Below are 115,343 nucleotides of genomic sequence, written 5' to 3'. Positions count from 1 at the left end.
AAGTTTTATTAAAAGTAATTCTATCACTTGTATATATAAAGAGATTTTGATTATACTTCTCGCTCACTTTAAACAAAAAATGCCCTTCACCTTTTGGTGCAGGCTCTGTCTTAATAACATCGATTATTTTTTTGAAAAAAATTATCATTTTTATCAGCTCCTTTGCTTTATAATTATCTATCTCTATTACTAAAAAATCAAATAATTCCCAATCTATTAATACTATTTTTTATTAGTTCTGATTCTAGCCTTCCGGTAATCCTCCAACAGATCGCGATAGCGTTGTGTATTTCGTGCCTTCTGATTTGCAAAGGTTCGAAGGTCTGGCGTATCGTTCGGAAGCACGGATTTATATCGCATCCACTGCTTACGTGTTTCGTTAGCATGGGCCTTCTGCTGCTGCAGCTCTTTGTACCGCCGGATATTACGCTCTGATCGTGTCTCCTCGCTAAGCCGGCTCGAGATTTCTAGCAGTCTCTCCACTTCTTCAGGAGACTGGTACTCCTCAATCCAAATGGACATGCTGTGAACACAATGCGAATGATACGGCGGCTTGTATTCATCTATCATGTGCGGCCAGCGCTTATCGTTCCCACTGAGGGAGTACACACGACCTTGCTTTCGAGCGCAATGCTCACAGGTGATGCCAACGTAATTGACGTACACAAGGTCATATCCATTTTGCACGGCCATATTCTCGGTACCTGTTACATGTGCTTTGCGTTGATGATAATGGACAACGCCAGCAATATACTTATCGGCCGGTATTTGCGCTCCGTTTTTAGTAACGATGCCTGTTATGCCTTTCATATTAAGTTCAGCTACAGTCTGCTTAATCGCTTCCCTTCGGCTCATACCGAGCGTCAATGACTTCTCGTTCGCCAACTGAACGGCATGCTTAATACGCTGCTTAGCATCCAGAGCCATGTGATCAGTTGATTCTAGAATGGAATAAAAAGCTTCATCCGAAATAGCCTGTGCAGCTCGCTGGTGGTGCAATGACTTAATTGTGCTGTTAATCGTGTCCTTCGCTACACCTGCTGCAACTATTTGATTGACTGCGATCTCTGCGCCAATTCGATAAGAGTTCCCTATCAATTCTGCCACATCTAATCCTGCTCGCGCGGCAAGTTCAGCTACTATCTGTTCGATTTCACGATAAAGCTGCTCAACTCTCCTAGCGCTCAGATTACCATCTTCTAACTGTTGTACAAGTGATCGCAGGCGCTCATCTGTTTCGGAAAATAGTCTAACGATATCTTCGTATTTCATACTACAACGTCACTTTCGGCGGCTGGCTATAAGTTGGATTCATACGAGTAGCCGCTTGCTCATCTTGAATCTTTTGAATCTCAGACTCAATCGCATCCTCACTCCAATCCGGATGCATGCGTCTAACTGTAGTTTCAAGAGATTGCACGCCTGCAGCATACTTCTCCATTTCTTCTCGATCACGCTCTGATTCAGCTTTTGGCAGCATATCGCCCCATTCAACAACGGGATCTTTTACTTCCATCTCTTTACCACCAAGAGCATTTTCGAGAATAATACATTTTCTAATTGCACTTTTAATGGCAGAATCAAACTTTGATTGTGTTGACTCGGTTTTAATTACTGACTGGATCCAGAGGTAAAGAAGTGCAACACCTGACTGCCCTTTCGCCTCTTCTAAGCCAGCTGCTTGTAGGGAGGTTTTGGAAACAGCCAGCATGTATTGAATAAGCCTGGTCACATGAGCGAAGGATTGCTCGGTCTTTGCATCCCATGTAATATACGTCGGAACTGCTCCGTTTTTCTCATCGTAGCTAACAACTTCCAGATCTGCATTTCGTACAAATCTTCCACCGTAATGATTCATGTTTTGATTGGCTACTGTATCCCAGAGTGCTCTCGGAATCGCAAGCTTCGGTTTGCCATGCTTCTCAAAAACGATTGAGTCCCGAGTAATCGTCCAGTTGATTTCCTCCTGCAGCACATCGATGTTACGTAGCGCTGATCGCCCCCGGGGGCTCCCCAGCGTCTCTTCATTCGGCACGCTGCCACAGAGCAATTCGGTAACTCCGGGCAGTTCGACATCTTCAGGCACATCAACGCCGTACTCCTGGGCATATTCGCGCACATCGACTTCTTCATTAACAGTTTCGCTTTCCATTTTAAAAACAAGCTGCGAAACTTGCAGGCCATCACTAGTCAACATTTGCCTCTCAACACGCAGAAAACGTTTCTTGTTCCCTTCTTCGCCCCATACTTCGATCCATGCAATATCCGCACCCTGATCGTCGTCATGTGGCAGGTATTGATCACCCATCAGCCACTCAAACCAGACTCGTCCTCGATCGTTCCGACGTATTCTATAAGCGATAGTGCCATCAACCTGCTGCTGCGTCACGGCCGCCCAGATCTTATCATTGACCTTCGATGCCAAAACCACTGAAGCAACAAACTCAAGTTCTTCTCCATCTTCAATATCTGCAGACACGTTGCCGAGTGCCCGATTTAAGAGATCAGCCGGTACTTCGGCTACCAGGCAACTGAAGTTGGCCACAATATACGGATGATTGCTTTGGATCGTCTCGTGTGTCTGCTCCCATTCCTTATAACTTTTTCGGCGCCATTTAGAACGACGCTCAGCGCCAACCATCTTCGCACGAGGGAATATCTCAGCATGATTTCCATCATACAGGGACCTAAAATAGAGCATGCTTGCAAACTCATTATCAAAGGGTGGCGGCGGGAACTTCTTTTTTAGATAATTGATTGTCATGCTACTCTCCTTTCTACCAGCCGCTCGGACGCTGGTTGCTGTATTGCATCATTCTTTCTTCCACAAACGACAAAACGACTGCATCCGCCCTATCTGGGGAATCCAGTCCTCTCTTTTTCATATCTTCTTTTCGTTCAAGCGCAAGCTTACCTTTACTGGTCATGCGGTACTTACGCTGTGTGAACTGTGTTACTAAGCGTTCATCATTCGGAAGCTCGACTTCTGCTGGCAAGCCCTGCATATGCTTCGAAAAGCTCTCCTGCAGCAAGGTTCGGACAGTAGCCCAAGTTTCAGTACCACGATTCTCATAATGCTCTTCCTCATCATCAGATGCTTTACTTCCGTTGTTTATAGGAACAACTGTCCAGTTGTATAAGCCTACCTCACGTATGACTTCATTCAGCCTGTCAGTCACACCGCCGCCTACTCCGCTATCATCGACTTTAATCGATACTCTCTGGAGTTGCGGAAACGATCGCATCATCTCTCTACCGATCGCGATAACCGATCCAGCAGTAACCATTGTATCTTGCTTATTGTAGCAATGAAGGTCAAATACCTTTGTGCCAATACGTGGAGCAATCACGGTCTCATCATCACCGAATCTAGCAACGTCTACGCCCAAATGCAACGTGTCTCCAGAATGTTCTACCTTAGCATTTGCAGCTAGTTCCGCAAGCTCGAGCGCTATGAATGCATCTGCTTCAGCCTTTGGAAAATCACCATACACACGAACTCGAACAACATCACTCTCAGCACCATACTTATCGATAAGCATCTGAATATTTTCTTTGCTTGTACGCTTGCTGTCGCGACTGTCCACCTTGTGCGTTCGAAAAAGCTTACGATCACGATTATGTGAATCATAAAAATAGCCGCTCGTTCGCGTGGGGTTCCCACACATGAGCAGCTTATTATCATCACCGGATAAAGTACCCTGGATAGCTTCCATAATTGGATCCGCTACCCCTGATGCCTCATCAACAATAAATAACATATGATCTTCGTGAAAGCCTTGCATGTTCTCGGGCTTATTGGCTGTTCTAGCAGTAGCAAACCACCGCTCTTCATGACCGATCATATAAACCTTGGTTTTAGTCCATTTGAGCAGATTTTTCACCATAGATGATTCGAGCCACTTAGCAACTTCGGCCCAAAGTACATCGTGAAGCTGCTGCTTCGTCGGAGCTGTGCAAACAACCTTCGGATTCGGTCGGCAACATAGGAACCAAATGACAAGTACAGCTTCAAAACCAGTTTTCCCTACACCTTGCCCGGATCTCACACTGGTCCTCGGATATTGAGCTACATCCATCATAGCTGCGCGCTGCCAATCATCAGCATCAAAGCCTAGCATGTCCTCGCCAAATGCAACCGGATCGTCCCAATATAAATCAAGCAACTGAGTCAAATCAGCAACAACATTGTAAGGCTTACTCATAAGTTGTCACCTCAGAACGCTTGGCTTTTCGACGTTCCGCAATCTCCTTAAGCGCATCAGTCCAGCTTTGTGTTGCACCGACGCCTCCTTGGAGTTTCTGGAGCTCGATCTGTAGGATAGCGGTACGGACTTGTTTTTCCTCGTCCACCGCAAGAAGTTTATTCATTAATTCAATAGCCTTCAGCTTTTTGTCCTGGACGCGAGTGAGCGCTTCTTCAAGCTTCAAAATATCATCGATGGCGCGATAGGTCGTTTCTTCGATCTCAGCTTCTACCATTTCATTACGGACCGTTGGCACTTTCTTCATCCGTGCGCTTTTTTCATCGCGAACCTCGATAACATCTTTGATCGATTTTAGTTGCTGCAGCACGCGCTTTTGACTCTCAGTAAGCCCATCCGTCAGTCGCTTAATACGCTTTAGCATGCGGCGTTCACGTATGGACAATAGTGTAATGGCTTCATCTGCCTGCGCTATAGGATTGGTATCGATTTCTTCTAGCAGCTGCTGCTCATCTTCATCTAGCGTATCGAACCAAATAGATTCATACTCGCCAGTCCTGACGGCCTTCTTGTTGCCAGGCGGACCACCCTTCCCGCCGCGGTTCCCTTTGGCATTCTGATTACCCTTCGGTGCGCCGCCCTTGTTGCCGACGGCGTTCTTGTTACCCTTTGGCGCTCCCTTTCGATTGGTAACGTTACTATTGCTTTCATTGGTAACGTTACTATTCAAATCAGCTTCCCAATTATCTTGATTCTTCCATTTTCGTATTAGTGTATCACCAACGCCAAGCGCTGCGGCAATATCTTTCAGTAGCATCTTGCCGCCACTCTCTAACCACATTTGCTTTGCTTTATCACGATCAGGACTTCTTTGCCTTGCCACTACATATCACCACCTCCGATGTCGATAATTACTTTGTGATTGTATTAAAATTAATTAAAGGAGAGATTTCTTTGATTTTAGATATAGCGTTTTACATCTCTTGTTTCATCATTCTTCTTATTGTCCCGTTGGAAGTTTTTGCTTACATTAGGACAAAAAATAAAATTTTCAACTGCATGAGACGTAATATTTCAAGAAAAACAAAAAAACGTCTTTCAAACAATATAGAACAGTTATTTGATGAAATAAATTCATTGTCACCTGACATTTTTAGAAAATTAAAATTACACGCAGGCTCTCCCCCTGAAGAATCTTATATTGTAAAGATGTTCAATTTACTTCTGAGCATATTAGCAGTTTTATTTGCAGCTATGGCTTTATTAGGTTCATGGATGGGTTCTCCATTTCCTTCTTCTCTGCTCTCTGAATCAAGTGAGCACATAATATGGTTATTAAAATTTCTTTCCATTGTTGCCATTATGTTTTTTGCGATCACGATCCACATAATAGCTACAGACTATGAGAGGAAATTCAAGCAGAGATTAATAGTTGTAATTAATGAAGTTGAAAAAAAACAACCTCTTACAGTTCGTCTTTCTGAAGCTCAATATCAAGTTCTATTAGCTTCCGCAGATCGTCGACAGTATTAATCTCAATCCGGTTATCTTGAAAATCTCGTACCCATCTTGTAATCGCTGCTTTGATGATCTTTCGATACTGCTCCTTACTCTCCATAATTCCTTGCATTACTTCCAGCTCATGTTGTTGCAACAAATCATCTTTATTCGGCATTGGTAATCACCCCAACATCCAGTATGATGGATATGAGATCATGCGTTCGCAAATCCGTGGCCACGGCTGTGCATGATCTCGACCGGGGTGACCGGTCTGAATGGAGGGGCGTTAACGCGCCTCTCTTTGTATCCTAAAATCACTTTTCATTAACTACTTTCCACACGTAGTTTTGATGAATCTTTAATTGCTTAGCAATATCAACTTGGCGCAATCCTTGTTTGTACAATCTTAAGATTTGTTCCTTCTTAGTAAGCTTTTCAAATAACATATTAATCCCTCCAAAAAAGTATTTGAACAGAGTATATGTTATTTCGTAATTTCTCGCTAGTAAGCCAGCATTGTGTTTTACTGTGTGATTAAGGTGTAAGAAGTTCTAAATCTAGCTAATTCCATGCACTCTAGCACACTCTGCCACTCCCCAACCATTGGACATATATCTGCTCAGCTATCCGTTGCATCATCAATGGTGGAACGCTCATGCCACATACATACTGAACTGAAGCATCCATGAAGTCATAATCAGACGGAAATGTCTGCATCCGAATAATATCGATATCGCTAATATGCTGCGGAACATCATCTCTAAGGAACACAGAAGAACTGGCAAGCGTATTTGCTACTCTGTTGTTCTTAAGTAGAATCGTGTTAAAATTACTCATCTTGCCTTCTTCTCGTTCTGTTACATCCCCCATATTGAGATCGGGTGGACGCTTCTTATTCCAACGCTCATACGTCCTGCTTTCTGGATTGATCAGCTTTCCTTCACCATTACGAATGTCACCATATAGCACAGGTAATTCATTGAACACTAGCTTAAGCTTCGGGAAAGACATATCTTCTCTTGTTGCAATAAAAAATAGGCGTTCCCGTTTTTGTGGAACACCCATTGTCGCAGAATTAAGCAAGAATAACTGTGTCTTATATCCAATCTCGCGCAGTCTCGAGATGACTAAACTAACGAATCCCCGCGCTTTCCCTATCATCATACCCTTAACATTCTCTGCAACAATAACACGTGGTCGAAGTTTAGCAGCCACATCCAAAAAGTCGAAGAACAAATCGTCAAGCTGTTGCACTGCCTGTCCTTCACGAAAGGCAAACTCACCGCCCCACTTATCCTCACGCGCCCCAGCAGTAGAAAACACGCTGCATGGCGGGGATCCGTCCAAGATGTCTAAGTCGAATAGCTCTGGCGGCAGTTCGTCATCAGGAAGCTTCTTAAACTCCTGAATTGGCATTTGATACGAGAATATCGGCTTATGATTCTGCTTGTAGATGCGCATCATCTGCGGATCAATCTCAACATTTCCAAGCACCTTATAGCCGGCACGCTTATATCCCATTGTCGAACCACCGCCGCAGGCAAAACAAGAAAATACAGTCAGACCATTTTGCGGTACACTGGCTAGGTCAGACAGCCGCCAATCCCATGCTGAACGACTCATGATGCACCCTCCCGATCGAAGACGAAGCCGCAGCGAGGGCATTTGCAGTCGAATTGTGATTCATCGAAATCGTCAACGTCCAACTCCCGATTCTGAAAATCTCCGAGTTGATCTGCCGACGGCTCCGCGAAGTCAGCCAGTAGCTTGTTGATCTCATCCGAATCGAATCCGGATAGATCAAGCTCAGCTCCAGTAGCTTGCAACTCCTCCAGCAGACTGGCCAGCGCCTCCTCATCCCAGCGGCCGGATACCTTGTTCAGCGCAAGATTCAATAATCGCTCTTGCTGATCATCTAGGTCGACAACGGAGACGACTGCCTCAGTATCGCCGCGAGCCTTAAGAATCTTGAATCGTTGATGACCGCCGACCATGTTGCCTGTTCGCTCGTTCCATACTATGGGCTCCACATATCCAAAAGTTTCAATACTCCTGCGCAGCTTTTCGTATTCTGGGTCGCCAGGCTGAAGATCGATGCGCGGATTATACACTGCTGAATTGATTCGATTTATCGGGATGGTTTGGATGTTCATATTGTCTCCTCCAATAAAAAAAACACCCCCTGTGAGGTGCTTGATAACATATATTTGCCTAACTGTCCAATTCACTTACTTTAAATCTCTTACATTCAACCGGTGAATATTGGCTATTCATTTTATCGATTAACTCTTCATAACTTCCGTTTGCCTTTAAATAAGTTAATATCCTAATCGCTTCCGATCTATCTACCCCGACAGAATTTAATTCACTTTCGATATCATAAAATCCTCTGAATTTATCAAGATTGGTTTGATCGTAGAAATAGCCATCAAGAATTTTACACATTGCCGAGAATTTTTCATTAGAAATAAATCCGATTCGACTGATTTCCTCATCCACGATTGTTTCCATACCATTTAATAGGCCGTACACAGTTCCTTTTCCTACTGGGCAAGAATCTGGTTCAGTTCGTCTTTGAACCCTTTAAATTTCCCCAAGGAGTTTCCCAAATAACATTTTCATATCTCTTTCCACATAATCACCTCCAACACAATAATACAACATCTTCCAATTCCAGACAATATATGATATTATGTGAGTAAGAACCGTGAGGGAATGCACCCCCGGTTCTTTTTTATAGTGTTTGTAACAGGGAATTTACCGCGGAATTCCGAACATGACTGGAGACGTCTCCAAGCCGTGTTTCAATTTGACATAAAAATGAACCAAAGTTATTGATGTCTACGAGACCCATTTAAAAATTTCTTAATCCGTTGTTTTTAAGCTTCATAGCTTCTTTGACTATGTTTTGAAACTCATTAAGATTGCTTATTATTTGCATTCTAATATCTTTTATATTTGTCGATCTATTCATATGTGCTATCTGATTCCTCAACCAAGTATAAATAGTTTCTTTATCTGATCGTTCTCGATTTCCGCTAACTTTTTCTTTTGAGGAATCATACCCTGATGTAGTTTTTATGAAAGAATCGACTTTTTCTTGATTTCTGAACAATAAATAAATTATTCCATATAGAAGAAAAAACCTTTCCATTGGATTATTATTTTTTATTGCTAGTCTATACATTCTTAGCAATGTATTATCTCTAACATTGTACTCCAAATTTTGCTTCAATTGATCGGACTGTTCCGTAGTTAATGGCGGATTAGCTATTGAAAATTTTGCAGTCATTTGACTAGCTATTTTTTCTACATTGCCTATTCTTCTTGAAATTTCAAAAGGCTCCTCAAAAGTTATAGAATAAGCAAAAGCTAGTTTATCTAATAGTTTTTCTAGCTCTAATAAAACCAGATCTTCGAAAGAAGACTCATCTACTTCCTCATCACTCTCAAATTTAATTAATAAACTTTTTGAACTAGAAGCAATGGTCACCTTCATATTATCCAATGAAAGCGAGATCGGGTTATCTAATAGAAAAATACATGGTACTGAATATTCAATAAAATTTAACATCACGTCCCCCCCTCAACCCAGTTCGACATCTTTCCGCTAAATCCTTCTATTTATAACATAATAGCCGCCCCTTTTGGAGCGGCATCGGAGGATTGAGGCGTTTAACCTCATTTAGCACAATACCATAGTAGCATGGATAAGCTGTCATATGATGTTCAACTTACAGTCAAGTTACATTCACTATTCAGTCAATTACAGTCAAAATTAGCTCATCTTGTTTTCTAAGGATATTAAGGTTATTGAGTAAGCTAGATTCCAATAATCTCGCGAACACTTTACAAATGGAACTATTTATGAGATTAATAGAAATGTTGTTAATTAAAGATCAGGGGGATCAAATTGATTAATTTCGAAATAAATATAGGGGATATTATAAATACAATAATTAGTTTAGTGTTAGGAGCAATGATCACTCTTTGGATAGTTGAGGCTAGAAAAACAAGTCAAAAGCGAAAGATTCTTCTTGAAGTTCTTAAGAAAAACATTGAAGCTTATTCTGATTTAGATAATGAAACGGATTTCCAAAAAAGTGTTATTGGATCACCACAAAGGAGTCAAATATTTATAAATATATTATCTTCAGATATTTTGAACGTAAAGAAAGATAAGGAACTTATTATATTATTACATGAGATGGTTGGCTGGGTCGAGAATTATAACGCTATGAATAACCTGGCAAACCTCGGTATTCTCCTTCAATCACCAGTTGGAGTATTTAACGAGGGTAGAAATATTTTGAATCATAAATCTAGAGCAGATGTAAATAAATTAAAAGAGCTTTTAAAAAATTATAAGTAGCTATGATTAAATAAACAGACTCATAAAAAAAGGCAAACTAAGATCTTATACCACTTCTTAGCTTGCCACTTTTTCTTTTTCTCAGAACTCAGCATCATCTTGTTCAAAGAATCCAAACAGTTTAAGTGTATTCGCTATAGACGCTGTCCCCTCCGTCAGTTTACGTCGAATTGTACTATCACTCATACTATTCCTGAAGAAAAGTACAGTCTCCTTGAATGAGTACCCATCGAGATACCTAAACTGCACTGCCTTACCAGCTTCCTCATCCTGGATAAGAGCCGCAGCTCGTTGAAGCTGGCGTGTATAGAAACGATACTGTTGATACACCCAACGTTGCTTCTCCATCAACACTACTGCATTTGCTGTCTTGTCAGCGTGTAAATCCTCCTCATCGATGCGACGAGCGACCTCCCCATCAATGGCCACCTGCTGCATTTCATCCTCATTCTGTTCGAAGTCAGCCATTAACAATTTCATGCTCTTATATTTACTGAGCAGGAATTTTGTGCGCTGGATTTCTGTCTTCGAAGCTTTTGGAAATAATTCTGTTTGCCAAACCATTGCCATTCCCCCTCACCATCCCCCATGTGTGCTATACTGGTGGTGAAGTTAACGTCAGATCCCCCACGCCGCCGGCAAGCAAACGTGAGGGGTCATTTTATTTTTTATCCTTTAATTCCAGCACGCTATCAGTCGCTTGGCGCTGCGCATCTACTGCTTCCCTTTTAATTCCTAATCCCCAGGCCGCTTGATGCTTTGCAAAATCACAACGCGATATGTCTAGAATGTTTTGCAATGCTGCTCTCATACAGTCAAAACGTTCTTGCTTACTCATAAAACCACCTCCCAATTCCAGAGCCCTTGCTGACCCTTGGCTGGTATCGGCTCCAGTAGCTGTTGTACATTTGTCAGTTCCCACGCATAGCGCCCGATACCAAACCAGCCGAAATAATATTCGTTTGAATTCGTATCGATCCAAACATCCCCATGCGCCCCTGCCAGTCTCGCACGGTTGCCAGCGCGCTCAACTTCAGACTTACAGTCATGCAAATTGGCTGTAGCCACCACTGCGCCAGTCGGCAAATTGTCAGCAGTGTATCCATGCTCTGCTAATGCAGACTTGATAGGCTCACACTCACATGCTTCTCTGTCAATCCTTTTTGCTGCATGGATTGCGATTGTTCCCCTGTATCTGGCTGGCCATCCCCTTGTTTCAAATCGTTTAGCTCCGATCGCAATCAGAGTTGCCCATGGCTGATGAATTGTAATTGCCTTCATCGTTCCTTCTCTCCCTGTTAATATAAAGTGCTTCTACTACAGCCAACAGATCATCAAAATAATCGTTGCTGCCCGTACGCTGCCGCAACCGGATTGATCCAAAGTACTTCCACTCGAGATGCTCCGCCTTCAGCTTTTGCTAAACGAGTCTCGCGGCGCCAATGGTGCAGGCGATCGTCGTACAATGGATGCGCATATCCCGACAGTAGCACCGGTCCAGGATGAGCGTCTAGCTGATCCAGCAGCTCAACATGGTCCTGATTGCTCATCTCATGCCGGTAGCTGGTTGTCGTCCTCGTGTCATGTACGTATGGCGGATCAGCATAAATCAGCACATCCGGCCGTTTATACCGCTGCAGCAACTCTGCCGCCGGCTGGCATTCAATTTGTACGCCCTGCAATCGTTCGGCAACTGCATGAATCTTGTCAGGAAACGAAATCCATTCTTTTCCAGGCAGTGGTCCATTGCATTCTATCATGCTACGCCAACCTGTACGATGTGCCGTTTTGCCCCCCCTACCTTGCCAGAGACGGACAACCAGCCGCCGCGCGCGCTCCAAATCATCCGCAGCAGGCTCATAACTCTCGTAATACTCCTGCCTCGAGTGCGGCGTCCATTGAATTACATGTGCCAGTTCGTCCGGACGTTCCCGAATAATACGGAATAGGTTGACGATCTCGCCATCAATATCGTTTACTGTCTCCAACCGGCTCCTCGTCTTACTGAAGAGTACAGCCCCGGATCCGAAAAATGGCTCACAGTACGTCTGGTGGCCTGGCATATGTGAGATAATCCAATCTGCCATGCTCCACTTGCTGCCCGGATAGTGCAAAATGCGGGGAACACTCATGACATCCCTCCTCAATGCACTAACGCTGCCCGCTCGTCCACCTGCGGAGCCACCCAAATCGGTTCCCAACTCAGCGTGAAGCTTATGCCTGCATCTGCCTCAGCTCCCGCCAACAGAATAACGTTACCCATCTCTTCAGCCGAATCGCGTGGTACGGCGTTACCGATGTACTCGCGGGCCTTCGCGTCCGAGCAGCCCACTAAATGAAATGGCCGCCCGTCCGGAAGATGCGTCGGAAAGCTTTGCAGCATCGCGAGCTCGTAGGTAGTGAGCGGACGGTGCCAAGTGCCATCCAATGCGCGGATGATCCAAATGCCCCGCTCATCGTCTTTCGGTACTGAACGCGGATCGGCGACTGCCGCAGCTCCGGCATGCACATCCATGCTTCCTATGACCGTTTTACTCGGCTTGTCCCATTCCTGCACCCCCATCGTATCCGCACGCGGCGCGCTGTTGATTCGCATGTCCGCAACGATTTGCGCTCCGGTTTGAACATCCGTGACGCCGGTTACTGTTGCGGCAGGCTCACAAGCCTCTTGAACGCGGAACTTATCGGTATAGCGTCCTGGCCGATCCGAAATACGAGGATCGTTGATACTGCCAGCCGCCTGCATGATACGGTTCGAGGCACGGACTGTCTTGGCCGTCTCGTCCCATGCCTGAACACCATAGCTATCGGGCATAAGTTTTGTATTAACACATGGATCAGCAATCGCGATAGCACCGCTGCCAAATCGAGTGCCGGTAACACACGGTGCTGTCTCATCTACGTTGATGATCCGATACTGGGCAGGATGTCGACTGGATTTATCGGTGAGAGATGGATCAGCAATGCATGAACTGCCTTGATTAGGTCCGGCAGCTCCTGTAACACATACCGCTGAAGCATCCAAGGATTGAATACGTAGTAGATTCGTTTTTCCTTCCCCTCTAATATGCAGGCGTGGATCTGATACTGCCGTCACACCGTTACTCCGACCAGGACCTGCAGTACCAGTCACCGCACCACAGGGCTTGTCCCATTCTGCTACGCCGTAAGCGCCCGCCCGGGGCTCATGGACAACACGGAGGTTCTGATAGTCGACCTTCTGCAAATCTCGCCAGTCGCCGCCTGCTGGAATCAGTGCAAGTCGCATCCATGTTTTCCACTGCAACCGAGGAAGCCGATGCAATGGACCGCCTGCCTCTGTATCTCCCGGTGCAGGCAATGGTCCAATCACATCACCTATCGTTCGCATTGGCTTTTGCATAGGATAATAAATCACGTTCGGGATCTGTTTGGGATCACGAGCCATAAGCAGAAATCGAATGCGCCGTTGCCCAAGTCCGCCGATCTCCCCAAGATTGTGATCAGCACGAATGCTGACCTCGTAGCCATACTTTTCAAGCAGCTTCTTAATTTTTCGTAGTAATTGTTTTCCACGAGACGTAATTCTTGGTACGTTTTCTAATTGAATTACGGCTGGAATAGTACTGCCGTACTCATCACAGGCTTGAAGAGCCATCTCTAACCCGCTGACCGTTAGATAATTGAGTGCTTGATATTTATCGCTCTTAGATTTTTCTTGAGGTAAAAGCCCACTTAATCCTTTACATGGAGGGCTAAGAAAAAGGAAGAAGGGAACCTGCTCCTTGAATGCAATCCACACATCACGAGCTGTTACTTCCCGCCAGTCTGCTGGAGGTTCGTGACCGTGCCACGCCTCATATTGCCAGCGACGGAACAGATCCATCGTTACAGCAGTCTGCTCGCCAGTGATGAGATCATGATTAATGTTTGCAACCGGATCGCTATCGATTGAGCAGAGCAACTTGAACCGATAAAGCTTGCCACCATATTCGACTTGAGACCGGAGGAGACCAGCAGACTCGCCGCCGATCCCTCCGAACAATACTGCTGCTGTCTTGTACTGCACATTATCCTTGACCAACATCAGGACGCCTGCCTTATCTCGGTCAGCAGCCCCAAATGCCGATCGTTGTAGTAGGAGAAGAATTCTCGAACAAATCCAGACACATTTTTGCTTGGGTGAAGTTCGGCAAGATCTGCTGTTACAAAATTGACCACACGCTGGAGTAAGTCGAACAGCTCAGTCATAACTCGACCACGGTCGATATCGGCAGCCTCGACACCTGTACTGAGCGCTTCGATCGCCTCATAGATGCGCGACCGCTCAACATTGGCGATAACCACCGATAAAATCGGAAGGCGTAGTGTGATGAAATCTCCATCGTCACTGGCAGCCTGTTCGATGGTCTGTAGAAGCAAATTTCGCTCTGCTTCGAGCTCTTTGATTCGGGCGGATGTCTGGTCTGAGACATCAGCAGCACGTGATAAAGCATCATTCAGTCGACTAATTTCAGTGGCATCCTGTTCCATTACAGATTGAAGTCGAAGCCTTTCTCTTTCTAACTCAGTTCTGTTTTTAGTCAACTCTTCTTCAAGGTCTTTAATATATTTATCCTTCTGCTCAGCATCATTCTTCCATAGCGCTGCAGCCGCTTGTAATTCTGCCAGTTCCTGCTGTTGCTCGTTGTAGGCAATCATTTCCCTTGCCTCAGACTTCTGCTCTAGCTCCTCTGAAACCCGCTTATCGATTTCCTTTGCCTCCCTCGACGGAGCCAAAAGCTCCAGCTCACGTTCCTCCGCATCCAGTTCGCGGATGCCCCATTCTTTCAACAACTCGTAAGCTCTCGGTGTCGCAACCCCAAGTGAACGAATAATATGACTTCGTTTTTCTCCATTCAGCCGGCGCTGAAGATATTCTTGTTTTGTTATCGTCAGCTCCACTTTCTTCCCTTGTGCCATTTTTACCGCCTCCGCCTCTGTAATCCCCCAGTCCTTAAGCTGTGCCCTCAACTCATTAGGATCGTTATTAAAATGCATCAATACAATATCTTGTCGGCTGTGCCCCTCCCGCATAGCCTGCAGATATTGCTCTTTTGTCATGGTACGCTCCCACTTCCATGGCTTTGGTCCTTCATTCTTTTCCCGCACCTTTCGATCCATATCAGCTATTTGTTCTGGAGTCATAAAGTACGATTTTACAGGTGAGAAACCATTCTCCCGAGCCATCCCCACACCTCCATTAATCAAAACAAATATATCCCGCTGTTGACGTCTCCAAATCCTCCGGCTGCAATGGCCTTACTGTCAGTGCCACGCCCTCAATGATGACAGTTTGTTGCTCTTTTACGGTTTTAAGTTGATTCATTAATTGCAGTGGCACGACCGTTAGGCCGTGCTCCTGCAGTTTGCGTAAATTTCGTGAGCCGATTGCCTTCTGGGCCCATTTATTCAACTGGCTCAAGCTGCTCCACCTCTTGATTCAGAGATCCGCTTCTTATACTTGGTCCAGGCTGCAGACAAAACTGTCGATCTCGTGCCAATCGAGTTTGCAATGTCCATCCAAGTCTCGCCCGATTGCTTACGCTCAAGCAGCGTTGGAAAATCGTATGGAATGTCTTCAAACTGTGGTCGCTCAGTAAGAATGATCGTTTCGACATCAACCGGTACAGTGGTAGGTGTGTTACTCTCAGGTTCCCCGCCGTTCATAATCTCCTTCTCCCAATCAGATAAATCCTCTTCTGCACCAACCCCAGACGCCGAATCGTCTCCGTCCTCAATGTCGATATTCACATATTCGTCAGTAGCAGACTCATCTGCGACATCACTTTGCTCTTCGTCTTCCAGATCCTTTTCATCTGGATCAGCAATATCCTCCTGACCCGACTGTTCGTCTTTAGCTTTTCGCCATTCATCCCATTTAGCTGCGAGAGGAGCAACCTCCCGACGATAATCGTCGATAAGATCTACAATGCGACCGCTGCTCATACCATATTCGTTTGCAAGCTTGAGGTAGGTGTCTCCATTGGCTATGCGTTCGATCCAATCGTTAATCCGATAAAAGCCTTTCGTCTGCGGCGCGAGTCCGGATAAGATGAACTCATCCACAACTTCGCGACTGATTTCCTCCGGAATGTTCGCGATCGGTTCTTTCTGCTTTGCCAGCCCCAAATCCATTTCCATCTGTTCGCTTTCTGGCTTAATCTCAGATACGACGCCTTGTTCATCAACTTTATATGACTTGATCGGCTTTTCGGTACGAGTGTTTATTTGAACGTTGTACCGCACAATCTCGGAGTCGATCGCAATGGCCACTCTACCGTCCAGCATCTCTGAGAGCATATCGATCTTGCCATGCAGCGCGCCGTCAGATACCTCCAAAACGATCTCCTTCACGCCTTTCGGCTTAAGATTGATCTTTTTTAGCAAAGCCTTAAATTCTGTATGTGACATATTCATTCACGCTCCAATTTGTCTGATAATGACCTCAATACGAGGCCTGAAACTATACCGTTTGCGGGCATAAGCATCGACGACTTGACTGTCGTCCACCCACATGACGCCCTTCAAAGCATCCTTCACGCCCTTCAAGTAATTGTCAGCGTCTGGCTTGCTGATTGGGTAAATCTCGCCTGCTTCGGCAGCAGCTGCTTTGCGCTTGCTGAAGCTTTTCGGAATCGAGCGATAAGCAATAATCATAATTGCCAGCGGCCCGTCCAACAGTTTCGATGGCGCATGTTCTGCTGCAGCGATACGGACATAATCCTTGTAATCCCTACTTTTTTTCGGATCGTACATCCGGACAAATCCACCTTGGGTGGAAGCTCGCGGCCGGCCTTGTGCGACTGGTTCACCATAAACCGTAAATCGTATCATGCTCCCTGCTGCCCCCTATACATATCAGGTATCCGTCCACCCTTTGGATTCGGCTCATCTGGTGGCTCTGTCGTCATACTGTAGCTATGCTCCAAATTAACGAATTTGTTGTAATTCTTGAGGAACACCAGCTCCACCGTGCCAACTGGTCCATTACGCTGCTTCGCGATGATAATCTCGATAATGTTTTTCTTATCACTTTCCTTGTCATAATAGTCGTCCCTGTAGAGAAACGCCACGATATCAGCATCTTGCTCAATTGCCCCGGACTCCCGCAGATCGGACATCATCGGGCGCTTGTCCTGCCGTTGCTCGACGCCCCGGCTGAGCTGAGACAATGCAATGACTGGTACTTCCAGCTCGCGCGCAATCTGTTTCAGTGTTCGGCTGATCTGCGAGACTTCCTCCTGGCGGTTCGCCCCGCGGTGGCTCCTGCCCTGGATGAGCTGCAGGTAGTCAATCAAGATCATGCCAAGCCCGCGTTCTTTCTTCAGGCGCCGGCATTTTGCGCGGATCTCGTTAACCGTGATTCCTGGCGTATCGTCTATGTGTACATCTGCTTCAGCAAGTAACCCAACCGCTGTGGCCATCTTCTCCCAATCATCACCCTCAAATCTACCTGTCCGCATCCGGTTGGCATCAATCCGTGCTTCAGCGCATATCATCCGCTGTACGAGTTGCCCTGCCGACATCTCCAAACTGAAGATAGCTACGGTCTCGCGAGCACGAACACCGACGTTTTGGGCAATATTGAGCGCGAACGCCGTTTTCCCAACTGAAGGTCGGGCAGCAACAATGATCAAATCATTTCGCTGAAAGCCAGCAGTCATCTTATCAAGGTCGATAAAGCCGGAAGAGATTCCAGTCACGCCTCTGTTGATGTCCTTGGTGTTGTAACGCTCCTCCGCCTCTTCCCATACTTGCATTAGCACTTGCTTCATCCCGACGAATTCACGTACAGGCACGGTCTGATCAGACAACTTGGAAACGGCTGTCTCTGCCATCACGATAAAGCCCTTGACGTCCTGCTCCTCACCGGCATTGCGAAGCAGGTTGAGCGCAACATCAACCGCTTGGCGCCGCAGAAACATTTCTTGCACGCGCTCGGCATAAGATGTTGTATTGAGTACGGTCGGTACGGATTGGGAAAGGCGCAGCAGATATTCGACTCCGCCGACTTTTACAAGCTCATCCGAATCTTGGAGTTGCGCGGTCAACGTGACAACATCCAATGGCTGTTCCGCATCACGAAGTTGCCTCATAGCTCGAAATATGCGGGCATGTCCACCCTCGTGGAACTCTCCTCCTTGGAGAATGTCAGTTACTGTGTCGTAAACAGATGCATCCAGCAATATGGCCCCGATTACTGCTTGCTCTGCTTGTATGTCAAAAGGTTTCTCAATCCCCAATTGCTCCAGTATCTCTTCACGATTAAGCATCCACTTCACCTCTTAACAATCGACGCCCGCGTTCCCAATAGCCCGCTGGCGGTGGAATGTTCTCAGCTCCCCAAACATCGAGATTCGCAAAGTGAGCTGCAGCAGCATCCTTGCTTCGTTGCGAATCCATCTGATCCCCAAGTTTCCCACGGATATCTGCGATTGTAGGGGCAAAACGCTCAGTCAAAATGTATTTCTCCACATTTTCGCAAGCCGTCTCATACGGGAAATCCTGCAAGTACTTAGCAAAGTGCTCTACGTTTAGCGGGCTTGCATCAAAGCCAGGGTATGATCGCTTGATGATACCAAATAGATCAATGACCTGAAGCTTGTTCACGTTTCAGCTCCTCCTCCCGAAGTCGTTCGAGCTCGTCAAGCTCGCGTTGTTGTTTGCTCTTATAGCCTGTTCTCTGGTTGCCTGAGCCAAGGGCGACTGCTACGTGCGGCACCGCGGCAGTTATGGCTTTCGACTTCTCCCACTCGTCGAGAATTCGGGGAACGATAAAGTTAAAACTCCGAATCTCATCTCGGGAATGGCGCGGCCTGTACTCGTCGAAGGCACGATCGACACAGGACTTGATTAATGGGGACGGCACCCCCGCAGCCACCAGTTGCTTGATTTCTAGAAAGTCAGAAGAACTTACGGCAAAGCCCTTCCCTCTACGTTGGATAAAATGATTTTCAATTTCTTGAATGAGTCGATTCTGCTCTTGCTCATCTACTACTACTACAAGATCTTTTATAATATCTTTATTAGATCGGACATTTTTGTCCAAGTGATCAGACACATTTGTCTCATCACTCGGTATATGATCGGACATTTCTGTCTGATCACTCGGGTGTGATCGGACATTTTTGTCCGGGATATGGTTAGGGTATTTCTTCGAATTTTTAACGGACAATATAAGTCCTCGGGGCGCCCTGGTCACTCTTATGTAATGGTGTTGTTCCAGGACGCTCAGCCAACGGCTTACCGTTTTATCACTTACACCAAACTTATCTGCGATTTCAGTCAGTTGCATTGGCTTATTCCCGAGTACGATGCCCCAGACCGTCCCATCCTTTTCCTTCTCTGCTGTCGTTGCACTAATGCACCACAGGAAAAGCCATATCGCGCTGCCTATTTTTTTATAGTGTCCTGGCTCCAGCAGTCCTGAATACATTGGAAATGGATAGCTGTCTTGAGGCATCTGCTCATCCCCTATATAACAATAATCTTTGTGTCACTGCCATAACGATGAATTAAGTGCAAATGCGTCGGCAAACTTTTGGTTACCAGCCAGTTTTCTGCATTTAAGCCTGCTTTATGGATTATTTGTTTCTGACGCCTATTCGGACGTTTCCCGTGCTTCATCGAGTCACCTGCATCATTCGAATATCCATTACACCATGCTGGCCATGATACAAAAGCAGGCCGGCATTAATCCCTTGAGAAGTATTTTCGATAATTTCCTTTATAGCTGTTGGCACTTCTTTGGATGACTTCAGCTGCTGAGCAGCGTGAACACCTACAATACGAGATACCTCTTTAACGACTTGCTTGGAAGTTGCCTCTCCTTCTGTTGCAGCCTGATCCATCAGGCGTTTAATCTCAATACTGTATTTATTCAAATTGCTCGCTCCTTCATAATTTTTTCTTGCCATTCCTTAGGCCAAGCCGGTGACTTGCACCGACTTGCCGGAATCTCAAAATGCCTCTTCCCAAGTACATACGAGACGAAACGCCTGCTTTTCTCTTCGTAGTAGAATCCATTCAGTAGTGCATTTGATTCTACTTTTATCTCATCGAATAAATCGAGTTGTTCAACAATCAAATTGATCTCCCCCGATCATCTCGTAACCATATCACTCGGTGCTTATAACTTGCTTTAACTACAGCCCAATCTGGATAACCAAGTTCAAAATATTCACGTACTTCTCGTTTAAATGCTTCTGGATCACTTTTATAGAGCGCCCATATCCGCTCGGATACACCAGATCGACATAGTGGGATGCCGAAATCGTCATAAAGCGGTTCAAGCAACTAATACCTCAACCCCACCATCAGCATTATCGAATCGGATTACTTGATCGAAAGCAGCTTGTGCATCCTCAATATGGGTAATAACAAGAACTCTCTTAAATCTACTTGCAACCGATTTGATAGATTCAAGAACAAGGGAACGATGCTCAGCATCCTGGCTGCCAAGCCCCTCGTCGATCGTAAGCCACTCCACCTTGCTGCCGGCACGCTGCGCCAATAATTCGGCCAAAGCGAAGCGAATCGCATAATCAATGCGGAGTTGTTCGCCGCCGCTGAATGTTTCGTACGGCCGCTCTGCCGTCCAATCGCCGATAAGGATATCGAGCGTCTCAGAAACACCGACTCGAGTCTTAAGCTCCCGCTGCGTCTCGAAACGGACGTAATGCTTGCCCTTGCTCATCTGCCCAAGAATTTCGTTTGCGATCCGTTCGAGCTGCGGTACGGCGTTTTCAATGATCAGTGCCGGGATGCCGTCGCGACCGAAAGCCTTGATGAGCGTCTGATATCGGGTCCAGCGAAGTACCTTTGGTTCCAGTTCGGCAGCCAGACGATCGCGCTCCTGCTGATCAGCCTCGAGGGCGACAAGTACCGCCTTAATGCCTCCGATCTGTTCGGCCAGTACCGATAGCTGCTTGCGATGTTGCTGAAGCAAAGTGTTAGTTTGAATAAGCGATTGCTGCAGGCGGTCATAATCAAGCGTATCCAGCACTAGTCCACCGCGTTCCTCGGACAACTCGTCGCGCCGTGACTGCTTACCAGCAATGTCTCGATCAATAGCTGCGATCCGCTCGCCAGCATTGGTCGACATTTCTCGCGCTGCTGATATCTGATCCTTAAGCCGTGCCCATCGTTCGAGGTCGCCTGCCTTTGCTGCCAGTTCCGGCAGCGGCGCTAATGCAGACTCAAGCTCGATGCTTTGCTGCTGCAGGGAATCCCATCGTCGCCTAGCAAACTCACTTCGCTCCATCTTTTCATGCTGTTGCTGTTCCAACTGTTGTAGAAGCTCATCCTTTCCAACAAGCTGGGCAAATGCAGTTGCCGCTTTGCTCAATTCGTCCACTTTGACTTTATAGGTGCGATGCTCGGCAAAATTATACGCAAGTGCCTGTTGCTCTACTTGTTTTGTAGCAATGGCAGTGGTAAGGCGAGTCAATTCCGTCTGGTCAATCTCTGCCAAGCTTCGACGCAGGTCAGGCAGGTCCGCAATCGCTGCAGCGGCAGCTTGCTGAAACTTGCATGTTGGAAGGCAGCCGCTGTCATGGATATGTGTTTCTTGCTGCTCGAGCGTAGTAATCTTTTCTTTAAGTCGGCTTTCTTCATGTAATAACCGGGAGTTTTCACGATCCTGTTGCGCCTCAAGGCCTCTGATCTCCGCATCCAGCAGGTTCCACTTATCAGCCCTATGCTCATAAATTTGCAATTGTTCAAGGTTAGTTTCGTAATCATTAGCCTGTTGCCGGAGCTCATCTCGCCCGGCGAGCTGCTGCTGCAAGGCAGTAATGCGGTCGGCTATCCGAAGTTTCTCTTCCTTCAGTTGATATAGATCGACCTGAGTAGAAGCCAAATCAAGCTGCAGTCGTTCTAGCTCAGGCTTTCGTGCCTCCAGCGAAACAATCTGTTGCTTGATCTGTTCCAATTCTGTCGACTTTTCTAAAATAGCTGCTTCATTGGCCAATATCTTTTCAGCGCGCTCGAGGCGTTCGGACTGAGTGGTCCGATCGTTCCTCAAGGTATCAATCTCCTCGCCATTTACAACAAGTTCCCGCTCAATCTGTTGGATACGAGCCCGTTTGACATCAAGCGCGGCAATCTGCGCTTCGGCAACCTTAACGACTGCTTCAACATCCACTATCATATCCTGCGTAACGCTATGCTGAGCTTCAACGTCCCGTAGTACCTCTTCCTTCGCAGCACGATCGGCAAGGCGCTCGTCAAGCGTCAGAAGCTTGTCCTTTGACTTCTCGATTTCGATATTCAACACCGCCGCCCTCTGCCGGGCACGTTCCTGCAACTCCGGGTATACATTTAGCCCAAGAATTTGCGAAAGTATTTCCTTCCGCTTCCCCGCCGTCGCGCCGGTGAAGGCGTTGGCTTGTCCCTGTAGAATCATGCTGGAGGCAGTGAATGTCTCGTCGTCCAAATTGAGTAGCGATCGGATAACGGCCTCAGTATCTACGATTTTCTCGGCGCTTCGGCTCTCCCACACACCATTTACACGCTGCTGTAGCTCCAGCGTTGACTTACCCTTGCCCTTCGTGCTGCGCGTTCGGATCGCCCGGTACACATCGCCTTGATGCTCGAACCAAAACTCGACTGACATCTCAGAAGCCCCTCGTCGGACAAGATCGTCTAGGCTAACGCCGCTGATCACATCGCCGAACAAAGCAAATCGCGGTGCCAGCGTGAAGGCCGATGACTTTCCTGCACCGTTGCGACCAGCAATGGCTGCCAATGTAACTGCCGACAATTCAATGTCGGCATGTTCGATGGCTCTGAAATTATGAATAATCAATCTTAAAGGAATCATCCTACAGCGTCCTCCTCGTTGAATTTCTTCCACTCTTCTGGCCAGACGTATTTCCCATCAATCATTTGAACAACAGTAAAGTCGCCGCTATCTGTGACACGAACTTCTCGAAACATTCCCGTCCTGCCGTGCAATTGTGTATATCGAAAGATTTCTTCAGCCGAATTAAGCGTTACAGAAGGAGTATGCCAACCATCAATCTCTGGGAAACAATAACCATAAAACACTTCGCTCATACGGCTGCCTCCAACAGTTCAGTCGTCATCGCCTGTAACTCAACAATCTCCGATTCAGCAAGCTCTTGGTTGTTTCCCCATGCAGCCAGCGCCGTCAATGGGTTAAGAGCTTCAGTCACTTCGGCATCGCGGATCCGCTCTGATCGCTCAACCTCTGCCCGAATCTCAGCTACAAAGAAGGCGCCGGCATCATGTAACGCTTTTTCCAACGATCGTCTATCGAAGCGCTTCTGTAACTCCTCACTACAGGAATACCGAATCCGTACTATTGCATCTTTAATAGAAGAAAAATCACCAACCTGTCCATCGAGCCAAGCGGCAATATCCATATCGCACCAATCTATCGTTTTAAAGCTGCGGGCTGGTGTTTTAATGAATTCGGAATTAGCAAACTTCGTTGTAAATGTCTCCGTGTCGTGAATCCAAAAGCCTGGCTCTGTTTTCTCGTCGCCGAAGTTATGCCGTTCTGGAGCCCCAGAATAAAAAACATTCTTGCCCGCGCGCTGCGGTCGGTGAATGTGGCCAAGACAGACCAGGTCGAACATGCTGGCCGCCTCGTCTGTCAGAATTGGTTCGTTTTGCAGAAGTGCGTCTTCGAAGCCAGTGTCGGCCAGATCATAAGTAAGATGTGACAATAGAATTTTTGGTCCTTCTTCCGCAAAGCTAAGGAAGCATTCACATTCGTCTTCAATTCTCTCTGTCATTTTTGTGTGGAACTCGTGTGGAGGAAGTCCAACAAACTCATCATCTGTAGCGAAACTTGAGCGATTCATTCCTGGTAAACAGCAAACTGTTAGATCGTTATAACGAAAAGAATCAATATCTGTGTAAATATGAACTCTCGGAATCTGCATCTCACGGATAAGATGATAGGCACTAATCGCATCATGAGAAGGCGTGCCACTGATCACGATAACCTCAATGCCAGCTTCGGAAAGCTTGCGGAGCCAAGAAACGAATGCTTTAATCTCCGCAGTAGCTCGATCGATGAAAACACGTGCGTCCTTAAAAGCATCGCCGGCGAACAAAACGAGTTCACAACCTTCATCGATGATTCGATCAGCAACCCAATCCATCGTCCGAGTTATATCTTCAAAACGTGATGCCGGTGTAGGGCCCGGATACCCGAAGCCCCAATGACAGTCTGCAACATGAGCTATTTTCATCGCAAATCCTCCGGAAGATCATCAAAGTCGATATCATCAGATCCGATATCCCCGGATCCATATTGTTCAAGATAATCTGCAACTTGCTTCCACTCGTTGTCTGCCACGTCCTGAACTACCTTCCCAATCGAGCGACCCAGCGCTTCAACAGCACGATCGGTTAACCATTTCCAATCCATTGTTCCACCATTAAATTGTTTTGCCAGATCAAAAGCACGATTCTTCTCAGAAAATGAGCCGTTCGGTTTAGAGCCGCTTGCTGATCGACCGGCTGTTGCACTTTTGGTAGTCTTGGTTGGAGAAGTAGATTTCCGAGTGGTTACGCTGCCTTCTGCCTCTTCTTCTGGATCATTGCCGTTCAGATATGCATCGAGCTCCTCTTCAGTCTGTGCAAAAATACCACTAGATCGAGTAGCCGAAAGAACTGCATCAACAAGGGCACGCTTTTTAGCCATTTTAAGCACAGTGTTCCAAATTGAATGCATGTCGTCGTTTTCAACACGATACATTGTGTACGTATTACCTGTTTTACGACCGTTCTTCCATTCGTCTCGCTCTTCGGTAAATAACGATGCTTTATCTAAACCTTTCGGAAGCTTATAATCCGAATACCACCGCCAGCGGTATCGATTCTCGTAAGTGTTGGCATGACCGACACCTTCAGCGATGATGGAACCAGTATTCCGATGAATTAAACGAATTGTGATATCTACACTGTAGTAACCCGTTTCATGGTTTTTATCTTCAACCTTGCCACCGATCGTAGGGGCTAGATTATAGAATTCACAGAGACCTTCAGCGCCAGGCTTATAGAGAGTTGGTTTGTCAGTGCCAGGAATGATACCGTAATCCACGCCCGGCTGCATAACTTCACGAAAAAACTCTCTTGTAAGATTTAACTTTTGCTTCATGGCATCCAATTTCCTCCGAAGGTCAGCTGCGCTTCCGAACTCTAGGTCGACAATTGCCCCTCCTCCGGTGTTTCCACCGGAGGATTGAGGCAAAACCTGCAGGTTAGCCTCAGACAATTACGCCGCCCCCTTAAGCAGGTCGACAACAACCTGTAGTGCTTTAAACTCGTTATATAGAAAGGAAAGATGGTTTTTAATCCGGATTGTTCTGTATTCGGCTTGAGTTACAGCCTCACGTTGTTCCCCTGTAAACGACCGCAATTGTGCCGCTCGAGTGGCTTCGTTTTTCCCATCAATAAAACCTGTAGTCAGAAGTTCATCTTCCTTAGCTTGCAGAGTAGACTTCGCATCCTGGACCGCCTTATTGTGGGCGATGACCGCCTCCTCAGCTGTTGCAATCTCTCCCGGTAGCGACATTAATCTCTCAACGATCTGTTGTTTATCCATAAGCTCCTCCTTGTCCCCCCGAGCATTCCGTGCTAAAATAGGGGCGTTCATAAGTTTTTCGATAGCCCGTTGCCGCGGGCTATTTTTCTTTTTCACAATCATCACACGTACGGGGATAACCCGGTTCTTCGTGATCGACCATGTACGATCCGCAAACTTGACAACATAAACCATTCAAAATCATTTCAGCAGCCTCACCCATTTAAGCCCTCCTTTTCTATGGATTGATGCGTCAGCCGCATCTCAGAACATCGAACGGGGGTGGTAGTTCGATGCCCTGAGACAAGGCTGAGCCTTGTCCTACCTTAAATTCCAGCCTTAAGTGCCATTTGTTTAATAATTTCACGACTATATTGCTTACCATTAAAATCGATAAGATCCTCAGTGCTGCCACTTATTACGCAGCCTGGTTGATATTTTCGCAAAACGATCTGCTCTCCGCTTACAAAGATTTCTAACGCATCTTTCTCACCGATTCCCAACGTTCTGCGTAACTCCATCGGTAAAACAACCCGGCCGAGCTCGTCAACCTTACGTACAATACCTGTAGACTTCAACATAAAATGACCTCCAATTATTAATTAAGTTTTTTTAAAAACATGTTCTGCTACGTCTTCAGTTACTTCATCCATGGCCGTAGCCATCATTAACTCCAACAACTGTATGGTTTTCTTATCAATTTTCGCTCTACGCGCTGCGATAATCATGTAGCCGATCGCTGCTCCGTTCGTCAAGAGAGCCACCTCCCTCTTGCACAGGGGGATAATGCTCGTCCAGCAAATGATCGAGTACTTTAATCGCATTGGCCATTTGAATAGGAAAGCGATCAAGCCAACGATCGAGCTTTGCAAGATCCCATCCTCCACCTCGTGTACGGCAAAGCAATAATTCATCAACTGCTTCCTGCAGTGTTGACAGTTCCCCGGGTTTGTCCGGATTTGGAATATACGTCATCTGCATTCACCCCTAGCTAATCTTTTTAGTAGTTTTCTTTAAGGCATGATTAACAGCTTTATATATCCGTTGGAGTTGTGTATGACTTATTGCGGTAGGGTTCTTCGAATACTGACCAGTTTGTAAAGTGGTAAAAACAGCTTCTTCAATGGAAGATCCTTTGCAACGGATTCGAGCTACTGCCATACAAATAACCGCTTGCTCTGACGATTTTTTTATCCACTTGAACCGCATCATGCACCTCTCCCGGTTTCTGTCTTGATTGATTTTTGTGAAAGTGCTAATATAGACAACACAAGATACTGTAGTCGGTATCGCAATGATGTCCGCCCTGGCCGGCGGGCATTTTTCATTTCCCTTTCAAGTTCTGCTTCTAATACCTCTGTCAAATTAATTGCTGGACTCCACAATCCTGGTTGAATACGGGAAGGATGCTTAAGCAACCATTCTTTGATCTGAGCATTCTGTGCCTTCCAAGCTGCTGCTTCTTTTTCTATTGCCTTCAAGGTCTTTGCCAAATCTTCAACCTCCCAATAAATTCATAAATTGCTGCAAAAGTGTTATCCCGTCCATTCCAAACATGATAGATACAGCAATGGCTGGTTCACCTGTAACACTCACTAATCGCCACAGCGTTGGCACATCCAACGTCTGCTGATCATTCTCGATTTTGCCAATGGCGCTGCGAGACATATGCAGTTTGTCCGCTAGCTCTTCTTGAGTCCATCCTTTGCGGACTCTAATTGCTTTCATAATGACTCCAAAATTCAAATCAAAACCTCCAATTCTCTAATTTAGAGAGGACTAGAAGGTGATTCGTGCTGTAAAATAAAGTCATATCATTCCTCTCATTTCCCCGCCGCCGGTACGCCTGGCTAATCGGCGGCACACCCTTCAAATTCGAACAAGTAGAAATAAGTACTTAAGATTACCTCGAGTCGCGTCAAGCAGTACCCATCCATCGGTCAACATTTCGTTAACCTTTTCCTCATCAGATGTTTGAAAAACTTCCTTTACATCAGAAAAGCTAATTTCCAGGTCTCTCACCCCCCTTCTTTTTCAGCCTCAAGCGATTCAATAATTCTCCATCCAGCGGCGTGGTAATCTTCAAGTACTTTATCGATCTCTTCCGGAGTTTTTGCTACACAATCATCAGCAATATGGATAATGGCATTGCCGTCATGAATCGTCTTTACGATGTTGCCTTGTAACGGTGGTGTAACTTTCTTCACGGCTGCATCGCCTCCTATTGGAAGTGTATGCAGCTCTGCCTTGAGGACGGGCATATTAAATTACCTCCCTCTGATTTAATAAACAGATATTTTTTCTCACTCTGGTAAAATGGGATTGTCTGGATCACATTTTAATAGAGAGGGGAAGAAACAATTGAAAAGTATTAACGATGAAGTAATGAAACTCTATGCTATTGGTGTATCAGAGCAATCAAAGGTCGAAAACGAGCTAGTACATCAACTTCTGAGTGATGAGGAACTAAGCAAAAACCAATTCGAATTAGAAAAACGTCTTACAATTTCGAAAGAGCAGGCAACGCTCATTGCTGTTGCTTCAATGTTTCAAGCGAACAATCAAGCGCTGCAAGAGAAGCTAAAGCTTGCTGGTATTGTTCTGGACAAAGAGTAGCCGCACCGGACTGCTCCAAAATCATTCGCCTTATCTTGTTAGTCAGCAGTTGATCTTCCAGAATAGCCGTCGTGTCAGCGGAGGCCTCTAACTTTGAAACACGTGCCTCCAACTCCGCAATACGTTTTTTCACCCTACCCCACCTCCTGCTACATTAATAAACTAGCCTGTGTTCGGCTCTCTTTATTTGGTAAAATTGCACTGATTCAGAATGATGGCATTCGTCCAGATCAGTATCCTGAAGTGAAGACATCTGCTGAAGTTGTAGGTCTGGTCTTTCAAGAAATTCTTAAAGCTGTGAAAGAGACCTAATCCCACTGAGAGCTTCAATTGCAGTAGAAACTGCCACCACGCGTTCCGCTGCTATTGACTCTCGCTCTAACTTCTTGATTAAAGCCTCTAATGCTGCATTCATTGCCGCTTGCTGTTTGCTCACCTACCCCACCTCCTTTTGATCTTCCATCGAACTTGAGCATTCATCAACTTTGTTCTCAAAAAAAATTTCCTTTATCAACTGCTCCAGAGTTATTCCAAACTTTTTTGCGATTTTAGGCAATTGTTCGGCCTTTAGTTTATTTTCACCAGTTTCAATTCTTGAATATCCCCCTGCAGTGCTGAAACCTAAAGCAGTTGCCATTTCAATAAGTGAAATGTCTTTAGTATTTCTTAGATGTTTTAATTTATCATAATCAATCATTTCTTCACCACCTTGTATTTGATGAAAGATCAAGTCTGTATATTCATATTAGTTGATGTTTGATCAAGTGTCAATAATAAATTTGCTAATTAATCAAGTTTATTCTTTATTTATTATTTTCGTGGTATCCTATGTTTGATGAAATAGCAAATTTGGGGGAAGCCAAATGTCTTTAGGTCTTCGTATAAAAGAATTAAGAAAAAAATCAAAACTAACACAAAAGGGACTTGCTTCTAAACTTGGAATTGATCATACGACAATTTCCAAGTGGGAAGCTGATGTATACGAACCAGATACAACAACACTATCGAAACTCGCTGATCTATTCGATGTAGACACTGATTACTTACTATGCCGTACAGATAAACCCAAAAAAGAGGTAGACAATAATTCTGGAAGGGCTTATCTTGATGGTGGTAAGGACTGGACTGAAGAGGAAATAAAAGCAGCTGATGAGTTCATTCAGATGCTTCGGAGAAGATCAAAACAACAGGACAAATAGCAAGTACCTCAGCCGATGGGGAAAAAACTAGGTGAATTAATGAAGTATCGAATTTTCGCTGTGTTCGCAATCATGTTATTGCTATCAGCATGTGTTAGTTCTAATGACAAAGAAGCAGCTAAATTGAAAGAACAAGGCGATGAGCATTATAAAAACCACCAATTAGACAGCGCAATCGTGGTTTATGAAAAATCCTTAGCTTTAAAAGAAGATATTGACGTTAGGAATTCCTTACAAGTTGCAACAAATGAACTGGCTGCTGTTAAAAATGCTCGGTCCATTATTAATGAATTAGATAGTTTAAAAACAAAACTCAAGCAAGCTGGTAATGACTCAGAAATACTTGAAATGATTAAAAAAGTTGAATCCTCTTTTAATGAGTTCAAAAAAATTAAATCGCCCAGCAAAACAACTATTTCAAATTTTATTACTACTCTTAATCAAAATGATACCTATAAAAGTTTTGAAACAAGGACTTCTTTAGCAATTATCAGTTTACAATTAGGAAATGGCGATGCTGATATTTTTGAATATATTAAATTACTTGAAGATATTATAGAAAAAACTTCATTTTTAGATATCTATAAGTGATCATAAACAAATACTATACGTAGCCCTTTTGGGCTTTTCTTTTAAATAAAAAACAGAACATAGGTTCTCATTTGGAGGTTGTTAGATGCTACTCAACATGAATTTGTACAGGCCTTCCGATCTGGAACGTAGAATTGAGAAACAATATAAATCGAACGATATATACTCATGTTCTGATTTAACCATAAAGAATGTAGCCCTGGCATTTGACGTGGATGTGGAATATTACAATGGCAAACCATTTGCAGATTGGATTAATGGAAAGGGAATCGTTGTCCTTAATCGTCATGAAAATCTGCTAAAACAAAGAGAAGATTTCTTTCACGAAGTCGGACATTGTTTCCTGCATGTAGGAGATCAAAAAAAACTTAATAGTTTATTTATTGATTTGCAAGAAGCACAGTCATTGCGATTTCAATATTACGCCGCCCTCCCCTACTTTATGATTTTGAATAATTTATCAAATACATATGATGATTTAACAAAGACATTATCGGAATCCTTTTTATTGCCAGAATCTTTTGTAAGAAAACGAATCTATCAAATTAATAATCGCATACAACAAGAGCTAAGAGATATTGATCTGAAGGCGCGGTTAACTCCTAGACCTGCAACGTATGAATATGGCGAAGAAACTAAACGGATTCTTAATCAACTTAACCAACAAATAGCAGAAAAAAAGGGGAATTATCAAGTTGGATACTAAAGTTATTTATGAAGAAAGTGGAGAAAACAATAGATTAACACCCATTTTAATGGTGTTGGACAAATTATTTTGGGATTGGCATCATACACTTTATATTAAGATAGATGCCCCTTTCGAAGTGCTTACTTTCGAAGAACTAGACTATGATGTTTTATCAGTGATGGTCCCGGATAATGTTTACGTTAATCATTCAATAGAGTCCAATAATATCGGACTCCATCTCCCTTCTCTTTATAACTATATAAAAAAACATGGATGGAATGTCTTGGATGTTCGACGATTAATTTTACGGATAAGTGACATAGAGGACACTTTACAATATGACATCAAAAACAATCTCCTGCAGCTGCAGAATAATTGATTGGATATAATACAAACTTTTCATGGGAGGCGTTGATATGGTCGCAAAATTAACTCTAAGTGGGCGTTATGCTGCCTATCTACGAAAATCGCGAGCTGATATGGAAGCAGAAGCTCGCGGCGAAGAAGATACTTATACTCGACACAAGCGTATTTTATTTGATCTTCAGAAGCGATTGGGAATAACTATCGCAGAAATATATCAAGAAGAACCTATGTCCGGAGAACGTATTTCTGAACGCCCTAAAATGATAAAGCTGCTTGAAGATGTAGAAAGCCAACTGTGGGATGGAATTCTTGTTGTTGAAGTCGAGCGTCTAGCCCGCGGTGATACAATGGATCAGGGCATTGTCGCCCAGGCATTCAAATATTCGAATACACTTATTATCACCCCAATGCGCACATACGATCCAACAAACTCTGATGATGAGGAGTATTTCGAATTCGGTTTATTCATGTCCAGGCGCGAATTTAAGACCACCACTCGCCGCCTGCAGCGTGGTCGTATCACGTCAGTAGAAGAAGGAAAATTTGCAGGTAATGTTGCTCCTTATGGATACAACCGTAAGAAGCTTGATGGAAAAGGTTGGACACTTGAGCCTAATCCAGATGAAGCACCAATCGTGCAATTAATATTTGCCATATATACAGATCCGGATCCTAAAAAACGTATGGGCACAGCTCGAATTTGTGATTATCTAAATAATGTGGTAAAAATCCCTACACGTAAAGGTGGAGAATGGTTAGTAGCTACTGTCAGAGATATTTTAAAAAACCCACATTATATTGGTATGGTTCGTTGGAAACACCGTCCTGTTGTTAAAAAGCGTACTGGTAGCAGCCGTCCACGTGCGACTGAAGGAACGGAGATATTAAAAAAGGGTTTGCACCCTGCTCTAGTTGAAAAAGATATATTTAATCGAGCTGAATCGATAATGAAGGGTAATACTCATCATAGATCGATAGATGGAAAAGTAAAAAATCCATTAGCCGGTCTTATTCGTTGTGGGATTTGTGGAAAAGCTATGATTCAACGACCTTACAAAGGACGTACACCGGATGCACTTATTTGCTCGAAACAATACTGCGAAACAAAATCTTCATATGTCCACTTAGTTGAGGAAAAGCTGGTAATAGCATTAAAAGATTGGCTAAAAGAATATAAAGCTCAGTGGGAAAAAGGTAAATCATCGGGGATCAAAACAGATGAAATTAAAATTAAGTCATTACAGTCGTCCTTGGAGGGGCTGAAAAAACAGCTTGATAAGCTGAATACCCAGCGTTCAAATTTACACGATTTATTAGAACAAGGAGTTTACTCCGTCGAAGTGTTTATGCAACGATCCGTGGAGCTCAAGGAAAAATATGATTTGACCGAAAAAAGCATTGAAGATCTTACAGAGGAATTAAAAACAGAGGAAAAACGTATAACAGCGAAATTTGAAATTATTCCTAAACTAAAAGAGGTCATTGCGCTATATCCTAAAGCTAAGAATCCAGGGCAAAAAAATGCCCTTCTTAAATCAGTTATTGAAACAGTTACGTACAATAAAGATAATGGCGGTCGCTGGTCAGGCGCACAGGACCAGTTCACATTAGTTGTATATCCGAAATTGCCTCAATAATTACTGACATGATGTAGGTGCGAATTCTTCCGTTCCTATATCTGTCAGCAAGCCAATAACCTTATCTGGAATTGAGTAGCGCTGATTCAAGTAACGCAGGGCAGCAGCTAATTCCCCATCGGCTCCTCCGTACTGCTCCATCAGAAACTTCGCCATCATCGGATCGCATTTACTTACCCTTACCGGATATTGCAGCTTCTTTTCATACACCCACATTTAACGAAATTCCCCTTTCTTTGGCTAAACTTGCCATGGCCACGGTGCTTCGGCCCATTCCCATGTCGGAGGAGAAAAGCTATGTCCGAATTGCATGAGCGGACCATATCGGGATTCAAATACTTTCGCAATTTCCATCCTTTCTCGAGCAAAATGATTAAACTGGTGGATCGCATTGGTATCATCCGGGTGAGTATCCAAATAAAGTGTCAATTCCACTAAAACAAAATCAGCTGCCTGCAACTCATGAAGAAGCTTATAGTACTGGTCATCTATCGCTGCACGCATACTGTCAATTCCCTCCCTCTTTTACTGGGCCGTATGGACTGAACAAAGCAGGCCACAACGTTCCATACTTTAGTGCTTCATATGGGCTGAATTGCGGCAAGTTAGGCGGCTGAAAGCCCATAAACAGATTTGGCGGAGTACTATAGCACTTCACTTTGATAGGAGGACAGGGATCAAAGGGTCCTATAAAAGGTTTATAACAATTAAATGGAGCATGAGCATGCATCATGGTAATCCTCACCTTCTGCGCTTTTTGTTACTATATGCAGCATAAGCTTGGCATACATCCAAAGAAACTAGAATAGTAAAGATAACTTTATGGTGGGATATATTTACGGGGAGTTGAACATCTTATAATTGTATTTAAATACTTCTAAGGGGTTACGCTTATGAATTCAAACTTAACGAACCAATTGAATCAATGTGAACAGATTTTGCAACAATTAATCAATCAGACTAATCAAGCATCACAAACGTATGAGCAGTTAAAGCAACAAGAGCAAAAAAATGCAATTCAGCTTGAAGAAATTGCTCAAAAGGAAAGAATGGCAGTTCAAACAATAGAAACTGCATTACAAGGACATCAACAAGTCATTCAACAATTGCAAAAAGGTATTGAATTATGCAAACAAATTGAACAGAGTTCTTTTAACAGCAATGCTTTTGATCTCAATCAAACTAATCAACAAAATAATCAATTTAGACATTAATTGGAGGTGAAAACAATGGGAATATTAAGCGGAAATCCAAAAGATGAACCGATGCATTATGGTGAAATTTATAATGTTTGGATGGGATCAACAGCAGCGAAAGGTATGGTTTCCTGCTACCAAGCATATTTAAATCATGCTGGAGATAAAGATTTAAAAAAAATATTAGAGGATATTATTGATCAAGCAAAGCTGGAAATAAAAGAGTGCGATGAGTTATTAACTCATAACGGTATCGCACCTGCACCAACCTTGCCAGAAAGACCTCCGGTAAAACTCGAGGATATTCCAGCTGGGGCTCGCTTCTCTGATCAAGAAATTGCAGCAGCCATTACGGCCGATACTTCATTAGGCCTAGTTTCCTGCAGTCAAGTTATGGGACAAACAATCCGGGAGGATATAGGGGCACTGTTTGCTAAGTACCATATGACTAAAGCAGCTATAGGAGCCAGAATTCTTCGAATGAATAAAGAAAAGGGTTGGCTAATCCCTCCGCCTCTTCAAGTAAAACGTCCTGAACCTGCAAGAGCATAGAAGTACTAAAGCCCCTTTCCATTAGGTTAGGGGCCTTCCTTTAGCTTATTCAAATAAATCATTTATTTGATAGGGAGTGGTTTTGTGTATGATGAAATGAATAATGAAGTGAACGATTCCACGGAGCACAAGTATTTACCAATGACTTCTATTATGAGCGGTAAAGGTCAAGAGGTTATTTCCGATATATACTGTTTTACAAACCAAATTGTAAATGTCTGTTTTGTCGGTGAACCTGAAAAAAATAATGATTGGGTATTAATTGACACTGGCATGCCGCAATCTTCAAACCGTCTTATTGAAGCTATTATAGATCGGTTTGGCGAGCATAATAAACCAAAAGCTATTGTATTGACTCATGGTCATTTTGATCATGTTGGAGCAGTGGTTGATTTAGTTGAAAAATGGGGCGTTCCTGTGTATGCTCATGCAGCAGAACTTTCTTTCTTAACCGGAAAGGAAAGTTACCCTGAACCAGACGGTTCGGTTGAAGGTGGGCTGGTAGCAAAAATGTCCCCTATGTTCCCGAATGAACCAATTAATCTGGGAAAACATGTTGAAGCTCTTCCTTCTGATGGAAGTGTCCCTTTCATGTCAAGTTGGAGATGGATCCATACACCTGGGCATTCGCCAGGCCATATATCATTATTCCGGGATGAAGACAAATCTCTCATTGCTGGTGACGCATTTGTCACAGTAAGACAAGATTCGTTATATAAAGTAATTATGCAAGAAAAGGAAATAAACGGTCCTCCAAGGTACTTGACCACGGACTGGGATGCGGCAAAAGATTCTGTTAAAAAACTAGAAGCATTAAAGCCCGTCTTTGCGGTGACTGGCCATGGTCACCCTATATCTGGAAAAGAATTGTCAGAAGGTCTAACAAAATTGTTAACTGAATTCGACCGAATAGCTGTCCCTGACTATGGTCGTTTTGTTAATCGCAAACATTGATTATGCAAGGAGAAACATAACTGTTTATTAATAATGGTAAGGCCGCAATCACTGTCAAGCTACTCGCATAAAAGGAGAAAACGCGAAGAGTATAAACCCTTCGCGATTTTCTTTGTCAATTCACAATCAATCGGGAAATGTAATCCATGTTTTATTTTATCTTACTACTTATCCAACAACTAATAATATCCTTCAATTTCCCTTCCAGATTATTACCATTAATAATAATATCAGCGAATTTTTTTGTTCGGAGTACATATTCGCTCTCTCTATGTTTAGCGGCCTCTAAATAGTATGTTGCCACTTCCTCCAAACTCACTCCCCAATTTTTCATATTTCTGTTTATTCTTCGATCAAATTTGCCAACTCCTTGTTTTTAATAATCACCCAATCTGCTCCCATGTGAATCACTTCTTACCAATCAAAATTTTAAAGTGTATAGTAACTTGTTTCAAATTCATCTGTAGAACCTTTCGCATTCGCTCCTTGGATGTACCCCAAGATAATGGCGTCATCCCAAGTAAAGGTTCGATCAAGGGTTCACTCAGGTTTACTTGATAACGAATGGTTTCAGCATCTAATAACTCGAATTGTTCGCTGAAATGACTAAGAGTAAGTGAATTTGAATAAACCTGTTTATCTGACCCTTCATAAAGGATTTCTCTTAACTCTTTTAGATAATCCTGTTCAGGGACGACTTTAATCAGAAAACCATCATCAGTAAGCAGTCTCTGAAATTCTGAATAATTCGCCGGTGAAAGAATGTTTAAAATGATATTGAATTGGTGACTCATAAATGGACTGTTTGCAATATCTGCAACACACCAAATCGCATTAGCATATTCAGCTGCTGCATAACTAATACCTTCCTTAGAAATATCGATTCCTACTGCTAATAAAGTTTTGTATTTTTTCTGAATTAGCTTAGCTTGTATGTTATTTAAGTGAGAACCTTCTCCGCAACCCGCATCCAGCATACGTACAGAGGCATTGCTTTGGAGTTTACTTATAATAATTTTACTTACTGCATCGTGTAATGGATCAAACAAACCACTTTTGCTGATTTCTCTTCTGTATTCGAAAATTTTTTTATCATATTTAGTAGTACTGACTCGAGACATTAGGTTTATATATCCTTGCTTTGTAATATCGAAACAGTGCTCGTTGCTGCAAACTAAGCTTTTTAAATGGATTAGCTGCATCTGTTTTTTACAAAATGGACATTTAAATATTTGAAGAAATCGTTCAATTTTTCCAGCACTCATTATCTTTTTACTTTTTAAGCACAAATAAAAGCACCCCATTCATTCGTAATAGGTGAATGAAAAAAGGCACAGTCAAATAAACCCAATCAGTTTTATTTGAAAAACTGGGTTTTGTGAGCTGCGCCTTACATTACCTTAAACGAATGAAATGGATCATAGTTAAACGCTCCCTAAATGTTATACACTCAAACACTTTTATATTAGCATCTTTCACTTAGTTGAGAAAGTATTTATTAAACTGCCTCCTCTAAAACCAATGAGCATCAATTTATATATTTTAAACCCTCAATTTGTTTTTACCTTTACATCTCGGTAAATAAAGCTAGGTATGAATTTTATATATAAAAGCTCTGCGATCAGTTCTACTACTGTTTGGGTTACTATTACAGATGCTGCTATTGTAGCCATCTCTCCTGGTAAGGTAAGTGCAAGAGGAAGTACAACTAGGGAATTGCGAGTTCCAGCACTGAAAATAAGAGCTCTTCCGTCAGACGGACCAATCCGGAAAAAAGATGATATGACCCGTGAAATTACTGGAGAAATTATATGGAATAATATGTATATCGGTATTACAGCGATAATGATACTGAATTCCTTTACAACCCTGTCAATTTGCGAGCCTATTACCAGAAAGAGCACGAGTGCCATAAGCGGGACAGGCAGCCATGCTGTAAAGTTCAGTGCTGTAACGCCGCAATCGGTTTTTCTAGTTAGAAATTGGATAGCTAATGCAAACAATAAAGGGACAATAATTAAATAAATAAAAGCTTCAACAAACGGACCAATTCTTACTACTTGGGAAGCCTCAGTGCCAATAAACAGCCAAAGATAAATGGGCAGCGTAATCATTTGAACCACAAAAAGAACCGGAGTAGACGCAAGAATAAGCTTTTCATTCCCTTTACCCAGTTGAGTAAAAACAATGACATAATCAATACATGGCGTTAACAGTACTAAGCAAACACCTATCAGAACTGGACTAGGCTGAGGAAAAACTTTAATTAATAATAATACGAGCAAAGGAATTAAGATGAAATTGACAAGAAGTAAAGCACCTGTGAAACGTCTATCAGAGAGTGCTTCCTTTAATTTAAGAAAAGGAATTTGACAAAACATACTGAATAAAAGGACCGCAATGACAAAAGTAACAAAAGGTTCTAGGAAGCTGCTTATTCGCGGACTTGCTAAACCTACTATTCCTCCAAAAATCAATGCCACTGCATACACGCTAATTTGATTCTTTTCTAAACTCTCTCTTGAAAACAATTATATACACACTCCTCTATCTCCGGATTATATCACAGGAAGACACCGCCATTCTTAACGGATCTTCACAATCAGGCATATAACTTGGAGTTTGAATGCTATAAAGCGGGAATACTAATATCTAGAGTTTTTTGATTTTCTGAATCGCGGAGGGATAATACATGCATTTGAACTTAAAAGGAAAAACAGCGCTGGTAACCGGGTCTACAGCAGGTATTGGAAAAGCAATCGCCATGTCATTAGCGGCCGAAGGTGCCACTGTGCTTATTAATGGACGCCGCGAAGAAAAAGTGAATGAGACTGTAATAGAAATTCATGAAAAACATCCAACTGCTGTCCTTCACCCCGTTGTCGCTGATCTGGGAACTGTGCAAGGTTGTCAAAAGGTTATTGAGGAGTACTTTGAAATAGATATTCTTGTTAACAATCTGGGAATTTTTGAGCCTGTACAATATTTTGACATCCCGGATGAAGATTGGTTTAAGATGTTTGAAGTAAATATCATGAGTGGTGTTCGACTTACTCGCCAATACTTAAAACAAATGATTCGGAAAAATGAAGGCAGAGTTATCTTTATCGCTAGCGAAGCAGCGATTATGCCATCTCAAGAAATGGCTCATTATAGTGCAACTAAAACGATGCAGCTTTCACTTTCCCGCAGTTTAGCGGAGCTGACCAAAGGAACAAATGTGACCGTTAATACGATTATGCCTGGTTCTACTCTAACTGAAGGCGTAGAAAAAATGTTAAATAGCTTGTATCCTAATGAAGAATTGACAATCGAAGAAGCTGAAAAGCGATTTATGACAGAGAATCGGCCAACTTCCATTATTCAAAGGCTTATTCGGCCAGAAGAAATAGCACATCTTGTCACCTTCTTAAGCAGTTCTCTTTCCTCTGCTATCAATGGTTCCGCCTTACGAATAGATGGAGGATTAGTACGCAATGTGTTTTAATAATTAAATGTCTAGCATCGTTAAACACCAAAAGAGAGGATAACGCTAACCTCTCTTTTGGTGTCGTTTTACTATCAAAATTTCTAGTCAGTTTTACAGGTATTGTGCCGGTCCAAATCGATGATCTCGTTAATACCGTATTCGTCAAACTTATCAAGCAGCGGTTCGCTGCCATACTTTAACTTAAAGTCCAACTCCTCCGAATAGAGCGGGACAATGGCATAGAAATCTACGGTCCGCCCATCCTCCATATCCAGCGTAAGAAAATCTTCGTCTACGTCAATAGGAGGCAGCAGAATAATTCCGCTCATTCCAGTTTGCTGCGACAGCGGCTCAGCCGGATCTCCATTAGGCATCGTATGACCCCAGCCTAGCCAAGTGTCGTAGTCATGAGGAAACCGGGCTAACATTTTCAACCATCGAATAGGCCAATAGTGATCCGGATTTTCTAAATGTTCCTGCGTAATCGGCCAATCCGGCGGCAAGCAGATCATCAATTCAGCGTAATCGCAGCCTTCCACTCCTTCAGGTGTGTTCATGGGCATAAAGCTCATGCCTGTTGTAATTAACGTGTAATAATTGCGTTCGGGAGTCGGTTTAATAACGTGGACGTCGATATGAACGACATCTGATATAATTTCGTGATAAACAGAATCGATTTCCCCTATAAACTGTTGAACGTGCTCTTCAATTTTTTCAACCCATCCTTCTTCCCCATACTCTGGAGCCCGCCATTCCTGTTGTCTATCTTCATAGCGATAAATCGGGTTCCCCGATTCCGAATATTCCGTTGATTTTGACATATGCCTCTCTCCTTTGCTTAATCCATTATCATTTTACAGTAGTTCCGCCCAACCGATCTCTTCGGCTCAGTGAATATCGGAACTATACCATTGAAATCAGTATATCGAAGCTGTATATATTAGACAATATAAGGCTCATATCTACGTCCATTAACTCAATTAAGAGTTCATTATCTCCATAACCGATTCACTGCTAATAATGGTACCATTATTTTTGCCTTCGCATATTTCCTTCATCGATCCTTGTTTATCAAAATTAAACACATGCATGGGCAGATTATAGTCTCTGGCTAAAATGAAAGCAGATTGATCCATTACTTTCAAGTTATTTTTCAAAACATCGTCGTAATGCAGGGATTTAAACAACCTTGCATCCTTATCGAACTTTGGATCTGCATTGAGGACGCCGTTAACACCGTGTTTTGCAACAAGAATTGCATTGCAATTAACTTCAATTGCTCTTTGGACGGAAGGATAATCTGTTGTGACATAGGGTTGCCCGTTACCGCCGGCAAAAATTACAATGTGGCCTTTTTCCAAATGATGTATTGCCCTTAGTCTAATATATGGTTCGGCAACAGATGTAATAGGTATTGCCGTCATAACCCGAACTTCATTGCTTGTTTTTGCTTTAAGAACCCCTCTAAGCATCAGGCTGTTAATGACTGTTGCAAGTGTTCCAATATTGTCTGCCTCTGCTCTTTCAATCCCCCAATCTTCCGCCATATTTCCACGAAAAATATTACCGCCGCCAATAACCAATGACACCTCGACTCCAAGGTTGACTACAGATATTATTTCATTTGCAATTTGATCTAATCTTCGGGGTTCAAATCCTGATCCTGTTTCTCCTGCGACGGCTGCTCCGCTAAGCTTAATAAGCACTCTTTTATACCTGATCATCAATTACACCTCCAAAAATAAAAAACACTAAAGCAATGTGTGCCTTAGTGTTTCGATGAAATGGAAATATGAAAGTGAGATGGGTTCCTCTAGATGAATCCTCATATTTCCACTCCTTTCAAATATTGTTCATTATCCAATCTTATTTTATTATTGATCATAAGCAAATGCAACTGCAACAATAGGCAACAAGTGGATTATCCTGCTTCAAATTCGACTCCATACTTACTGAAGATAACCTTGTATTTATTTTCGAATATGCTCCATCGTCTTTCTGTTCCGTGTTTCTCCTGCAATGCCTTCAAATATTGTTTAGCAGCTTGTATATCATTGGATTGCAACAGCATATGAATGCACTCTTCACTCAAATGTAAAAATGGCCCTGAAATGTAATAATCAACAATGGATCTGGCACTGTTCATACTTTCAAAGAAATGAATAACCTCTTCCAACCCGTTAAGCAGCGATTTTCTTAAATCATCCCTATTCATATCAGGGGTAATCGAAAATCGGTCCGGAACAGATTGGGCGATTTCCTCCATTCTTGCTCTGAAGTGACAATCCACTTCTTGGGGTGCTGTCAGAATCTCTCTAGATTGAATCTGAGCCAGCTCCACTGCGTAAATACCGCAGTTTACATAAAACATGACATGGTCCGCCGAATTGCCAGAGGATTTTTGGAAATTGAACATGTAAATGAGGTTTTCTGTTGTTTTACTGAAATTCAAATTTTTCTTTGCGAAGCCATACTTGGAAAGAAACGGCTTTATATCTTGTTTAATTAAATCATTAAAGTACTGCTGCAAACATGATCCCCTCCTAAAAGTTTACTATAAATAGATAGTAGCTTGTATTGCTACAAATCCTTCTCCATTTTCTACTAGTATTATACATCATTCCTTGCATCCGCTGTTGAGTTCATAGGTAAGTTGCTCTTATCATACCTATCTGCAGTTACCTGTCTTTTATCGACCATCTCAAACCTGTCATACCCGCAGCCTGTGCATCCTTCATTTTTAAGCTGCTCTATGGTTACAAACTCTCCATTCATTCCGACATACACATCTTTTGAGCATTGTTTGCATCGGTAAGTGCGCAGCGTTCGTTTCACCTCGCCTGTATACAAGGCGTCCGTGAATTTCTCCGGATATTCCGGTTTCGATTGATCCGTTGTCCGTAAAATGAACATCTGGCTCCTATTGGCGATCATTTCTGCGCCTTCGTACGTGTTGAATTGAGGGAAATTAGCGCTTACAGTCAGTCCCATGCAGACAAATTCACGCTGCATAGCAAGCATCAGCGGTGGTGATTTATGTGCAAAAGACAGAAAGATCGGCAGTCCCTTTTCCCTCTTTAACGCCTGTATACCTCGCGATACGAATAAACTCATACCCTGAAGTGTATAGGGCGGGTCCGTAAAGAAACAATCATACTGTTTGTGCAGATTTTCTGGAAGAGGCTCCCTCAAATCAAGCCGGTGGCATACAATTGGCAGTTTTCGCTCATTTGCAATCTTTTCGATGTAACTTAAGTACCTTGGGTCGATATCAAGAACATCCACATGCGTAACGGTGTGCCCGCCATCTGGAAATAATCGCTGCAGCAGCAGACCAATAGACACACTTACCATGTCATCGTCTCCAACACATAAAATCTTCTTACCTATCAATGCATGCTGCTTCAAACAAAGGATAGCCCGGCGCAGGCTAGTTTCCGGCGTACATTTGGATTGATCAATCTGAACATCCGCTGACGGTCTAAGCAATAAAAGTTCCTCCAATATAATCAACACATCTTTGATACTCTCCATCCATTTTGTTTCATCAAACAATTCGTGGTATAGGGAATGATCCAAACCGCGGTATCCCCATTTCCGCTCAACCCATGTAAGTCCGCCTTTTGTACAGCGGACTCCGCGGTCCTGCAGAAGTGCGCCTGCTTTAATCAATTCCCGTTTTATTGCCGCAGCCACTGGAGTCGGAAGCAGTGTTTTGCGTGCCAATTCTTTCGTTGAAATTCCGGGTTTCAAATAACATTCGAGGAGCAACTGCTCAATAGCCTGTATCCCTTCTTGCAGACGAATATGTTTACTAGCTTGTTCAATGTAATTCACTTAATCCCTCCCGTTTTTTTTGAAAATACAAAAAGGGCAGGAATGAACATACGTCATCCCTGCCCTTTTTTGACCTGCCAAGATAAACACCACAAAGAAACAAAAAAATCCGAGCTGAACACAGCACGGATTGTGGGTGCATAAAAAAGGCAGTACTAAGGCCCTGATTAATATCCGTTGTTCTTAACTAATTCCGAAGCATTCAATATGCCCATAAAAAATAAACCTTGCCATTTCAGCAATTGGTCATATGGACTGTTGAAAACTTCAAATTATGGAATTTGGTTAGTTAAGAACTACCGCCGACATCAACATCTCTCCTAAGTAATAATGACTTCATAATACTATACGCAATATCTATAGTCAAATCGTTTGGATATTGTTGAGCTTACAATCAATGGTGATGATGAGCATGTGCGGCCGCCGAACTAGCTTTGATAGAACAAAGTATCGAATTTTCATGAATATGCTCTTCCGATTCCATTTGCAAAGTCACATGCTGAATTCCCTCATGCTCTAAAAGATGTTCAATTTTTCGCAGGATTGCTTCTGCTTCATGAACGGTTTTGTTTCCTTCGACTACTATATGAGCTGTAAGTGCATTTAGACTGCTTGTAATTGACCAAATATGGACATCGTGGACTCCGTTCACCCCTTCTACTTGCTGCATCATATTAACAATTTCATTTAAATTTATGCTTTTCGGTGCGCCTTCCATCAAGACATGCAAAGATGATTTTGTGACGTAGTAACCGCTGCGCAAAACAAGCGCTGCGACAATAACGCTAGCAAGCGGGTCTGCCCATCCCCAGCCAAAGAACATCATTAGTAAAGCAGCAGCAATTGCGCCAACAGAACCCAGCATATCGCTAATTACGTGCAAGTAAGCGCCACGCATATTTAAGTTATGCTCAGTATCACTTCCACGCATCATAATCCATGCGACCAGTACGTTAACAAGCAGACCAATAGAGCTAATAACTAGCATACCTGTTGTAGCGACCTCCGGCGGGTTTGAAAAACGATCTATCGCTTCGTAAAAAATGTAGACGGAGATCCCAATTAATGTGATGCCGTTAAGGGTAGCTGCTAAAATTTCAAAACGTCTGTAACCATACGTTTTTCCCATATTCACCGCTTTTTCTCCGAAAGTGAATGCCATCATCGCAATACCTAAAGCAATGGAGTCAGACAGCATGTGTCCCGCATCGGAAAGCAAAGCCAGGCTATTCGTAATGAATCCTCCAACAGCTTCTATAATCATATAGAATGTAATGATGATGAATGAGATCAGAAGTATTTTTTTGTTATTAGTGTGAGCATGATTGTGTCCATGATCGTGATTGTGCCCGTGGTTGTGTCCAGACATATAATGCCCTCCCCTTTCATTTTAATATATGAGCAATTGTTCATATGTTCTTATGGCTATTATATACATTGTCGAATATAAGTGTCAACTGGCAACAGGTATCCCCATCCAAAGAAAAAACCTTGATCGCGTGAAGTCAGTCAAGGTTTGATTGGTAATCATTTGTTATCTTTCTGCATTTTATTATGTTGAATGTAAACGGAGGTTTGTTTTCCATGTTCTTATGCGGCTCAACAATTTCTGAGAATTCTATTAATCCGTATTTTCCAAACTCTTCTCTTATCGAGTCAGAATCGTAAAAAAACATTTTTACTCCTTCCATGATCTCGAAATAGTTATTGCCGAGTTGCCTGCCTTTCCCGAACATTGGGGCATTTGTTGAGATAGTAGTAAAAATCATATATCCGTTTGGCTTCAACTGATTATAGCAATCTTCAATAAACTTTTCTCTGTCCTGTTTATTTAATAAATGAATTAGTGCATAACAAAATATACCGTCATAAAGATTGTTATCAAATGGCATATCAGTGACTGAACCATGAAAAATACTAATAGTTAGCCCTTTCTGTTTTGCCAAATCAATCGCTGTTTTTGAAATCTCTATCCCTGTTACTTTTATGCCGTTGTCAATAAACACCTTTGCATTTCTGCCATATCCAATACCAGGTATCAATATATTTTTAACCTTCTGCTCAACAAAAAAGTCCTTTGTCACAATTGCTGAATCGGAAGGTTCAAATCCCCACATCAATTGATTTTCTATAAAGCTTGCTTCCCAAAATTCTGTCATCTTCCAGCTCCTTTAAATCTAAATAAAAAACGCGTAGTTACGCGTTTCTAAAGAGAAAATGTTGTTGTCTTTTCTTTTAAATGTCGACACAATTATGCTTTAAGGCTATGCGCTCTGGGTTGGTTTCTTGCGAATGCTCGTAAGCTCGAATGCCTCTTTAGGAATCCCAAGTTCATGAGCCCGTTTCTTTTTAATCAGCATAGCCTGTTGTAAACTGGTAGCTTGAAATTCAATTATGGTGCCAGAATGATCCTCGAATGCATAATAGCTCTTTTTATTCGACATTTATTGATTCCTCCCCTTCTAGATATACAAATATTTTTACTAACAACGTCCTTAGCTGCAGTTAGCTAAAAATATTTTGTCCACACAATCTGTTTATATGCACAGATTGGAATTTATCTAGGCAGGGTATCTACTATAGCAAATAAATGAAATCATAATCAATACGGCAGCTTTGCTTCTTGCAGTAAAAATTTCATTTCTATTTTTGTACGATGAATTGTTAATTTCACATCGCTAATAGATAATTTTAAATTTATAATTCGAGCAAATCCTTAATTTGATGCTGTGTTTGTTCTAATAAATCTAATGACTTGAATAGCCGGCATTCTTCTAGGTCAAACTAGCTAGGTAAATCAAAAAAGGAGGCTATAATGATGAAAGAAAAAGCTATCCTAGCTTACTTCAAGACTCCAGAGCAAGCTGAACAGGCGTTGGATAAATTAAAAAGTCTGCATCTAATCGATTCCTCAATCGACCGTTTTGATGGCTATCCCGGCGATGGGGTCGAAGGAATCATGAATCCCATATCCGGTGATTTCCGCAGTCTCGGAGATCTAACGCTGGGAGGTGATTTTATAAACCGTGATGCAGGTATATTAGCAGCCGCAAGTGTCAGCGCTAGCGGAATGAGCTCTGGGGAAAGAGAGAATATGGTTAGCGGCAGAGACATTCTATTGACAGCCATTGTGGCGGAAGATGACTTCGACAAAGCACAAGCAATCGTTGACGAAGCTGGCGCACTGTAGCGTTTTTTAGCCTCAATTAAGCAACGGTACGTCACAATAGCAATAAAACCCCATCCTATAATAACAAAGGAAGGGGTTATATCATCAACCCACCGCATATTTATGCGGCTTATTGCGTCGTCATCGCTCTCGTTCCGTCTGTCATAAGGATGATTTCTCGTACGAATACGCTGGCAATGTCTGCAAGAATGGCGACCAATCGCTCGTCGTATATAATTGAAGCCGATGCATGGCTCGCGTGCATGAGGTATATAGAAGCTTGAGCTCGTTGTCCTGCCCATAAGTTTTGGACGATGCATCATAAACCAAAACTGCATCGAACTCGACACCTTTCGCAAGGTACACAGGAATGATCACCACTCCTTTCTTAAAGCCTAACGTTTCCTTTGTAATAAACTGCAAATCTTCTCTTTCGAAAGTTTTTAATGAGTTATAGACCTCACGATTTTCTGAAGCGCTTTTTGTAATAATGGCGATGGATTCAAAGCCCTCGGCTCTCAGCTTCGCAATATCTGCCAGTATTTGCGCATTACGCTTTTCTTCGTTATTCAGTCTCGTGAGAATTGGTTTTCTGCCCCTTCTTTCAAAGGGTACAATTTCTTCCCCGCCCGGGAGCATTGACTTCGTAAATTCGACAATCTCTTTAGTTGAACGATAACTGCGTAACAGGCGAAAAACGCTTGTTTCTGCTTGACCAAATAGACTGATCAGCTGTGAATTAGATGAGTCCAAATTTGTGGACTGCCTAAAAATGGCTTGCCCGAAATCACCGAGTACCGTCATCCGGGCGCGCGGGAACAGTTTTTTTAGATATTCGTATTGAAACGGTGAATAATCCTGCCCTTCATCAACAAAAACATATCGTATTGCTGTGTTTACACGAGCACCTTCAATTAGCTCCTTTAAATACAAATATGGCGTAGCATCCTCGTAGAATAACTCGTTACGCAGCATAGCCTCTTTGGTTTGCATACATATTTCCGCCCACAACGAAGGGACGGAATTTTCTTTCGTCTTCTCCCGATAAAAGGCTTCTACCGTAAACAATTGACTGTATATGCCTTTCGTATCTACAAAAGAGAACTTCTTCACTATTTTTCTCAGCGGTTTAAAGTAATCTTTCACAATCCTGCGACGAAGCAGTTCTTCCTCTTTCTGAGCGAATTGAAAGTCGCCTTCATCCTCCCTGCGCTTATTGGTCATTTTCTCGCGAACTATGGCGTATTGTTCAGCAACGTCAAATACCTCTCTATCCTTATGCAGCATTCCAAAGACTTCCGCATACTGTTCAATATCCAGATAATCCAACTCTTTCTCTACCCAAAGCGCATTCCGTTCCGAGCGCTCCAGTGCTGCTAGTTGTTCCAGAAGCCATTCTTGCAATAGGGCAATTCGATTGTACAACGGCAGTGAACGGTTATAACTATAAAACTTCTCTTCCATTCGTTCTGCGGTAATTAAATCACGTTCTCTAAACCGGATACTGTTAAATCGCATGCCTTCCTTTCCCAGCCACTTTCCATAGTTCTGTAAAGCTTGCAAGAATGCTTCAGAAGATTTATATTCGATTCCTTGAAGACGAGCTTCATATCCGGATTCTCCTTGTGCAGTGAGTACATATTCAATTTGATCGAAAGGGTCCTCTGGCCGTAGCGAGAAGCCTAACCAATAATCGAGATATTCTTGAAAAGTCGTCTGCTGCATATTTTCTTCACCGAGTTCGGGAAGGACAGAGGAGATATAACTGGAAAATATCGGATTCGGCGAAAAAAGAACGATTTGATCGGCTTTTATCGTTTGTCTGTGTTTATACAGCAAATATGCCACACGCTGTAATGCTACGGAAGTTTTGCCGCTGCCTGCCGCTCCTTGTACAATAAGCATCCGGCTTTTGTCATTTCGTATAATGGTGTTTTGTTCCTTTTGGATCGTTGCCACGATGCTCTTCATTTGTGAATTGGCGCTTTTCCCAAGCATTTGCTGCAGAATTTCGTCTCCAATCGTATCGCTTGCGTCAAACATATTGAGAATTTGTCCGTTTCGAATCTGAAATTGCCGTTTTAGCTTCATCTTCCCTTCGATTTGTCCTGCAGGCGTGATATATGACGCCAATCCAGGAGAACAATCGTAATACAAACTTGCAATTGGCGTTCGCCAGTCATAGATGAGAAAGTTCAAGCCATCTTCTTCTATGAAAGAAGATACTCCGATATAGATCTGTTCATCGAGGTCCAGTCCATCCTCTTGAAAGTCGATTCGCCCGAAATAAGGGGATGGCAGTAAACGTTTTAAGTTTTTCCATTGCTGTGCCAACAGTTTATGTCCACGTTCTCTTTCAGCCAATAAAGCGGACTGCTGGTTAATCGTGTGAAAAGTTTCTTCGAAATCTTCATCTGTGCTTGTGTTTATCGTCACTTCTTCCCAAAACCGCCTGCGAATTTCTGTAGCCTGATCCCATAATCCGGCAACCCCCGGCTCCAGCTTGGCAATTCTCGTTCGCAGTTTATTTTTGATTTTTTCCAGTCGCTCCTGTTCTAGTCGCCAATCGTTGTTTTCCATTTCCCCACTCTCCTTATTCTGTTTTCCAAGTAAAAGAGAGTATTGACAAATCAATATTCCAGATGTATAATCAAATTAGGAGTAATGATAAATACAATTTCATATTAATATGTCAATACCGCTATTGATTATATCACAGCGTTATTTCTCGTTCAATGCCTTTTTAGTACTCTCTGTCAGAGCAGAACACTTAGCTGGATTATGGACGATTTTAACAATTGAATTTGGAATTAATATTAGAAAAGATGACCTTTTATATTCGACAAGGTCATCTTTTTTTAATAACCTATTGAATGAGACCGCCGTCTATTTCTCAACGCTTTAATCCCTGTCAGCCAAAATCTTTTGTATACTAGTTAATTGAATACAGACACTTAATACCTCAATTGCTGTTTTGAGTTCGCGAATTGAAGGGAATGTAGGAGCTATTCGTATATTCCTATCTCTGGGATCTTTTCCATAAGGATATGTAGCACCTGCGTTCGTTAATGTGACGCCAATTTTTCCAGCCATATTTACTATTTCTTTAGCACAACCGTCCATCGTATTAAGACTAATGAAATAGCCGCCATTTGGCTTATTCCACATGGCAATATTTTTGTCGCCTAAATCTGTCTCAAGATGATTCAAAACCAGATCAAATTTTGGTTTAATAATTGCCGCTTGTTTCCTCATATGAATTTTTACGTTATCCATATTTTTCAAAAAAAGAACATGCCGAAGCTGGTTTATCTTATCAGGACCAATTGTTTGAACTCCAAGCTGTTTTTTTATTACATTCACATTATATTCGCTGGATGCCAGCATCGCGACGCCTGAACCAGGAAACGTAATTTTGGAAGTTGAGCTGAACATATAAACCCGATCAGGGTTTCCTGCTGATTTGCAAGTTATTAAAATATTTTTCAACTGATCAGGCTTATCCGACAAATGATGAACAGTATAAGCATCGTCCCAAAAAATTCGGAAATCCTTTGCTTTTGTCTTCATACGGGCCAGCCTGTCAACTACTTCATCCGAGTATGTAATGCCATCAGGATTGCTATATTTAGGAACGCACCATATCCCTTTAATAGAATCATCTTCACTTACAAGCTTTTCAACGATATCCATATCCGGACCATCTTGATTCATATCTATTGTTACCATTTCAATGTTCAAAAGCTCGCATATCGCAAAATGCCTGTCATAACCGGGACTTGGGCAAAGAAATTTAACTTTGGGGAGCCTTCCCCATGGCAATTCATCTGCACCGACACCAAGAAGCATCGCTCTCGATATAGTATCGTGCATCATATTCAAGCTTGAATTACCACCTATAATCATTTCCTTTGTACTCACGCCAAGCATTTGTGAAAACAATTCCTTCGCTTCGAGAATTCCATCAACTCCCCCATAATTTCGGCAGTCTGTGTTATCCCCAGCTTTTAACTGATCCTCAGATTTCAGCATATCCAGCATTTCCATAGAAAGCTCGAGCTGCTCTGGACAAGGTTTACCCCTAGACATATCTAATTTCAGATTCATTTCCTTATACTTATTATATTTTTCATGTAATTCTTGATAGAGTTCGTTTAATTCATTTGTACTTAAATCAAAAAAAGAGCTGTGTTTCTTCACTTCTCCACTCTCCTACAAATGCGTTTCAGAAATTATACCATATTTCTTCAATTTGACTGACTGTTATCACTGAATAGCAGTACAAAGCGATCTTAAATTTAGTTAACTATTTGTTTGATCATAAATAAAACCGATATTACTTTCTTCTCCAATCATACTCCATAATATTTGCAGAATTTGCCGCTCTATTTTCACCCAACAACTTTTCTATGACATATAAAGAGGCATCCATACCAGCTGATACTCCAGCGGATAATATGATTTTCCCATTATCAACATATCGAACTTCCTCTAAAATTTCCGTTGCATCTGATACGATGCTCCGCAGTTCATGTATCGCCGAACGGTTTGTTGTCACTTTTAATCCATCTAGCAGATTTGCATTTGCTAGGATTAAAGCCCCTGTACAAACTGATAGAAGAATTTCGACATCATTCGATATTTCTCTAATCCATGTTGTAATCGTTTCGTTCAACATTTCTTTTCTGCTTCCCCAACCTCCGGGAACAACTAAAATGTCGGGCTTAGGGCATGCAGCAATCGTATAAGCTGGAATAATGCTCAGATCTCCCAATGCTTTTACAGGACAATCATTTTCCGCAACAGTGTAAACTTTAAAGTCTTTTCCGCGATTACTTCCAGAAATAAAGACTTCAAAAGGTCCCACGAAATCTAATGGCTCAACATTTTCGTAAATGAAAATTGCTACATTTCTTGCTTGCCGAGACTGCTCCATCCCTTCATCTCCCCCGAAATTAAGATAATGATGCAAAACAGTTTGATCTACTATTTTTCAATCATCTCCCAATGCAATTCGGTAGGTGTATCAATTAATAGTTGTCGGAGCGCAGACTCAACTTTCTCAAGACTGACAATGTACTTCTGGGGAAATTCACAGGCCTGTCCGCCTACAGTAATCTCAACGAACTCATCTTCTTCCTCCATTGAGTTGACAAGGTTATGAATAGCGGCACTTGACTCGACTGTAACGATGAACTCTTGATTGCCGCCGCCAACCATAAACATCTTACCCATGTACTGAACGGTCACCTGACTGTACGTGACACCGTCCATCCGCCCGATGACCTCGAGACACTTTTCTAGCGATGCGTGAGAATGCTCAATTGTATCCGCTATGGCTCCTTTACGCTGTTCCTCGTATATAGTAATCACCGTTCAACACACCTTTACAAAGTTCTCTTATATATATCATGCTTCACTGGCCAATTGTCTCTTAATAGACAGAACTGCACCAAGATGCAATCCTTGATGAAAAACACTTCCTTGGAATTCCTATATTATACCATAATATCTCTGATACACTTACTCCTTTCCTTTATTATTGAATGAATCAAAAACTCCTTCTTTTCCAAGGGTGCTATGAGTTGTAATAGCCCCAGTTTAGAGGGTGAACTAAATGGATAGTTTTTAGTGACATTAATTGAATCGCCTAAAACATTTTTCTACAAAGATCATAATCTATTTAGAAAGCCAAAAAAGGAGGAGCAATCTATGACACAAAGAATGATGAAAGTAAGTCCTAGATTTAAAAGACTTTGTACTCAATTCGGTAACATCCTGGGTGGTGAATCGGAGATTGAAGCGGGTCCGGTTTGTTTTGTTACGCGAATGACAAATTTAAGGGAGACAATATTAGGAAGAAGAACACGTTCGCCTTTAGTTCAAATGCAAATGTTCTCGTTCGAATCTCTTGATAGCTCAGGCCGTGCGCTTTGTTTGGGTGAGACAGCAGTACACCAAAATCAAGTGAATCGATTGATTTCAAATCTCCGTAAACGCGGCATAAAAGTGACAGCCGTTCATAATCACTGGCTAAAAGAAAGGCCCCGCTTAATGTATATGCACTGGGAAGCCATCATGGACCCAATTGTATTTGCAAGAAGAACAAAAGAATCTATTTCATTTTTGGGTTGATTTTTGAGCAAAGCGAATTTATTTTTCTATCATGAAAGGATGATTTCTTATGGCGGCACGAGTAAATGCGAGTCCTAGATTTAAAAGGTTATGTAATCAATTTTCTTCCATTTTAGGTGGAACTGAACATGAAATAACTGCTGGTCCAGTTTGTTTTGTTAGTCGAAATAGAATAATAAACGCAACAATTTTAGGACGACGTACCACCTCTCCTTTAGTTCGCTATCAACTTTTTTCGTTTGAATCGTTGGACAAATCGGGACGAGCGCTCTGTCTGGGGGAAACAGCTTTATTTCAAAGCCAAGTCAACCGATTGCTGTCAAATCTCCGCAAGAACGGGATTAAAGTCACCGCAGTTCATAATCACTGGTTGTTTGAGAAACCTCGCCTGATGTATGTCCATTGGGAGTCAATTGATAATCCTGTTGATTTCGCAAGAAAAGTAAAACGTTCCATTGCCTTCTTGGGTTGATGATAACATTGTCAATTATGTTCAGCGGTGTAATTTCCACAGTCTGATAATACAGTATTAAAACTCTTAGCAAAGTTACTGCCGTAATAAGCGTTAGTTCAGACTTACTACGGCTGTTTCTTTGCAAAGTACAGTGTAGTTACTTTAAGTTTAGGGTGTGGCAGTTACGAATCTGATTGGCGGAGACCACTGCAGGGCAGTAATCCTGCCTGTACGAATGGCGTTCACTGGTATCTGTCCCATAATATCGACAATACTTAGCTGATTTGCACTTCCTGTACCTTCACAACCCGATAAAAAAGCAATTTTCGCACCATCTGGAGACCAGCTGACGGGAGTAGCGAAACAATCGGAAGATGCCAATGTTTTTTGATTCTGACCGGTACGGCTATCAATTTGGATGAGTGAATAATAGTTCGGCTCTTTATAGGCGGTTGCGCTGTAGGCGATGCTCCGGGAGTCAGAAGACCATACAGGAAAATAGTTTTTGGCTTGAGGTCCGCCTTCAAGCGTATAGATGGTGCCTGAAGTCAAATTCACCGTAGAAATGATGGAGATGCTTACACCAGGGTACGTATAGAGTGCAAAGGTTCCGTCCGGTGAAATGCGAATGTCATGTAACGGTCCGTCCGTATTTTGTGTGATTTGTCTCCGTTCTGTGCCATCGGCACGGACGCGAAAAAGCTGGGTATTTCCCGAAAAATCCGGGGCTGCAAACAGAAGCTCCTTACCTGAAGGGAACCATTGCACATCGCTAGCACCCGGCTCATGGATAGCGTAGCTGTAATGTGTGAAGGTATCATAAACGGTAATCTGCGCGTTTTTAACATACGCAAGATACCGGCTGTCCGGAGACCAATCCAGCAGCGTATAGGGTTCAATTTGGTCAATCCTTGCAACGGCCAGAGTGACAGTATCCAGCAGGTTTACCACGTTGCCATTGCCGATGAAAGCGATTCTTCTATTGTCCGAAGACCAATAGGGGACGGAAAATTCTGCACCAAGCCCCTTTGATAGTTGAAAAATTTGACCTTCCAGCGGTCGGTACAACCAAATGTCAAACGTTCCGCCGATATCCGACGTATAGGCAATCCTTCCCTGAATGAGATCATGAGGAACAGTTTGCACGGCCAACATCCTCTCTTGAATCATCTTATATTTCAGATATATTCAGCAGGCAGCGTTTAGGCGACAATCATGAACCGTATTTATGAAGACCACTAAAAGTCCGGTGTAGCACCGGACTTAAAGGATAATAAGCACTGTCCTCTAAAATTTTCTATTAACAGATGAGAAGAATTTGTACTTCGTATATATCACTTTTTCGAATCCCAAGCCTTTTTGAATTCACTGACAGTTATATAGCGTCGTTCTCGTTCCTTACTAACTGCACGCAAAGCAACTTCATAAAGTGATTTATTCGCTTCCCATTTTGAAAACGAATGATCCATTTCGCCTCCAAGCAGCCCAAATGCAATTGCCCCCATTGTAAAAACATTTGTTTTCGCATCAATAGGTGCACCTAATATAAATTCTTCTGGAGATTTAAAACGTCTTGCTCCCCAAAAATTCTCTCCCATATCATTTACAGAAGGAGCTGGCCTATAAAAATCGATATCACAGATCTTGGTTACATCCGTTGAAAAATCATACAGAATACTGCCATCATAAAAATCAACTGCTACGTACCCTTGTGACTCAACAAATTTGTGAAATTCATATATGGTATTAAGTGCTTGCAGTCTTTTTTCAACGGATAACTGTTTAAATTTGTAGAATGGCGACTCAGGATGCGTCTGTTTAGCTTTACCTGCAAACAACCAGTGTGAATGCAGACATTCTCCTTTAAACCACTCAAATATAGCGGCATAGCCATTATTTGGTTCAAAATGATTAATGAGATTAATTAAATAAGGATGTTTCAAGGTCTTATATAACGGAATGGCAGTCGATAATCTTGAAATCGCGTCAATAGGTTCGCCAGAAAACGCTAATGGTCTGCAACCCGCATATTTAACAAAATGCTTAATGCCGTTGTTTTCTATTCCAAAGCTGATATTTCCGGAATCTTGCTGATCAAACACGCAAAAAACGGTTCCAAGTGATTGAAGCCATGTAAAATCGTGCTGCTCCTGAAGATCAAACGAAACATTGTCAATTATGTGCCTTACCGGCAATTGATTCATTAAATCGTCCCCTTAATTTTGGGGAATCACATAGTTTAAAGGGCTATTTTATATGTTATCCCCTGAATATGATTTGCCCTATTAGCGCTTGGATTTTTTTCCATAAAACATCACTCCTTACACTCTGATACCACAATTATCCACCTGATAAAAGTTATTTGCAACACTGAAGATTTCATTCATTTAAAGTAAACTTTTCTGCTGTATTAAAATTCGTAGTAACACTGCCGCGACTTCTGCTCGTGTAGCAACTTGATCAGGCGCATAATTATTATCGCTTTTACCGCTTAAGATGCCTTTCTCGCGAAGCGCTTCTACTGCTTCCTTCGCCCATTGCGGAATAGCTGCATCATCATTAAAGTTAGTTGTTCTGAGCATATCAAGGTCCAGATCAAGAGCTCTTGCAAGTATAACTGCCATTTCCACACGTGTAATCTGCTTATCCGGCCGGAATGTTCGATACCTAAATGAACAGCTTGTGCAAGCGCTTGTTCCGCCCATTCGCCAACCTTGTCCATATCGCTGAATTTGAGCTCAGCATTGCCCACTTCCGGCTTAATCATATTTATTAGCATCAGATTTTGATATTTAAGTAAACGACTATAAATTCGCTGTCACAGAAGATTAGACACGTTAAATATAAACCAGACTAATTATTTTTTGTTATAAGACTGTATAACATAAAATACTTATGCTTCAAACCACTGCCTCGGACCCACCGTATGGAACAACTGCTTCCTATCTTGATTTAACGCATCGTTGATGCGTTTGCATGTGAAATCGCTAATCGGCTTAGGAAGTTCATCTCTTGAATAGAATTTGCATTCTAAAATTTCAGGTGAGCTTGGTTGGGGTAGTTGGTTATTAATGATTTTCGCAATGAAAGCAAAATGATGCATATCATAGTTCGGTTCATAGTATACACCGGTCAATTCTTGAATTATGACTTCTAATCCCACTTCTTCAAATACCTCTCTTATTGCGGTTTCCTCTGCTGATTCACTGTCTTCACCTTTCCCGCCAGGCAGATCCCAATTGTTTTTGCCATAGCTATGCTTTACAAGCAATACTTTTCCTTCAGAGTCTAAAATAACTGCAGCAGCTCCGATTAACTTTGGCAAGATATAGCCTCCTTAAAGGATGTCGTGTCTACCATTAAAAAATATAAAAATAGATGAAGATCAGAAAAGATAGAAAACAAGACCTTTGCCTTCGGCTGCAGCTTGACTGTAGAAACGCCGGATTTCATTAAAATGCTGTAGCAGATAGTCAAAGAACGGGTCCTCATCTTCATCGGAAACAGAGTCAGGCTCAAGAGGATACACCTCTTCCTTGGCCATAACAGGGAAATCATACCGCATGCGGAGCTGTGCCTCATCCAGTTCAGACATAGCCTGAAGCGCTGCTGCAACTTGCTCGGCGCGCAAGATAAATGCCCCGAATGAGCCGAAATCGATGCCTTTGTCTGACGTCATCGGGACGACATAGCCAAGAGGTGGCTCTCCATCGGAAATATCTCCGCAAAGCAAGTAATGAATCGCCTCCCACGATCTATCAATGTCGAGTCCGGGATAATCGGCTATGTTCAAATTCTCCAATGCAATTTCACCTACATCGATTTGCTGTACCAGTTTGTCGTCAATAGCAAAGTAATATCCGTATATTCCCATGTTGTCATCCTTCTTTCCGTTTTGTATAGGTGACTTTCTACTCTATCTAAATGTTACATTGGAGAAATATGTATTTCAAGAAACATTAGACATGCATCTCTCTAATACATTTTACCTATAACTACCAAGCTCAATCCTTGTATGCTACCCAAAGATTGAGTCAATAAAAAACGCCCGGCAACAAGCATGTTGCCGGGCGTTACGCACTATATTTGCTTATGACTAAACAATGGAGCGATGAATGTATGGCAATATTCCTCCGCTACCTGCGTAGAAGAATATCCGAGATCTTGCAAATGCAAGAGCAGCATTGGTGAAAATGAAGATGCGATCATTCTGGAGGCGAATGCTGGATCAAGGTCAATTAATTCCCCGTGGCGGGCTGCTTCCTCCAGCAGTTCATTCATCTTATTAGCAATATAAGTAAACGGAGGCGCTTCATAGCAGTTTTCTTTCGCCTCCTCCAATCGCTCCGAGCAGGTGGCAGCCATGAGCCACTCCATATCTTCTTGGATGAGAACAACGATTTTTTTGATTAGCGTGAACATTCTTTCCATAATCGGCCGGTCTTTTTCGTTCAGCAAGTAATCCTCGATATCCGCCATAATAAAGTCAAACTTGCTTTTCATAATTGCGAAACATAGCTTGCTCTTATTCGGATAACGACGATATAACGTGCCTTGTCCAATGCCCGCCGTCTTAGCTACCTGATGCATAGACACATCTTCAACTCCATGTTGGATAAACAAAGCGTTAGCCGTTGACAGGATTTTCAAGCTAATTTCATCGATGTCTTTTCCGTATGTCATGGACTACACCTCCCTTACCGTCATGTTAGCCATAAGCCTATTTGTAAAGAAAATTTATACCGGCTGCTTCTGGCCTTCCTCTTGAGGTGCTTTTGTTCTGCGAATGAAGAAGCCGATAATTACAGCCAGAATCGAAAGAATTCCTCCGATTAGGAACGCACTGTGGAGACCAGCTATCATTGCAGGTATGCCTTCAGCTGGATTCGTCGGATCTGGTGATGTCGACATATATTTTTTCATACCGGAGGACATGATGCTGACGAACAACGCTACGCCAATCGCACCTGAAACTTGCTGCAGTGTACTCATGATCGCTGTGCCATGCGGATAGAGATGACGCGGCAGCTGATTGAGCCCTGTTGTTTGCGCTGGCATCATGACCAGCGAGATTCCGATCATCATCAGGATGTGAAGAAAAATGACATAACCATTCGTCCACCCTGCTTCAATACCCGAGAATAACCAGATCGATACACTCATAATGATCAAGCCAGGAATAACAAGTACTCTCGGACCAAACTTATCAAACAATACACCGGAGATCGGCGCCATTATACCATTCAATATACTTCCCGGCATCATAACGAGCCCTGCGCTTAGTGCGGAAAGCAGCAACACATTCTGTAAAAATAGCGGCAGCATAATCATTGTAGAAAACATTGCCATCATCAGAACAAGCATCAACACAGTAACGAGAGAGAACATCGGATAGCGGAAAGCGCGCAGATCAAGCATAGGCTCCTTCACGACGAGCTGGCGCCATATAAACAAGAACAGGCTGATCCCGCCTGCAACGAGACACCATACAACCTCAGGGTCTGACCAAGAGCCTTCTCCCGCTCTGCTGAAACCATACACAATGCCGCCAAAGCCGATGCAGGATAGCAGGATGGAGATAATATCAACTTTCGGTTTAGTCAGTTCACTTACATTTTTCAAATATAAAGCCGCATATACAATTGAGATTACCGCTAATGGGATAACTAGATAAAACAGCCATCTCCAGCCAAGTGAATCAACAATCAATCCGGACAAGGTAGGACCAATCGCTGGAGCGGACATCATGACAAGACCAATCATGCCCATTGCTCCTCCTCTTTTTTCTGGAGGGAAAATAATCAGAATTGTATTCATCAATACAGGAATCATCAAACCGGTTCCCAATGCTTGAACGATACGCCCGGTGAGAAGTATTCCGAATATCGGAGCAAACGCACAAATTATCGTACCCGCAAGAAATAAGATCATTGCCCCAAGAAACATTTGACGTGTAGAAAACCACTGCTGCAGCAATGCAGTTATAGGGACAAGAATCCCGACAACAAGCATATAAGCTGTAGCCAGCCATTGCACCGATGTTTCAGTTATGCTGAAATACTCCATCAAATTGGGAAAAGCGATATTCAACAGCGTCTCATTCAAAATTGAGACAAATGCGCCAATAATAAGCGCAGCGACTATCGGTCCTCTTTTGATGTTGCTTAAATCCAGATTCCCTTTCGCTTCCATACTCGAGCCGTTCAAACGTACCACTCCTTTTTTTATAAAAAGCCTTGCGGACAATTGTCCGCATTACATAATAAAACATACCTAACAACTATCCCATATGTCAATAAAAATGTGACATTTCGCACAAAAAATTTATATTTTCTATATGCTCATTTACTAAGCCTGGATAACAGACCTAAAGCAGTAAGCGGTAAGTCGTCGATTCGTTGCAAAAGTTAAATAACAGAGCAAAAGTCGTAATGTCACCTGTTTAGAATTGTAACGGAACTGAGAGGCTCTATTTAGTAATAAAAAGGTGTTTTAAAACTGTAACGGAATAGTGGAGCGCTATAGGTGATCTTTTCCCCGTTTAGGTAGTGATTTTGAGTAAATAAAATTTCTCAGTTCCTTTAGATTTTAGAATAAGCTGATTTCCATACAATAGCGTGTCTAAGTTCCGTTAGCGTTTTTCAACAGGCTGAGGAAATACAGTAAGCTTTAGCGCGTGATTGCTTGTTCCATAAAAGTTAGCTCTAGAGCGAGAGCACCAGCACCAGTACCAGTACTTGTTGAGATTTTTTACACAGTCTAAATTTTCTTACCCTCTTCCTAAATAATTCTTTTCTCCTATTAAAAATAATTCTTTATTCTCTATTATTCTCTCCTTTCTCATAAAAATCTAGTAAATTTTTCTTGATCAATCGCACTATAAACAATAACATAAGGATATATGAACCTGTATTACCGCAATGTTCCAAATTGTATGTACACTTCAAAAAAAGGAGAATTTTTTTCATGAATCGTCGTTTTAGATCTAGTACTATTTGCTCATTTTTACTTGCATTATGTCTTTTCGTCTCGCTGCTCCCTCAAGCCGCAATCGCGAAGGCATCCCCTGACCCGCATTTGGAATACGCGGATCGCTTGAATATACTTGGCATTTTTGCCGGTACAAATAAGGGCTATGAATTGGATCGGAAGCCGACTCGTCTAGAAGGGCTTGTCATGCTGATTCGCATGCTGGGTGTAGAGGCTGAAGCTCAAAAACTGCAAAACGATCCTTCGCCTTTCATCGATGTTCCGCGTTGGGGAATCGGTTATGTAAACTATGCCTATTCACATCAACTAGCCAACGGGGTGTCCGCCTCGCGTTTTGGCTCCAATGATCCAATGAGTGCAATTCAATACGTTACACTGGTGCTGAGAGCGCTCGGCTACAATGATAATAAAGGGGATTTCACTTACGCTCAATCGTTAAATAAAGCGGCTTCGATCGGTCTGATCAATTCCGCGACAAGCCAAGAGCTTGCCAAACAGACGTTTTTACGAGGTCATATCGCCCTGCTGTCATTCGAAGCATTAAAGCAGCCGCTCAAGCAGCAAGAGATGACCTTGGCCGGCAAACTTATTGCAGAGGGTGTATTCACGGAAGAAGCTACTAACCGCGCTGGGGTGCTTGCACAAGGTGCAGGTGCTGATACAGACGTAGTAACCTTCTCTGATCCCGGTTTGGAACAGGTGGTAAGAGCCGCTGCCGGCAAGCCGACAGGTGACTTGTATCGTTCCGATGTCAACCGCCTGACCCGATTGAGCAGCGTCAATGTGCCGCATACGCGAATCCGTTCCCTTGATGGTATTCAGGCGTTGCAGAAGCTTACACGAATTGAATTGCCTGACAACTTGATTAAGGATTTGTCGCCTCTGTCCTCGCTTCGGGAATTGCAGGAGCTCGTTCTGCACCGTAATTCTATCGAGGATTTGTCGCCGCTAAGCAGTCTCAGCAATCTGGAGGGGTTGTTTGTTTCTCACAACTTCATCACACGGCTGGATGCATTGTCTTCACTCACTAAATTGGAAAGTCTGAATATCGCAAGTAATGCGGTGACGAGCATCAAAGAGCTCCAGAAGCTTAAACAGCTTAGCTATTTGGAAATGAACAATAATGCGGTATCTGACATCAGCGTCATCGCAGACTTGCCGCTTATGGATGAGCTTAATGTCGATGGAAATCCGGTAATTGATATGTCATTTGTCAAAGGAATGAACTACTTAGGCTCCAAGTCGGCAGCCTCCACTCAGGAACTGGGATTGAAAGCACGTGAAATTATTCAATCGATTATTCGCCCGGGCATGTCGGAGCTGGAAAAAGAAACTGCGGTGCATGATTACATTCTAAGTCGTACCCAGTATGATCATCAAGAATTCAGCAAAGGAATTCCAACCGCCTCAAGACCATATGACGCTTATGGAGCTTTAATTGAGCAATATGCGGTATGTGACGGCTATGCGCGAGCCATGCAGATGCTGGGCAAGCTAGCCGGACTCGACATTTATTATATCGATGGAATCAGCGGATCAGGCCATGCATGGAATCTGATTCGCCTGAATGGAGAATTCTATCATGTAGATGCGACCTGGAACGATTCCGATAACCAATGGAATGGCGCTGCTCCGTCGAACGCTGTCCAAGCGCAGCTGCTTGACTTCGGCAAGCGGAACTATTTCAATCAAACACAGACGGCAAGAGAACTTTCCATTGCATGGGACTTCGACCGATTCCCGAAAGCTAAGACAGATTCTCCGAGTCCGGCTAATCAACAGATTACCGTATCCATTAACGCAGAAACCCCTTTAAAGAATGATCTTATTGTTTGGCTGACAGTGTCTGTGGAAGTCGAAGGAGATGTCACTAAAGGTTTGAGCCGCGATATTTCCAAAGCTGTATTGTTTCCTTACAATAAGGAAAGCGTAGACGTTATGTTGAATGTGCCGTCAGAATTGCCGCTTGCCGGTGAAGGCGTAACTTTCACAGTTGACTATAAGGTGTTCTCGACGGAGTATTTTTTCCAGGAGGAGGATAACCATTTTCTCCATCGCAACAACGGGCTGACCTTTATGCCGAAGAGAAGCAACGTGCTGCAGCCTAACGATCATTTATATGTCACCTTGCTCAAGAAAGGCAGCAAAGGTATTACTTTTAACCAAGCGGCTTCGCAAGGCAAACTGGACAGCTATGCACTGAATCAGGCGATGTTCAGCTACAGCGTAACACCTGTTGCAAATTCGTACCCGCCATCGAATAAGTACTCGGTACGCAATGTGAAGGAAATTACGTTGCCTGCTCATAGCGCCATTTATGTTACTGAAGTTTTCTTCGGGGCTGATTTTGACGACAAATCCTGGAACTATTTGTATGGCGAATCCGCCATAGCAGTCAATCATTCGAATCAGCCGAAAGTGTTGGCGCCGGGTGATCTTCAGTATACGTTAAGACCTTCTCCGGAACCATTGAAGCGGAATGCGGAAGTTTACTTCCGATTGTCAGTTTTCGATGGGGCATTCGATGAATTGAACTATGAAAATGAGCTTAGAGAAGGCCGTATATTATTCAAAGACGAATGGGTCCATGTTGTAGATTAAGCTGATCGTGTCGAGGGCGTCCTCCCGTTTGTTCTAAACGGAGAACGCCCTCTTTTTGATTTTATCTATAAATCCTTCCTATTAAACAGAAATATAGTCAAGTAATAAGAAGCTATGAATAACAGTAAGATACCGATTGGAATAAGCAATAACGTTTGTCCTTCAAAAACTCCTTTTTCGCTCATCATATTCAGATAAAAAGCCGCAGGTTGAGCCAATATAATTAGAGCGAGCATAAACACGGCATTGATAATGGCTGCTCCTTTCTTACTAAGTGCGTAAAATAGAGGCATATAGATAGAAGTTAAAACGAGCACCATCCCTATTGAAGCCATAATGTCCAATCCAGAAAAGGCAGGCTTGTTCAGCTCAGGATATTCAAGTTTAACAAGCCAGTGAATCCCGTATGAAGCAAGTATTCCAAAAAGTGCATACATAATAGCTGCTATATACTTGGCTTTCACAATATGCTTGCGGCTGATCGGCAGCGTGACCAAAAAGTTATGATTGTTGTTTTTGATATCGATCATTGTACCAAGAATTATAGATCCGAAAGCTGTATAAATACCTACAAAATAGATGGACATTTCACTTTTTGGGATAAAGGCAGCACTGAACACAACAAAATAAAGAATAATTATCCATAATGAGCTTTTTAAAGCGATAAAGTCTTTGCGAAGCAAGTTATACATGAACACGACCTCCCTTGGCGGTAAAGTACATGATGTCTTCTAATGATGGTTTGTCTAATAGAGCATAATTGCCAAATAATCGTTCTGCCTCTTGCCTGTTATCTACTAGACCCTCAAAGCCTACCGCCGTCTCACGAAGTCCGACAAATTTTTTCCGAATATCCGAATCGAGCAATTGCTGGTCACCCTTTACAATAGCGTATCTCTCAAACACATCTTCTTTAGCTTCATTGAAAACGAGTTTTCCGCGGTTGACAAATGTAATGTAGTCAGCAATCCGATCCAGATCAGTCGTAATATGTGTCGAGAAAATTATCGTATTCTTTTCGTCTTGCATCATATCTGCGAGCAGATCAAGCATTTCCCTTCTAAATACAGGATCAAGTCCAGAGGTCGGTTCATCCATGACAAGGAGCTCGGCTTGATGTGATAATGCAATCGCTAGGGAAAACTTGATCTTCATACCCTTGGATAAGTTTTCAATTTTCTTTTTCGGAGACAGCTCGAATTGTTCAAGATAACCTTTAAATTTTGTTTCATTCCAGTTTTTGTAAAATGGTGCAATCATCTTCTTCGTATCAGCTATCGTAAGATGTTCATAATAGAAGCAATCATCCGATACAATGCTGGTGCGTTGCTTAATGTCAACTTCATGTTGAGGCATATCGCGGCCAAGTATTTTTACGCTTCCAGAGTCAGGACGAATCATGCCAAGCATCATCTTGATCAAGGTGCTTTTACCAACACCATTCGGTCCGATGAGTCCGGTAATATAGCCCTGCTTCACATCCAAAGAAATATTATCAACATGGAACAGCTGATAAGTTTTAGTTAAATTACGTACTTCAATTGCATTCATTGCCTATTCCTCCTCGAACAATAACGTCAAATGATCAATTAATTCATGACGGCTCATGCTTAATGCCTTGCTTTCCTGAATGATTTCGAGCATTTTCTCTTCTAACCGTTTCATGCGCTGCTCCCGTATGAAGTCTTTATTGGCACCCGATACGAAACACCCTTTGCCTACAACTGAATCGATGAGTCTTTCTTTCTCGAGCTCTTCATAAGCGCGTTTGGTCGTAATAACACTGACCTGCAAATCCTTGGCAAGCTGCCGGATGGACGGGAGACTGTCTCCAGCGTGTAGTTCGCCATTCAAAATGCTTTGTCTAATCTGATCTATAATCTGTATATAAATGGGGTCGCTCGATGCGTTGGATAATATAATTTTGATGTCTCTCACCTCATTAACGCTCGTTAAGTATATACCGTATATATATAATATACACACTATTAGATAATGCGTCAATAAAGCTCATCCAGTATATCAAGGATAAACGGCTCCGAGCACAAAAAAGACATTTCTGTTTTTAGAAAACGGAAATGTCCTTCGTTGTAAAGCTTTGAATACTATATCTTCTGATCCAGCTCATCCAACATTCTAAGCAGCATGACGATCGCTTCTGCACGGGTAGCCGGCTTGCCTGGTACAAATTTATTGCTGCTGTAGCCGCGGATGATTTCTAATTTACGGAGATCTTCTACTGCCCCTTTCGCCCACTTAGGAATTTCTTCGTTATCTGCAAAGCCGGTTGTCCCATAAGCATTAGGCTGCAGCTTGAGCGCTCGAGCAACGATAACCGCCATCTCTACTCGTGTAATTAGCATGTTTGGCCGGAAGCTGCCGTCTGCATATCCTTGGACGAAGCCTGCTTGTACCGCTTGTGCAACGGCTTGCTTTGCCCATGCGCCGATTTGTTCATAATCAGTAAATGAGAGATTTGCACTTCCCTCCCCCAGGTTCAAAGCTTTTACGAGCATAACCGTAAATTCAGCACGAGTAACCGGGCGATCAGGCAGAAACGTTTTATTCGGATAGCCGCTGACAAAACTTTTCGCTATTGCGCGCTTAATATAGGCTTCCGACCAATGACCAGCAATGTCAGTGAACGAAATCACAGGCGGTTCATGTTTTTCCTGTTCAGGCATTTGCCGTTCAACATAAAGCTTATACGTTTTCCGAGAGCCATCTTCAGCTTGAACAATCAGCGAAATGTCATTTGCCCCTTCCTGTAAATCGACTTGAATACTGTCAGCCAGCACTTGCTCATTCCAGGTAACTTTTGCAGCCGGATGATCCGCAATCGCCGTCACCTCGATTAGATCCGCTGCCGTTTTGGCTGTATATGACAGTGTATCCCCCATAAACGACGGTGTAAGAGGAATAAGGTTATCTTCTGTCCAAATTTCCAATGTTTTCAAATTCGCATTGTTGGATAAATACCAGCCTCCATTAATACCTGGAAGCACGATTACAGTCAGTTCAGCATTCAGAATGCCAGGATTACGGATATGCGCGGAGAGCTGCAGCTCTCCTGTAATTTTGTAAGTTCCCGCATGTGCAAAGTTGTAGTCTGTGTTTACCAAATCCCAGCTTACTGGTAATTTGATTGCAGATCCATCGCTCAACTGGGCATTTACTTCCTCCGGCAAAGTCAGCTTATCCAGCTTTGTCCCTTTGGCAACTTGAAGCCGTGCAAGCTCATCTACTTCCGCAACATTCGTATAAGGCATTGCGGATACATAATCTGAAAATTCACTTTCAATTTCTTCAGTGCCAACTGCCTTGATCGCAAACCAATATATCTGGCCTGCCTTCAAGTTTTTAGCCATATATTCTGTTTCAGCAATAAGTTCATCATCGTTTACAAGTGTCCATTCGTTCCTTGATTCAGGTGCCTCTGTTCCCTCATATTGGTATAGTTTGTAGCCAGCAGCACCGTAAACATCACTCCAAGCGAGCTTCACTGCACTTTCATCCGCAACAGCAGCGACCTCATCAGGAACAAGGATAGATCTCGTCCCAATGGCATACAGCCGTTTGTCGTAAGATCCTATATATATCGTTCCATCTGGACCGATCACGGGCGAGGAGTAGATTTCTCCCGCTGTTGCAAATGACCACTTTACTCTATCGTCATCTGAAGCATATGGATCCAGTGCATATAACTTTTTGTTTCCTGAACCGATGTAAACTATGCCGTCTGCTCCTACGACTGGCGAGGATATGATTGGAATCCATGGATTTGTCGCGGTATTCAACGACCACTTCACACGATGTTCATCATCTGCATCAGGGTCCAGCGCATATAGCGCTCCATCGTATGAACCAATATAAACCGTGCCATCGTCTCCAATCGCAGGTGATGATAAAACGGAACCCCATGCATCAAATGACCACTTTACACGATTATTATTATCACTGGCATTCGGATCGAGCGCATAGACGAATCCATCATCCGAACCGACATATATTGTGCGGCCGTCTGCTCCAATTGCAGGCGATGAATATACCGGACACAGATCATCCCAGCACAAACCATCATAGCCCATATTAAGTTCAATCGACCATTTTTCGCGTTGATCATCATCCGCATGAGGATCCAGCGCATAAAACATACCAATGCCAGAGCCTACATAGATCGTACCATCATGTCCAATCGCAGGTGAAGAATCTATTTCACCGCCTATTTCATAGGACCAAATCTCCCGTTCATTATCAACAGTCGCATACGGGTCCAGCGCATACAAATTCCCGTCGTACGAACCAATATAAATGGTGCCATCCCCTCCGATTACAGGTGAAGCATGTACCGAATCTCCTGTTTCAAAGGCCCATATTTGCTTATGCTCGGCATTTGGATCGAGTGCGTACAGTCTTCCGTCCCCTGAACCGACGTAGATCGTGCCGTCTGCCCCGATTGCTGGCGAAGAAGCAATCGCCCCTTCCGTAACAAATGACCATTTAAGCCTGCCTGTTCTTGAATCGATGGCATACAGCTTGCCATCATACGAACCGACATATAGTGTGCCATCTGTACCGATTGCAGGAGTAGAATAAATCGAACCTTCTGCTGCAAACGTCCACTTCTCCTCTGAATCCGTACTTCCCGTAAATCTGGACTGCCGTACCCAATTAAAAGCTGTTGGCTGAGCTGCTTTGCGTTCATAAGCGCCTGACTCATAACCTGCGCCTTGCTCAAACAGCAATTCAGCAGCATTCACATTCGAAGCAGGTATTACTCCCACACATCCTAAACAGATTGCGAGCCATACAATCCATATTTTTTTTCTCCTCTGACACATGTCATACAACTCCTCCTCAGTTGATCTCTTACTTGCATTTTCCAGCCGATTATACACACTTCTCGCGCTTTTGAGATCAACCCTGCCTATCGCCAAAAGCGAAAAGGTGGAGAGAGGGGGTGGAGATTAGTTAAGGAGAACCAGTCGAAGTCAGAACAATTGGAGAGTATTGGCACGTTCCAGCGCTTGCAATCTGCTTTTGACCTGTAGTTTGCCATAAATATTGTTAATATGAGTTTTTACGGTTGCCAGTGAGATATTAAGCTGGCTCGCCAATTCTTTATTTGACAATCCCTTTTCCATAAGATGCAGCACGCACTTTTCCTTCGCAGTTAAAATAGGCATATTTCCTTCTATAGTAATCATTTCGCCAGTTACCCCTTCTATTCGCGGAAATAGGCGCAGCAGTTGTTTCACGTATGTTAAAGGAACTTTCCGGACAGAACGATGATGTTGTTTTTGACGCAATGCGAGATATTGATCCAATAGTTTCCTTAGTCGTATCCCTTCATCTATGAACGTACGAATATATCCTTCCGGCCATGCCAAAGCGAGCGCTTCTTCTAGTATGGTCATACTTTTCTCAGCGTTTCCTTGGAGAGATAGAAAAAGGCTCTTGTATACAAGCAGGCGAATTCGGTCGCTTTTCCGTCCTGCTTGAATCGCGATGAAAAGGAGCCGATCCGTCAAAGCGATAGATTCTTCGATTTGCTCTTCCTCTGCCAGCAAAGATGCGAGAAAAGCGTATTCGTTGATCATCGAAAGCGGGATTTCGTCTTGAAACCGTAACCCGCTGCTTATCAGCCATTGATTCCAAGCCTCTTCTTCTCCCTGCTTCTTGCCCAACATAGCTTGAAATAAAGCGATTTTCCCCGACAAATGGGGATTAGCCTTCAGAGCCGGCTGTTCGCTTAATTGCTTAACGATTGCAGTTGCGTTCTTCTCGTCTCCTTGAACAGTGGCTATACGGGCTAGCCAAAGCGCCGAAACAGTCGCCAGGCATGGATTGTCATACGATTTTCCGATATCGTTAGCTCGACGCATATACTTCTCAGCTTCGTCCAGGCGATTACATTCATACTGCAATTTGCCAAAATCAATACATAAATGCGCAACAAAGTAGACATTTCGGGTTTCAGACCAAATCGATATTAAAGGAGTTAATATTTGCTTCGCTAATGTAATGCTATCGTCCGATACATAAATATCCCAAACCGGATGCCAGCCGTCCTTGTCACCCCCAAAACCTATGAAGAAATCACCTTCTGGGTGTATGCTGACATATTCTTCTGAATACTGTACAGCATAGTCAAAATCCCGATCTAAAAACGTGCGGAATGCAGCGAGAAATGCTAGACCTGCATGTAATGTCTTACTTTGATGCGGAGGAAGATTATCGGCACCCTTTTCCAGCCAGCGTACCGCTTGCCAATACCCGTCAGTAGCTTCTTCAACTCGCCCGGACATATATTGGGAAGCGAGCTTTGTCAAAAACAGAATCGGTCTGGCACTTAACAATGAAACAGGAATATCATTCAACCATTTGTAAAGCGTTGTCCATTCATAGACTAGCAGCTCCGGCGCAATTGCTTCCAGCAGCATTAGCGCTTCCTCATAACCCGCACCGGCCAAATAATAATCTACTGCCTCATGCGGGCAGCCATTTTCCTCAAACCATTTTCCAGCTGCAATCTGCAGTGCATTCCATTGTTTCGGTTCTCGTCGCTGCAGTTGCGCGGTCAAAAATTGCTGGAACAGATGATGGTATCTGTACCATTCCCGCTGCTCGTCCAAGGGCACAAGAAACAGATTCAATTGATCCAAATGTTGCAAATACAATTTGCTTTCCGACATACCGGTTACTGACATGCAAAGCTCGCCTGTCATACGATCTAATACCGACGTCTTTAGCAAAAATTGCTGGATCGTTTCCCGCTGCCGGGATAAAACCTCTTCAAAAAAATAATCGGAAATATCCCTTTCTGTTCCCGTCAGCATGCTGACGAGAGATGCTGGATCAGCTTGTTCGTGCAATGATAAAACTAGCAGCCGCATCGCAGTTGCCCATCCTTCTGTTTTTTCTTGTACGGTGGCCGCTTCTTCCTCAGACAAGTTTATCTTGCCGCACATCGTAAAAAATAATGATGTTTCCTCAGGCAGGAAACGCAGATCGCTCACCTCTAATCGGACCAGTCCAGTTCCTGCTCGTATACGGGATAAGGAAAAAGGTGGAATAGTTCGGCTGGCTATATAAAGATGAATATGATTCGGCATGCGTTCCAGAAGATATATAATTCCCTTCAGAATCGCTGGATCTTTGATATGATGAAAATCATCCCAGATGAGTATGATTGTTTGGGATAAGCGATGTAAACCGTTTATGAGCGCAGCAATAAACGAATCTGAATCTTCCGCAGCGAATCGAAGGACAGACTCCGCGTTAAAGGCAGGGCAGGCTTGTTTCAACGACGCTATCGTATGGGCCCAAAAACGGATGCGGTCATTATCACCTGAATCCATCGATACCCAGGCGACAGGGCATTTCAGAGTATTCGCCCACTCACTGAGCAAGGTGGTTTTTCCATATCCGGCAGGCGCAGTGACCAAAGTAAGCGTTCGATCCAACCCTTCATGCAAACGTTGGATAAGTCTTGTACGCGTTACTAACGATGTCCGCGGTTGGGGAATATGCAATTTAGTAACGACGATCATCATGGCATTCTATCTCCTTTCGCTGCTTCTAATTCGATAAAAACAAGCGGCGTAAGCGCCATCATAAACATTACGATGAACTTCAATCTATCCTATTATACAGATTTGCTATTGGCAATAGATTGAAAAAGCTAATAGCAAATACAAGGCCAATACTGGAATGATCATTAACGTAAAGCCGCCAGGTTATGAAAGTTTGTGTTGTTTTACAAGAAAAAGGATGCATCCTGTCAAGAAAAAATGACAAAATACACCCCTTGTAACTATTACGACCTCAAGTATTTTCCTGTGAATGATTGCTCCACATGGATAATTTGCGTCGGCGTGCCCTCGAACACCACCTGGCCGCCTTTGCTGCCTCCGTCTGGTCCCATATCGATGATCCAATCCGCTTGGCTAATCACATCGAGGTTATGCTCAATGACGATTACTGTATTGCCTGCATCCACGAGACGATTCATAATTCCCATTAGCTGACCGATATCCGACATATGCAGGCCGGTCGTCGGCTCGTCCATTACATAGACGCTGCCCTTCTTATGCAGTTCACTTGCAAGCTTGATACGCTGGCATTCACCGCCCGACAATGTGCTAAGCGGTTGGCCGAGCGTAATATAGTTCAGCCCGACATCGCTCATAGCTTGCAGCTTGCGGACTACCTCTTTTAGCTGGAAAAATTCCAACGCTTGCTCCACGGTCATTTCCAGCACTTCTGCGATCGACTTGCCATCCAGCTTGTATTCAAGCACTTCTTCCTTGAACCGTCTGCCTCCGCATACTTCACATGGCAGCCTCACACTTTCCAGAAATGCGAGGTCTGTATATACAACGCCAAGGCCTTGGCAGTTCTCGCAAGCGCCTTTGGAATTGAAGCTGAACAAGCCTTGATTGACTTTGTTGGCGGAAGCAAACGCTTTGCGCACATCATCCATAATACCAGTGTATGTCGCGGGATTTGAGCGTGTTGATACGCCTATCGCCGATTGGTCGATAACGACTGCATCCGAATGCTGGTTGAGGAATACTTCATTAATGAGTGTGCTCTTGCCCGAACCGGCCACACCAGTAACTACTGTCAGCACACCGGTTGGAATATCTACACTGACATTTTGCAGGTTGTGAAGCGTAGCATTCTTAATTGACAGCTGGCCCGATGGCTGCCTGCAATCATGCTTCAGCTGAAGCGGCCGCTTCATATGATTGCCTGTTAACGTGCCTGCACCGAGCAGACCTTGGAAATCCCCTTCATACACAATGGTTCCGCCGCGGCTGCCGGCGTGAGGCCCGACATCGACAATATGATCCGCGATCTTGATCACGTCGGGATCATGCTCTACGACGATGACGGTATTGCCCTTGTCTCGCAGCTTCTGAAGCAATTCATTCAACCGGTGTACATCGCGGGGATGCAAGCCAACGCTAGGCTCATCAAAAATGTAAGTGACATCCACCAAACTGCCGCTCAAGTGCTTCACCATTTTAACGCGCTGCGACTCGCCGCCAGACAAAGTATCCGTCTCACGATCCAGTGTCAAGTAATCAAGTCCGATATCCACCAGATGCTGCAGACGTTCCTTCAGGGACTTGATTATTGGCGCTGCGGCAGGATCGTCAACTTCCCGAATGATGCGTATAAGCTTTCCTACCTCCATCGATGACATTTCTGCAATGTTGAGCCCGTTAATTTTGCAATTTAGCGCGGCTTGACTGAGTCTGGCGCCGCGGCAGCTAGAGCACGGACCTTCAGAAATGAATGGCGCAACAGCTTTTTGTGTGCGCTCGGATTTCGTTTTTACATCCTGCTTGATGTATTTGTTTGTGAACTTTTCAATAACGCCTTCTACCGTAATATTTGTTGCTTTACCTGCAAAGTCCATCTGAACTTTTCTTGCTTTGGCGTAAAGCAGCAGCTCCAGTTCCTCATCTGAATAATCGCTTAGCTTCTTATCAAGATCGAAGTCCCCTGACTGCACGATTATGTTCCAATCCCAGCCGTTCACAGCATAGTCAGGAAGCATAATTGCTCCTTCATTAAGTGTTTTTGATATATCGACTGCTTTGTTCATGTCTACGCCCAGCCTGCGGCCTATCCCGTTACACTCAGGACACATGCCTTGCGGATCGTTAAACGAGAACATATGCGCTTGTCCTACATAGGGCTGACCCATTCGGGAAAATAGAAGACGAAGAACGGGAGAAATATCGGTTATCGTGCCCATTGTGGAATGGGAGCCTCCTCCAAGCCGCTTTTGATCCACAATAACTGCCATGCTTAGGTTTTGGATCGCGTCAGTATCTGGCTGAGGAACACGAGGCAGAAAGTTGCGCACGAACATGCTGAAGTTCTCATTCAGCAACCGGGTGGATTCTGCGGCAATCGTATCAAAAACAATCGATGACTTGCCCGATCCGGATACACCGGTGAAGATCGTGATCTTCCTCTTGGGAATATGTAAGGATACATTCTTGAGATTATTTTCCCTCGCACCCGAGATTACTATATACTCTTGATTAGTTTCGCTCATTTTCAACTTCCTTTCGACTGTATAATAGCCCAATACTTAATCTATTGCAGACACAAACCGGCTGCAAAGAGTATGCAGCCGGTTTATGTTATTTTGGATCAACTGAGTTTAACTATCGTACCTGCAAAATTAAGCAGTTTAAAAGATGATTTTGCCTGCCTCATTCTTCTTCCTCCTCAAGTGATTGGCTCAAGCGCAACAAATCTGCACTCCAGAACTTGCTGTAAATAGCTAACCAATCGTAAATTTCCCTGAGTGGAGAAGCATTTAGCCTAAATCGTGTTTCTCTTCCGACTTTTCGATCAAGCACCAATCCAGCTTCTTTGAGAATTGTCAAATGCTTGGATATCGCAGTTCGGCCCATCTGAAACTGTGACGTTAACTCATGCAGCGGCAATTCCTTTGCTTCAGCTAACAGTTGAATCAGCCGGCGCCTTGTTTGATCAGCAATCGCGCCAAACACATCCCGCAACTGGTTATTCTCGCTCACAACACTCTCTCCTAAAATTAACCAAGGGACAGACGTTATTATCGTTATCTTCCCATAAAAGTTTGGGAAGATTGGACACCTTTTAATGACTTTTTGATTATATGCCACCAAAAGGTGTCATGTCAATAATAGGTTATATTTACTTTTATCATTTAAATTAAGCTGGGTTGAGTTCCTAATCCATCCATATTTTGATACAATGGCAAGTATTGGGTAAGACAACAATTCTCATACTTCAAAAAATATATTGGAGGATTATATGATTCAAATTATAAATACAATTATCATCGGAATGATTATTAGCACTATGCTCGATAGAAAAGAAAAATATAACCAAAAAAAATATTTAAAATATAGTATTATCGCGGTATGTTGTTTCACATTTTATATTTTATTCGACATTTCGACGAACCTTTTTACTGTGTTTGGCCCAGGCGCCTTTTTGGTAAGCTATTCGTACTGGAATCATTACAAAGAAAAAGGAACTTGAAAAACAATAAATTATCCGGTTAATTTCAACGAACTAGAAAAGAGTCGTTCTCAAATCCGGGACGACTCTTCTGCTGATAAGTGGTGGGTGTTACTTAACCGTCAGCTTGTTAGAATAACTTTCCCCTTGTTCTTCGTAGAAGATTCAGCTAAACTTACAGCCTCTTTTACATTTAATAAATCATAGTGAGAATTTGTCGCCATTAAACTTAATTTTTTAATTTTAATTAATGTGATTAAATGATGAAATGTTTCTTGCCAGGTTTCTAGTGATACTCTTCTGTTCCAATGTCGTAAATGAAACATTTTAGCGATCACTCCAGCTTTTGAAATTTCATTCCAGCTAACCTGTACACCTGATAAAAGTCCGATGGATATGTAAGTTCCGTTAGGACGAACGCTTAAAGCTAAATCAGTTCCAGACGCACCTCCAACAGAATCAATGGCAGCATTAGCGCCAAAGCCATTTGTTAGCTCCAAAACTGTATCATGTAATGATTGTTGGGATGTATTAATTACATAAGAAGCACCAAGCCTAAGTAAATTGTCGGTATGTTTATTATTTCTTGTTACTGCAATGAGTCGAAAACCTATAATTTTAGACAATTGCGCAAATATATGCCCTATAGAAGAACCGCAGGCATTTACCAATAAAATATCATTTGGTTTTAATCCTAACTCTTCCGTACAAATACCCCATGCCGTAACTGGATTTATATATAATTGAGAAGCAATAATATCATCTATAGCATCAGGAACAGGAATAGCAAATTGTGCTGGAGCTTTAACAAACTCTTGCCATGTTCCTTCCCCGCGCAATGGCAGAACTCGCTTGCCAATTAGATTTTGATATACAGATGAACCCGCATCTTCTACTATGCCAACACCTTCGTAACCAGGAATTTGAGGTAAAGAAATCCGGTGCGAGTAAGCGCCCCGAATCGGTATTAAGTCCGAAGGATTAATCGGCCGAGCCAGCATGCGCACCAGGATTTCACTTTCATTAGGCGGTTGAATGCGTTTTGTTTGAACTTTTAGTACATCTGCGGGATTACCGAATTGTTCGTATGTAATGAATTTTGTATCCAAAGCAAATATCTCCTTCCGCCTAGAATAGAGTGGGGATCATGAAAAAAAAAAATAGCAAGTATTTGCGAAATGCCATTTTAGTATCGACAGGATTTCGAAACTTCAATATCTCACTCCTCATGCGTCGGATAACGTCGAATATGATATAGATCCTTCGGTATTTCGACATCTATTGCATGAACTCCTTCTCGTGGTGCGCCAAACAACAGGCATAAATTTAAGTGAATGAAGCTTCTGTTGAAACCAACTATAAAGCACATACATCCTATGTTGAAAACTATTCGCAATGGATTGTGCCGACGTGTAATTTTTTTCCGTTCCGATTGTTAAAGTTCCTTTTAGAATTCCTCGGAGCCAATCCCGAGCGCGACAAGATGGTCAGCGATGCTATAACTAAATTGAAGCAGGCTCGGTCTGCTATCAACATAAATGATGACTTTGGTGAGCATTTTTGGGGGGATAGCTGTCTCGTCCGTCACCCAGGTAGGCATCCTTGAAGATCTAGCCGTCCAAACGATTAACCGCCTCGTTAACGACGCGAACGAGGAGATTGGGAAGAATGTCGTCCTCCAAGTCCATTGGCAGATTGTTTCACAAAATGAAGAAAGACCATCCCTAAGTCATTTATGACTTTTGGGACAGCCTCTTCCTTCGCTACGATAATATTTTCTTATTTATTACCGATAGACATACGAAATTCAAGAGTTTTTTCTTTAACTTTCTTTAAAGCCATTCTATGTGCAGATTGCTCCCTAAAAAAATTCTGTTCCTCGTCATTGGGTTAATTTTAAATCTCTTAAACTCTTAACATTACTAAGTCCTTCTGAAACATCATTAGGCGGAATTAACAATTGTTCTTCTATTGATTCATTATTGGTGAGCCAGCTGTTATTATCTGCAAACTTGAATTTCCCTTGATATGCACCACGTATAAAATATGCGTCTTCAGCAGCTGGCCCATAATATTTGTGTAAATATACTATTGCTTGTTCTCCTACATTAAAAACAGGATTTTTCTCAAAAATATAGTTTCTTTTCTCTATTAACCCTCCATTTTCAAGTATGTTTATAATATTTTCTTCTAATCCGCCTTTAAAAACTTTATTTACTTTTGCCTTAGATAAAGTGAATGGAGATTCATTAACATAGAAAGATTGAGTTTCGATAACTTCAACTTCTACAATATATTCAGATTCACTGTATAACTGGTCAACATCATTAAATATAACAGAAACCTCTCCAGTACCGTGTAAATTTTGAATTTGTAAGTAATTAAGATACAGTATTATGGAAGCAAAACATAATACTGAAGAAATACTTGCCAAAAGAATTATTTTATAATTTCTTCTTAAAGTTAGCATCCTAATTCTCCTCCTTAATTATATAAGTAACTAACTCCATTTAGGTCGTCGCTTTGAGGCTTATTCACAAGTCTACCACTTCCTAATTGACACATAACTACATAACGATTTGCATTATCATGGTCTAGGCCAAGAGCGTGTCCAATTTCATGAGCCATAGTACCTTTTCTATCATAACTAGATAACGAATCATATTCATCATAGTTTAATTCAATAACAGAATCGGTGTAATCTCCCCAAAATATGTATTCCCTATAATTATAAGTGGTTGCTAATGTATCATTGTTACCGAGGTTGCCGCCACCAATATAAATATGACCACCACCACTAGAATAAACAGTGAACTTTAGTGGATTAGAAGAATCTATCCAATCGAATAAGGCGTCCGTAAGTACTGACCCATGTGTTGATTTGAAAGTTGCCTTCTTCACTACCTTTATATCAGTTGTTTTTTGTTTACCTCCTAACAAATTGTAGGCTAAAGCACTTTGAGCACTAAACATTAAGAAAAATACACAGATAAAAATAGTAGTTTTTTTAACATTATCATACCCAAATATGCAGTATTTGTAATTAATGGTATCATTGTGTTGATTGATTTTAAATAGAGGAAAAGGAGCGGGATGATGAAAAGTAGATGGTTCCTAATATTTGGTATTTTATTAATCGTATCTTTTGTTCTAATTGCACTTTTCTCTAACTATAACTATCCTTCAAAAAAGGCAATTAAAAATGGAGATGTTGTGGTTACTCACAGTGGTAAATATCATTTAAACAAATTTTTTGAATTTCTTGAAAAGAAGAGGAATGAGATTAGAATAGTCGTTTACACTGACGAAGGAGATCCAATTATTATAGACCTCACGAATAGTGAGAATAATGAAATCCTTTTTAAATTGGACAACTCCAGGGATAAATTTTCTGCTAGGGGTATTGAAAAGGGGGTTTGCAATAATATAAGACAAGAGCCTTTCTCTAACGAGAACATGAGTGGAGTATTTTATGATTTAGATGGTTGTGAAGGCAGCGGTTCTAATCGTATACCTTTGTTCCTTTTAGATAATAGTGAAATTTGATCTAGCTTGAACCTTGATAGTGATATAATTTAGATTTCTTCCTTGCTCTTTATAGCCGCCATCATATCCAGTGATAAGGAATGTCATCTATCTGTCGTTTCATCGTTAATAGGTTCAACACCTGTGTTTTTCCCATGTCACATTCGTGAAACTAAATAGGATCTCCATCAAAAACTCCATGGTGCACTTTTGTTGGTTCTTTCTGATTTACGACGCTCTGTTTCGCACGCTCAATTTTCGCTCTCGTTGTAAAGATAACAGGCTCATTAAAATTTAGTAAATTTAGTATTCTTTAATACAGGAACTTGTTTCCTACGTAATGCGTTACGATAGGAGGACATTATATCTTGAAATACCTCATTTCAATTATACTTTCAATTATCCTTCTTACAGGCTGTACTAAGAATATGATTTACGATTATCGGGATTCACAAAGCGACATTTTGATTTTGCCTAATGATTACCGAGTGTTTGGTTCATTAGGCGAAGACCATTTTATTTCAAAAAAACAGGAGTATTCACCGATAATAGTTGGTTCGAATGTTATTGAAATAGGATGGAAAGATCATTATGTCTTATATAAACGTAACATTTACTCAAAGAATATATTTGAAATAGGTGTACTTAATACTAAGAATGATACGATCACTATTTTATCTTCAGAGAAGGATATCGACAAACAATTACAGGAGCTAAAAATTAAAGCGATATCTTTAAATAATGTAGAAGAACTTATTGAAAATAAGCGCAAACGTTAAGTTAGTAATGCCATCGCATATTTGGACGGAATTAAAGTTACTATCCGTACGTGGATTAAAACAACTGTCAACTTAAAATACAGAAGGCCACGTTTATTGATATCCCTTGCAAAAAGAATACTGTTCCTATTATACAATAACCCAGCACCGCAGTGATGCTGGGTTGTTGTATAATTATTAAGGAAAGAATTGCAATTGAACAATAGTCGCTTGCCACGAACAGAACCAGCCCTTAACTAACTATGGGTTTTCAAACGTTGGTCTTACTTCTAAATAAATGATTATGTGCTTTAAATAATGGATTTATGTAAGGAGTATTTGGGCATATGAGAATGAAATCTCTGAAAAGGGTAACCTTAATAATCCTAGGTCGTACTAGTTTTTAAAAATCCATTCAATTGCTTTAATAATTGTAGTACTAAACACACACAGCACACGTAACTAAACACTTTATATTCCAATTACTAATAACAATGCTCTTCCGTGATGAGGCGTTTATATATGATTAGAATTAATAAATGAACCGCGATGGTTTGCTATAAGGAAATTTCTGCACTCCTACGTGTGAAAAAGTATAATGCTAAATATCCCAAAAAACATTCGAAGGTTGAACCCGCTCCTTTATAAACTGAGGCAATTACGTTTAATTTAGGTTGAATTAAAAATCACTCCTAGGCATGAACGTTGCTGCTCTGTCTTTCAGTGCAATGGGACTTTGTGTGTACCCAAGTCGTTGGCGAACGATTCTAATACACTCGCCCTTCGATCTCAGTAAAAATATGTTATTCAAAGCATTATCACTTTTCATTAATCCCGCGATCCTCCATTTTATGGTATCATACCAAAAATCTTTTCGTGATTGAAATAAGTTGATGCTCGCCACTATGAATAGATGAAGTCATTCACACATTCGAAATCCATCGATCTCAACCCATGGTTATTCACATGACTATGCTTTGTTATTGCGTACAATTGCTAGTACTCCATCATCAATACGATAATAAAAAGCTTGGCTTAATAATTCCGTTACTGCTGTTAAAGTCCATATAACCTGTTGAGCTAATATCATCCATAACGACAACCAGACTTGCTGCTTCTCCTGAACGCATAGCTGCGTAAATGAAGTCGCTAACGTCCCATTCATATAATGCTGCTGGTCCAACTGGAATCGTATCCAATTTAAAAGCAGAGACACCTACACCTATCATGTCACCAGTAGTTGGATTATGGTTAGGAGCATTATTGAAAGTAATAGCGGTTGATGACCAGCTATTATCGATAATCCCGTATACCGTAATTGGAATTTCCTCTGACGATGTAGTGTTTTTTCCATATAATCGTAAAATGGCTCTATTGACGCGATTCGTTTGAATAGATTCCAAATCAATTTTCAAATATGATTTTCGGTCTGCACCCGTTCCGCTTGTATTTTTGACTATGAGATGGGCCGAGTATTCAAGATTGCTGTTCGCGTAAGTCCCTCCCCAAATGTAGGCGGATTGAGTAATTTCCTGAGCGACTGGCTGATACATCGACAGATTTGGCGGATTGCTTCCTAAACGGCCGTCAATCGTTATCAGCACATTTCCGTCATTTTCATCAACTAGAATAAAGCTCGCCGTTTGAGCAGACAATCTGCCTTTAAGGAAACCGCTTACATCAACCGAATAATTCTTGCTTGATCCGATGACAGATACTGTCGCAACAGGTACAGCAGCGTCAGGAATATTGGTAATCGTTGTATCCCCGCTCTCGTGATTCGAAGAGTTGTCCCATGTCAAATCAGATTCTGTCCAACTGTCATCCTTAATTCCATAGACAGTGATTGGCGTGCTCGTGTCTGGACTGGCTGATGATGCTTGAAAACTTAATACTCCTTTCCCTAGTTCAGCGTATGAATACTCGCTAAGATCGAATTTCATATAAGATATCCTGTCATCTGCCGCATCGGGAGCATCCATAATTTGCATCTCTACAGACCCTGTCTGAAGTGATGCACTGAATGACCCGCCTCGAGCATAAGTAGTATCCTCAGCCGTGATATCTATGCTTTCTTTGATAATCAGCTGTGGGGGTCTTGAGCCGCTTTCTTTGCTTGGAATAAAAATCCAATCATTCGTATTATGATCTGCTGCAATCATAAAGCTGACAAATTTGTTGTTAAGTCCATAAGTTTTAACAAAATCTGTAACATCAACCTCATGCCAGCTATAATTTGCATCTTCAAGACTGATCGTATCGATGTAATAGGCAGTAGATCCTAGGCCGGTAATAATGGTCTTGCCAGTTCCGTCACTTGCAATATTAGGCGCGTTCATCCAGGTCAAAGAGTTCTCGTCCCAGCTGTTATCTACGATTCCATAGATCGATAATTCCACAGGATTATACGGTGCAGCATTATCATAAGCATAAAATCTGAATGCAGATTCCGATACATGATTGCCTGAATAGTTGTTTAAATCAAATTTGATGTAAGATACCATATCCCCGCCGCTGGATCCGGTATTCCGTACTCCTATGGTTGAATACTCTCCCAGAACACGATTCGGCTCTTGCTCCTTTACATAGGCATCCTCAGACGCATTCACTTTATATGCTTGATTGCTTAATGTCGGAGCCGCTTTGAGCGGTGCAACAATCGTGATGTAGTCTCCTTCTTTTGTGAAAGGATAAGCTGCGCCATCAACATTTACACTGGTGAAAGTCTCGTCACCCGCATAAAAGGTTAAAGTAGTCATTTTATATGGAGTCGGATCATTAACCTCATTCTCAATGTTAATTACGCCAGCATCATATGCAATCGATAAGCCGCGTAAAATCTCATCACTATGGGCATACAGCTTGTAATCAATCATTAAGCGATTGTCATTGCTGATCTCCATATTCATCATATCATTATTCGAATCCCGCCTAAGCAGCATAAAGCTTGCTTCTTCCGTTGCATGGCTAATATCATATTGGATAATGACTTCTTCGCCATCAGCTTTCGTAACTCGAATTCCATCTGGTGTATTGAGCATTTGGACAATTCCATTGACTGCATCAGGAGAATATTCATGAATCGCGACAAATTGTCCATCTCCGTCAATCGTTTGCCGAGCAGCGAGCACTGGAATTTTCACATTTTGTTTATTAGCTGTACCATAAGATTGTGCCTCAAATACATCCATCGGTTGATCATTGAGCATCGTTATTCGATATACTTTATTGATATCCGTAGCATCAGTAAAATCAGCAGACCATTTTCCGTTTGTAGTCCCTTGACTAAGCAGTTCCGTGTGCTGATAGCCGTTAGCCGTTCCCAATTTACCCGTTTGAGGCGTAGCAGCAAGACTCAGCTCCATCGTACTATCCGGCACCCGAGCGAACCAATCAAAGGTTACTTCATCATAGGTGCGCAATTTGAATACATCCAGCATCCAGTCATCAACGGTTATTAACGCTCTTCTATATTGCTGAACATCGGCAAATATGCCATCCGCTGCCGCAGCACTGTAATGCATGGAATTCGTACGACCTAATGCCAGGAATGAACCGCTTATTCCAGCCTGATTCCTATCAGGAACAACAACTGTATTATGAGCAGCAGACATCCGATAATAGAAATCCGCCGACTCAGTCCCATATGGACCAATCCCCAAATCATCCAGCCATACTCGACCATTCCCGTATGTCGTAACATTCAACTTATCGTAATGGTCATGAGAGCCAGTAAAGATGCCATAGTCCATCGTACTCATATAAGTTTGTCCATTGTAATGATTGCGGGTAAGCACCGTTCCCACTCCGCTCATATTGGCATCATGAAGAACAAACGGCTCTGATGAGTACGGAATAGTCCGATAACCTGTCAGCAATGAGAACAGATCAGCACCGCTTCTATCTACCATCGTATATGCTTGATTAAGGAAAGCCCTATATTGGGATTCAACAGCATTGTATTCTCGGTCAGCTGTTTCGATCATCCACAAATAAATCGGAGTGATTAGATTCGGCTTGTATGGAGAATCATTGTTGGCCTGGAGGGTTAGATCAGGATAAGGCAAATTCAACATCGCATCAAACATAGATTTAAATTTGTTATTCGAAGCGTATAGATTTTCTCCCACATTGCTTCCAAAACGCTGTGCTGCATCCGCAAGGAAAATATATTCCTTAAGAACAAAACCGTGATAGCTTGGCGTGCCCTCAAACCAGAAACCATCCTCACCAACCCCGTAATTCAGCAATTCATTGAACATCCCCATCGCATCACCTGCTTGCGCAGTTGGTACATAGCCTTCTTTGGCTTCTGCTATCAAGTCCGCATCATCATACAAATAACCAATTAAACCAATGGCCGTATCTTGGATAACTTGAAAATTGTTTGTATTAGCGCTGCGTTTTAATACATCGGCTGAAGGGTACAGCATATCCTCCCGAATAGCCTTCTTATATGAGATATCGAACACGCCTGAATTATAAAGATTGTCCACTGCATATACCATTGGCGTAACGAAATAAGCTCCTTCACTTAGAACGGAGTAGAAAACTCTGGAGGCTATCGGCCTTATCGGTGACACAACGTCATGCAAAACATATTGCGGATATTTATCCGCAAACTCCTTTACAATTGCTCCTGCCTTGTCAGCATACTCCTGTTCGCCTGTCAACACATATAAGTAGGATAAATACATGGCTGCATCCGTATGATACTGAATCCATTTGGAGAAATAACCTTTGGTAATGCTATCCATTTGGGGGCTTATGCTTGGATCTGCTGCACTAATAATCAAATCATCCGAGGGGTCGTTCGGATCTTTGCCAGGCGATTTGAACTCCGCTACTTGATAGTAAGTGTCATAGTCATATCCCATTGCAAGAATATCATTGTAGGATTTATATTCAAAAATTAAAGCTACGTTATTGATCGGATCGGTAAATCGATTTTCCAAAATATGGGTAGAGTCAGGTATAAGCTCCGTATCTCTAGTCAGCCAGTCATCATACTTCGATTTGTAATTGTTCACTACATCCTGAGCCCAGCGATAGCCAAATATTTTATCTCTGATCGATTTCACATGGATAAAATGAGGGCGGGTATTCGACAGCTCCCCTAGATTCAGCTCAAAGTTATCAATATAAGCTTCGTCTATACCTAGCGACGAGTTAAGCTCCGCATATAAAGCAATAACGACATCACTGCCCGTATGGCTGCCAAGCGCACTTGTGAGATCTGTACCTGCTGTAGTACCGTATTCCCATTCCGTCGCTTGCTCCGGGTTTAGGCTGCCATCATACCACGTATAACTTGTTAGTTCGGCAGCTGTATATATGCCAGCTCCGCCTGCGGTAGAAGAAAGATTGTCCCATTCAGAATCAGGCATAATAACGAGCTTCAGTACGTTAGTTTGCACAGCTAATGCGCTGAACAGCTGAAAGTCTGCCGTTGCCACCAAATCGGATGGGCCTGTAAAAAAGGAAGGCAGCGTTACCCTTTGTCCTAGCAGCACAGCTCCTTTGGAAGCCGCAGTTCCGGTTATTTTCAAAAATCGTCCTGGTACGCCTCCCTCATTCTCTATTGAAACTGTAAAATCAGGGTCAGCTAGCGCGTCAGTCTTAGCATATTTAACTTCCCAGCCGCCAGACTCAAAAAGCTCCGTGCTTAGTGTTGTCTCAAATCCCGTATCCGTAAAGCCTGCTCCGCCAGTATATCCAAGGCGTATCTTGCTTATGTACACAGGGGAAGCGCCTGCAGTCCAGCTGATTTTCAAATAGTTGGCATCCTGCAGTCCTTGCTGCTCAAATACAAGACGATTCCATGATCCATCTCGAACCCCTTCATTTATAAGTGCTGGAGTAACAGAAGTATAATTGAACTGGTCTTTAGAAACTTCAAAATGAACAGCCGGCAAAGGCATAGAAGGGTCTGTGTAAGCTACTAGAATAAATGATTTTATATCATTTACCTTGTAGATCATATGGGGACTTGGACCATTATCAGATACAAAAAAAGTATCATTCTCAACGTAGCTTGAGCCGGGATCTGATGCGTCTTTAACCATGATATCCGAAAAAGAATGTAGCTTTGTCAAATCATTCAATTCATCTTGAAGAATAAGACCGCCATCATCCGCATTTAACGGATAAGCGGCTGCGACATTATCTGTAGATGGTTGTAACGTAAGATTAGAACTCACACAAAGCATGACCAACAGTAATATTGCACACTCGCGTAAACTTTTCACTCTAACTCACCTCTACCATTCATATAATTGTTCAAATACCTACAATTCAACAATTTCTTGATAATTTTTTGTTTGAGCCGATTCCTTAGCCTTTAAGCATAACAGTGCGCTGCGCAAGCCTTCTTGCAAAGTGCTGATTGAGTTTTCCTTCCCCTTCATTACGCCAATAAAATTGGCAGCCAAGTTCGCGTCCCCTCCAAAATGACCGTCTCCTGCACCGAATCGATAAATATCCTCCTGATCTTTATGATGATGAATGACTTTAATAATACCGGTTATAAAATCGAAATCAATCGTTCCCTTATAGCCGACTACTCGGGCGCCACGGGTACCCGCTCCGCGCCGGACAATAAAGTTTTGCGTATAGCTAAGATGCACCCCGTTCTCATATTCGACAAGCGCGCTGCCAGAGTCCTCATTGCCTGTATCTTCCGCAAAACAGCAGTATGGCCAATTCTCCTCCTCTGTCGTGCCTACCGTGCTCTCTTCACAAGTACGATTGTCTTCGCAATCCTTGCATTTCAAACCAGCGGGCTTATTACCTTTAAAAACCTGTTTCGAGGCTACAGCGCAGACCCTTTCGGGCCTGCAGCCAATAATATCAGTCAAATAATCAAAATCATGGGTAGCCTTTTGCAAAAACATTCCACCAGTTATGGAGTCGTCGCGATACCAAGCATGATAATATACACCGCCATATGGAACATTGTTGGCAGCCTGTACATGGGCAATATCGCCGATATCCCCAGCTGCGACAATGGCCTTAACCTTTTGAACGATTGAGGTTAAACGAAGCGGATGGGATACGACGACTGGCGTATTGTTGTAGATAGCGGCTGCCTTGTAAAGCTCCTTCCACTTCTCCATCGATGTGGATACGGGCTTTTCCATATAAAGCGGAATTCCATAGGGCAATACCACCAATGCATAATCAGTATGCTCGGAGCAGCGTGTACCGATCATGATTCCGTCGAGCTTTTGTGCCGCTAACATGTCCGATGCTGCGGAGAAAATCGGAATAGCCCGACCATCCTCATCCTTAAGCTCCGGAAAATCCCGCACATCTACTATCCCTGCTATACGAACAGCAGGCTCTATCAACTTTATATGTCTAATCACTTCTCTAATTCGGAGTCCGTAACCGATGACACCTATCTTCAAACCTTTCTCCTCCCGTTTGTGGAAATTCATCCTATAGCGCGCCAATTGATGGCCAATGCAGCTCAAAGCCCGCTTTTGCAAGTCCCGCTTGAAAATCATGCAGCAGCAATTTATTATTCCTTACCTGACTAGGCGATACTTTTCGATCTAGGCAATAAGAAGCAACGGCTCCAGCAGCCTCTCCAATGTTCCATTCCACAGGATGAAGACGATAACAGCCATTAGTAATGTGGGTGACACCTATATTTTTGGAAGCCGCCACTAGATTGCGAATACGTACAGGAATTAAGCTGCCCAGCGGAATTTGAAACGGATAACTGGATAAATCCGTATAAGGTCTTCCGCCCAGGCTAGGGTGCAGGTCGATTCGATAAGCCCCGATCCCTACCGTATCATCGAATTGCTCAGCTCCGGCAGCTCCTCTAATATCAGCGCTTACCATTTGCTCTACTACAGTGAATTCTGCTTGAATTCTTCTTGATTCTCTAATATAAGGATATTTGGCCATTCCATCCTCTGTGCCAACAGCATCCTTGCACAGCTTAATGCCGGGGTAGCCCTGCTTGCCGTCAGGCCGCGGCGCTTCCGTCTGCATCCAGTACAATAAAGAAAGACTGAGCTGCTTGGCCCCTTCCAAATGACGCTGCTTCTCTTCCTCGCTTACATCGAGTATCGACCCAAGCCAGTAGTCGTTTTGCGGCCAATTGACTATTACGATATCACTGTCATAAGTGCCTGGAACAAAATTGGTTTTATCGATTATTCTGCGATAGGTCCATCTCGAAGTCGGCCCTCCCTCTATTGGGAAAAAGGGGTATTCGGTCGGCTCTAAAGTAATATAATGCGGTACTTGCCAGCTGAGCAGCTTTCCAGTCCAAAACTCTGTATTCGAGTAGTCTCTCCAAAACTCATACTGCTCCGGCTTCTCAATCGTATGGTCTTCGCCCTCATGATAGGAAATGGCGTAGCAATACGTAATAGGCTGCATATCAATAGGATCTGCAGCACCAGGCAGTGCATGCTGCTCACCGGTTTGCGACTGCGACTCTGAGCCAGTTACATATTCGGCGGAAGCAAGCGGCAACAAATCGCCGCACTCGGTAGCGTCCAGGAAGTAAGCAGCCGTTAAGGCGATTTGATTATTCGATAAGCTGTTACGAACCGTAACGGCAATAATTTCATCCCGATTCAGCTCAACCGATACAGGTATATATTGGTACAATATTTTCAATTTTCCGCTATGAACGTATGGCGCCAGCATTTGATGAAACACAGCCAGCGCAGCTCTAGGCTCAATGCATAGTCGGCTGACTACTCCATTTCCGGGATTTAGGCGATCCTGGGCTCTTGCTTCCGGTGTAAGCGGAAAATGATTGCGATAGTAGTCGCGGACAAGATTCCTATACTGCCTGTAGCTTCTAGTACATCCAAATTGCTCGATCCATGGATGTTCGTCGGGCGGCACGGCTTGGCTTGTAAATTGTCCGCCAATCCAGTCCGTTTCCTCTGTCATAATGACCTGCTTCCCTGTACGGCACGCAGCCAAAGCTGCCGCGCAGCCCCCGACTCCTCCGCCAATAATGACAATATCACTTTTCATTTCCTGAAACATAGCCTTCTCCTCCGCATCTGCTTACGATAGTTTCCCTTATGCATTCATAGTAAAGCTGCTGCCCAAGCGGGGTTGGGTGAACGCCGTCATCCATCCCTGCATTCTGAGTAGTCCGAATTAATTGGTCTAATCGAAAAGCAGAAGCAAGCTTTATTTTCCAATAGGCTTCAATATCCGCTAACAGGCAGCTGTAACGGCCGGCAGCTTCCCTAATCAAGTGATTGTATTCGGCTATCAGTTCATTGGCGCCTTTCGATTCATACCATTGCTGCGGATGCCTATTGTAATAATAAGCATCTGCATTACCTTCAATAATGGGATGTACAGTGCATAAAAGAGGTGAAATACTATGCTGCCTCAGCCTTTCTATCATCTCTATCAAATTGGCATAAAAGTTATTCCCTGACACCTTATGTACATTGGGAGCTTCCAAAACATGATCGTTCATTCCAAATTGCAAAATGCACAGCTCAGGCCTTTTCATCAAAACATCTTCCTGCAAGCGCAGCAGCGCATCGGCTGTTGTTTGGCCTGGAACGCCTGCATTACAGGTATCGCACTGAAGCTCGGCACCCAGCTTATAAAGATACGTATCCTCAGAGCACAAATGAACACCGGCTGTAATGCTATCGCCAAACCCGACTATTAAACTTAACTTCGAATCATGCTGTTTCATCATCACTTATCCTTTCAGAGCTCCGCTAGTAATCCCGTTGATTATATGCTTTTGGAGAATAAAGAAGATCGTCAGCAGCGGAATCGTGGCCACTACTAATCCTGTCATAGTCAAGGAGTAGTCGATGAAATGCTCGCCCTGAAACCGCATTAATCCGGATTGAATCGGATGAAGAGCTTTCTCAGTAATGACGAGTGAAGGCAAGAGCCACTCGTTCCAAATGCTTCTAACATGAAATATCGTAACCGTTGCAATAGCAGGCCTTACTAACGGCACTACGATGAACCAAAGCTTTGTCCATTTATTACATCCATCTACAGTTGCTGCCTCCATCATTTCTTTCGGAATCGAATCCATGAAATTTTTTACGATAAAAACTGTCAATGGAATTAACACGGTTGCAAACGGTAAAATAAGTCCCAGCCTATTATTCAGCAGCCCCAGCTCAGCTATCACAATATACTTCGGAATAAAAATACCTGGCATCGGAATCATCATCGTTACGATAATCATTCCGAATATTACAGTTTTAAAAGGAAATCGGTAAAAAGAAACCACATACGAAATACTGACACCTACTATAATTGCTATCGATACAGAAGTAACCGTATAAAAAAAACTATTCCAAACATATTGAGAGAAGCCAAATTCAACAATGACCTTATAATAGTTGTTCCAGGACGGATTATTAGGAATAAGCGTCGCCAGCAAATTTTCATTTTTCAAAATTTCGCTATTCGGCTTGAACGTATTGGCAATAATCCAAGCAAAAGGATAAATACATGTAACGGCAACTGCAATTAAAACGGTATGGAGACTAATGGATTTCGTTTTTTTATTCATATAGCTTCGCACCATACCTTCTTGAAATTGTTAATTGAATGACGGAGAAAACAATAAGTATGAAACCAAAAAGAACCGATAATGTTGTAGAATAACCCATTTTGCTATTTTCGAAAGCTTCCTTATAAATGCGCATGGATGGAACCTCCGTCGCATAGCCGGGTCCCCCGTTGGTCATAATGACCACCTGTCCGAAAATTTGCATAGAGCCTAGTACTAGCAAAATCATGACCAGAATAATAGTCGGAATCATTAACGGTAAAGTAACCGACTTGAACGTTTGAAAGCTCGATGCTCCTTCAATGCTTGCAGCCTCGTACAGCTGTTTATCAATCCCCGTAAGACCAACGAGAAATAATAGGAAATAAGTTCCGAACGTTTCCCAAATAAAGGTTACTCCTACCGCTCCCATAGCTGTACCGCTTTCAGCTAACCAAGCATGCTTGAGTGAGGACAACCCCAAAGCATCAAGCGCTTGATTTATAATGCCGAACTTCGGCTCATACATCCATTTCCAGATCATCCCTACAGCAATAGGCGAAAGAATGGTAGGAATAAAATAAATAATTCGATAGGCGCCGCCTCGGATGACATGATTGACTAGAACCGCTAGCAGCAAAGCTAGCGGTATTTCGATGCCAATAATGCCAACCGATATTTTAAATACTCGAATAACTGACTCCCAGAATATATCATCCTCGAATGCCTTTTTAAAGTTGCTTAAGCCTGCGAATTTGGCTTGAGACATCGGTGTATATCCCGTCCATTCATAGAAGCTAAGGCGATAGCTTTGATAAAAGGGCAGTAAATAAAACACAGCGAATAGGGACAAGCCAGGAATCACAAACAAATAGCTTGTGAAATAATCCTTCCACTTCGTAAACGTTTTCAAACCTTTTGCCTCCCCTTGTCAAGTAACGCAATTCTGCCAAAGGCACATTACCTTATTTATTTTTCTCGGTGTACACTTTAATCAAATCCTGCTGAAGCTGCTCAGGTGATTTTTTGCCTTCTACAAGCGCTTGTACACCCTTCCAAAACTCTTCGTATATGTTGGCCTCCGTTACTAATGCATGCAGCCGTTTCTTTGTCAGCTTTTCACCTAGACCTGCGATAACTTTAATGTTGTTATCCAAATCAGCCTCGGTTAATGCGTTGCTGTTTGCAGGCAAAATACCGCTTTGTTCAGTCATTTTTATTTGCTGCGGCCCATCGACAAACCACTTTATAAAATCCTTAGTTTCTTGCATGTTTTTATTATTTTTTGAAATCGTAAAACTTATAGATACACCGCCATCAATATTTACATCATTGTTTGCATTAACAGCCGGCGGTAATGCGACAAGCCATTCTAAATCCGGTGCATCCGACTTCAGCACAGGCACAAACCATGAACCATTGGAGATTACGGCTACCTCTTCATTAATAAATTTCTTTTCCGCATCTGACATGATAAGAACGGCCGTCCCTTCAGCCAAGTACTTTTTATCGCGAAGCTCAGCTATTTTATTGAATACTTCAAGCCATTTCGGATCAGCTAGACCGTCACCTTTAAGCGCTGCAGTAAGGTTTTCTTCTCCGCCAAAAATGTTGCTTGCTATAGGAAAAATAACAGCATTCATCGTCCCCCAGTTATCGCCGAAGTCGTATGCAATTGGCGATACCCCTTTCGCCTTCACCTTTTCACTAAAGTCCAGGAACTCATTCCAAGTAGCAGGAGCCTTCTCAAATCCGGCTTCATTCAACATTTTCTTATTGTAATAATAGCCTGATGTAGCAACCATATAAGGGATTCCGTATTTTCCCGGCTCAGCCCCCCATGGGTTATCCGCGGCCAAATCACCCTTAAAGCTCTTTTCTTCGCCAAGCCACTCATAGCCCCAAGCTTCCCACTCAGGCAATAAATTTTCTACCAAATTAGCATTCACTAAATTTGCTAACAATTCACCTTCCAAGGAGCCAGCATAGATATCAGGGAACTTCTTTTCTTGAGCTCTAGTAATTAGATATTGCTGATTATTTTTAGCGTCAATTAATGTTTGCTTCACTTTCACGCCAGTCAATTCAAAATATTCATCCAGAAGCTGATTGATGGCATCCTCTTGACCTGTTTGATAATGAACCAGTTCAATTTCTACCGGATCTTTCTTTGCAGCTTGAGTTTCCGCGGGTTTGCTTGATGGACTCGGGCTGCTTCCACCTGTATTCGCACTATTATTGCCGCCGCTATTAGATGCACATCCAACAAGCATTGTGAATGCTAGCATCACTACTAGCATCATAGAATAAGTTTTTTTAATCATTTGACTGCCTCCCTTTTTAATATATTTCAGACTCGCATCACCATAATGCAGCTTTGCAGGCTAAACCATTTCTCCTGCTTGCTTATTAGCTATTTCCAGCTCACCTCCTAATAAAGTACAGTGTAAAGAGTGCAGTGTTTTGAAATAAATAGAGGAACGGTCCACCGCATCGCTGCCAAAAGAACGCCTTTCTACTTCGAATTGAATCTTTTCATCGGCGAACAGAACTGAATAATTCTGCTTGCTGATCACAATTTTTTCTATCCCGTTCTCCATGTAAGCGGCTACAACATACAAAGCAGGTACTCTATTCATGTTAATAACCTCAAACACTTCTATTTCTTCAGAACTGCTATCTTTTAAATGGCTCCAGACCAACTCTACCGATGGAGCTCTCAGCCAATCCGAGAAATAATGATTAGGTTTAGTTGAGAACAAGTAAGTGTTCGTTTCCAGATTATAAAGTTTGTCTTTACTGGAATTATTTTTATAAAAATCATTTACTTTATAGCTTTTACCTATGAAAGAACCTGATAGCCGGACGACGATTATGCCCATAGGAAAGGTTGAAGCATTCCAATTGAGCTCTTCTATTTTAGTCGAGGTGTTGCTGCTTACTAGATGACACCCCTGTTGAATGTGGATACTTTCACCCTGCAAACCGATGCATTCAATTTTCCAGTTCAGTTCACCTTCTTCTAAACTATTGTGAAAATACAGTTCTGGAAAGAAAAACGCCTCAGAATTAATGATCAATTGATCATATTTCAACGATAGATGCTGATTAGCAAATGCTTTACGCACCCAATAATAAGCCATTTTGGGCTGGTGGTAATAATCGATCACACTGGTGCAGGATACATTTGGAAACGGCTCGTTAAACTGCCATACAATACTCCCGCTATTGGAATATTTCCGGCGTCTATTCGCCTCCAAACCATACCGCAGTCCTTCAGCTTGAGTCCATTGGCTTGCAATAACAAACTCCCGCAGATCATTAATATTGCCAAACATTTCATCCTCACGATCCTTGGTGCACCACCATTCGCCGTGATGTCTCCAAATATCATTTTCCTGCATCGATTGTACTTTTAATTCAGATTGATTCATAAAGCGTTGCATTGAAGCATAAGAAGTAAGTCCATCGACTCCAAACTCACTGTGCAGCAAGCTGTCGGAATAATTGTAAAGCCTGTATTGCTCCACAGGTCCAGCGTACTTCCACGGGCCATGGACATCGTAGTTTTTACCCAGATGATCAAGAGATAAAAATTCATTGGGGCCTGACGCTGATGTAGGAAAAAAATGTCTGTCGGGATCTAATTGATGTACCATTGCTTTAAGCATTGCAATATTGTTGTCTTTAGCTGTAGATGGTATGCCATGTTCGTCTCTTAATTCATTTCCCCCGCTCCAGCAAGCCAAGGATATATGATTGCGCTTGCATATTAATGCTGAATAAGCCGCACGCTCCAGCAGCTGAATAAATTCAGACTGTTGTGAAGGGATATTATCAATCCCGGAGCTGGATTGTATAAATTCTTGCCAGATCAGAATGCCATGCTCATCACACAGCTCGTAAAAAATATCCTTTTCTATTAAACCACCGCCCCATACTCGTACAAGGTTTATATTTGCCTTTTTCAGCTTTAACACGATATCCTCATATCTTTCTTTCGTGACTGTGCCATACAGCATGTCTAGCGGAGTCAGATTCATTCCTTTAATATACATGCGAGATGAATTAATTAATAAAGTATAGGGAAGGGCATCTTCAGGAGAAGCATCATTAGGTATCCATTTCAAGCTGCGAAATCCAGTTCTTCCTGTCCACTCATCGCACAGTTCTCCGTCATAATACAAGCTTACTTTAATATGATAAAGAGGCTGCTCTCCTAAGCCATTAGGATACCATAGCAATATGTCAGGAATGGCCATATGAAAATTAAAGCTGCCGGATTCCGCCAGTGTTCCCCTCCACTTGCCTAAGCTTACACCATTATGTACAACATCAGCGAACGCTGCTATTTTATCAAAATGAAGATCGGAAGCTGAAGCAGCAATTTTTAACGTTCCATGCCAATTAATGATTCCCGTTTGTTCATCGAAAGAAGTTGTCAATCGAACTTCTCCCCAATAAACAGACTTGACCACTTTTATATAAACGTCATCCCATAGTCCGATCGGAACCATTCTGGTGGAAAAGTCCCATTTGTAATTAAACCGGCTTTTTTGCGTATGCGTTTTTGAAGTATATCCGATTTGTCCCATCTCATCAGGAACATGCTCGAATAAAACAATCAGCTCGTTAACGGTCTGGCAAATCCCAGCGTCAACACTTAACTCGACTGGCTCAAACATGCCTTCATGTGCAGCAAGTAAATGACCATTCATATATATATGCGCTTTATAATCAATTCCTTTAAAAATGAGAAGTATACTTTCATCCGGTCCAGCAGTTATAGAAAAACAAGTCCGATACATCCACCACCGATTTTCGACCCATTCACACTTCAAACTATTCATATCCTTATATGGATCGTCAATCCATCCGACTTTCCATAAATCATGCTGTACACAGCCGGGGACCTCAGCAGGCAGCCAATCTGTTATTCCCATCAGCTCTTGCTGTGTCTCTAAGCTGTTGCCGAGAAAGGGGACATAAGGATAGAACCCTTTCAACTTCCAATCAACAAGTTTCAACAACCTCAAATGTAGTAACCCTCCTTAGTTGCATTAGCTAATACTTCGTTGTAATCCATTTGCTAATTAAACTATAATCGGTTACGTACTATTTCGTCAATATATATTTCAATAAGTTTATTAAACATATTGAAACTTTACACAGAATCAATTCAACATTTTAATCGTTTTTCTTTCGACTATTTTTACAACGAGCTGCTGCTTCTCTGAAACGCCGTTATTATACTCCATTCTGCGAAGCAGCATTTGACTCGCTCTTTCCCCCATGAGACTTTTATGGGGTTCAATAGAAGTCAACGGAGTGACGCTTAACTCACATTTGCTTACATTGTCAAATCCCATTATTGACATTTCGTCTGGGCACACTAAACCAAGCTTATCCATAGCCTGCATAACAACGAATGCTACCGGATCATTCGCACAAAAAAGGGCAGTCGGACGCTCAGCGGCTTCCAGACAAGTCATGATTTTTTCGTATGAAATAGGAATGTTGTTGAAATCCTCATCACCGGAAAAAGTCGAAAGCGTTGTTTCTTCTCCCGTTTCACTTCTATATTGATCCACAGCAGCAGCAAAGCCTCTATAGCGCTCTCTGAACGTCCACGAATAATCCAAATTCCCGACAAAGCCTAGATTTCGGTGACCATGTGCAATAAGATGACGCGCTGCTTCAAAGCCTCCTCCATAGTTATCCGCGTATACTAGATCGACATTCAGATCATGATAGTCCGAATCTATTAGCACAATAGGCAGTCCTTCCGTAATTACGGACAAGATAATTGGCCTAGGTATGCGCCCGAGTATAATGACGCCATCCACTTTATGCTCTGTTATACTAAGCGGCAGCGACACGCCCTTCTCTGCATGAGTATCAATTCCGGAAAACATGACGCTGTAGCCATTACGGCTCATCTCCACTTCTATGCTTTTTAATATTATGCCCCAATAATCAAAATCCCCTACGTCTTCTCGAGGAAGCAGTACCGCCACATTGCCTGTCTTATCTGTCGCTTGTTGAGGAACAGCTTTTTTGAAACGATAGCCCATACGAATGGCTGCAGCTCTGACTTTTTCCTTTGTATCCTCGCTTATTCCATGCGATCCGCTTAATGCTTTGGAAACTAATGACTTAGAAATACCTAACTCAGCAGCAATATCTTCCATTGTTATCTTTTTTAGTTTCAATTTGTATCAACTTCTCTCTAATTATTATCAACATATATAATAATAATAGAAACTTTATTCAACTTCAATGAAAAGTTGAATTTCACCAAAATCAATCAAAATGCCCTCCTTTCGAAAGATAAGATGATATGACGAAACCTTGAAAAGTAAAAAAACAATTGATCTAAGCTTTACTACAGGGTTATTATAATGCTACAAATCGGTACTAAAATAACAGAGGATGGGGATTTATATGCATAGGCGCATTCTGTTTGAAACTGATTTAAATGCTTCGGTACTTGTTCTTGGTACAGCTTTGTTCGGCAGCAGCATTGACGAAGCTGATTCTTTCCGCTTGTTAGATCGTTATTACGATGTACATGGCAATTTCCTTGACACTTCGTTGAATTATGCCGATTGGCATTGGCCAATTAAAGGCATTAGCGAAAAGACGCTAGGTAAATGGATGAATCTGCGATGTAATCGTCATGATATAATCGTAGGTACCAAAGGGGCATGCCCACTCTTGAACAACGGTCCCTTCCTTCGACTGAATCGAGATGAAATAGTGTCGGATTTGCACCAAAGTCTGCGTAATCTCCAGACAGATACGATTGATCTTTATTATTTACATAGGGATGATCCTTCAAAATCGGTAGCGGAAATCATAGAAATTCTAGAGGATCAGGTAAAAGCCGGGAAGATTCGTTATTATGCTTGTTCGAATTGGACGCTTCCGCGGATACAAGAAGCTCATCGGTATACAAAGGAACATGGCAAGCAGGGCTTTGTCGCTAATCAGATGATGTGGAGCCTTGCGAATGTGAATCGGGAGCATTTGTCAGATTCTACCTTGGTATCGATGGATGCTAAGATGATGCAATATCACAGGGAGTGCGGCTTGTCCGCCATACCTTACAGTTCTCAGGCAAATGGCTTCTTTAGCGGGAAATATGCCCAGGGTGATGATCAATCAGATTCAGTGGTAGGATGCCATTACTACAATGAAACCAACTTCTCTCGTTTGAAACGAGTTGAACAATTAGCACGCGAATTGGATTTATCTAGTTCAGTTATAGCCCTTGCATATATGCTTTCTCCAGCACATGCTTTTGCCATCTACCCGGTTATTGGTCCGAAGAGTATGGCGCAACTGGATAATAGTCTGGCAGCAGTTGATGTCCAGTTTGACTTGGAATCTATTCGTTTCTTAGAGGCACAATAAAATAACCAAATATGTTCCATCGTGCAATCTGCATCAGCAAGTTAAAGCCATCCTGTTTAGGATGGCTTTTTTTTAAAAAAAAGAAAGTATAAGTGTTCATCATTTACCAGCCGCTTTTAACAACCGAAGCAGCAGCCCCTTGCGTGGCTCCTGCGCTTTGCGTGCAATTACACTCAGTTTCTCCAGCTTGCCCCAGATCGGGTACAGCACCCGCTCGATCTCGTAATCGGGCAATGACTCAACATGCTGTACAAACAACGACAGCTTGTCTTCGCATTCCAGTTCCAGTTGGATCTTCAGCTTTAAGGAATCGTGGGAACACCGTAAACAACCGATCAACACAGGAATGGACTGTTCCGTTACGCCATGTGTTTCCGCAAAAACAACTGTGAATTTATCATGAACGAGCTGATGCTCATCATCTACAAGATGCATATAAGTTTCGACCAGCGGAAAATACTGCTCAGACGAAAGTCCCAGCCCAAATACGGCATAACTGCCTGGCATTACATTTTTTTCGCCTTCCGTATCCTCGTACCATTCAAACTCTTTCATCGCCTCACGAGCGTATTCCTCCAACAACAGATGCAGTTCTGTATAAGCCAATGCATTTGCAAAAAAACGGTGCGTATCCGATTTGGCAAGACCTTTAACGGGTAATGACTCTCTTACGCTGGATTTAAGTTTGATTTTATAGCTTTTTGGAAAGCCCTTTCGGAGCAGGGAGAGAATAAATGAAATCGCCTGCTCGTAAGCTCCAGCTTCTTCCTTGCGAATAACAACCGTAACAAGTGAAAAAACATCGTTGGCCTTGCATTCGGCCAGCTCATGCTTTAAATGCACGTCTCTCGTGCGAAAGCATCGCTGCCTTCTTTCAGCATGCGAGTGGCTTTGACGCTCCCAAGCTGCGATGCCAGCTCCAGATAGGTCTTGCCCTTAGATTTGTTGTAGTTTGGCTCGTAACGAATGATCATCACCGCGCCATACAACAGAAGGTCGATAGGCTGATTCAGTTCATCCTTGTTATCAAGAGCAGCATCCGGCTTCATTTTATATTCATTTGTCCAGTATTCGGAACGAGTAACATCGAAGTAACGAGCCAGAAAGATTTCCTCAGCCCAGTCTTTCATTGCCTGGATAATATTGCCCCGGTGCTCAGCGAGCGCCTGTACCCGTTCTTTATTCAGCGTCTGAATCCGTTCAAATACTGCAATTGTCCTTGCAGCTTCCAGTTCATGAAATAAATACGGGTCAAGCAGATGCCGCGCTAAAAAGAAGGTTTCCAGCGGTTTTGTCGGGTAACACCCCTTCTCCAGTTTTTCCTCAATATAGGACTGAATTCGTTGCAATAGCTGCTGCCTTTTCTCTTCAAATATCCTTTCAAACACAATTAATTCCACAAGCCCGTCTGTCGTTGCGAAGGTTCCTTGCAAAGTAAACCGATAGTCGATCAGAGGTGATGTTTTAAGCTTGTCCAGCCTCTCCCTTACGATTTCCGACAGTAATGGCTGAACCTCATGCAAAATTTGCTCCTGCGTAAAAGGCGAAGCATTCATTGACTTTTTGCCTGCAGCATTATGTCCCAAATTCACATCGTCGACAACGGTCTTGCCCGGCCGATAATTTAGCACAAGTTCATTAAAAATGCCTATTTGCAAAGTAGTACGCTTGACCGCAGCCTCCAGTTCTTTTCGATTTTCCTGTTCATCAAACCATTGATAAATGGCCATTTTCATTTCTTCCAGTGCTGCTTCCTGCTGTGTGTTCATATATTCCGCCTTTCTGTATGCCCCAATTCTATTGTATTAGAGAAGATGCTCCTAACAGACTTCCCTGTCTTCTATAAACGATATGGCGGGGCTTTCTCTGCAATAATATTGTCAGGGTGTGCATCAGTTGGCTCAAAGTCATTCATGCGCAGCAGGATATACTCAATTTCGTCTAGGGGCATTTGCAATTGTTTGCTTACCTCATAGAGTCCTGCATTCTCCGCAAGCAGTTCCCTTGCTTTATTGATCTTGCCATTCAACCAATTGTTTTGTAACATCCAATTTTTTACCTGGGCTAACAATTGATTTTGTGTTTCTTTATCTGCATGCTTCTTATATTTAGCAACAGACTCTGACAAATAATGATAGAGGTAAATGCCCAATGCTTCACGTTGTTCATTTTTAGACATCCTTTGATACTGCTCATAAATGATGCTAATGTCTAAATAAAGAGTATGATCCCCGCTATCAAAGCGTCTAAACGTTTTTCTGCCGTAACTTTCAGGTAAAACACGCAATACAAAACTGATGTCATATGGAAAATTCCATGTTTTCGCTATTTCTTCTAATGGCACCAGTTCACCTTTTAATTGACCTACACATGTTCCACATGTATCTAATAAAAAAGTTAGTTTCATTCATGCCTCCCTGATAATTAAGAAGTTGCATATTCAAATCATCTATAAGTTGTCAAATGATATAGCGCCATCGGCAAATGAAAATTTATTGGCCTCCAACCTCTTCAATTATGCTTTAAAATGTTGTCCCAAATGTCCTCAGCCACTCTGGTTCACCGCCACTCGTATTTCTCAAATGTGTTTCGAAGATATTCTTCGTGCGGTACCCACTCTGAATCACACCACAGTGTCATGTTTACAAGTTCAGAAAGCTTATCTACAGCTTGTCCCGGACTAGAAATGCTTAAGAAATCTTCTAGCTCCTCATCAGGGATGTCCAACACTTCCTGCAAATAATCATCATTAAGACGCTCTTCTTTGAGTTCATAGTCCTCTCTCGTCCACTCTTCACAAAAGATTCTTTCAGCCCTAATTTCTCCATTCTCGAAAATCGACAGCTCGAATATTTCCTCATTTATATATCCCGCCGTCATCACGGGCTCATCGACAAGCCGAGACAATGCTTTACCGATCTTCTTCACCGTGCCCCAAACAAAATAATCATGGAGTACGCTGATCCAATATTCATTACTATCTCTTAAGTGCATGACAATGCTGGTCTCTTCAGCCTCATATTCTCGCTCTTTATTTTTCAGTTCATGGCTCAGCAATTTTAAAGCTTCAATAGTCTTTTCAAAGTTATGTGTTTTGATATGCAAATTAGCGAATGATCGTCCCATAAACTGCCTCCTACTATTGTAAAATGTATTTAGTTACAGCGGACACTTGTCCAATTTCAATTTATACTTTTTCAACAGTCTGGTTAGTCTGATTTATGTCTGTTATTTCCATTATAGTGATCATTAGTCCTGAGTCTACCTACTTTTCACCTGATTTTGGTAACACCCTCGCAAAAATTGATATACTCTCTCATAGGGAAAAACAGCTTCGCCGTACATTAGAAAGGCGTGTTTACCGCTGAAATATAGGAACAGGCTTAAAGTAAACTTACTCCCTCAATATAACGATTTCCTATATTTTAAATAAAGAGGTGCCCCTCCGTTCTAGGACTTTTGGGACACTCTCTTTCCTGATAAATTCAAACCCGGCTTTTCTTCCAAATAGCTAATTCATACGCTCCAATCTCCGTTGAAGTTTGCAGCATGCTGCAGATGGGCGAAATATAACTGGCGTGGTTGCTAATAAGCTTTTCCCATCTGCCTGGTGCTGGAATCTCGATTTTCATAACTGAGTTCAGCGGATTGGCGAAAATAACAAAGTCATCATCTTCACCCACTAACATATATCCAAACACCGGATTAGGCGCCGCTACAATATGCAGCCGTTTTTGAATTTCTTTCGCTGAACGAAGACGAAATAAGCTATACGTTTTACGCAGTAAAATTAAACTGCGCACCCACCAAACATTTTCATCTTCTTTACTACGTTGCAGCCAGTTCATTTGATTCACATAATCGCCGGAAAGATAGCTGTTTTCTTCTCCTAGCTTTGTGCGAAAAAATTCTTGCCCTGCATGTAAGAAAGGAATTCCTTGACTGAGTATGGTTATACCGGTTGCGAGCTGATGCATTCTCTTGCGACTTTCCTCCGTTGCATCTAGATTAGAAAGCATGAGTCTATCCGATAGCGTATGATTGTCATGGCACTCAACATAATTAATGGATTGCAGCGGATTGGAAAAGATCTTGCCGCCAAATCTTTTATCGCAAGAACCAGCTACCAACTGGGGCAGCCGCTCAATATAATGACCGTTTCCATTCACATATCCTTTGTCTTCCATATGAAACAAATTTCCTTTTAGCGAATCACGAAAGTAATCATTAAAATAGCTTACATCCAGAAGCTGTTCGGATTGGGAAATCGTTGCCTTTTGTTCAGGATTAAGCGGGGTTTCCAGATCCCAGCCTTCACCAAGCAGTAGAATAGGTCTTTCCTCTTGTAAGCAGCGGCTGCAAATATTTTGCATCGTCTCCACATCCATCGCACCCATCAAATCAAACCGAAATCCATCGATTTGATATTCAGTCAACCAGTAATCAATAGCGTCTAGAATTAATTTGCGCACCATGTTACGTTCTGTCGCCAAATCATTGCCTGTTCCAGTTCCATTACTGATACTGCCGTCCTCTCGATAACGGAAATAATAACCGGGCACTAATTTTTCCAAAGCAGATTCTTCATAACAAAAGACATGATTATAAACGACATCCAGGATTACCGACATTCCTTCTTGATGAATCGCTTGTATCATCCTTTTACATTCGTGAACACGTAATAAAGGCTGGTTGGCGTCGGTTGCATAGCTGCCCTCGGGTACAAAATAAAATAAAGGATCATATCCCCAGTTATAGCTTTCTTTTGGCTTTAATTCATTAACTCGAGCAAAGTCCTGCACAGGAAGCAGCTGGACATGTGTGCAACCCAGCTCTTTTATATAGGACAAACCGCTTGAAAAGCCCTCCGGGCTCTTCGTATTTTTTTCTGTCAGCCCTAGAAACTTACCTTTATGCTGCACGCCACTTTCTGCCGAGCTCGTTGCATCACGAATATGAAGCTCATAGATGATGGCATCTTGCTTGGATATTTTAGGATAGTCTATTGTACGAAATCCTGTCGGATCTGACGCTTCAAGGTCTAGAACAACACTCCGCGTACTATTGGCTGTCATTCCTTTCGCATAAGGATCATTAACATGCTTTTCTTCGCCAAGTACCGTAACCGCGAAATGATAAAGCACATTTTTCAAGTCGCCTGTTATTATCGTGTGCCATACACCGTTGGACTTCCTAGTCATTGCGATTCTGTCATTTTCTAAAACCAGATCCATCTGGATCGCGGTAGGTGCCCATACCGAAAAACTCGTTTTTTCGGGAGAATAGACGCAGCCCAACTGTTCATCCATTGCATTATAGGTTTGATCAAACCATGCTGTCCGCACAACCTCCCTTGGATATATAGGCAGCTTATCCTCTCCCCATTCGAGATAAAGCTGTTGATCCAGTGAAATATTTTTTTTCGTAGTAATGATAGCTGTCTTCGGGTTTATCCAGTCGATCGATTGTATAGCTAAGCATGGCCCTGCTGCGTGGATGATGATTAGTTTCGTTTCACTCCAGCTAACATGATCTTTGAACTCAATCGTAATCGTATTTCTTCTATCGATCCAAGAAGTGGGATTTGTCATCATTAGATCCCTCGTTTCTTTAATCCATCCTTGGTAATTGGGAATATTATACTTTCCCTATCATACATTAGTAATAGTTAAGCAATTTTCATATATTTTCTGCGATATCGCGGTCTTATTTGCACTAGCCGTTATTGAAAGGAGTTATTATGTCCAAGATTAAGCGGCCTCGTCTTCCTCTTATCAGAATCTCAGAGCTAGACAGCTATCTTTTTCATCAGGGAACACACTATCAATGCTATAAATTTCTTGGTTGCCATCTCAGCGAATCTTACGGTGAAAAAGGTCTTCGGTTTGTCGTATGGGCACCTCATGCATCTGCAGTGAGTGTCGCAGGTGATTTTAACAATTGGACAGGTGATGGTTATTCGTTAGAGCGTATCAACCAAACCGGTCTATGGGGCGGATTCTTTAGGGATATAAAGCCAAATAGCCCATATAAGTATCGGATTACACCATCCAATGGCGCTGCCTTCTTAAAGGCAGATCCTTATGCTTACCAATCTGAGCTTCGTCCGCACACCGCCTCAATGACGCCTTCTCCTGATATGTATATGTGGAAAGATCACAAATGGGAAGCCAAAAAGAAAAAACGGCAACCCTACAAGGAGCCTATTCTTATATATGAAATGCACTTTGGTTCCTGGAAGATTAAAGCGGATGGAAGCTATTACACCTACCGGGAGCTAGCCGCGGAAATCATTCCCTATATTAAAAAGTTAGGATATACGCATATTGAATTATTACCTATAGCGGAGCATCCTTTGGATTTGTCATGGGGTTACCAGGTGACAGGATATTATGCACCCACTAGCCGTTATGGCAAACCGAATGACTTTAAATATTTTGTGGACCAATGCCACCTAAATGGTATCGGAGTAATCTTGGACTGGGTTCCAGGGCATTTTTGCAAGGATGACCATGGCTTGCGACGATTTGACGGCGAACCGCTGTATGAATACAGTGACCCTAAAAAAGCGGAAAAGCGAACATGGGGAACGTTAACCTTTGATTATGGCCGTCCTGAGGTACAAAGCTTTCTCATTTCAAATGCGATCTTTTGGTTGAAAGAATACCACATTGATGGATTGCGTGTTGATGCAGTTGCAAGCATGACCTCCCTCAATTTCGATAGAGGAGATAACGAAGAACAGCTCAAAAATGGATGGGGAGACGATGAAAACCTGGAAGCTTTGGCTTTGATTAGAAAGCTGAACGAAGTTGTTTTTCGGTACTTTCCAAACGCTCTAATGATGGCGGAAGACAGTTCAGATCTTCCGGGAGTCAGCAGGCCTACCTATCAGGGCGGACTCGGCTTTAATTTCAAATGGGATATGGGCTGGATGAATGACATGCTCACCTATATGGAGTATGACCCCATTTATCGTAAGTGGCATCACAATCTGCTTACCTTCTCATTTATGTACACGTACAAGGAAAATTTTGTTCTCCCCCTCTCTCACGATGAAGTTGTACATGGAAAAAAGTCGCTATTAAACAAAATGCCTGGCGATCAATGGCAGCAGTTTGCTAATCTGCGGCTTCTTTATGGCTACATGATGGTACATCCGGGTAAAAAATTATTATTTATGGGTGGCGAATTCGGCCAATATATTGAGTGGCGGGATCAACATCAATTAGATTGGCACTTGTTTGATTACCCGCTGCACCATTCCCTATTTGATTATGTTAAAGATTTAAACCATTTTTATCGCCATCAGCCAGCTTTGTTTACGCTGGATCATGATCCGGCAGGGTTTCAATGGATCGATGCAGATAACAGTGAGCAAAGCATTATTGCCTGTATAAGAAAAAGTAACAATCCCTCACATAATTTACTTATTGTTTGTAATTTCACACCTCATGTTTACTACGATTTTAAGGTTGGTGTTCCTGCTCCAGGCACCTATAAGGAGATTTTTAATTCTGATTCTGGCTGCTATGGAGGTTCGGATCAGCTAAACACTTCCTTTCACTTTAGTTTTCCTGATGAATGGCATGGGCAGAAGCAGCATATAAAAATAAAAGTTCCACCACTCGCCATATGTATTTTTAACCAAGTCAATCAAATCAAGTTACCCGATGAGGAGGAATAACAATGAAAAAAGAATGCGTTACGATGATTCTAGCAGGTGGTGTCGGTAAACGACTAGGTTCGTTAACCAAGAACATAGCGAAACCAGCGGTCCCTTTTGGCGGAAGTTATCGTATTATTGATTTCTCATTAAGCAATTGCCTAAATTCCCGCATGTATACGGTGGGTGTATTAACGCAGTACTCCCCCCTAGAACTTCATAAACATATCGGGGTCGGAAAACCTTGGGATCTGGACAGGCATGAGGATGGCCTTAGTATTTTGTCACCATTTACCGAAAATGACGGCGGCAATTGGTATTTGGGGACAGCCGATGCCATTACAAAAAACATAAACTTTATTGAGAGATACACTCCCGAATATCTAATCGTTATTTCCGGTGACCATATTTACAATATGGATTATGATAAGCTGCTCCGTCACCACAAGGAAAAAGAAGCAGATGTTACGATTTCTGTCATTAAGGTCCCATGGAATGAAACCTCCCGTTTCGGAATTGTTAACACGACCGAGGATCTAAGAATCTATGAATTTGAGGAAAAGCCTGCACATGCTAAAAGTAACCTGGCATCGATGGGGATTTATATTTTTAATTGGAAGCTGTTAAAGAGCTACCTCGAAAAGGATGCCTCACTTCCTGAATCCAATCATGACTTTGGTCAAGATATTTTACCTGCCATGATTGCCGATGACCGTCTCCTTTATGCTTATCAGTTTGAAGGCTATTGGAAAGACGTCGGAACGATTCAAAGCTACTGGGATGCCCATATGGATTTGCTGGAAGAGGATCTATCTTTATCTCTAAATCACAAAGACTGGAGAACCTATTCGCATGATTCTAATTTTTCCCCTCAGTTAATCGAAAAAACCTCTAAAATTCATCATTCACTGATCAATAATGGCTGTATTATTTCGGGACATCTGGATCACTCTGTTTTATTTGAAAACGTGGAAATCGGCGAAGGCTCGGTTATTAAGCAATCCATTCTTCTTCCAGGTGTTCGTGTAGGCGTAAATGTCCTGCTGGACAGGGTGATCATACAAGAAAATGTGACGATTCCAGACTATGTAAGGATAGTTGCTAGTCCAGACGAAGAACCCATCGTCGTATCAAACGATTACTTAATGGAATTAACTGATATCAATAATAAGGTGGGATTGTAATGGAAACCATGATGGGCTTGATCAATCTGGAGCACGAGCACGATTTTTTAAACGAATTAACCTATTTTCGCTGTGGGGCAGCTGTTCCGTTTGCCGGACGTTATCGACTGATAGACTTTACTCTTTCTAACATGTCAAATTCCAATATTAATGAAATTGCGATATTCACTCGAAGCAAATACCGTTCGTTAATGGACCATCTTGGCTCTGGAGCAGATTGGAACTTGGACAAACGGCATGGCGGTCTATTCACCCTGCCGCCGGACTGGAATGATCCTAACGATATTTCCAAAGGGGACTTAAGCCATTTCCACCATAATCGTGATTATTTTAAAAGAGGCCAATCCGATTATGTATTAATAAGCGGAAGCCAATTTATTTGCAATGCAGCTTATGATGAATTATTCAAGCAGCATCTTGAGCGCGGAGCTGACGTGACCTTATTAACTACGATTTACGATCAACTGCTTCCAGAGCATAATGCATGTATCAAGGTTGGAGCAGATGAGAATGGCGTTGTCCACTCATTAACGAATGATCCTAAAAATTCACGCGTCTTTTCCGGTGTATATGTGTTGCGGAAATCTTTGCTGCTGGACTTAGTGGATGAGTGTATAGCTAACTATAAAAGCCATTTCTTTTTGGATGGCATTAAATCTAACCTGGACCGCTTAAACATCCATTCCTACCATTTTAACGGATATAGTGCGATCGTGAACTCCATTGACAGCTATTACCGGCAAAATATGGCTCTTCTGGACACCACAGCCTATAGACTTCTATTTTCCAATGGGCAGCGTGTTTTGACTAAAGTAGGCAATCAGGCACCTACAAAATATACAGGTACAGCAAATGTCTCTGGATCATTAGTAGCTACTGGCGGCGTCATTGAAGGAACAGTCGAAAATAGTATTTTATTTAGTGATGTACAGGTGGGAAAAGGAGCTTACGTGAAAAATTGTATTATCATGAAGCACTGTATTATTGAACCAGGTGCCTATTTAGAAAATGTCATTATGGATAAAGATGTAAAGATTACTATGGATCAAGTGTTAATAGGGGCCAAAGAGATGCCGTATATTATAGCCAAAAGAAAAATAGTATAAGGAGCATCCATTGTTATGAGGAAAAAGGTACTATTTGTCGCATCAGAGTGCACCCCTTTCGTCAAGACTGGGGGACTTGCAGACGTAGTTGGCTCGTTGCCACAAGCACTGAGTAAAAACGGAAAAATGGAAGTAAGGGTTATTCTCCCCCTTCATCAAAAGATTATTGCAGATTGGCAGGACCAATTGAATGGGGTCGCTTCAGTCTATGTACAAGTAGGTTGGCGTAAGCAAGAGGCCCGCCTTTATCAATTAACGCATCAAGGCATTCATTATTATTTTATCGGAAATGATTATTACTTTGCTCGAAACACAATTTATGGTTACTACGATGACGGCGAACGTTACATCTTCTTCTGCCAGGCTGTTATCGAAGCACTATCTGTATTGGATTTTCACCCCGATATTCTGAATGCTCATGATTGGCAAGCAGGATTAGCTGTGGCCTTTGCTAAAATATCTAATCGGGTAAATAACATGAAAACGGTATTTACCATTCACAACATAAAGTACCAAGGAATTATGCCCAAAGATGCATTTCAAGATCTATTCAATTTATCATCTGAGCATATTAGCGGATTGGAATGGAACGGCCTGCTCAACTGCATGAAAAGCGGCATATTCCATGCAGACAAAATTACAACAGTAAGCCCGACTTATGCGGAGGAAATTAAGACACCCTATTACGGTGAAGGTCTTTATCCGATGCTTGCTGCTCGGCAGGACGATGTAATCGGTATTATCAATGGCATTAATCTGGATGAATACAATCCGACGACAGATCCACATCTATCCTCTAACTATACATATTCCGGGATAAATAAAAAGAAAAACAAAGAGCTTATTCAAAGAAAGCTTGGCTTGTCCGTAGATCCGGAAAAGCCAGTTTATGCAATGATTACCCGTTTAGTTGAACAAAAAGGACTCCATTTAGTTAACGCAATTATTGATGAATTTTTACATGAAGATATTCAATTTGTTGTGTTAGGAGCTGGAAACTATGAATTTGAACATTTTCTTTACCATGCAGCTGAACGCAACAAACATAAATTAGCAGTGTATTTAGGCTTCGACGAAGCATTGGCTAGACAAATCTATGCTGCTAGTGATTTTTTTGTCATGCCCTCTTTGTTTGAACCCTGTGGCCTGGCACAACTGATTGCCCTTCAATATAAAACCGTACCAATTGTTCGAGAAACCGGCGGTCTAAAAGATACGGTCACCCCTTTCGATGAAACAAACGGAAGCGGCAATGGATTTAGTTTTTCTAATTACAATGCTCATGAGCTGTTGCATATATTAAAGTATTCTCTTGACATCTATCACGCCCCGGACAAATGGTCTTCGCTGCTTGAAAATGTAAATAAAAGCAACTTCAGCTGGAACGACTCGGCTCATGAATATACAAATCTTTATTTATCTCTAGACAAGAATGAACGACTCTGTCGTCCTTAATAGAGGACGAACAGAAAAGGAGTGACCAGCATTGACGAAATGGACAGTTGATGGGCTGCTGCAAGCTATCATAAGTAAAACAAAAGCCCAGCGTAAAAAAACGATAACAGACGCATCTGCTCAGGATGTATATTACGCTATTAGTGCAATCGTAAATGAAGAGATTTATGAAAATTGGTTGCAAACTAAAAACAGTTATCAAGAAAAAAAGCCGAAACAAGTCTATTATTTATCGATGGAGTTCTTGATTGGCGGCTTATTGGAAAGTAACTTATTGAATAGCGGGATGTGGGATATCTGTAATGAGTCCTTGGAAAAACTAGGGTTTGATCCTATGGAAGTGTACAGGCAAGAGCATGATCCCGGTCTTGGAAATGGCGGGCTGGGTCGATTGGCAGCATGTTTTCTAGATTCACTGGCATCGTTAAAATATCCAGGCCACGGCTATGGCATCCTTTATCGTTACGGCATGTTCGAGCAACGAATTATTAACGGTTATCAAATCGAACTGCCCGATGAATGGTTGGCAAAGCCTTATCCTTGGGCGACCCGAAAAGCCGAAGAAGCCGTACAAATCGAGTTTGGCGGAATGGTCCACTTGCATAGACGCGCGGATGGGTCATTAGAATGCAGGCATGACAATACAGACAAATTGCTTGCCGTTCCCTATGACATCCCGATCGTTGGTTATCAAAATCAAATAGTCAACACACTTCGTCTATGGAGTGCAGAACCGGTTTCTACGAAAGATCGACAAGATACCGAAGAGCATTATAATCAATTGGATCACAACCATGCTATAGAACAGATCTCCGGGATTCTTTATCCCGACGATTCAAGCGATGAAGGAAAATTGCTGCGTATTAAACAACAATATTTTCTTGTAGCAGCCAGCCTTAAAAAAATCATCAATGATTACAAATCAGATGTCCACCCAACATTAACCCATATTTCCGAAAAAGTCGTCATTCAAATCAATGATACCCATCCAAGTATGGCTATTCCTGAAATGATGAGAATATTAATGGATGAGGAAGGCTTTGGCTGGGAACAAGCATGGACGACCACAACAAAGGTTTTCGCTTATACTAACCACACCATTATGAGCGAAGCACTCGAAAAATGGCCCGTTAGTATGATCGAGTCACTTCTGCCCCGCCTGTATATGATTATTCATGAAATCAATGAACGCTTCTGCCAAGGGGTTTGGCTAGATCATCCCGAGCTTCGCGATCAAATTCCGGCAATGGCTGTCATTGCCGACCAGCAAATCCATATGGCACGACTTGCAATCATAGGCAGCTTTAGTGTGAATGGTGTAGCTAAGCTGCACACCGAAATTATAAAAACGCAAGAAATGAAAGATTTTAATACACTGTACCCCTCCCGCTTCAACAATAAAACAAATGGTATTACGCACCGTCGCTGGTTGCTAATGGCGAATCCGCAGCTGTCGAATTTAATTACAGAGACTATTGGCCCGCAATGGATTAAACGCCCCAGAGAGTTAACTCACCTGCTTCGCTACACGATGGATCGCCCTTTATTAGAAAAGCTCGGACAGATCAAACAAGACAACAAGCAAAAACTCGCCCAATTTATTCACCGGTCAACGGGTATCCTAGTCGATGATCAATCTATTTTTGACGTGCATATCAAAAGATTGCATGAATATAAAAGACAGCTGCTTAATATTTTCCATGTTATTTATTTATACAATGAGCTGAAGGAAAACCGTCAGCTTGAAATCACGCCAAGGACATTTATTTTTGGAGCTAAGGCCGCTCCTGGCTATTATTTTGCTAAAGAAGTTATCAAGCTGATCAATACCGTGGCTTCTATTGTCAATCATGATGCTGATTTGAAAGGAAAGTTAAAGGTTGTTTTTCTTGAAAATTATAACGTAAGCTTAGCAGAGAAAATAATTCCTGCAGCCGATGTAAGTGAACAGATTTCTACCGCGGGCAAAGAAGCCTCTGGAACCGGAAATATGAAAATGATGATGAACGGCGCCCTGACAATTGGTACACTAGATGGAGCCAATATAGAAATCGAGAATCTGGTTAACCCATCTAATATTTTTATATTTGGATTGCGTTCTGAAGAGGTATACAAATTTTATCAAAATAGTGAGTACAGTGCGCATGAGATTTATCAGAATGACGAAAGAATTAACCAGATTCTGCATCAGTTAAGAGATGGAATTTTGGGTCAGCAAAATTTTGAAAATATTTATTACCATATCCTTTCAACCAATGATCCTTACTTTATTTTAAAAGATTTTGACAGCTATGTAGAAACGCAGCAGCTTATTGATCAAGCCTATCGCAGGAAAGACAAGTGGCTGTCCAAAAGCCTTGTTAACATCGCCCATTCTGGCAAATTCTCGAGTGACCATACCATACAGGAATATGCAACCGGCATCTGGAAAATCGAAAAGCAATAGTCTAAAAAACTGCACCCTCAATTGTTAGTTTGTTTCTAACAATTTGGGTGCAGTTTAAGCTACAAGCCGTTATGCAACGTGCTTCTATCGCGCCTTATTCTTCAATTACAAAAGAATCGATGATTTTTTTCATCTCGGAGGATGGAATGTTTCCGGAAATTGTGTAAAACAAATTTTCATGAGCAAAAACCGTAATCTTATCAAACTTGTATTTACTATGTATAACGCTTCATCTGAGCTATTTGTGACTTCAACTGATTTTAATTTGTTTGTTTACTAAAAAACCACTGATCAAGAGTAATAACTCTAAATCACCATCATGTTCCCTAAATTAAAACAGGATATATGTTCTCGCCTCAATAAAAAGACAAGAACATATATCCTATAAAGAAAAACTTACTAGCATCATCCGGATGGAACAATTTCAAAAACAGTACCTTGGTTACGATCAGCTACTTTCGTAGAACCATAAACTCCTAAATATAAACTGGACTGATCCAGGTTTGAACCCAAACTAACATAATAAGCAGATTGAGATCCAAAATCATAATCGGTTTCGATTATACTAAAATCATTTAGTTTGCAATCCGTTCTTACTCCGGTGTATGCTAAAATTCCTCTAACTGGAAGCTGGGAATTTTCATCTCGGGCAAGATCAGTAAATACGATGCATCCTTTCAAATCTGGGATTGCGTACCCCATATAGGGCTGGACGCCTGTAAGTGCAGTTGCCCCGAATTTATCAGTCCGAGGATCTTTATGAAAATAACTAATTAAAGGCTGAAGGCGCTTCACTGATGTTGTTATTGCTTCGTCATAGTAAGCATTTATTATCTCATTCGAAGCCGGATTTGCAGTGCAGCTGCTTATGATCGAAGTTGGAAAAACTCCTTCCCACCCACGCCAGCCTAAGTTAATAACCCCTTCTTGATCAGGTTCTAAGTTCATTAAATAAGCTTGAGTCAGCTGAGTGACAGGTATTGGTTTATAATGGATGAATGAAAAAATTGACTCCGCCAAATCCTGCCCGACATTTCCCGTATACTTGATATAATGGTTATAAACTCGCTGAAACGAAATTCCTGGTATATTGCGAACGCCTTTGGCCATTACCGTAAGCGTTTCTTGAATCGGTTCGGGAAGCTCATGAAAACGTGTAACTATTGGCGGATTATTAATTAATGTCTCCTTAGCTACATCGATTTCAATAATTTTTCCCGCTATTTCCATATCGTCTTGACTTAAATTAAATGGATCATAGCCTGATCCGCCATCTCCGGTTGTTAAAACAAGTCTCCCTGTTTCAGGCGAAAAATTTAAGCTATTGACACCATTATGATTTAAAAAAGGTCTTCTTAAGTTAAGCAATGTCCGTCGTATTAGAGGTTGACGATTTGATTGTAAAATCCATTCCTCAACTGTATCAATATGATCATATTGAGTTTCTCTATTTGTCCATTTCAAGTTTAAAGTTGAGGGATTACACGGATCAGGCTTAAATGGTTTAGAAAGAGCTCCGGGGCCTTGAGTTCCTGCTAGTGAATAATGAAGATAAAACAGGCCGTTATAATAAAATTGAGGGTGAAAAGCTAAACCAACTAATCCTCTTTCATCATAACCGCCGCTTGAAGCACCTAGTTTTAATATTCGCGGCCGAAGGTCTAAAAATGTTTTTAGATCCCCGTTTCCAACATAATAAATCTCCCCAACCTGGGTTGCAATAAATAGTCTCTCAATGGATTCACCCGGGAGTATAGTCGTTTTCAGTACAGTGGGTAAATTCAACTTACTTACAAGGGGCTGTAAGCTAACCTTAACTTTCTTCAACTAACTACACTCCTTCTAATTAATTTTCACTTTTAACCATATGATAGAAAATGCTCCATTAGTACAAATTAGAGCTGCTGAAACCCTTATAAGCGGCTTATAAATCATGTATAATCTTAATAACTAAAATAAACTGCTTCGTCGTGCTTAGCTTGAACAAGAAGGCACGTTTATCCAAAAATATAGGAGATAAAAAGTAACAAAAGCATATACTTTCCTTTATTTCAAAAAAAACAAGAGAGGTAAACACTTTATGCCCAAATTAGAAACCGTAATAGGTTTAAAAACAAAGCATTCGGGAAAAGCATGGTACTCCCTGGTTTTATTATTAGTTTTTATTTTGCTGTCTGTTTATCTGGACTGGCCACCGAAGCCACAGTCAGAAATTACGGTAGGGACAGAGTTTTCAGCGGAACGAGCTTTTCAACATTTGGAGGTCATTGCCCAAAAACCACACCCTACCGGCTCACTAGAAAATGAAAAGGTTCGGCAGTATCTTGTTGATCAACTGAAAATTCTAGGTTTAGATCCACAGGTTGAACAGCGTTCGCATTTGGATGTTAGATATGACTTTGTAAATAGTGTCGAGATTTATAATGTAGTGGGCTCCATCAAGGGAAGCGATGGCGGGAAAAAAGTCGTTCTAATGGCTCATTATGATTCTGTCCCTACTGGTCCAGGAGCCAATGATAACGGCGTAGCGGTAGCTGCTTTGCTTGAAACAGCCCGGATTTTGAAAACAGCGCCACAACCGAAGAATGATATACTATTTGTTTTTACAGATGCTGAGGAAATGGGCTTGATTGGTGCTAAGGAATATTGGGCTGACCCCGCTAGGATCGGGAACACAGGTATTGTCATAAATTTAGAAGCTAGGGGATCAAAGGGCTCTTCCTTAATGTTCCAGACTAGCCGTCATAATGAGTGGCTTATTCAGGAATTTGGTAAAGTGGCGCCGAATCCGGTTACTTCCTCTTTACTGAGCAGCTTTTATGAGAAAATGCCGAATGATACGGATCTAACGATAGCGATTGAAGCGGGATTGCCAAGCTTGAACTTCGCATATGGTCAAGGCTGGACGGCTTATCATTCAACGATGGATAATATTGAAAGTGTTCATTTAGGAACTTTGCAACATCATGGTGAGAATGCATTACAATTGGCACGACATTTTGGGCAAATAGATTTTAATGATCAGGCAGCAACGAGTAATCGAGTGTTTTTTAGCTTTTTAGGTCAGGTTGTCCATTATCCAGAGGGACTTGCCGTACCTATTGCGATTTTCCTTTTTGCTCTGTACCTCACAGTGCTGATTGGAGCTTTTCGTAAAAAAGTCATTTCATTCGCTCAAATCGGCAAAGGATTTTTAGCTATTTTCACTTCCATTGCAGGCTCTTTACTCGTTATTCTTCCTTTATGGTTCCTTGTCAATAAGCTATGGGCACATAAAATGTCCTTACTTGACGGGGGAGGCTTGCATGACGGCATGCTCTACAATCTTAGCTTTTTGCTGATCACTGTCGGTCTGTGCCTTTTTGTTTGGAACTGCTTCAAAAGAAAATTAAATCGCTTTGCGGTTGTGCTTAGTGCTATGTTGTTATGGTTAATTATTTTAGTTTTATTGACGCTGTATTTAAAAGGCGCAACGTATCTATTCGCGTTTCCTTTATTAATTAACTTAGTAGTTTTAGGCGTCTCATTGTTTCGTCCGGAACCCGACAAAATGATAAGACATCCAATTGCTTTAGCTGTGGTATGCTTCGTGCCAGTTATATTATTTACTTCTGTCTTTCAGCTGCTGTACAGCTTTCTTCCCGTTGATTTGAATGTTTTCATCAATGTGATCGCTGTTCTTCTCTTGGCTTTCCTTTATGTACCTGTAGGCGAAATTGGTCATGCCTCCCGTTGGACACCTATTGTTCCAGCAGGCATCGCCGTAGTTCTATTAATAATAAGCTGGGCTTTGGCCGCCCCTACTGAACAGAGGCAGGTTAACAGCAATTTATTTTATGTTTTGGATGATGAGACACAGGAAGCGCAGTGGGTTACAATGTTTCCGCCTAATGAATGGACTAAACAGTATGTCGATGAGGGAAGCCAATCAGGCTTAGAAAATATTTTATCTGGAGCTGGTTATTCCCCTGTTTGGACGGGAATCGGCCCTGTCGTTCCAGTGAATAGTCCAGAGATAAACATAATAGAGAAGTCTACTAACAATGGGGAGCAAAACATTCAATTAAAAATAAAAACAGATGAACACACTCGGGTTCTTTATTTAACTTTGACTAATCCATCCCCATCAACTTCTGTGCAGCTTGGTGATCGTATTATTCCTATGGCATTAGAGAATGAAAGCTTAACGATTAGGCAAACCGGTCTGCCTCAGGAAGGATTAACACTTCATATAAAAGGTCCGGCAAGTGAAGCATTAGAACTGCAATTAACAGAGGTTCGAGATCAAGTGGTGGAAAAATTAGCAAGAGTGTGGCAAGAGCGTCCGAAAGAGCTTGCTCCGGGAGGCAGATTCGACGGAAATATGCTTATAAAAAGCCATTTTAAAATCGATCAAATGGATTAATTATGTTGATGCTCAGTTACATGAAAATTGCTGTAAGAAACACCGCTAATGAGCGGTGTTTTTTTACAGTTACTACTCATTCTAATTTTTGGTTGTTACCTATGGTATTACTATTAAACCTTATTGCAAATGCTACTACTTTAAACTGCCGGCTGCAAGGTTTCCGCGGAACATAACCGCTTTTCTTGCAGATCTTCGTGCAACAGCTTCTGCAGAGCAAGAAGCCTCTGCAAATACAAAGCTCGCTTCTTCTCCAATTGCTGGCCATACTTGCTCGCCTGCTTCATTAAGAGGAGTAATTCCTCCAGTAATGTAACCCAACGTTTGTGCTAGAGCGCGTTCATCGCTTAATCCAAATCTTTGTGCGAGCAGGCCTGCTTTTTCGAGACTGTCTCCTTTTCCGAATGGCGACCAGTGATCCATAATACTGTCATCACCAAGCGATACTTTTACCCCTTTTTCCTTCAACATTGGTATTGGAATGGTGCTTCTTAAAGACAACGCGGATGTAATATCAATGCTTTGTGCAGCCAGCATAGCTGCAACCTCAGCTGCTTCCCCTGCACTGACACCCGCGAGAGCAAGCGCATGGCTGATCGTTACTTTGCCTTGCCAGCCCGCCTCTTCCGTCAATGCTGCTAATCTCTTAAATGTATATATGCCAAGATGCCCAGGATCATGGATATGCAGATCAATCGCAGCATTCGCCTCAACAGCCAGTTCCATCACTGTATGCAGTGAGCGTTCAATATCATTGTCAATCGAAGCGGGATCAACACCGCCGACGAGCGACGCCCCGTTTTTCAGAGCATCCCTAACAAGCGAAACTGAATCGCTGCGCAGCAGCCCATGCTGCGGGAAAGCTACAATTTCAACCGATGCTTTGTGCTTGTACCGTTCAACAACGCGCAGTGTTGCCTCCAAATTTTTCAAACCGATAATCGGATCAATATTGCAATGTGAGCGAATATGAACAGATCCATTGCCGATTAACAGATCAAGAAGCTTGGCAGCTCTTTCTTCCGCATATGGCAACTGCAGCGGCAGTAACTTTTCTTCTTCCTCCAGCCTTGTTATAATGCCTTTGGCTGCCGGAACCGGCGCTTTCCATGGACCCCCGTAATACGTTTTATCCAAATGGATGTGCATATCTCTAAAAGAAGGAAGCAATAAGAGTCCTTTTGCGTCAATCTCTGTAAGCGAAGCTGTTCGAGGCTCTCCGCCTTTTACGATCTCCGTTATCATGCCGTTATCAATTTTAATATGAAATAATTCTGTTTGTGTACCGATAATCACTTCATCTTCATAACGGAAGCCAGTTTCTAAACGGGCGTTTGCGATCCAAAAGCTGTTGTTATTCATATTGCTGCTCATCCTTTCGCTGTTTCATTAATCTTGGCGTATGTTACTGCAATGTTAGTATATTGGGAAGCTTGCTCGTGGTAGCTAAGTTGCAACAAGCAATAGAAGAGGTGGCACTGCGATCAAGTTTGGGCTTACGACCGCTGTTGTACGCCAATTTTTTGGCACCTATAAAACCTGTAATAGTTAAAATTGGCCTACAAAGGCGGACGCTACCGCTTCTCCAGTCCCAATCTTGCTCTCCGTTACCCTATTCTTTTACTTACCAAATGTAGCTCACAATGATTGGACATGGTCACACGTTCCGTTATTTGCCTAAAAACCGCCATTTTCTCAATTTCGCGGTCACA

The 115,343-nt window shown here is 42.3% G+C and carries 113 protein-coding genes and 3 pseudogenes (1 of these 116 running past the window's edge); 25 read left to right on the top strand and 91 right to left on the bottom strand.

Going from position 1 to position 115,343, the window contains the following annotated elements:
• From ACRRU2_RS07910 to terS, 5 genes are all read right to left on the bottom strand, one after another.
• A protein-coding gene (locus tag ACRRU2_RS07910) for a hypothetical protein (protein WP_432500663.1) crosses the window boundary here: on the bottom strand, nt 1–148 show its start. It extends 1,067 nt beyond the left edge of the window; 148 of the gene's 1,215 nt are visible here — the first part of the coding sequence; the start codon lies at nt 146–148; the stop codon falls past the left edge of the window.
• 74 nt (nt 149–222) lie between these two features.
• Complete coding sequence (locus tag ACRRU2_RS07905; protein WP_432500662.1) at nt 223–1,272, bottom strand: phage minor capsid protein; 1,050 nt, start codon at nt 1,270–1,272, stop codon at nt 223–225.
• 1 nt (nt 1,273) lies between these two features.
• Entirely contained in the window at nt 1,274–2,764 is a 1,491-nt protein-coding gene (locus tag ACRRU2_RS07900) for a phage portal protein (protein ID WP_432500661.1), read from the bottom strand.
• Nucleotides 2,765–2,777: 13 nt separating this feature from the next.
• Entirely contained in the window at nt 2,778–4,205 is a 1,428-nt protein-coding gene (locus tag ACRRU2_RS07895; RefSeq protein ID WP_432500660.1) for a terminase B, read from the bottom strand.
• Entirely contained in the window at nt 4,198–5,088 is an 891-nt protein-coding gene (terS, locus tag ACRRU2_RS07890) for a phage terminase small subunit (RefSeq protein ID WP_432500659.1), read from the bottom strand. Before terS ends, ACRRU2_RS07895 begins: the two co-directional genes overlap by 8 nt.
• A gap of 71 nt (nt 5,089–5,159) precedes the next feature.
• Between terS and ACRRU2_RS07885 the strand changes: the two genes are divergently transcribed.
• On the top strand, nt 5,160–5,738 hold the full coding sequence (locus tag ACRRU2_RS07885) for a hypothetical protein (protein ID WP_432500772.1): 579 nt from the start codon (nt 5,160–5,162) through the stop codon (nt 5,736–5,738).
• Here ACRRU2_RS07885 and ACRRU2_RS07880 read toward each other — a convergent pair.
• The 6 genes from ACRRU2_RS07880 to mauJ all read right to left on the bottom strand — a co-directional run bounded on the left by ACRRU2_RS07880 (nt 5,671) and on the right by mauJ (nt 9,279).
• Nucleotides 5,671–5,880 carry a hypothetical protein gene (locus tag ACRRU2_RS07880; protein WP_432500658.1) on the bottom strand — a complete coding sequence of 70 codons (210 nt, stop codon included), beginning with the start codon at nt 5,878–5,880 and terminating at the stop codon, nt 5,671–5,673. The genes ACRRU2_RS07885 and ACRRU2_RS07880 overlap by 68 nt on opposite strands.
• A gap of 139 nt (nt 5,881–6,019) precedes the next feature.
• Nucleotides 6,020–6,151 (bottom strand): DUF6115 domain-containing protein, encoded by a 132-nt coding sequence (locus ACRRU2_RS07875; RefSeq protein ID WP_432500657.1) that lies wholly within the window; start codon nt 6,149–6,151, stop codon nt 6,020–6,022.
• A 130-nt stretch (nt 6,152–6,281) separates the two neighbouring features.
• On the bottom strand, nt 6,282–7,328 hold the full coding sequence (locus ACRRU2_RS07870; RefSeq protein WP_432500656.1) for a DNA cytosine methyltransferase: 1,047 nt from the start codon (nt 7,326–7,328) through the stop codon (nt 6,282–6,284).
• The gene (locus tag ACRRU2_RS07865) at nt 7,325–7,858 is read right to left on the bottom strand and encodes a ParB N-terminal domain-containing protein (RefSeq protein ID WP_432500654.1); all 534 of its coding nucleotides are present in this window, start codon (nt 7,856–7,858) and stop codon (nt 7,325–7,327) included. The genes ACRRU2_RS07870 and ACRRU2_RS07865 overlap by 4 nt, the downstream gene beginning before the upstream one ends.
• 58 nt (nt 7,859–7,916) lie before the next feature.
• Nucleotides 7,917–8,237, bottom strand: coding sequence for a hypothetical protein (locus ACRRU2_RS07860; RefSeq protein ID WP_432500653.1), 321 nt, complete (start codon nt 8,235–8,237; stop codon nt 7,917–7,919).
• Nucleotides 8,238–8,559: 322 nt separating this feature from the next.
• Nucleotides 8,560–9,279 carry a methylamine utilization protein MauJ gene (gene mauJ, locus ACRRU2_RS07855; RefSeq protein ID WP_432500652.1) on the bottom strand — a complete coding sequence of 240 codons (720 nt, stop codon included), beginning with the start codon at nt 9,277–9,279 and terminating at the stop codon, nt 8,560–8,562.
• A 339-nt stretch (nt 9,280–9,618) separates the two neighbouring features.
• Here mauJ and ACRRU2_RS07850 point away from each other — a divergent pair, with 339 nt between their 5' ends.
• Nucleotides 9,619–10,077, top strand: a complete 459-nt coding sequence (locus tag ACRRU2_RS07850) for a hypothetical protein (protein ID WP_432500651.1) — start codon at nt 9,619–9,621, stop codon at nt 10,075–10,077.
• A gap of 81 nt (nt 10,078–10,158) precedes the next feature.
• On the opposite strand, the gene ACRRU2_RS07845 is transcribed toward ACRRU2_RS07850, so the two are convergent.
• The 27 genes and pseudogenes from ACRRU2_RS07845 to ACRRU2_RS07715 form a co-directional block, all read right to left on the bottom strand.
• Complete coding sequence (locus ACRRU2_RS07845) at nt 10,159–10,641, bottom strand: hypothetical protein (RefSeq protein WP_432500650.1); 483 nt, start codon at nt 10,639–10,641, stop codon at nt 10,159–10,161.
• A 97-nt stretch (nt 10,642–10,738) separates the two neighbouring features.
• A complete protein-coding gene (locus ACRRU2_RS07840; protein WP_432500649.1) occupies nt 10,739–10,915 on the bottom strand; it encodes a hypothetical protein in 177 nt (58 codons plus the stop codon).
• Nucleotides 10,912–11,358 (bottom strand): ASCH domain-containing protein, encoded by a 447-nt coding sequence (locus tag ACRRU2_RS07835; protein ID WP_432500648.1) that lies wholly within the window; start codon nt 11,356–11,358, stop codon nt 10,912–10,914. The genes ACRRU2_RS07840 and ACRRU2_RS07835 overlap by 4 nt, the downstream gene beginning before the upstream one ends.
• Before the next feature lie 53 nt (nt 11,359–11,411).
• Complete coding sequence (locus ACRRU2_RS07830) at nt 11,412–12,209, bottom strand: DNA adenine methylase (RefSeq protein ID WP_432500647.1); 798 nt, start codon at nt 12,207–12,209, stop codon at nt 11,412–11,414.
• A gap of 11 nt (nt 12,210–12,220) precedes the next feature.
• Nucleotides 12,221–13,459, bottom strand: coding sequence for a hypothetical protein (locus tag ACRRU2_RS07825; protein WP_432500771.1), 1,239 nt, complete (start codon nt 13,457–13,459; stop codon nt 12,221–12,223).
• A gap of 75 nt (nt 13,460–13,534) precedes the next feature.
• Nucleotides 13,535–13,942: pseudogene (locus ACRRU2_RS07820) on the bottom strand (DNA cytosine methyltransferase); the annotation flags it as partial.
• 200 nt (nt 13,943–14,142) lie between these two features.
• Nucleotides 14,143–15,285 carry a hypothetical protein gene (locus tag ACRRU2_RS07815; RefSeq protein WP_432500646.1) on the bottom strand — a complete coding sequence of 381 codons (1,143 nt, stop codon included), beginning with the start codon at nt 15,283–15,285 and terminating at the stop codon, nt 14,143–14,145.
• Nucleotides 15,286–15,298: 13 nt separating this feature from the next.
• On the bottom strand, nt 15,299–15,520 hold the full coding sequence (locus ACRRU2_RS07810) for a hypothetical protein (RefSeq protein WP_432500645.1): 222 nt from the start codon (nt 15,518–15,520) through the stop codon (nt 15,299–15,301).
• The gene (locus tag ACRRU2_RS07805; RefSeq protein ID WP_432500644.1) at nt 15,517–16,509 is read right to left on the bottom strand and encodes a hypothetical protein; all 993 of its coding nucleotides are present in this window, start codon (nt 16,507–16,509) and stop codon (nt 15,517–15,519) included. Before ACRRU2_RS07805 ends, ACRRU2_RS07810 begins: the two co-directional genes overlap by 4 nt.
• A 6-nt stretch (nt 16,510–16,515) precedes the next feature.
• Nucleotides 16,516–16,932, bottom strand: coding sequence for a RusA family crossover junction endodeoxyribonuclease (locus ACRRU2_RS07800; protein ID WP_432500643.1), 417 nt, complete (start codon nt 16,930–16,932; stop codon nt 16,516–16,518).
• The gene (gene dnaB, locus ACRRU2_RS07795) at nt 16,929–18,371 is read right to left on the bottom strand and encodes a replicative DNA helicase (RefSeq protein WP_432500642.1); all 1,443 of its coding nucleotides are present in this window, start codon (nt 18,369–18,371) and stop codon (nt 16,929–16,931) included. The genes ACRRU2_RS07800 and dnaB overlap by 4 nt, the downstream gene beginning before the upstream one ends.
• The gene (locus ACRRU2_RS07790) at nt 18,364–18,708 is read right to left on the bottom strand and encodes a hypothetical protein (RefSeq protein ID WP_432500641.1); all 345 of its coding nucleotides are present in this window, start codon (nt 18,706–18,708) and stop codon (nt 18,364–18,366) included. Before ACRRU2_RS07790 ends, dnaB begins: the two co-directional genes overlap by 8 nt.
• A complete protein-coding gene (locus ACRRU2_RS07785; protein WP_432500640.1) occupies nt 18,686–19,561 on the bottom strand; it encodes a winged helix-turn-helix domain-containing protein in 876 nt (291 codons plus the stop codon). Before ACRRU2_RS07785 ends, ACRRU2_RS07790 begins: the two co-directional genes overlap by 23 nt.
• An 11-nt stretch (nt 19,562–19,572) precedes the next feature.
• Nucleotides 19,573–19,725, bottom strand: a complete 153-nt coding sequence (locus ACRRU2_RS07780; protein WP_432500638.1) for a DUF6906 family protein — start codon at nt 19,723–19,725, stop codon at nt 19,573–19,575.
• Entirely contained in the window at nt 19,722–19,982 is a 261-nt protein-coding gene (locus ACRRU2_RS07775) for a hypothetical protein (protein ID WP_432500636.1), read from the bottom strand. The genes ACRRU2_RS07780 and ACRRU2_RS07775 overlap by 4 nt, the downstream gene beginning before the upstream one ends.
• Before the next feature lie 261 nt (nt 19,983–20,243).
• The gene (locus ACRRU2_RS07770) at nt 20,244–20,390 is read right to left on the bottom strand and encodes a hypothetical protein (RefSeq protein ID WP_432500635.1); all 147 of its coding nucleotides are present in this window, start codon (nt 20,388–20,390) and stop codon (nt 20,244–20,246) included.
• Entirely contained in the window at nt 20,387–22,921 is a 2,535-nt protein-coding gene (locus ACRRU2_RS07765; RefSeq protein WP_432500633.1) for a hypothetical protein, read from the bottom strand. Before ACRRU2_RS07765 ends, ACRRU2_RS07770 begins: the two co-directional genes overlap by 4 nt.
• Complete coding sequence (locus tag ACRRU2_RS07760; RefSeq protein WP_432500632.1) at nt 22,918–23,157, bottom strand: hypothetical protein; 240 nt, start codon at nt 23,155–23,157, stop codon at nt 22,918–22,920. Before ACRRU2_RS07760 ends, ACRRU2_RS07765 begins: the two co-directional genes overlap by 4 nt.
• A complete protein-coding gene (locus ACRRU2_RS07755; protein WP_432500630.1) occupies nt 23,154–24,323 on the bottom strand; it encodes a metallophosphoesterase family protein in 1,170 nt (389 codons plus the stop codon). Before ACRRU2_RS07755 ends, ACRRU2_RS07760 begins: the two co-directional genes overlap by 4 nt.
• Nucleotides 24,320–25,351: a hypothetical protein gene (locus ACRRU2_RS07750; protein ID WP_432500629.1), complete on the bottom strand. Its 1,032-nt coding sequence runs from the start codon at nt 25,349–25,351 to the stop codon at nt 24,320–24,322. Before ACRRU2_RS07750 ends, ACRRU2_RS07755 begins: the two co-directional genes overlap by 4 nt.
• The gene (locus ACRRU2_RS07745; RefSeq protein WP_432500628.1) at nt 25,352–25,681 is read right to left on the bottom strand and encodes a hypothetical protein; all 330 of its coding nucleotides are present in this window, start codon (nt 25,679–25,681) and stop codon (nt 25,352–25,354) included.
• A 79-nt stretch (nt 25,682–25,760) separates the two neighbouring features.
• A complete protein-coding gene (locus ACRRU2_RS07740; protein ID WP_432500627.1) occupies nt 25,761–25,883 on the bottom strand; it encodes a hypothetical protein in 123 nt (40 codons plus the stop codon).
• 103 nt (nt 25,884–25,986) lie between these two features.
• The gene (locus tag ACRRU2_RS07735; protein WP_432500626.1) at nt 25,987–26,241 is read right to left on the bottom strand and encodes an AbrB/MazE/SpoVT family DNA-binding domain-containing protein; all 255 of its coding nucleotides are present in this window, start codon (nt 26,239–26,241) and stop codon (nt 25,987–25,989) included.
• Between the two features lie 127 nt (nt 26,242–26,368).
• Nucleotides 26,369–26,635: a hypothetical protein gene (locus tag ACRRU2_RS07730; protein WP_432500625.1), complete on the bottom strand. Its 267-nt coding sequence runs from the start codon at nt 26,633–26,635 to the stop codon at nt 26,369–26,371.
• 233 nt (nt 26,636–26,868) lie between these two features.
• Nucleotides 26,869–27,153, bottom strand: a complete 285-nt coding sequence (locus ACRRU2_RS07725) for a hypothetical protein (protein WP_432500624.1) — start codon at nt 27,151–27,153, stop codon at nt 26,869–26,871.
• A gap of 4 nt (nt 27,154–27,157) precedes the next feature.
• Entirely contained in the window at nt 27,158–27,406 is a 249-nt protein-coding gene (locus ACRRU2_RS07720; protein WP_432500623.1) for a helix-turn-helix domain-containing protein, read from the bottom strand.
• Nucleotides 27,407–27,678: 272 nt separating this feature from the next.
• The gene (locus tag ACRRU2_RS07715) at nt 27,679–27,921 is read right to left on the bottom strand and encodes a hypothetical protein (protein WP_432500622.1); all 243 of its coding nucleotides are present in this window, start codon (nt 27,919–27,921) and stop codon (nt 27,679–27,681) included.
• 100 nt (nt 27,922–28,021) lie between these two features.
• On the opposite strand from ACRRU2_RS07715, the gene ACRRU2_RS07710 reads away from it, so the two are divergent.
• Entirely contained in the window at nt 28,022–28,276 is a 255-nt protein-coding gene (locus ACRRU2_RS07710) for a hypothetical protein (protein ID WP_432500620.1), read from the top strand.
• A gap of 289 nt (nt 28,277–28,565) precedes the next feature.
• Here the strand turns inward: ACRRU2_RS07710 and ACRRU2_RS07705 are convergent, their stop codons facing one another.
• Both ACRRU2_RS07705 and ACRRU2_RS07700 read right to left on the bottom strand, forming a co-directional pair.
• Nucleotides 28,566–28,712, bottom strand: coding sequence for a hypothetical protein (locus ACRRU2_RS07705; protein WP_432500619.1), 147 nt, complete (start codon nt 28,710–28,712; stop codon nt 28,566–28,568).
• Nucleotides 28,713–28,973 carry a helix-turn-helix domain-containing protein gene (locus ACRRU2_RS07700; RefSeq protein ID WP_432500618.1) on the bottom strand — a complete coding sequence of 87 codons (261 nt, stop codon included), beginning with the start codon at nt 28,971–28,973 and terminating at the stop codon, nt 28,713–28,715.
• Nucleotides 28,974–29,139: 166 nt separating this feature from the next.
• On the opposite strand from ACRRU2_RS07700, the gene ACRRU2_RS07695 reads away from it, so the two are divergent.
• From ACRRU2_RS07695 to ACRRU2_RS07675, 5 genes are all read left to right on the top strand, one after another.
• Nucleotides 29,140–29,475: a helix-turn-helix domain-containing protein gene (locus ACRRU2_RS07695; RefSeq protein WP_432500616.1), complete on the top strand. Its 336-nt coding sequence runs from the start codon at nt 29,140–29,142 to the stop codon at nt 29,473–29,475.
• A gap of 15 nt (nt 29,476–29,490) precedes the next feature.
• Nucleotides 29,491–30,066: a hypothetical protein gene (locus tag ACRRU2_RS07690; protein ID WP_432500614.1), complete on the top strand. Its 576-nt coding sequence runs from the start codon at nt 29,491–29,493 to the stop codon at nt 30,064–30,066.
• An 85-nt stretch (nt 30,067–30,151) separates the two neighbouring features.
• Entirely contained in the window at nt 30,152–30,772 is a 621-nt protein-coding gene (locus ACRRU2_RS07685; protein ID WP_432500613.1) for an ImmA/IrrE family metallo-endopeptidase, read from the top strand.
• Nucleotides 30,762–31,133 (top strand): hypothetical protein, encoded by a 372-nt coding sequence (locus ACRRU2_RS07680; RefSeq protein ID WP_432500612.1) that lies wholly within the window; start codon nt 30,762–30,764, stop codon nt 31,131–31,133. The genes ACRRU2_RS07685 and ACRRU2_RS07680 overlap by 11 nt, the downstream gene beginning before the upstream one ends.
• Before the next feature lie 37 nt (nt 31,134–31,170).
• A complete protein-coding gene (locus tag ACRRU2_RS07675) occupies nt 31,171–32,757 on the top strand; it encodes a recombinase family protein (protein ID WP_432500611.1) in 1,587 nt (528 codons plus the stop codon).
• A gap of 18 nt (nt 32,758–32,775) precedes the next feature.
• On the opposite strand, the pseudogene ACRRU2_RS07670 reads toward ACRRU2_RS07675, so the two are convergent.
• From ACRRU2_RS07670 to ACRRU2_RS07660, 3 genes and pseudogenes are all read right to left on the bottom strand, one after another.
• Nucleotides 32,776–32,973 (bottom strand): annotated as a pseudogene (locus tag ACRRU2_RS07670) (manganese catalase family protein); the annotation flags it as partial.
• Nucleotides 32,974–32,997: 24 nt separating this feature from the next.
• Complete coding sequence (locus ACRRU2_RS07665; protein ID WP_331699353.1) at nt 32,998–33,261, bottom strand: spore coat protein CotJB; 264 nt, start codon at nt 33,259–33,261, stop codon at nt 32,998–33,000.
• Nucleotides 33,262–33,265: 4 nt separating this feature from the next.
• On the bottom strand, nt 33,266–33,487 hold the full coding sequence (locus tag ACRRU2_RS07660; protein WP_432500763.1) for a spore coat associated protein CotJA: 222 nt from the start codon (nt 33,485–33,487) through the stop codon (nt 33,266–33,268).
• A 163-nt stretch (nt 33,488–33,650) separates the two neighbouring features.
• On the opposite strand from ACRRU2_RS07660, the gene ACRRU2_RS07655 reads away from it, so the two are divergent.
• The 3 genes from ACRRU2_RS07655 (at nt 33,651) to ACRRU2_RS07645 (ending at nt 35,459) form a co-directional block, all read left to right on the top strand.
• Nucleotides 33,651–33,971, top strand: coding sequence for a hypothetical protein (locus tag ACRRU2_RS07655; protein WP_432500610.1), 321 nt, complete (start codon nt 33,651–33,653; stop codon nt 33,969–33,971).
• 15 nt (nt 33,972–33,986) lie between these two features.
• On the top strand, nt 33,987–34,505 hold the full coding sequence (locus ACRRU2_RS07650) for a DUF3231 family protein (protein ID WP_331699355.1): 519 nt from the start codon (nt 33,987–33,989) through the stop codon (nt 34,503–34,505).
• Nucleotides 34,506–34,601: 96 nt separating this feature from the next.
• The gene (locus tag ACRRU2_RS07645; protein ID WP_432500762.1) at nt 34,602–35,459 is read left to right on the top strand and encodes an MBL fold metallo-hydrolase; all 858 of its coding nucleotides are present in this window, start codon (nt 34,602–34,604) and stop codon (nt 35,457–35,459) included.
• A 151-nt stretch (nt 35,460–35,610) separates the two neighbouring features.
• On the opposite strand, the pseudogene ACRRU2_RS07640 reads toward ACRRU2_RS07645, so the two are convergent.
• The 3 genes and pseudogenes from ACRRU2_RS07640 to ACRRU2_RS07630 all read right to left on the bottom strand — a co-directional run.
• A pseudogene (locus ACRRU2_RS07640) lies at nt 35,611–35,808 on the bottom strand (hypothetical protein); the annotation flags it as partial.
• Between the two features lie 58 nt (nt 35,809–35,866).
• The gene (locus tag ACRRU2_RS07635; RefSeq protein WP_432500609.1) at nt 35,867–36,724 is read right to left on the bottom strand and encodes a putative RNA methyltransferase; all 858 of its coding nucleotides are present in this window, start codon (nt 36,722–36,724) and stop codon (nt 35,867–35,869) included.
• 285 nt (nt 36,725–37,009) lie between these two features.
• A complete protein-coding gene (locus ACRRU2_RS07630; RefSeq protein ID WP_432500608.1) occupies nt 37,010–37,990 on the bottom strand; it encodes an arsenic resistance protein in 981 nt (326 codons plus the stop codon).
• A 161-nt stretch (nt 37,991–38,151) separates the two neighbouring features.
• Here ACRRU2_RS07630 and ACRRU2_RS07625 point away from each other — a divergent pair, with 161 nt between their 5' ends.
• Entirely contained in the window at nt 38,152–38,946 is a 795-nt protein-coding gene (locus ACRRU2_RS07625; RefSeq protein ID WP_432500607.1) for an SDR family NAD(P)-dependent oxidoreductase, read from the top strand.
• A gap of 83 nt (nt 38,947–39,029) precedes the next feature.
• Here the strand turns inward: ACRRU2_RS07625 and ACRRU2_RS07620 are convergent, their stop codons facing one another.
• From ACRRU2_RS07620 to ACRRU2_RS07590, 7 genes are all read right to left on the bottom strand, one after another.
• Complete coding sequence (locus tag ACRRU2_RS07620) at nt 39,030–39,749, bottom strand: suppressor of fused domain protein (RefSeq protein WP_331699359.1); 720 nt, start codon at nt 39,747–39,749, stop codon at nt 39,030–39,032.
• 159 nt (nt 39,750–39,908) lie between these two features.
• The gene (pyrH, locus tag ACRRU2_RS07615) at nt 39,909–40,652 is read right to left on the bottom strand and encodes a UMP kinase (protein ID WP_432500606.1); all 744 of its coding nucleotides are present in this window, start codon (nt 40,650–40,652) and stop codon (nt 39,909–39,911) included.
• A gap of 197 nt (nt 40,653–40,849) precedes the next feature.
• A complete protein-coding gene (locus ACRRU2_RS07610) occupies nt 40,850–41,458 on the bottom strand; it encodes a DUF4304 domain-containing protein (RefSeq protein ID WP_432500605.1) in 609 nt (202 codons plus the stop codon).
• 80 nt (nt 41,459–41,538) lie between these two features.
• On the bottom strand, nt 41,539–42,765 hold the full coding sequence (locus ACRRU2_RS07605) for a bis-aminopropyl spermidine synthase family protein (protein WP_432500604.1): 1,227 nt from the start codon (nt 42,763–42,765) through the stop codon (nt 41,539–41,541).
• A 394-nt stretch (nt 42,766–43,159) separates the two neighbouring features.
• A complete protein-coding gene (locus tag ACRRU2_RS07600; RefSeq protein WP_432500603.1) occupies nt 43,160–44,134 on the bottom strand; it encodes a cation diffusion facilitator family transporter in 975 nt (324 codons plus the stop codon).
• Nucleotides 44,135–44,270: 136 nt separating this feature from the next.
• Nucleotides 44,271–44,924, bottom strand: a complete 654-nt coding sequence (locus ACRRU2_RS07595) for a class I SAM-dependent methyltransferase (RefSeq protein ID WP_432500602.1) — start codon at nt 44,922–44,924, stop codon at nt 44,271–44,273.
• A gap of 105 nt (nt 44,925–45,029) precedes the next feature.
• Nucleotides 45,030–45,209: a hypothetical protein gene (locus ACRRU2_RS07590; RefSeq protein ID WP_331699365.1), complete on the bottom strand. Its 180-nt coding sequence runs from the start codon at nt 45,207–45,209 to the stop codon at nt 45,030–45,032.
• 371 nt (nt 45,210–45,580) lie between these two features.
• On the opposite strand from ACRRU2_RS07590, the gene ACRRU2_RS07585 reads away from it, so the two are divergent.
• Nucleotides 45,581–45,955 (top strand): hypothetical protein, encoded by a 375-nt coding sequence (locus ACRRU2_RS07585; RefSeq protein ID WP_331699366.1) that lies wholly within the window; start codon nt 45,581–45,583, stop codon nt 45,953–45,955.
• Between the two features lie 141 nt (nt 45,956–46,096).
• On the opposite strand, the gene helD is transcribed toward ACRRU2_RS07585, so the two are convergent.
• From helD to ACRRU2_RS07565, 4 genes are all read right to left on the bottom strand, one after another.
• Nucleotides 46,097–48,514, bottom strand: coding sequence for an RNA polymerase recycling motor HelD (gene helD, locus ACRRU2_RS07580; protein ID WP_432500601.1), 2,418 nt, complete (start codon nt 48,512–48,514; stop codon nt 46,097–46,099).
• A 321-nt stretch (nt 48,515–48,835) separates the two neighbouring features.
• On the bottom strand, nt 48,836–50,134 hold the full coding sequence (locus ACRRU2_RS07575; RefSeq protein WP_432500600.1) for an aminotransferase class I/II-fold pyridoxal phosphate-dependent enzyme: 1,299 nt from the start codon (nt 50,132–50,134) through the stop codon (nt 48,836–48,838).
• A 136-nt stretch (nt 50,135–50,270) separates the two neighbouring features.
• The gene (locus tag ACRRU2_RS07570) at nt 50,271–50,870 is read right to left on the bottom strand and encodes a DJ-1/PfpI family protein (RefSeq protein ID WP_432500599.1); all 600 of its coding nucleotides are present in this window, start codon (nt 50,868–50,870) and stop codon (nt 50,271–50,273) included.
• Nucleotides 50,871–50,920: 50 nt separating this feature from the next.
• Nucleotides 50,921–51,307 (bottom strand): hypothetical protein, encoded by a 387-nt coding sequence (locus ACRRU2_RS07565; RefSeq protein ID WP_432500598.1) that lies wholly within the window; start codon nt 51,305–51,307, stop codon nt 50,921–50,923.
• 339 nt (nt 51,308–51,646) lie between these two features.
• Between ACRRU2_RS07565 and ACRRU2_RS07560 the strand changes: the two genes are divergently transcribed.
• Both ACRRU2_RS07560 and ACRRU2_RS07555 read left to right on the top strand, forming a co-directional pair.
• On the top strand, nt 51,647–52,069 hold the full coding sequence (locus tag ACRRU2_RS07560) for a DUF1259 domain-containing protein (protein ID WP_432500597.1): 423 nt from the start codon (nt 51,647–51,649) through the stop codon (nt 52,067–52,069).
• 49 nt (nt 52,070–52,118) lie between these two features.
• Nucleotides 52,119–52,541 (top strand): DUF1259 domain-containing protein, encoded by a 423-nt coding sequence (locus ACRRU2_RS07555; protein WP_331699372.1) that lies wholly within the window; start codon nt 52,119–52,121, stop codon nt 52,539–52,541.
• A 150-nt stretch (nt 52,542–52,691) separates the two neighbouring features.
• Here ACRRU2_RS07555 and ACRRU2_RS07550 read toward each other — a convergent pair whose 3' ends face one another.
• The 7 genes from ACRRU2_RS07550 to ACRRU2_RS07520 all read right to left on the bottom strand — a co-directional run bounded on the left by ACRRU2_RS07550 (nt 52,692) and on the right by ACRRU2_RS07520 (nt 58,715).
• Entirely contained in the window at nt 52,692–53,669 is a 978-nt protein-coding gene (locus tag ACRRU2_RS07550; protein ID WP_432500596.1) for a hypothetical protein, read from the bottom strand.
• A 188-nt stretch (nt 53,670–53,857) separates the two neighbouring features.
• Nucleotides 53,858–54,727, bottom strand: coding sequence for a serine/threonine protein kinase (locus tag ACRRU2_RS07545; RefSeq protein ID WP_432500595.1), 870 nt, complete (start codon nt 54,725–54,727; stop codon nt 53,858–53,860).
• A gap of 183 nt (nt 54,728–54,910) precedes the next feature.
• Nucleotides 54,911–55,147, bottom strand: a complete 237-nt coding sequence (locus ACRRU2_RS07540) for an S-layer homology domain-containing protein (RefSeq protein ID WP_432500760.1) — start codon at nt 55,145–55,147, stop codon at nt 54,911–54,913.
• 269 nt (nt 55,148–55,416) lie between these two features.
• A complete protein-coding gene (locus ACRRU2_RS07535) occupies nt 55,417–55,848 on the bottom strand; it encodes an NUDIX hydrolase (RefSeq protein ID WP_432500594.1) in 432 nt (143 codons plus the stop codon).
• 60 nt (nt 55,849–55,908) lie between these two features.
• Entirely contained in the window at nt 55,909–56,397 is a 489-nt protein-coding gene (locus ACRRU2_RS07530; protein ID WP_432500593.1) for a YfbM family protein, read from the bottom strand.
• 206 nt (nt 56,398–56,603) lie between these two features.
• A complete protein-coding gene (locus ACRRU2_RS07525; protein ID WP_331699379.1) occupies nt 56,604–57,206 on the bottom strand; it encodes a TetR/AcrR family transcriptional regulator in 603 nt (200 codons plus the stop codon).
• A gap of 54 nt (nt 57,207–57,260) precedes the next feature.
• A complete protein-coding gene (locus ACRRU2_RS07520; RefSeq protein ID WP_331699488.1) occupies nt 57,261–58,715 on the bottom strand; it encodes a DHA2 family efflux MFS transporter permease subunit in 1,455 nt (484 codons plus the stop codon).
• Between the two features lie 774 nt (nt 58,716–59,489).
• On the opposite strand from ACRRU2_RS07520, the gene ACRRU2_RS07515 reads away from it, so the two are divergent.
• Nucleotides 59,490–62,114 (top strand): leucine-rich repeat domain-containing protein, encoded by a 2,625-nt coding sequence (locus tag ACRRU2_RS07515; RefSeq protein WP_432500592.1) that lies wholly within the window; start codon nt 59,490–59,492, stop codon nt 62,112–62,114.
• A 65-nt stretch (nt 62,115–62,179) separates the two neighbouring features.
• Here the strand turns inward: ACRRU2_RS07515 and ACRRU2_RS07510 are convergent, their stop codons facing one another.
• The 10 genes from ACRRU2_RS07510 to ACRRU2_RS07465 form a co-directional block, all read right to left on the bottom strand.
• Nucleotides 62,180–62,806, bottom strand: a complete 627-nt coding sequence (locus ACRRU2_RS07510; RefSeq protein WP_432500591.1) for an ABC-2 transporter permease — start codon at nt 62,804–62,806, stop codon at nt 62,180–62,182.
• Nucleotides 62,799–63,665 (bottom strand): ABC transporter ATP-binding protein, encoded by an 867-nt coding sequence (locus ACRRU2_RS07505; protein ID WP_331699382.1) that lies wholly within the window; start codon nt 63,663–63,665, stop codon nt 62,799–62,801. The genes ACRRU2_RS07510 and ACRRU2_RS07505 overlap by 8 nt, the downstream gene beginning before the upstream one ends.
• Nucleotides 63,666–63,668: 3 nt before the next feature.
• A complete protein-coding gene (locus ACRRU2_RS07500) occupies nt 63,669–64,043 on the bottom strand; it encodes a GntR family transcriptional regulator (RefSeq protein WP_331699489.1) in 375 nt (124 codons plus the stop codon).
• Between the two features lie 176 nt (nt 64,044–64,219).
• Nucleotides 64,220–66,955 carry a PQQ-binding-like beta-propeller repeat protein gene (locus ACRRU2_RS07495; protein WP_432500590.1) on the bottom strand — a complete coding sequence of 912 codons (2,736 nt, stop codon included), beginning with the start codon at nt 66,953–66,955 and terminating at the stop codon, nt 64,220–64,222.
• Between the two features lie 150 nt (nt 66,956–67,105).
• Nucleotides 67,106–69,670: a LuxR C-terminal-related transcriptional regulator gene (locus tag ACRRU2_RS07490; protein WP_432500589.1), complete on the bottom strand. Its 2,565-nt coding sequence runs from the start codon at nt 69,668–69,670 to the stop codon at nt 67,106–67,108.
• A 263-nt stretch (nt 69,671–69,933) separates the two neighbouring features.
• Complete coding sequence (locus ACRRU2_RS07485; protein ID WP_432500588.1) at nt 69,934–72,192, bottom strand: ATP-binding cassette domain-containing protein; 2,259 nt, start codon at nt 72,190–72,192, stop codon at nt 69,934–69,936.
• A gap of 160 nt (nt 72,193–72,352) precedes the next feature.
• Nucleotides 72,353–72,682, bottom strand: a complete 330-nt coding sequence (locus tag ACRRU2_RS07480) for an ArsR/SmtB family transcription factor (RefSeq protein ID WP_432500587.1) — start codon at nt 72,680–72,682, stop codon at nt 72,353–72,355.
• A gap of 591 nt (nt 72,683–73,273) precedes the next feature.
• A complete protein-coding gene (locus ACRRU2_RS07475) occupies nt 73,274–74,260 on the bottom strand; it encodes a zinc-dependent alcohol dehydrogenase family protein (RefSeq protein WP_432500586.1) in 987 nt (328 codons plus the stop codon).
• Nucleotides 74,261–75,033: 773 nt separating this feature from the next.
• A complete protein-coding gene (locus ACRRU2_RS07470) occupies nt 75,034–75,621 on the bottom strand; it encodes a hypothetical protein (RefSeq protein WP_432500585.1) in 588 nt (195 codons plus the stop codon).
• Nucleotides 75,622–75,635: 14 nt separating this feature from the next.
• Nucleotides 75,636–76,124: a matrixin family metalloprotease gene (locus ACRRU2_RS07465; protein ID WP_432500584.1), complete on the bottom strand. Its 489-nt coding sequence runs from the start codon at nt 76,122–76,124 to the stop codon at nt 75,636–75,638.
• Between the two features lie 120 nt (nt 76,125–76,244).
• On the opposite strand from ACRRU2_RS07465, the gene ACRRU2_RS07460 reads away from it, so the two are divergent.
• On the top strand, nt 76,245–76,697 hold the full coding sequence (locus ACRRU2_RS07460) for a DUF4362 domain-containing protein (RefSeq protein WP_432500583.1): 453 nt from the start codon (nt 76,245–76,247) through the stop codon (nt 76,695–76,697).
• A gap of 347 nt (nt 76,698–77,044) precedes the next feature.
• Nucleotides 77,045–77,455, top strand: coding sequence for a hypothetical protein (locus tag ACRRU2_RS07455; protein ID WP_432500582.1), 411 nt, complete (start codon nt 77,045–77,047; stop codon nt 77,453–77,455).
• A gap of 989 nt (nt 77,456–78,444) precedes the next feature.
• On the opposite strand, the gene ACRRU2_RS07450 is transcribed toward ACRRU2_RS07455, so the two are convergent.
• The 9 genes from ACRRU2_RS07450 to ACRRU2_RS07410 all read right to left on the bottom strand — a co-directional run bounded on the left by ACRRU2_RS07450 (nt 78,445) and on the right by ACRRU2_RS07410 (nt 94,165).
• The gene (locus ACRRU2_RS07450) at nt 78,445–83,682 is read right to left on the bottom strand and encodes a DNRLRE domain-containing protein (protein ID WP_432500581.1); all 5,238 of its coding nucleotides are present in this window, start codon (nt 83,680–83,682) and stop codon (nt 78,445–78,447) included.
• 39 nt (nt 83,683–83,721) lie between these two features.
• On the bottom strand, nt 83,722–84,843 hold the full coding sequence (locus ACRRU2_RS07445) for a Gfo/Idh/MocA family protein (protein WP_432500580.1): 1,122 nt from the start codon (nt 84,841–84,843) through the stop codon (nt 83,722–83,724).
• A gap of 31 nt (nt 84,844–84,874) precedes the next feature.
• The gene (locus ACRRU2_RS07440; RefSeq protein ID WP_432500579.1) at nt 84,875–86,455 is read right to left on the bottom strand and encodes an FAD-dependent oxidoreductase; all 1,581 of its coding nucleotides are present in this window, start codon (nt 86,453–86,455) and stop codon (nt 84,875–84,877) included.
• A complete protein-coding gene (locus ACRRU2_RS07435; protein WP_432500578.1) occupies nt 86,433–87,134 on the bottom strand; it encodes an SGNH/GDSL hydrolase family protein in 702 nt (233 codons plus the stop codon). Before ACRRU2_RS07435 ends, ACRRU2_RS07440 begins: the two co-directional genes overlap by 23 nt.
• Before the next feature lie 3 nt (nt 87,135–87,137).
• Nucleotides 87,138–87,974: a carbohydrate ABC transporter permease gene (locus ACRRU2_RS07430; protein WP_432500577.1), complete on the bottom strand. Its 837-nt coding sequence runs from the start codon at nt 87,972–87,974 to the stop codon at nt 87,138–87,140.
• Nucleotides 87,967–88,866 carry a carbohydrate ABC transporter permease gene (locus ACRRU2_RS07425; RefSeq protein ID WP_432500576.1) on the bottom strand — a complete coding sequence of 300 codons (900 nt, stop codon included), beginning with the start codon at nt 88,864–88,866 and terminating at the stop codon, nt 87,967–87,969. Before ACRRU2_RS07425 ends, ACRRU2_RS07430 begins: the two co-directional genes overlap by 8 nt.
• A gap of 52 nt (nt 88,867–88,918) precedes the next feature.
• Complete coding sequence (locus tag ACRRU2_RS07420; RefSeq protein ID WP_432500575.1) at nt 88,919–90,277, bottom strand: ABC transporter substrate-binding protein; 1,359 nt, start codon at nt 90,275–90,277, stop codon at nt 88,919–88,921.
• 60 nt (nt 90,278–90,337) lie between these two features.
• Nucleotides 90,338–92,989: a glycoside hydrolase family 2 protein gene (locus tag ACRRU2_RS07415; protein WP_432500574.1), complete on the bottom strand. Its 2,652-nt coding sequence runs from the start codon at nt 92,987–92,989 to the stop codon at nt 90,338–90,340.
• A gap of 138 nt (nt 92,990–93,127) precedes the next feature.
• Nucleotides 93,128–94,165, bottom strand: a complete 1,038-nt coding sequence (locus ACRRU2_RS07410) for a LacI family DNA-binding transcriptional regulator (RefSeq protein WP_432500573.1) — start codon at nt 94,163–94,165, stop codon at nt 93,128–93,130.
• A 232-nt stretch (nt 94,166–94,397) separates the two neighbouring features.
• Between ACRRU2_RS07410 and ACRRU2_RS07405 the strand changes: the two genes are divergently transcribed.
• Entirely contained in the window at nt 94,398–95,369 is a 972-nt protein-coding gene (locus ACRRU2_RS07405) for an aldo/keto reductase (protein WP_432500572.1), read from the top strand.
• Nucleotides 95,370–95,468: 99 nt separating this feature from the next.
• On the opposite strand, the gene ACRRU2_RS07400 is transcribed toward ACRRU2_RS07405, so the two are convergent.
• The 5 genes from ACRRU2_RS07400 to pulA form a co-directional block, all read right to left on the bottom strand.
• The gene (locus ACRRU2_RS07400; protein ID WP_432500571.1) at nt 95,469–96,212 is read right to left on the bottom strand and encodes a DUF6138 family protein; all 744 of its coding nucleotides are present in this window, start codon (nt 96,210–96,212) and stop codon (nt 95,469–95,471) included.
• A complete protein-coding gene (locus ACRRU2_RS07395) occupies nt 96,203–97,138 on the bottom strand; it encodes a DUF6138 family protein (protein WP_432500570.1) in 936 nt (311 codons plus the stop codon). Before ACRRU2_RS07395 ends, ACRRU2_RS07400 begins: the two co-directional genes overlap by 10 nt.
• A gap of 71 nt (nt 97,139–97,209) precedes the next feature.
• Nucleotides 97,210–97,776 (bottom strand): hypothetical protein, encoded by a 567-nt coding sequence (locus tag ACRRU2_RS07390; RefSeq protein WP_432500569.1) that lies wholly within the window; start codon nt 97,774–97,776, stop codon nt 97,210–97,212.
• 152 nt (nt 97,777–97,928) lie between these two features.
• Nucleotides 97,929–98,495: a hypothetical protein gene (locus ACRRU2_RS07385; protein ID WP_432500568.1), complete on the bottom strand. Its 567-nt coding sequence runs from the start codon at nt 98,493–98,495 to the stop codon at nt 97,929–97,931.
• Between the two features lie 359 nt (nt 98,496–98,854).
• Entirely contained in the window at nt 98,855–100,963 is a 2,109-nt protein-coding gene (gene pulA / locus ACRRU2_RS07380; RefSeq protein ID WP_432500567.1) for a type I pullulanase, read from the bottom strand.
• A 146-nt stretch (nt 100,964–101,109) separates the two neighbouring features.
• Here pulA and glgB point away from each other — a divergent pair, with 146 nt between their 5' ends.
• From glgB to ACRRU2_RS07355, 5 genes are read left to right on the top strand one after another with little or no spacing between them, the layout of a single operon-like run.
• A complete protein-coding gene (glgB, locus tag ACRRU2_RS07375) occupies nt 101,110–103,056 on the top strand; it encodes a 1,4-alpha-glucan branching protein GlgB (protein WP_432500566.1) in 1,947 nt (648 codons plus the stop codon).
• Nucleotides 103,057–103,058: 2 nt separating this feature from the next.
• Nucleotides 103,059–104,219 (top strand): glucose-1-phosphate adenylyltransferase, encoded by a 1,161-nt coding sequence (locus ACRRU2_RS07370; RefSeq protein ID WP_331699393.1) that lies wholly within the window; start codon nt 103,059–103,061, stop codon nt 104,217–104,219.
• The gene (glgD, locus tag ACRRU2_RS07365) at nt 104,219–105,325 is read left to right on the top strand and encodes a glucose-1-phosphate adenylyltransferase subunit GlgD (RefSeq protein WP_432500565.1); all 1,107 of its coding nucleotides are present in this window, start codon (nt 104,219–104,221) and stop codon (nt 105,323–105,325) included. Before ACRRU2_RS07370 ends, glgD begins: the two co-directional genes overlap by 1 nt.
• A 15-nt stretch (nt 105,326–105,340) precedes the next feature.
• A complete protein-coding gene (locus ACRRU2_RS07360) occupies nt 105,341–106,780 on the top strand; it encodes a glycogen synthase (RefSeq protein WP_432500564.1) in 1,440 nt (479 codons plus the stop codon).
• Between the two features lie 31 nt (nt 106,781–106,811).
• Complete coding sequence (locus tag ACRRU2_RS07355; protein WP_432500563.1) at nt 106,812–109,226, top strand: glycogen/starch/alpha-glucan phosphorylase; 2,415 nt, start codon at nt 106,812–106,814, stop codon at nt 109,224–109,226.
• A 94-nt stretch (nt 109,227–109,320) separates the two neighbouring features.
• On the opposite strand, the gene ACRRU2_RS07350 is transcribed toward ACRRU2_RS07355, so the two are convergent.
• Nucleotides 109,321–109,422 (bottom strand): hypothetical protein, encoded by a 102-nt coding sequence (locus ACRRU2_RS07350; RefSeq protein WP_432500759.1) that lies wholly within the window; start codon nt 109,420–109,422, stop codon nt 109,321–109,323.
• A gap of 209 nt (nt 109,423–109,631) precedes the next feature.
• Complete coding sequence (locus ACRRU2_RS07345) at nt 109,632–111,053, bottom strand: PQQ-dependent sugar dehydrogenase (protein WP_432500562.1); 1,422 nt, start codon at nt 111,051–111,053, stop codon at nt 109,632–109,634.
• A 253-nt stretch (nt 111,054–111,306) separates the two neighbouring features.
• Here ACRRU2_RS07345 and ACRRU2_RS07340 point away from each other — a divergent pair, with 253 nt between their 5' ends.
• Nucleotides 111,307–113,631, top strand: coding sequence for a M20/M25/M40 family metallo-hydrolase (locus ACRRU2_RS07340; RefSeq protein ID WP_432500561.1), 2,325 nt, complete (start codon nt 111,307–111,309; stop codon nt 113,629–113,631).
• A gap of 135 nt (nt 113,632–113,766) precedes the next feature.
• Here the strand turns inward: ACRRU2_RS07340 and ACRRU2_RS07335 are convergent, their stop codons facing one another.
• Nucleotides 113,767–114,993 (bottom strand): amidohydrolase, encoded by a 1,227-nt coding sequence (locus ACRRU2_RS07335; RefSeq protein ID WP_432500560.1) that lies wholly within the window; start codon nt 114,991–114,993, stop codon nt 113,767–113,769.
• Nucleotides 114,994–115,343 lie beyond the last annotated feature (350 nt).

The sequence above is a fragment of the Paenibacillus sp. GXUN7292 genome (assembly GCF_050864975.1).
Classification (GTDB): Bacteria; Bacillota; Bacilli; order Paenibacillales; family Paenibacillaceae; genus Pristimantibacillus.
Note: the sequence above shows the minus strand (reverse complement) of the source record. Positions and strands in the feature narration are given on the sequence as shown.

What these genes read in the sequence shown, in the direction of transcription:
- pulA (WP_432500567.1), bottom strand. Translation starts at nt 100,963, where the DNA reads ATGATGACAAATCCCACTTCTTGGATCGATAGAAGAAATACGATTACG.
- ACRRU2_RS07740 (WP_432500627.1), bottom strand. Translation starts at nt 25,883, where the DNA reads ATGGGTGAGGCTGCTGAAATGATTTTGAATGGTTTATGTTGTCAAGTT.
- ACRRU2_RS07485 (WP_432500588.1), bottom strand. Translation starts at nt 72,192, where the DNA reads ATGAGCGAAACTAATCAAGAGTATATAGTAATCTCGGGTGCGAGGGAA.
- ACRRU2_RS07660 (WP_432500763.1), bottom strand. Translation starts at nt 33,487, where the DNA reads ATGCATGCTCATGCTCCATTTAATTGTTATAAACCTTTTATAGGACCC.
- ACRRU2_RS07430 (WP_432500577.1), bottom strand. Translation starts at nt 87,974, where the DNA reads ATGAATAAAAAAACGAAATCCATTAGTCTCCATACCGTTTTAATTGCA.
- ACRRU2_RS07495 (WP_432500590.1), bottom strand. Translation starts at nt 66,955, where the DNA reads ATGTGTCAGAGGAGAAAAAAAATATGGATTGTATGGCTCGCAATCTGT.
- ACRRU2_RS07525 (WP_331699379.1), bottom strand. Translation starts at nt 57,206, where the DNA reads ATGACATACGGAAAAGACATCGATGAAATTAGCTTGAAAATCCTGTCA.
- ACRRU2_RS07390 (WP_432500569.1), bottom strand. Translation starts at nt 97,776, where the DNA reads ATGAAACTAACTTTTTTATTAGATACATGTGGAACATGTGTAGGTCAA.
- ACRRU2_RS07825 (WP_432500771.1), bottom strand. Translation starts at nt 13,459, where the DNA reads ATGCAAAAGCCAATGCGAACGATAGGTGATGTGATTGGACCATTGCCT.
- ACRRU2_RS07895 (WP_432500660.1), bottom strand. Translation starts at nt 4,205, where the DNA reads ATGAGTAAGCCTTACAATGTTGTTGCTGATTTGACTCAGTTGCTTGAT.
- ACRRU2_RS07335 (WP_432500560.1), bottom strand. Translation starts at nt 114,993, where the DNA reads ATGAATAACAACAGCTTTTGGATCGCAAACGCCCGTTTAGAAACTGGC.
- ACRRU2_RS07600 (WP_432500603.1), bottom strand. Translation starts at nt 44,134, where the DNA reads ATGTCTGGACACAACCACGGGCACAATCACGATCATGGACACAATCAT.
- ACRRU2_RS07620 (WP_331699359.1), bottom strand. Translation starts at nt 39,749, where the DNA reads ATGTCAAAATCAACGGAATATTCGGAATCGGGGAACCCGATTTATCGC.
- dnaB (WP_432500642.1), bottom strand. Translation starts at nt 18,371, where the DNA reads ATGCTTAATCGTGAAGAGATACTGGAGCAATTGGGGATTGAGAAACCT.
- ACRRU2_RS07595 (WP_432500602.1), bottom strand. Translation starts at nt 44,924, where the DNA reads ATGACAGAATTTTGGGAAGCAAGCTTTATAGAAAATCAATTGATGTGG.
- ACRRU2_RS07635 (WP_432500609.1), bottom strand. Translation starts at nt 36,724, where the DNA reads ATGAGTGCTGGAAAAATTGAACGATTTCTTCAAATATTTAAATGTCCA.
- ACRRU2_RS07510 (WP_432500591.1), bottom strand. Translation starts at nt 62,806, where the DNA reads ATGTATAACTTGCTTCGCAAAGACTTTATCGCTTTAAAAAGCTCATTA.
- ACRRU2_RS07865 (WP_432500654.1), bottom strand. Translation starts at nt 7,858, where the DNA reads ATGAACATCCAAACCATCCCGATAAATCGAATCAATTCAGCAGTGTAT.
- ACRRU2_RS07755 (WP_432500630.1), bottom strand. Translation starts at nt 24,323, where the DNA reads ATGAAAATAGCTCATGTTGCAGACTGTCATTGGGGCTTCGGGTATCCG.
- ACRRU2_RS07470 (WP_432500585.1), bottom strand. Translation starts at nt 75,621, where the DNA reads ATGCTAACTTTAAGAAGAAATTATAAAATAATTCTTTTGGCAAGTATT.
- ACRRU2_RS07370 (WP_331699393.1), top strand. Translation starts at nt 103,059, where the DNA reads ATGAAAAAAGAATGCGTTACGATGATTCTAGCAGGTGGTGTCGGTAAA.
- ACRRU2_RS07875 (WP_432500657.1), bottom strand. Translation starts at nt 6,151, where the DNA reads ATGTTATTTGAAAAGCTTACTAAGAAGGAACAAATCTTAAGATTGTAC.
- ACRRU2_RS07515 (WP_432500592.1), top strand. Translation starts at nt 59,490, where the DNA reads ATGAATCGTCGTTTTAGATCTAGTACTATTTGCTCATTTTTACTTGCA.
- ACRRU2_RS07570 (WP_432500599.1), bottom strand. Translation starts at nt 50,870, where the DNA reads ATGGAGCAGTCTCGGCAAGCAAGAAATGTAGCAATTTTCATTTACGAA.
- ACRRU2_RS07560 (WP_432500597.1), top strand. Translation starts at nt 51,647, where the DNA reads ATGACACAAAGAATGATGAAAGTAAGTCCTAGATTTAAAAGACTTTGT.
- ACRRU2_RS07695 (WP_432500616.1), top strand. Translation starts at nt 29,140, where the DNA reads ATGTCTTTAGGTCTTCGTATAAAAGAATTAAGAAAAAAATCAAAACTA.
- ACRRU2_RS07700 (WP_432500618.1), bottom strand. Translation starts at nt 28,973, where the DNA reads ATGATTGATTATGATAAATTAAAACATCTAAGAAATACTAAAGACATT.
- ACRRU2_RS07905 (WP_432500662.1), bottom strand. Translation starts at nt 1,272, where the DNA reads ATGAAATACGAAGATATCGTTAGACTATTTTCCGAAACAGATGAGCGC.
- ACRRU2_RS07760 (WP_432500632.1), bottom strand. Translation starts at nt 23,157, where the DNA reads ATGAGCGAAGTGTTTTATGGTTATTGTTTCCCAGAGATTGATGGTTGG.
- ACRRU2_RS07405 (WP_432500572.1), top strand. Translation starts at nt 94,398, where the DNA reads ATGCATAGGCGCATTCTGTTTGAAACTGATTTAAATGCTTCGGTACTT.
- glgD (WP_432500565.1), top strand. Translation starts at nt 104,219, where the DNA reads ATGGAAACCATGATGGGCTTGATCAATCTGGAGCACGAGCACGATTTT.
- ACRRU2_RS07590 (WP_331699365.1), bottom strand. Translation starts at nt 45,209, where the DNA reads ATGTCGAATAAAAAGAGCTATTATGCATTCGAGGATCATTCTGGCACC.
- ACRRU2_RS07800 (WP_432500643.1), bottom strand. Translation starts at nt 16,932, where the DNA reads ATGATACGATTTACGGTTTATGGTGAACCAGTCGCACAAGGCCGGCCG.
- ACRRU2_RS07735 (WP_432500626.1), bottom strand. Translation starts at nt 26,241, where the DNA reads ATGTTGAAGTCTACAGGTATTGTACGTAAGGTTGACGAGCTCGGCCGG.
- ACRRU2_RS07540 (WP_432500760.1), bottom strand. Translation starts at nt 55,147, where the DNA reads ATGGCAGTTATACTTGCAAGAGCTCTTGATCTGGACCTTGATATGCTC.
- ACRRU2_RS07420 (WP_432500575.1), bottom strand. Translation starts at nt 90,277, where the DNA reads ATGATTAAAAAAACTTATTCTATGATGCTAGTAGTGATGCTAGCATTC.
- ACRRU2_RS07785 (WP_432500640.1), bottom strand. Translation starts at nt 19,561, where the DNA reads ATGCCTCAAGACAGCTATCCATTTCCAATGTATTCAGGACTGCTGGAG.
- ACRRU2_RS07655 (WP_432500610.1), top strand. Translation starts at nt 33,651, where the DNA reads ATGAATTCAAACTTAACGAACCAATTGAATCAATGTGAACAGATTTTG.
- ACRRU2_RS07650 (WP_331699355.1), top strand. Translation starts at nt 33,987, where the DNA reads ATGGGAATATTAAGCGGAAATCCAAAAGATGAACCGATGCATTATGGT.
- ACRRU2_RS07460 (WP_432500583.1), top strand. Translation starts at nt 76,245, where the DNA reads ATGATGAAAAGTAGATGGTTCCTAATATTTGGTATTTTATTAATCGTA.
- ACRRU2_RS07675 (WP_432500611.1), top strand. Translation starts at nt 31,171, where the DNA reads ATGGTCGCAAAATTAACTCTAAGTGGGCGTTATGCTGCCTATCTACGA.
- ACRRU2_RS07815 (WP_432500646.1), bottom strand. Translation starts at nt 15,285, where the DNA reads ATGGCTCGGGAGAATGGTTTCTCACCTGTAAAATCGTACTTTATGACT.
- ACRRU2_RS07780 (WP_432500638.1), bottom strand. Translation starts at nt 19,725, where the DNA reads ATGAAGCACGGGAAACGTCCGAATAGGCGTCAGAAACAAATAATCCAT.
- ACRRU2_RS07665 (WP_331699353.1), bottom strand. Translation starts at nt 33,261, where the DNA reads ATGCGTGCAGCGATAGATGACCAGTACTATAAGCTTCTTCATGAGTTG.
- ACRRU2_RS07340 (WP_432500561.1), top strand. Translation starts at nt 111,307, where the DNA reads ATGCCCAAATTAGAAACCGTAATAGGTTTAAAAACAAAGCATTCGGGA.
- ACRRU2_RS07730 (WP_432500625.1), bottom strand. Translation starts at nt 26,635, where the DNA reads ATGACGTATATTCCAAATCCGGACAAACCCGGGGAACTGTCAACACTG.
- ACRRU2_RS07435 (WP_432500578.1), bottom strand. Translation starts at nt 87,134, where the DNA reads ATGATGAAACAGCATGATTCGAAGTTAAGTTTAATAGTCGGGTTTGGC.
- ACRRU2_RS07520 (WP_331699488.1), bottom strand. Translation starts at nt 58,715, where the DNA reads ATGGAAGCGAAAGGGAATCTGGATTTAAGCAACATCAAAAGAGGACCG.
- ACRRU2_RS07385 (WP_432500568.1), bottom strand. Translation starts at nt 98,495, where the DNA reads ATGGGACGATCATTCGCTAATTTGCATATCAAAACACATAACTTTGAA.
- ACRRU2_RS07835 (WP_432500648.1), bottom strand. Translation starts at nt 11,358, where the DNA reads ATGAAGGCAATTACAATTCATCAGCCATGGGCAACTCTGATTGCGATC.
- ACRRU2_RS07585 (WP_331699366.1), top strand. Translation starts at nt 45,581, where the DNA reads ATGATGAAAGAAAAAGCTATCCTAGCTTACTTCAAGACTCCAGAGCAA.
- ACRRU2_RS07395 (WP_432500570.1), bottom strand. Translation starts at nt 97,138, where the DNA reads ATGAACACACAGCAGGAAGCAGCACTGGAAGAAATGAAAATGGCCATT.
- ACRRU2_RS07555 (WP_331699372.1), top strand. Translation starts at nt 52,119, where the DNA reads ATGGCGGCACGAGTAAATGCGAGTCCTAGATTTAAAAGGTTATGTAAT.
- ACRRU2_RS07545 (WP_432500595.1), bottom strand. Translation starts at nt 54,727, where the DNA reads ATGAATCAATTGCCGGTAAGGCACATAATTGACAATGTTTCGTTTGAT.
- ACRRU2_RS07715 (WP_432500622.1), bottom strand. Translation starts at nt 27,921, where the DNA reads ATGCCCGTCCTCAAGGCAGAGCTGCATACACTTCCAATAGGAGGCGAT.
- ACRRU2_RS07440 (WP_432500579.1), bottom strand. Translation starts at nt 86,455, where the DNA reads ATGTTTCAGGAAATGAAAAGTGATATTGTCATTATTGGCGGAGGAGTC.
- ACRRU2_RS07360 (WP_432500564.1), top strand. Translation starts at nt 105,341, where the DNA reads ATGAGGAAAAAGGTACTATTTGTCGCATCAGAGTGCACCCCTTTCGTC.
- ACRRU2_RS07465 (WP_432500584.1), bottom strand. Translation starts at nt 76,124, where the DNA reads ATGTTTAGTGCTCAAAGTGCTTTAGCCTACAATTTGTTAGGAGGTAAA.
- ACRRU2_RS07765 (WP_432500633.1), bottom strand. Translation starts at nt 22,921, where the DNA reads ATGATTCCTTTAAGATTGATTATTCATAATTTCAGAGCCATCGAACAT.
- ACRRU2_RS07505 (WP_331699382.1), bottom strand. Translation starts at nt 63,665, where the DNA reads ATGAATGCAATTGAAGTACGTAATTTAACTAAAACTTATCAGCTGTTC.
- ACRRU2_RS07900 (WP_432500661.1), bottom strand. Translation starts at nt 2,764, where the DNA reads ATGACAATCAATTATCTAAAAAAGAAGTTCCCGCCGCCACCCTTTGAT.
- ACRRU2_RS07805 (WP_432500644.1), bottom strand. Translation starts at nt 16,509, where the DNA reads ATGTCACATACAGAATTTAAGGCTTTGCTAAAAAAGATCAATCTTAAG.
- ACRRU2_RS07845 (WP_432500650.1), bottom strand. Translation starts at nt 10,641, where the DNA reads ATGGTTTGGCAAACAGAATTATTTCCAAAAGCTTCGAAGACAGAAATC.
- ACRRU2_RS07830 (WP_432500647.1), bottom strand. Translation starts at nt 12,209, where the DNA reads ATGAGTGTTCCCCGCATTTTGCACTATCCGGGCAGCAAGTGGAGCATG.
- ACRRU2_RS07645 (WP_432500762.1), top strand. Translation starts at nt 34,602, where the DNA reads ATGAATAATGAAGTGAACGATTCCACGGAGCACAAGTATTTACCAATG.
- helD (WP_432500601.1), bottom strand. Translation starts at nt 48,514, where the DNA reads ATGGAAAACAACGATTGGCGACTAGAACAGGAGCGACTGGAAAAAATC.
- ACRRU2_RS07880 (WP_432500658.1), bottom strand. Translation starts at nt 5,880, where the DNA reads ATGCCGAATAAAGATGATTTGTTGCAACAACATGAGCTGGAAGTAATG.
- ACRRU2_RS07490 (WP_432500589.1), bottom strand. Translation starts at nt 69,670, where the DNA reads ATGATGATCGTCGTTACTAAATTGCATATTCCCCAACCGCGGACATCG.
- mauJ (WP_432500652.1), bottom strand. Translation starts at nt 9,279, where the DNA reads ATGTTAAATTTTATTGAATATTCAGTACCATGTATTTTTCTATTAGAT.
- ACRRU2_RS07690 (WP_432500614.1), top strand. Translation starts at nt 29,491, where the DNA reads ATGGGGAAAAAACTAGGTGAATTAATGAAGTATCGAATTTTCGCTGTG.
- ACRRU2_RS07625 (WP_432500607.1), top strand. Translation starts at nt 38,152, where the DNA reads ATGCATTTGAACTTAAAAGGAAAAACAGCGCTGGTAACCGGGTCTACA.
- ACRRU2_RS07840 (WP_432500649.1), bottom strand. Translation starts at nt 10,915, where the DNA reads ATGAGTAAGCAAGAACGTTTTGACTGTATGAGAGCAGCATTGCAAAAC.
- ACRRU2_RS07745 (WP_432500628.1), bottom strand. Translation starts at nt 25,681, where the DNA reads ATGGATAAACAACAGATCGTTGAGAGATTAATGTCGCTACCGGGAGAG.
- ACRRU2_RS07685 (WP_432500613.1), top strand. Translation starts at nt 30,152, where the DNA reads ATGCTACTCAACATGAATTTGTACAGGCCTTCCGATCTGGAACGTAGA.
- pyrH (WP_432500606.1), bottom strand. Translation starts at nt 40,652, where the DNA reads ATGATCAGGTATAAAAGAGTGCTTATTAAGCTTAGCGGAGCAGCCGTC.
- ACRRU2_RS07870 (WP_432500656.1), bottom strand. Translation starts at nt 7,328, where the DNA reads ATGAGTCGTTCAGCATGGGATTGGCGGCTGTCTGACCTAGCCAGTGTA.
- glgB (WP_432500566.1), top strand. Translation starts at nt 101,110, where the DNA reads ATGTCCAAGATTAAGCGGCCTCGTCTTCCTCTTATCAGAATCTCAGAG.
- ACRRU2_RS07530 (WP_432500593.1), bottom strand. Translation starts at nt 56,397, where the DNA reads ATGGGAATATACGGATATTACTTTGCTATTGACGACAAACTGGTACAG.